This window comes from Bacillus sp. PAMC28571 (genome assembly GCF_014250435.1).
Classification (GTDB): domain Bacteria; phylum Bacillota; class Bacilli; order Bacillales; family Bacillaceae; genus Bacillus; species Bacillus safensis.
Window position 1 is genome coordinate 1320972 of record NZ_CP060191.1, and the last position, 115343, is coordinate 1436314.

Sequence of the window (115343 nt, forward strand, 5' to 3'; positions counted from 1 at the left end):
CCCAGCTGTCCTATCAGAGCTTGAAACGCTGCCAAACATTATTCAAGTCACACAAATTGCAGAGTAACAACAAGGAGGTTATGAATGATGTTTAAAAACGTCAAAGAACTCGTGCAGCTAACAGAAGAACGGAATACCTCCATTTCAGAAATTATGATTGTGCAAGAAATGGAAGTGACAGGGAAGTCACGTGAAGAAATTTTCTCGCAGATGTACCGCAACCTAGAAGTGATGGAGCAGGCCGTTGAAAACGGGCTGAAGGGTGTGAAATCATTATCAGGGTTAACAGGCGGAGATGCGGTCAAACTTCAAGCCTATATCGCATCAGGCAAAACACTGTCTGGTCATACGATATTAGATGCGGTCAGTAAAGCAGTTGCAACAAATGAAGTCAATGCCGCAATGGGAACCATTTGTGCAACGCCTACAGCAGGCTCAGCAGGTGTTGTACCAGGTACGTTATTTGCAGTAAAAGAAACATTAAAGCCAACAAAGGAACAAATGGTCAGATTTCTATTTACTTCTGGCGCATTTGGTTTTGTTGTGGCGAATAACGCGAGCATTTCCGGTGCAGCAGGCGGCTGTCAGGCAGAGGTAGGTTCTGCATCAGGTATGGCGGCAGCAGCGATTGTCGAGATGGCAGGCGGTACACCGCAGCAATCTGCAGAAGCAATGGCGATTACACTGAAAAATATGCTTGGACTTGTTTGCGATCCAGTAGCGGGACTTGTCGAGGTACCTTGCGTGAAACGAAACGCAATGGGTGCATCTAACGCCATGATCGCAGCAGACATGGCTCTTGCTGGCATCACAAGCCGCATTCCTTGTGATGAAGTCATTGATGCGATGTACAAAATCGGTCAAACGATGCCAACAGCTCTTCGCGAAACTGCACAAGGCGGTCTCGCTGCGACACCGACAGCAAGAGAGCTTGAAAAGAAGATTTTCGGAGGTGTGACCTCATCTCGTGATACAGAAACTGCAAGATAATGTCTCTGTCCTGAAGGGGATTGGAGAGGAAACCGAAAAAACACTCAATGAACTTGGAATCTACACAGTAGCCGATTTACTCGGCTACTTTCCTTATCGATATGACGACTATGAGCTTCGTAACTTAGAAGAAGTCAAGCATGACGAACGTGTCACAGTTGAAGGAAAAGTACATAGTGAGCCCGTTCTCACCTATTATGGAAAAAAACGAAGCAGGCTGACATTCAGGCTGCTTGTCGGGCGTTTTCTCATTACAGCGATTTGTTTCAATCGCCCATATTTAAAACGAAGCCTTGTGTTAGGTGATACAGTTTCCGTTACAGGAAAATGGGATAAAAACCGTCAATCTATCATGGTGCAGGAATTTAAAAAAGGGACGCACGAGCAAGATGGCAGTATAGAGCCCGTTTATTCAGTAAAAGAAAATGTGACCGTGAAAATGATGAGGCGCTTTGTAAAGCAGGCCTTGTCACTTTATGCAGACAAAGCGGAAGATCCATTGCCAAAGCAGCTTGTCTCTGCCTATAAACTCATGTCCTATCAGGAAGCATTAAAAGCCATTCATCTTCCAGAAACAAGGGACTCGCTCAAGCAAGCAAGACGCCGTTTTGTGTACGAGGAATTTCTCATTTTTCAGCTGAAGATGCAGGCGATTAGAAAGAAAGAACGAGAGAGAACATCAGGCATCCAGCATCCGTTTTCCAAAGAGGCTGTTTTTGAGTTTGTTAACAGCCTGCCATTTCCGCTGACGAAGGCACAATCAAGAGTACTTGATGAAATCATGTCGGACATGGCGTCTCCATATCGAATGAACCGGCTGCTTCAAGGAGATGTAGGTTCAGGGAAAACAGCTGTTGCAGCCATTGCGCTTTATGCCGCTCATTTATCAGGTTTTCAAGGTGCATTAATGGTCCCAACAGAAATTTTGGCAGAGCAGCATGCCGATTCACTTTACCAGCTGTTTGAAAAATGGGGGCTGAATATCGCCCTTTTGACAAGCTCTGTGAAAGGAAAAAGACGCAGAGAATTGCTTGAACGTTTAAAAGAAGGCGAGATTGACATATTAGTCGGCACGCACGCCCTCATTCAAGACGAAGTCGAATTTCAGCAGCTCGGTCTTGTCATCACAGATGAACAGCACCGGTTTGGCGTAGAGCAGCGGAAAAAACTGCGAAGTAAAGGGCAGGACCCAGATGTCTTGTTTATGACGGCCACACCTATTCCGCGAACACTTGCGATCACTGTCTTTGGAGAAATGGACGTATCCGTCATTGATGAATTGCCAGCTGGCAGAAAACAAATCGAAACGTATTGGGTGAAGCATGACATGCTTGAGAGAATTCTTGCATTTGTGGATAAAGAGCTGAGAAAAGGCAGACAGGCATATATCATTTGTCCGCTCATTGAAGAATCAGACAAGCTTGATGTGCAAAATGCGCTTGATGTCCATAGCATGCTCACTGAGGCATACCGCGGCAAGTGGTCAATCGGCTTAATGCACGGGAAGCTGGCGAGTGATGAAAAAGATCAGGTCATGAGAGCCTTTACCGCAAATGAAGTGCAAATTCTCGTTTCAACCACAGTTGTTGAAGTCGGGGTCAACGTGCCGAATGCAACCATCATGGTCATTTATGATGCAGACCGTTTCGGACTGTCTCAGCTTCATCAGTTAAGAGGCCGGGTCGGACGAGGAGAGCATCAATCATTTTGTATTTTAATGGCTGATCCGAAGTCAGAAACGGGGAAAGAGCGGATGCGGATCATGTCCGAAACAACCGATGGCTTTGAGCTGTCTGAAAAGGACTTAGAACTAAGAGGACCCGGCGATTTCTTCGGTAAAAAACAAAGCGGGATGCCAGAATTTAAGGTAGCAGATATGGTTCACGACTATAGAGCGCTGGAAACGGCTAGAAAAGATGCAGCAGATCTTGTCCAATCGGACGCCTTTTGGACTGATCCCGAATACAAAGAACTCCGGCAAACGCTGATAGACAGCGGTGTGCTGGGAGGAGATAAATTAAGCTGATCAAATGCTGGAGGAATTTTCTTGTCTTTTTGAAACAAGGATTGATTTATCATCTATGAGATTATATACTACTATTAGTACCTAGTCATAAATGTACGGATGGTGTCTGCATATGAAACTAAATAAAAAAGAACGTCAAAAGCTTCTCCAGCAAACGATCAGCTCGACTCCATTCATTACTGATGAAGAATTGGCAAGTAAATTCGGTGTCAGCATACAAACGGTTCGTCTTGATCGTTTAGAGCTGTCGATCCCTGAATTACGCGAAAGAATTAAGCATGTGGCCGAAAAGACATTAGAGGATGAAGTAAAGTCACTTCCACTGGATGAAGTAATTGGAGAAATGATTGATGTAGAGCTTGATGATCAAGCCATTTCCATTTTAGAAGTGAGAAAAGAGCATGTATTCAGCCGAAACCAAATTGCCAGGGGACATCATCTCTTCGCCCAGGCAAATTCGCTGGCAGTTGCCGTCATTGACGATGAACTGGCTTTGACAGCAAAAGCGAATATCAGGTTTACAAGGCAGGTGAAACAAGGCGAAAGAGTCGTCTCTAAAGCCAAAGTAGCCTCACATGATAAAGAAAAAGGAAGAACCGTAGTTGAAGTAAACAGCTATGTTGGTGAGGAAGTTGTCTTCTCAGGTGACTTCGTCATGTATCGCTCAAAACAAAAGTAAAAGGTGGCACGTAATATGAGAATTGCAGTCGATGCAATGGGGGGAGATCATGCCCCTAAAGCCATTATTGACGGTGTGCAAAAAAGCTTAACAGCATTTTCAGATATCGAGATTATACTTGTCGGCGATGAAAACAAAATCAAACCATACATAACAAACAACGACCGCATCACGATTTTAGATGCAAAAGAAGTCATTGAACCGACAGATGAACCAGTGCGTGCAGTCAGACGTAAAAAGGATTCATCTATGGTGAAAATGGCGCAGGAAGTGTCTGAAGGACGAGCAGATGCCTGCATCTCAGCAGGAAATACTGGCGCCCTCATGACAGCGGGACTGTTTATCGTAGGCAGAATTGACGGTATTGACAGACCAGCCCTTGCCCCAACTTTGCCAACACTGGATGGCAGCGGCTTCTTATTACTAGATGTTGGTGCCAACGTTGATGCTAAACCAGAACATCTCGTGCAATATGCCATGATGGGATCCATCTACGCAGAGCGTGTTTTCCCAAAGAGCAATCCGCGTGTTGGACTGCTAAATGTAGGAACAGAAGATAAAAAAGGCAACGATTTAACGAAAAAAACCTTTGAATTATTAAAAGCTTCCGACTTGAATTTTGTAGGAAATGTAGAGTCCCGTGACTTATTAGAAGGTGTTGCTGACGTTGTTGTCACAGATGGTTTCACAGGAAATATTGCGCTTAAAACGATTGAGGGCACAGCCCTTTCTGTCTTTAAAATGCTGAAAGAAACCTTAACATCAAGCTTCACAGCAAAAATAGCAGCAGGCATGATGAAGCCGAAATTGATGCAGATGAAATCTAAAATGGATTACTCCGAATATGGCGGTGCCGCTTTATTTGGTTTAAAGGCACCTGTTATTAAAGCGCACGGCTCTTCTGATGAAAATGCCATTTTCCATGCAATTCGTCAGGCGCGTGATATCGTAGAAAAAGACGTTTCAGCCATCATTCATCAAGAAGTCCAAAAAGAAACGACGAAAGAGTCTTAATTGGAGGTAAAGCAGCATGACTAAAATTGCATTTTTATTCCCTGGCCAAGGCTCTCAAAAAATTGGCATGGGAAAAGATTTATTTGACCAAGAAGCAGTATCTAAAGCTGTTTTTGAAGAAGCAGACAATACCCTCGGGTTTGACTTATCTTCTATGATTTTTGAAGGGGATGCAGAAGAACTGACGCTCACCTTTAACGCGCAGCCAGCTCTTTTAACGACAAGTATCGCCATCTTAAAGAAATTTGAAGAGAGCGGAATCAAAGCAGATTATGCAGCAGGACACAGTCTTGGTGAATACACTGCCCTCGTTGCAGCAGGCGCACTTTCGTTTAAAGATGCTGTTTATGCAGTCAGAAAGCGCGGAGAATTAATGAATGAAGCTGTTCCAGCAGGAGAAGGCGCCATGGCAGCAATTCTTGGCTTAGACAAAGCGGCACTTGAAGAAGTGACAAAAGAAGTGACAGAGAGCGGTCACCTTGTAGAGCTCGCTAACTTAAACTGTCCTGGTCAAATCGTGATCTCTGGTACAGCAAAAGGAGTAGAACTTGCTTCAGAGAAAGCGAAAGAAAAAGGCGCAAAACGTGCAATTGCCCTTGAAGTAAGCGGACCTTTCCATTCTGCATTAATGAAACCAGCCGCTGAAAAATTTACAGATGTTTTGTCAAAGCTGGATATTGCGGATGCCAAAACTCCGGTCATCTCAAACGTAACAGCAAACATCGTGACTTCTCGTGATGAAATTGAGACAAAGCTCATTGAACAACTGTATTCTCCAGTTCGTTTTGAAGAAAGTGTGGAACGCCTTATTGATTTAGGCGTCACAACATTTATTGAAATTGGTCCTGGCAAAGTGCTTTCAGGTCTTGTGAAAAAAGTGAATCGCCGCCTGACGACGATTTCCGTTTCAGATCAAGAAACAATTGAAGCAGCCATTCAAACACTCAAGGGGGATTCTTGATGCTTACAAATAAAACAGCCGTTGTAACAGGAGCATCACGCGGGATTGGCCGTTCCATCGCGATCGATCTAGCGAAAAGTGGTGCAAATGTTGTCGTGAACTATTCTGGAAACGAAGCAAAAGCAAATGAAGTCGTAGATGAAATCAAAGCACTCGGCCAGCAGGCATTTGCTGTGAAAGCTGATGTCTCAAATGCTGAAGAAGTACAAGCCATGATGAAACAAGCAATTGATACCTTTGGTTCAATTGACATTCTTGTGAATAATGCAGGGATCACAAAGGACAATCTGCTCATGAGAATGAAAGAGAATGAATGGGATGATGTCATTAACATAAACTTAAAAGGTGTCTTTAACTGTACAAAAGCCGTGACACGTCAAATGATGAAGCAAAGAAGCGGAAGAATCATCAATTTGGCTTCAGTCGTTGGTGTGTGTGGAAACCCTGGACAAGCAAACTATGTTGCAGCAAAAGCTGGTGTCATCGGATTAACGAAAACAACAGCAAAAGAGCTGGCAACCCGTCATATTACTGTTAATGCAGTAGCACCAGGCTTTATTTCAACAGATATGACAGACAAGCTTGATGAAAATGTACAGACGGAAATGCTCAAGCAAATTCCGCTCGCACGCTTTGGTGCACCTGAAGATATTAGCAACGTCGTTGTCTTTTTAGCTTCAGAAGGAGCAGGTTATATTACAGGCCAAACCATCCAAGTAGATGGCGGAATGGTCATGTCCTAAGAAATATCAAAATTTCATTAGGTTTTCTCTAGTTTTTTAAAAACAATTCAACTATAATACTTTGAGGGGAGGTGAAAGGCAATGGCAGACGTATTAGAGCGTGTATCAAAAATTATTGTAGACCGCCTTGGCGTTGATGAGGCTGACGTGAAAATGGAAGCTTCATTTAAAGAAGATTTAGGCGCTGATTCCCTTGATGTAGTTGAGCTAGTTATGGAACTTGAAGATGAGTTCGATATGGAAATTTCTGACGAAGATGCTGAAAAAATTGCAACAGTCGGTGACGCTGTGAACTACATAAATAGCCAGCAATAAGCGTAACAAAGTCCCGTCTACTTTCGACGGGACTTTGAAAATTTATGTTAGTTTCAACACATTCAGCTGATCAATTGTCAGCCTTTTTCAGATGCTGGGAGCAATGTTTCCCTGCATGTAGAAAGAGAGACTCCATATAATCAGTATCCTTAAAGGCGATTACGCCTACCTGGAGGTTGCTATGCCAAAACAATATAAAGACAAACAGAAACAGAGCAAAAAACTAGAGCAATTTAGAGAATTCCAGCAGCGCATTTCTGTACACTTCAAAAATGAGAAGCTTCTATATCAAGCCTTTACCCATTCCTCTTATGTGAATGAACACCGGAAAAAGCCATACGAGGATAATGAAAGACTTGAATTTTTAGGAGATGCTGTTTTAGAATTGACCATCTCTCAATTCTTATTTGCAAAATATCCAGCGATGAGCGAGGGAGATTTAACGAAACTAAGAGCGGCGATCGTATGTGAACCGTCACTTGTATCACTGGCACACGAGCTGTCCTTCGGAGACCTTGTTCTTTTAGGAAAAGGCGAAGAAATGACAGGCGGCAGAAAACGCCCAGCACTCTTAGCGGACGTATTCGAGGCGTTTATCGGTGCACTTTATTTAGATCAAGGGCTTGAGCCGGTTGAACGGTTCCTAGAATCGTACGTTTATCCGAAAATTAATGATGGAGCGTTCTCGCACGTCATGGACTTTAAAAGCCAGCTGCAAGAATTTGTACAGCGCGATGGAAAAGGTGTGCTTGAATACCGTATCCTGCATGAAAAAGGCCCTGCACATAACCGGGAATTTGAAGCAAATGTATCCCTTCGAGGTGAAGTGCTCGGAATCGGAAATGGACGCTCTAAAAAAGAAGCAGAACAGCACGCTGCACAGGAAGCACTTGCTAAATTGCAGAAACATCATATGAACCAATAAAATCCCCCTCGTTATTCAGGGGGATTTCACTCTGTTTTCCATCATCTTTTTTCACTTCATATGGTAAGATGATAGTACTTTAAATACATAAGGAGGATCACTCTCATGTTCCTCAAACGTTTAGACGTGATAGGATTCAAATCATTTGCACAGCGAGTGACCGTGGACTTTGTTAAAGGGGTCACAGCTGTTGTTGGACCAAACGGAAGCGGCAAAAGTAATATTACCGATGCCATCCGCTGGGTACTTGGAGAACAATCAGCGAAAAGCCTCCGCGGAGGAAAAATGGAAGATATCATTTTTGCAGGAAGTGACTCAAGAAAAAGAGTCAATCTAGCAGAGGTGACTTTAACGTTAGATAACGAAGATCACTTTTTACCGATTGATTTTCACGAAGTCAGTGTGACAAGAAGGGTCTATCGCTCAGGAGAAAGTGAATTTCTCATAAACAATCAATCTGTCCGCTTAAAGGATATTATTGATCTTTTCATGGATTCAGGTCTTGGAAAGGAAGCTTTTTCAATCATCAGCCAAGGAAAGGTAGAGGAAATTCTATCAAGCAAGGCAGAAGAGAGAAGAAGTATTTTTGAAGAAGCGGCTGGCGTTTTAAAATATAAAACAAGAAAGAAAAAAGCCGAGAATAAACTGTTTGAAACGCAGGACAACTTAAACCGAGTAGAAGATATTCTGCATGAACTAGAAGATCAAGTAGAACCATTAAGAATGCAAGCATCCATTGCAAAGGACTATTTGCAAAAAAAAGAAGAGCTTGAAAATGTCGAAATTGCCCTAACTGTCCATGACATCGAAGCACTTCATGAAAAATGGACAACACTTGGTGAAGCAGTCGAGCGCTTCAAACAAGATGAAATGAAGCAGTCTACAGATATCCAAGCAAAAGAAGCCAAAATTGAAGAGTCGAGAGACCGCATTCAAGCGCTTGACGAATCAATTAATGACCTGCAAGAAGTTCTTCTTTTCACAAGTGAAGAATTAGAAAAGCTTGAAGGTAAAAAAGAAGTGCTAAAAGAACGGAAAAAAAATGCGGCCGCAAACCAAGGACAGCTTGAAGAAACGCTCGTTCGTTTAACTGAAAAACAGTCGCTGTTAACAGAAAAGATTGAGCAGCAGAAAATCACGCGGGACAGCCTGCAAAAAGAAGTGCGCCAGCTAAAAGATGAAGTGAAAACAAAGCAGCATCAACTGTCGCTTCATAGTGAAGATGTGGAAGGTCAAATTGAACAGCTGAAAAGCGATTATTTTGATCTGCTCAATGAACAGGCTTCCATCCGAAATGAACGTAAATTACTAGAAGAACAGCAGCGCCAGGCAGCGATGCAGCTAGAGCGGCTGACGCAAAATAACCAAAAACATATCGAAGAACGAGTGTCTGTCAAAGAAAAGAAAACAGAAGCTGAGCAGCAGCTTTCAGCACTGGAAGAAGACATTCTGGCTCAAGTTAAACGCTTTAGAGAAGCAGAACAAAAGCTTGAGCAAATGAGACGTCAATACGAGAAAAAAGAAACGGCTCTTTACCAAGCCTATCAATACGTACAGCAGGCAAAATCCAAAAAAGAAATGCTTGAATCCATGCAGGAAGACTTCTCAGGCTTTTTCCAAGGAGTGAAAGAGGTCTTAAAGGCAAAAGAACGGTTAGGCGGTATTCATGGTGCCATTGCAGAGCTGATTCAAACGGATCAGCAGTATGAGACAGCGATTGAAATTGCGCTGGGTGCAGCCACGCAGCACGTCGTTACAGAAAATGAAGCAGCTGCGAGACAAGCGATTGGATACTTAAAGCAGCACTCCTTTGGACGTGCAACCTTCCTGCCAATGAACGTGATCAAAGAAAGAACCATTCAGCTCAGAGATGTTCAAACAGCAGAGCAGCATGCTGCATTTATCGGTGTAGCGAGTCACCTCGTTTCCTTTGACGAAAAGTATCAAAAGGTGATTCAGAACTTGCTTGGAACTGTGCTGATCGTTAGAGACTTAAAAGGTGCCAATGAACTGGCGAAAATGCTTAGACATCGTTATCGCATCGTGACCCTTGATGGAGATGTCGTAAACCCCGGCGGTTCAATGACTGGTGGCGGCGTAAAGAAAAAGAACAACTCTCTTCTTTCAAGAAACCGGGAGATCGAAACGTTAACAAAGCAGCTCGTTGAAATGGAAGAGAAAACAACGATCCTTGAAAAAGAAACAAAAGAAACGAAGCAACTAATCGGAGTAAACGAAAGCCAATTAAACGAACTGCGTCAGCGCGGCGAAACGCTTCGTGAAAAGCAGCAAGATCTCAAAGGAAAGCTATACGAACTGCAAGTGGCAGAAAAAAATATCAATGCTCATCTTGAACTCTATGATCAAGAAAAAGAAGAATTACAGCAGCGTTCTACTGAACTCGCGGATAAGGACAAAAAGCAGGTCGCTCTTGAAGCCTCTATAGGTGAGAAACTGACGGCTCTTGATCAAGAGATCAATACATTAACAAAGCGTAAGCAGACGCAAAGCTCAACGAAGGAAACCATTTCAGCTGAATTAACAGAGCTGAAAATCTCGCTTGCCAAAAAAGAGCAGTCCTTAGCGAATGAACAAGAAAAGCTTTCGAGCTTAATGGCTGAATTAGAAGAAGCTGAACAGACGCTGATGGAAACAAAAGAAGATCTGTCACTCTTAACAAGTGAAATGTCATCTAGTTCAAGCGGAGCCGAACAGCTGGAAGAAGCGGCGAAAGAGAAGCTGGAAAACAAAAACAAAACAACCGCCCTCATTTCAGAGCGTCGTAAGCAGCGTCTCGCTCTTTCTGAAACATTAGAATTTGCTGAACGTGAGCTTAAAGAACAAAAACGTTTGTATAAGCAGCTCACCACAAGCTTAAAAGATGAAGAGATTAAGCTTGGCCGTATGGAAGTCGAGCTCGATAACCTGATCGCTTATTTGAACGATGAATATGCTCTTTCATTTGAAGGAGCAAAAGAGATGTATCAGTTGACGTTATCGCCAGATGAAGCAAGAAAACGAGTGAAGCTGATCAAACTAGCCATTGAAGAGCTTGGAACAGTAAACTTAGGCAGCATTGACGAGTATGAACGTGTGAATGAACGCTATCTCTTCTTAACAGAACAGCGAAATGATCTGACAGAAGCGAAAAATACATTATTCCAAGTCATCGAAGAAATGGATCAAGAGATGACAAAGCGTTTCTCTGAGACATTCTCTCAAATCCGCGGTCACTTTGAATCTGTTTTCCAAGCATTATTTGGCGGTGGAAGAGCAGATCTTAAGCTGACAGATCCAAATGATTTACTCAACTCTGGCGTTGATATTGTCGCGCAGCCGCCAGGGAAAAAACTGCAAAACTTAAGCCTTCTTTCAGGCGGAGAGAGAGCCTTAACAGCGATCGCTTTACTATTCTCTATTTTAAAAGTGAGACCTGTTCCATTCTGCGTGTTAGATGAGGTAGAAGCGGCACTTGATGAGGCAAATGTTTTCCGTTTTGCGCAATATTTAAAGAAATACAGCCAGGAAACACAGTTCATTGTCATTACGCACCGCAAGGGAACAATGGAAGAAGCCGATGTGCTCTACGGCGTGACCATGCAGGAATCAGGTGTTTCAAAGCTTGTATCTGTCAAACTAGAAGAAACGAAAGAGCTTGTCCAGTAATTAAAGGAGGTTTTTGAACCAATGAGCTTTTTTAAGAAATTAAAAGAAAAATTTACGCAGCAAACCGATTCAGTATCAGAAAAGTTTAAAGATGGACTCGAAAAAACGAGAAACTCCTTCCAAGGAAAAGTAAATGAACTGATTTCCCGCTACCGCAAAGTCGACGAAGACTTTTTTGAAGAGCTGGAAGAGGTTCTGATCGGAGCTGATGTCGGTTTCACAACTGTGATGGAACTGATTGATGAGCTGAAAAAAGAAGTGAAATTAAGAAACATTCAAGACCCAAGCGAAGTACAAGCGGTCATTTCTGAAAAACTGGTTGATATCTACAATAGCGGAGAGGAACAAATCTCTGTACTGAACATTGAAGACGGGCGTTTGAATATCATTTTATTTGTAGGCGTCAACGGTGTTGGGAAAACAACGACGATCGGCAAGCTTGCAAACAAGCTGAAAAATGAAGGGAAATCCGTCATTTTAGCAGCAGGTGATACGTTCCGTGCCGGTGCGATCGAGCAGCTTGAAGTGTGGGGGGAGCGTTCAGGTGTTCCTGTCGTCAAACAAACAGCAGGCTCTGATCCAGCAGCGGTGATCTATGATGCCGTTCAATCAGCAAAAGCGAAAAATGCGGATGTCCTCATCTGCGATACAGCAGGAAGACTTCAAAACAAAGTCAACTTGATGAAAGAGCTGGAGAAGGTCAAGAGAGTCATTGAGCGCGAGGTTCCAGATGCACCTCATGAAGTATTGCTTGCTCTTGATGCGACAACGGGTCAAAACGCCATGGCACAAGCCAAGGAATTTTCTAAAGCGACAAATGTCACAGGAATTGCTTTAACAAAGCTTGACGGTACTGCAAAAGGCGGGATCGTTCTAGCGATTCGAAATGAGCTGAACATTCCCGTGAAGCTTGTTGGTTTAGGTGAAAAGGTGGACGATCTGCAAGAGTTTGATGCAGAATCGTATGTGTATGGATTATTCTCAGACATAATTGATCAACAAGACTAACAAAAAAATGCCGGCGAAATTGCTGGCATTTTTATTTATACGCCGCTTCATGAAGTGACAAGATAAAAACTTGACACACAGAAGAGAACCGTGTAAACTTAGTTGATGTAAAGGGAATGAACTTAACAAAGGGGAGAGAGCCCATGACGCTTGAAAAAACAACGAGAATGAACTACTTGTTTGACTTCTATCAATCGTTGTTGACCGCAAAGCAAAAGAGCTACATGTCGCTTTACTACCTAGACGATTTTTCCCTCGGTGAAATTGCGGATGAATATGAAGTATCAAGGCAGGCTGTTTATGATAATATTAAACGGACTGAAGCGATGCTTGAACAATATGAAGAAAAGCTGCTCTTGTTTAAGAAATTTAAAGAGCGTAAAGAACTTCTCAAAAAAATGAGAGAGCTTGTAGCTGATTCTGCGCAAACGGAAGAAGCAGAAGCTTTAATTGAATCGCTTGAGAAATTAGATTAGGAGGCGGCACAGTATGGCATTTGAAGGATTAGCCGACCGACTGCAGCAGACGATTTCAAAAATCCGCGGCAAAGGAAAAGTGTCAGAGCAAGATGTAAAAGAAATGATGCGCGAGGTACGCCTTGCCCTTCTTGAAGCTGACGTCAATTTTAAAGTAGTCAAAGACTTTGTGAAAAAAGTAAGTGAGCGGGCAGTTGGACAAGAGGTCATGAAAAGCCTTACCCCTGGACAGCAGGTCATTAAAGTTGTAAAAGAAGAACTCACTGAATTAATGGGCGGAGAAGAGAGTAAGATCGCTGTAGCGAAAAAATCTCCGACAGTCATTATGATGGTTGGTCTTCAAGGGGCAGGTAAAACAACCACAACTGGGAAGCTTGCCAATTTACTTCGCAAAAAACATAATCGCAAGCCGATGATGGTAGCTGCTGATATTTACCGACCAGCAGCAATCCAGCAGCTTCAAACGCTCGGGAAACAGCTTGATATGCCGGTGTTTTCATTAGGTGATCAAGTCAGCCCTGTCGAAATTGCCAAACAGGCAATTGAAAAAGCGAAAGAAGAACACCATGATTATGTCATTTTAGATACAGCAGGACGTCTTCATATCGATGAAGAATTAATGGATGAACTTCAGAAAGTAAAAGAAGTAGCGAATCCAGAAGAAATTTTCCTAGTTGTTGACTCTATGACAGGTCAAGATGCTGTCAATGTCGCGAAAAGCTTTAATGAACAGCTTGGTTTAACGGGTGTCGTTCTAACAAAACTAGACGGTGATACAAGAGGCGGTGCAGCACTTTCTATTCGAGCTGTCACCAACACGCCGATTAAATTCGCTGCGCTAGGAGAAAAGCTTGATGCGATTGAACCATTCCATCCGGAGCGGATGGCATCAAGAATTCTTGGCATGGGAGATGTGCTCACGCTGATTGAAAAAGCACAGGCAAACGTCGACCAAGATAAAGCGAAAGAGCTTGAGCAAAAAATGCGGACAATGAGCTTCACGCTCGATGATTTCCTCGAGCAGCTTGGCCAAGTTCGGAATATGGGTCCACTTGATGAACTGATCCAAATGATGCCGGGAGCCGGTAAAATGAAAGGGCTCAAAAACGTCCAAGTAGACGAAAAGCAGCTCAATCATATCGAAGCGATCATTAAATCAATGACGACCAAGGAAAAAGAACAGCCAGAGGTCATCAATGCAAGCCGCAGAAAACGGATTGCAAAAGGAAGCGGAACATCTGTACAGGAAGTCAATCGCCTTTTAAAGCAATTTGATGAAATGAAAAAGATGATGAAGCAAATGACCAACATGTCCAAAGGAAAGAAAAAGGGCTTTAAATTACCATTTATGTAATTGGTTATACATGATAAAACCGTTGTTAAGAAAAAACACTTTACAAACCCTTTTATCATTGTTAATATACTATCTTGTTGAAATATTTTCGGAGGTGCTAGTAAAATGGCAGTAAAAATTCGTTTAAAACGTATGGGAGCAAAAAAATCTCCTTTCTATCGTATTGTTGTAGCAGATTCTCGTTCACCACGTGACGGTCGTTTCATCGAAACAGTTGGAACTTACAACCCAGTGGTATCACCAGCTGAGGTGAAAATCAACGAAGAATTAGCGCTTAAATGGCTTCAAAATGGTGCGAAACCATCTGATACAGTTCGCAACCTTTTCTCAAGCCAAGGAATTCTTGAAAAATTTCATAATGCGAAAAACAGCAAATAATGAATGAGCTGTCCTTGGAAGAATTGATTGTGTCCATCGTCGAGCCACTTGTTGATTTCCCTGAAGATATTCACGTATCTTCATTAGAAAAAGATGAGCAGGTGATTTACACACTGTCTGTCAATGCTGAAGATACCGGAAAAGTGATCGGAAAGCAGGGACGTACAGCAAAAGCGATACGAACAGTCATTTTTGCAGCAAGTGCAGAGTCTTCTAAGAAAGTTCAACTTGAGATTGCTGACTAAAAAGGGAGAGGGCTTAGGACCTCCCCTTTTTTTACACGTTTAAATCTATTTTTCGTTATACTGTAGAGGACAAATGCCTTCGGATAGGGGGACAAAAAGGAAGATGCAGATCATTCAACATGTCACCGTGATGCAAGTATTAACTGAAAGCAGTAAGGACAAACTGTTAACGACTTTTTTGGAGAAAAAAGAAAGACTAGAACGTGAATGCAATCAACTATATTTTCAACTAAAAAAACATGAAAAAGAACCACATCAGCAAGAAGCCATCCCTCAATTTCAAAAAGCGATCGATAAAAGGCAAGAGAAGATCCGGCAAATTGATTTTCAAGTAGAGCAGCTGCATATTTTGCCGCTTGGAAGTGAAATGAAAGAAACAGAAGTGGATGCATTGGTTGAAGTAAAAATAGGTGATAAATGGGATGACAAGATGCAAGATAATGTCATCGTCGTGAAAGACGGCACCATTGTGGAAATACGTCAGGGGTGATTGAGAACATGGAGCTAGAATGGTTGAATGTTGGAAAGATCGTCAATACACACGGAGTGCGCGGAGAAGTACGCGTCGTATCAAAGACGGATTTTCCAGAAGAACGCTACAAAAAGGGAAGCGTCCTCTATATTTTTAAGCAAGGTCAAAGCGAGCCGCTGAAAGTGACTGTCGCATCACATCGCCAGCACAAACAGTTTGATTTGCTCACATTTGAAGAAATCAGCTCATTAAATGAAGCAGAGCATTTGAAAGAATCAATCTTAAAGGTAGAAAAAGAACATCTTGGGTCATTAGATGAAGGAGAATTTTATTTCCACCAAATCATTGGCTGTGAAGTATACGATGAAGAGGACAAGCTGATCGGCCAAATCAAAGAAATCCTTACGCCAGGGGCAAATGATGTGTGGGTGGTTGGAAGAAAAGGCAAAAAAGATGCCCTCATTCCATATATACCATCTGTCGTCAAAAAGATCGATATCTCATCCAAAACTGTTCACATTGAAGTGATGGAAGGACTTATTGACGAATGAAAATCGATTTCTTAACCCTTTTTCCTGAAATGTTCGAAGGTGTGCTTCACTCATCGATCTTAAAAAAAGCACAGGAGAAAGAAGCTGTCTCATTTCAAGTCGTCAATTTTAGAGAGTATTCGGATCATAAGCATAAAACAGTGGATGACTATCCGTATGGCGGCGGTGCTGGTATGGTACTGAAAGCGCAGCCCGTATTTGATGCGGTAGAAGATTTAACGAAAAAAGCAAGCACGAAACCACGAATCATTCTTGTCTGTCCTCAAGGGGAAAGGTATACACAAAAGAAAGCAGAAGAACTTGCAAAAGAAGAGCATCTTATGTTCATTTGCGGCCACTATGAAGGCTACGATGAGCGCATCAGGGAGCATCTTGTCACAGATGAGATCTCAATCGGAGATTTCGTCCTCACAGGCGGAGAGCTGCCAGCGATGATGATTGCAGACAGTGTGGTCAGGCTTTTGCCTCATGTGCTTGGAAAAGAAGCGTCTCACATCGAAGATTCATTCAGTACAGGTCTGCTTGAGCACCCGCACTATACAAGGCCAGCTGATTATAAAGGGCTAAAAGTGCCGGACGTGCTTCTCTCTGGAAATCATGCCAAAATTGAAGAGTGGCGGCGCAAAGAATCCTTGAAGCGAACCTATACAAGAAGACCAGATTTGATCGATTCTTGCAAAACATTAACGGATGAAGAAAAAAGATGGCTTTGGCAGCTTCATAATGACTAGATTGTATTGCACACGGCATAGAGGTATGGTATGATACTACTTGTGACTTGGACGGCTTGCTGATCCAAGTTTGAAAACGATGTTCCGCTGCAATGAAGAAAGAGGACATGAGCATCTGTTGGAAGGAGTTGAAAACGATGCAACATTTGATTGAAGAAATCACAAAAGAACAATTACGCACTGATCTTCCTGCGTTCCGTCCTGGTGACACTTTACGTGTACACGTTAAAGTTGTCGAGGGTACTCGTGAGCGTATCCAGATCTTTGAAGGTGTTGTAATTAAGCGTCGTGGTGGTGGAATCAGCGAAACTTTCACAGTTCGTAAGATCTCTTACGGTGTAGGCGTTGAGCGTACATTCCCTGTACACACACCAAAAATCGCTAAGATCGAAGTTGTACGTCACGGTAAGGTACGTCGTGCGAAACTTTACTACCTACGTGAACTTCGCGGTAAAGCGGCTCGTATCAAAGAAATCAGACGATAATGATATCAAAGGAAAGAGCTTGTTACCTGTAACAGGCTCTTTTTTTGTACAATGTATAAAGATAATGGTACAAGAAAGAAGGTGCACATATGACGATTCAATGGTTTCCAGGCCATATGGCAAAAGCAAGACGTGAAGTCACAGAAAAATTAAAGCTCATCGACATCGTATTTGAATTAACCGATGCAAGAATTCCGATGTCCTCTAGAAACCCAATGATCGAAGAAATCCTTCAAAACAAACCCAAAATCATGCTCTTAAACAAAGCAGATAAAGCAGATCCTCGTATGACAAAGGAGTGGCAGGCGCATTTTGAGCAGCAAGGAGTTCGGTCACTTGCCATTAACTCTGTCGATGGACAAGGGTTAAATCAGATCATCACGACTTCAAAAGAAATTTTAAAAGAAAAATTCGACCGCATGAAAGCAAAAGGCGTCAAACCACGTGCCATTCGAGCACTGATTATCGGGATTCCCAACGTCGGCAAATCGACCTTAATCAATCGTTTAGCAAAAAAGAACATTGCCAAAACAGGAGACCGGCCTGGGATTACGACATCACAGCAATGGGTAAAGGTAGGGAAAGAACTAGAACTGCTCGATACCCCTGGAATCCTCTGGCCGAAGTTTGAAGATGAGCAAGTAGGACTCAGACTTGCGGTGACTGGAGCGATCAAAGATTCGATCATCAATTTACAGGATGTCGCTGTGTATGCCCTTCGTTTTCTAGAAGAGAACTACCCAGAGCGATTAAAAAAACGCTATGACCTAGCGGAGATACCTGAAGATACGGTTGAGCTGTTTGATGCAATTGGCACTAAGCGCGGCTGTCTAATGAGCGGGGGATTCATAAACTATGACAAAACCACCGAAATCATTATTCGGGATATTCGAACAGAAAAATTTGGTCCCCTCACTTTTGAGAAGCCTGAAAGCTAAAAGACACGCAGCTCATGCGGGTCTTTATTTTTTGCGAAAAACTGCCGATATAAAGAAGGAGGCTGCGAAAAAGCCTATGTACACGGTGAAACAAATAAAAGAACTTATAGAAAAGCATGCAGGAGACGAGTCCTACATTCGCGAGCTTGTGAAAGATGATACGAGAAAAAGTGTCCAAAAACTGATAGAAAAGTGGCACAAAGAGAGAGAAAAGCAGCAAGCACTTCGCGCGGCATGGGATGACATGCTACAATTTGAAAACAAAGCAAAGGCGCAGGGATACACATGTATTGCTGGAATAGATGAAGCAGGAAGAGGACCGCTTGCCGGCCCAGTTGTGGCAGCAGCCGTTATATTAAAGGAAAATACCGTCCTGCTCGGTTTAAACGACTCAAAGCAATTATCTGAGAAAAAAAGATTGGCTTATTATGATTTAATTCAAAAAGAAGCACTTGATATCGGAATCGGCATTGTTGATGCGGCTACGATTGATGAAATCAATATTTATGAAGCATCAAGACTGGCGATGGTAAGAGCTGTAGAGCAGTTAACTCATACACCTGATTATCTACTCATAGATGCCATGACACTCCCGCTTTCTACTCACCAAGAGAAGATCATCAAAGGAGATGCAAAAAGTGCATCCATTGCAGCAGGTGCATGTATTGCGAAGGTGACAAGGGATCAGATGATGGAAGAGTACGGGCGTAAGTATCCTGAGTATCAATTTGAAAAACATAAAGGGTACGGAACGAAAGAGCACCTGGCTGCGATTCAAACACATGGTGCTACCCCCATCCACCGGTTATCGTTTGCGCCAGTGAAATCTGTTATATCATAAATTTTAATCTAAGGAGGCTGCCTGTGATGACAAGAGTTGAGGACATACATACAGCACTGAATAGCCGGCTGAATACGGCCGAATCGGTTCCATTAAACACCGAAGGGAAGGATAATGTTCATCGGCTGATTCTCGGTAAAGTACTAAAAATGCTTGGAGATGATACAGCCCTTGTTCAAATAGGTTCAACGAAAATAAAAGCACAGCTGGCGGCTCAGCTTAAAGCAGACGCATTTTATTGGTTCCAATTTGAACAAGAGGGTGGAGGCAGCCTCAATAAACTAAGACCCGTTCAGCAATTTGATCAAGATCCTAAGACATTAAAGGATGCAGCAGCCAAACTATTAGAAGGTCTCTCACTGAAAAATGGGCTTGAAAACATGCTGACAGCTACAGCTTTTTTAAAGGAAAAGTCCGTCATCAACGAAGGAGAGTTAAAAACGGCAGTGAAGTGGATCGAACAGCTTCAAGGAGCTGATGTGAAGAAAGGGCTCCAGTCACTTCTTTTTGCTTTAAAGAAAGATTTACCGATCCAGCAAGGGGTGCTTCAATCTATTTTAGCCGTAAAATCACCCTCTGCCCTTCATCAGGATATAACAGCGCTATTAAATCAATTAACACAGCTTCCGAAGCACACAGATGCCACACAGACCCTTATACAAGCCGTTCGGTCAGTTGTAGATGCAGAGACAGCCGTCCATTCAGAAAAGCTCTTATCGGTCCTTCTAGCAGCGAGAGAAGGCGAGGCGAAGCAAGGTGGCAATTCACCAGTAACGACTCAGCTCAATCCTTCTCAGCAAAAAGAAAATAGCCATGCCGCAATCGTTCAAGAGCGTCAGCCGTCCCAAGTTCCTCAGACAAACGTGCAGCAGTCAACAAGTCCAAAAGAAGAGCTGCAAATCCCGCCTCAGCAAATTGAGCGGATACTGGCAAGTTTGATGAAACAAGGTGCAGACGGGCAGCAAGAACCTAACTTAAAACAGCTCACAGCATTGCTGCACGGGCTCCAGCAGGCAGGATCTCAGCCTGACGCAAAAGCAGCTGTGCTTCAAAAAGAGTTTCCCTTCCTGTCAAAAGCAGAGGCAAAAGCTTTGGCCCAGGTAGTGCAGCAGACAGAACCAACATTAAGTAATAAAACCGATGTGCTCGATTTACTTATGACGATGAAAAAGGCAATAGGTGTACGTGATGAAATTGGTATGCTGAAACTGCTTGAAAAAGGCAGCCAGGATGTCAAAAGTCAGGAGCTGCACCAATTAAAGCTCACCTTAAATGATGTGAGGCAGGCGGATTTACCAGAGCCCGTTAAAAAAGAAGTGGATCAATTGTTTCATAGATTGAATGGACAGTTATTTGTGCAGCAGGAGAACCAAACCGTCAGTCAAATGATAATTTCCTATCCGCTTTTCTCAAAACATAGTGTTCAAGATTTAACCTTTATTCTAAAAGGACATAAGAAAAAGGATGGCTCTATTGATATTTCTCAGTGCCGCCTCATGTTTTATTTAAACATGGAAAACCTTGAAGAAACCTTGATAGACTGTACGATTCAGCAAAAGGTCATGTCCATTACAGTCGAGACAGCCCATGAACTGCAAGGCACCATTAATCCAATGATTCCGGCTGTTCGAGAGAATTTAAATGCGCTAGGATACAGTTTAACGGGAATTACAGCAAAAAAGAGACAAGAGCCAGTAGATCCGTCTCAATTTCTAGATGAACACTTTCATAAAATCAGCGAGAAAGGGCTGGACTTACGAGTATGAAGGATTCAAAACCGCTTAGAAGAGCGGTCGCTCTGCATTACGATGAAGAAAAACAAAAGGCGCCAAAAGTCGTTGCAACAGGCAACGGCTATGTGGCAGATCATATTATTGAAGAAGCAAAAAAGTCGGGAGTACCAATCCAGGAAGACCGTAATTTAGTCGAACTCATGCGCCACTTAACATTAGATGAGGAGATCCCAGAAGCGTTATACGATACTGTAGCAGAAATTTTTTCGTTTATCTACAGGTTAGATCAAAAAATGAAAAAATAAGGTAAAATAAGTGATTTGGCTGAAAAATTTATATTTTTAATAAAATAAAAGTTTGAATGTTTAGAAGGATTTTACGATTTTACATAGAACCCTAGACATTCTCTTTTTTATTCTTTAAAATGAAAGCGCAGTCTATTTTATAATTTTTGTTTCTACATATGTTGGGAGGATGGGAAATGAATATCCATGAGTACCAAGGAAAAGAAATCCTAAGAAAATATGGGGTTTCAGTTCCAAATGGTAAAGTAGCATTTACACCTGATGAAGCAGTGAAAGCATCAGAAGAGCTAGGGAGCTCTGTATATGTCGTAAAAGCACAGATTCATGCAGGCGGCCGTGGTAAAGCAGGCGGGGTAAAAATTGCAAAAACGAAAGATGAAGTGAAAGGGTTTGCAGAGGAATTGCTCGGCAAGACACTTGTCACACATCAAACAGGGCCTGAAGGGCGCGAGATAAAACGCTTACTTATTGAAGAAGGCTGCGATATTCAAAAGGAATACTATGTTGGACTAGTTTTGGACAGAGCGACATCAAGAATTGTATTGATGGCATCTGAAGAAGGCGGTACTGAAATTGAAGAAGTAGCAGAAAAAACGCCAGAAAAAATCGTCAAAGTGGTCATCGATCCAGCGATTGGTCTGCAAGGCTATCAGGCGAGAGAAGTGGCATTTAAAATTAATATTCCAACAAAATTAGTTGGCCAAGCTGTTAAGTTTATGACAAGCCTTTACAATGCGTTTATTGAAAAAGATTGTTCAATTGCTGAGATTAATCCACTTGTTGTAACAGGCGATGGAAAAGTCATGGCACTTGATGCAAAATTAAACTTTGATAGTAATGCCTTATATAGACAAAAAGATATATTAGAATACCGTGACCTTGATGAAGAGGATCCAAAAGAAATTGAAGCATCTAAATATGACTTAAGCTACATTTCTCTAGATGGAAATATTGGCTGTATGGTCAATGGAGCAGGTCTTGCGATGTCTACAATGGATATCATCAAGCATTACGGCGGGGACCCTGCAAACTTCCTAGATGTGGGCGGCGGTGCAACAGCTGAAAAAGTAACGGAAGCATTTAAAATCATTTTATCTGATCAAAATGTCAAAGGGATTTTCGTGAACATTTTTGGCGGCATCATGAAATGTGATGTGATTGCAGAAGGTGTTGTTGAAGCGACGAAACAAGTCGGCTTAACATTACCACTTGTTGTACGTCTTGAAGGAACAAACGTTGAATTAGGGAAGAAAATCCTGAGTGATTCAGGCTTAAATATCACTTCTGCTGAGTCTATGGCTGACGGGGCAGAAAAGATTGTATCTTTAGTCAAGTAGAGCAGAAAGGCAGGGAACCTAAATGAGTGTATTTATTAATAAAAATACGAGAGTAATTGTTCAGGGGATTACCGGTTCAACCGCATTGTTCCATACAAAACAAATGATTGAGTACGGAACTAATATCGTTGGCGGTGTCACACCTGGAAAAGGTGGAACTGAAGTAGAAGGAGTTCCTGTATTTAATACTGTATCTGAAGCAGTTCAGACAACTGGAGCGAACGCTTCTGTTATCTATGTACCAGCACCATTTGCGGCAGATGCCATTTTAGAGGCTGTTGACGCAGAAGTCGATCTCGTCATTTGTATCACAGAACATATTCCAGTGCTTGACATGGTCAAAGTGAAGCGGTATATGGAAGGGAAAAAGACAAGACTAGTTGGACCAAACTGCCCAGGTGTCATCACACCTGAAGAATGTAAAATTGGTATCATGCCTGGCTACATTCATAAAAAAGGTCATGTGGGTGTTGTTTCTCGTTCTGGAACGCTTACATATGAAGCGGTACATCAGCTTTCAGAAGCTGGCGTTGGTCAATCGACAGCTGTAGGAATCGGGGGGGACCCGGTAAATGGGACAAACTTTATTGATGTGTTAAAAGCATTCAATGAAGACCCTGAAACACATGCTGTAATAATGATCGGTGAAATCGGCGGTACAGCTGAAGAAGAAGCAGCTGAATGGGTAAAAGCAAATATGACTAAACCAGTCGTTGGCTTTATTGGCGGTAAAACGGCGCCTCCAGGAAAACGTATGGGACATGCTGGTGCTATTATTTCTGGTGGTAAAGGAACAGCTGATGAAAAAGTAAAAACAATGCGTGAATGTGGAATTGAAGTGGCAGAAACACCATCTGTCATGGGAGAAACGTTGATTAAAGTATTAAAAGAGAAGAATCTCTTCGAAGCTTGTAAAACGCATTAATGACACAAGAAGACTTGTTCTTTGACAAGTCTTCTTCTTTCTATCTTAAACTGGAGGAATGGTATGTACAACGTGTCCGAAAGAATGATTTTTCACCGCTTAAAAGGCCTCATCTCACCCTCATTATTAACAAAATGGTGGAAAGTCGATCCTGAGCTATATATAAATGAAGAAACACATCATTTTAAACAGGATCGAGCATTACAAACGATCGACTTTACCCGCTTAAAACAAGCTGAAGAAAATGAATTCCCCATTTTTCAACATATCGTTCAAGCCTATTTAACGCAAAACATTCACATGATTCCCATTACATCACCCTTATATCCCAGCACACTAAAAAATATTTATGATCCTCCCCCTGTGTTATTCCTAAAAGGAAACGTATCATATTTAAATGAAGAAAAAAGTTTAGGTGTAGTCGGCACAAGAATTCCCTCATCTTATGGAGAAGCATGTGTGAAGAAAATTGTTGGTGAGCTTGTCAAGGAAGATTGGATGATTGTCAGTGGTTTAGCTAAAGGAATCGATGGACTTGCACATAAAGAGTGCATCAGGAAAAAAGGAAAAACGATCGGCATTATAGCAGGCGGTTTTCAGCATGTATACCCAAAAGAGCATGTGCAAATGGCTCAATACATGGGCGAGCATCATTTGCTTTTGTCAGAGCATCCGCCTTATGTCAAACCAGAAAAGTGGCATTTTCCAATGAGAAATCGTTTAATTAGTGCATTGACGAAAGGAACCATCGTGATTCAGTGCAAAGAAAAGAGCGGTTCTCTTATTACAGCCTATCAAGCGCTTGAGCAAGGCAAAGAAGTATTTGCGGTTGCGGGATCCATCTTTGATCCTAATTCCACAGGTCCGGCAAGACTCATTCAGCAGGGGGCAAAGCTTGTTCATTCCACAAAGGATATTTTAGAGGAATTCTCCTTCCGCAGCGTTCAATATACTGAACTCTCATAAAAATATCGTTTGACAAAAGACATCGGAATATTTAATAATAGTGAGGATTTAAGTTTACACTTTGTTTTTCGTGTTTATAATGATGTTCATCATAAAGAATTTTTAATGATTGCCTGTTAGATAGGTGCAATTAACATAAATATGAATTGTGAAATGTATAAAGAGAGAACACCTCTTAAGGGGGATTTTGAGTATGGCTGATTATTTAGTCATCGTTGAGTCGCCAGCAAAGGCGAAAACGATTGAACGTTATTTAGGAAAAAAGTATAAAGTAAAAGCTTCAATGGGACACGTAAGGGATTTACCGAAAAGTCAGCTCGGTGTTGACACTGAGCATGACTTCGAACCGAGGTATATTACGATTCGCGGAAAAGGCCCAGTTTTAAAAGAATTAAAAACAGCGGCGAAAAAAGCAAAAAAAGTATATCTCGCAGCTGACCCCGATAGAGAGGGAGAAGCGATTGCTTGGCATTTAGCACACAGCCTTGACCTTGACCTCTCTTCTGACTGCCGCGTTGTTTTTAACGAGATTACAAAGGATGCGATTAAAGATTCCTTTAAGCATCCACGTATGATCAATATGGACCTAGTTGATGCGCAGCAGGCAAGACGGATCTTAGATCGTCTCGTTGGGTATAAAATCAGTCCGATTTTATGGAAGAAAGTGAAAAAGGGCTTAAGTGCCGGACGTGTTCAATCAGTTGCACTCCGCCTGATTATTGATCGCGAGAATGAAATTAATGAATTTAAACCAGAAGAATACTGGACAATTGACGGTACATTCCTAAAAGGAAAAGAAAGCTTCGAAGCGAGTTTCTTTGGCCTCAATGGCAAAAAACATCCATTGAAAACAAAAGAAGATGTAAAAGAAATCCTTTCGAAATTAAAGGGAAGCAAATTCTCTGTAGAGAAAGTAACGAAAAAAGAGCGTAAACGTAATCCAGCTGTTCCGTTTACGACCTCTACTTTACAGCAGGAGGCTGCAAGAAAATTAAACTTCCGTGCGAAAAAGACAATGATGATTGCACAGCAATTATATGAAGGAATTGATCTCGGTAAAGAAGGTACAGTCGGTCTCATTACATATATGAGAACGGACTCAACACGTATTTCCAATACAGCGATTGAAGAAGTATCTGCCTTCATTGATCAGACGTACGGCAAGAATTTCTTAAACACAACAAAACGAACAGCTAAAAAGAATGAAAATGCACAAGATGCTCACGAAGCCATCCGTCCGACTTCGACGTTAAGAAAACCGGCAGATGTCAAGCACGTGCTAAGCCGCGATCAGCTTCGTCTGTACAAATTGATTTGGGAACGATTCGTGGCAAGCCAAATGGCGCCGGCTGTTCTTGATACAATGAGTGTAGACCTTGATCATAACGGTCTTACTTTCCGTGCGAATGGCAGTAAAGTAAAATTCCCTGGGTTTATGAAGGTTTATGTGGAAGGAAAGGACGACCAGCTAGAGGAAAAGGACAAAATGCTTCCTGATCTGAAAGAAGGGGACACAGTTCTTTCAAAAGATATCGAACCTGAACAGCACTTCACACAGCCGCCTCCGCGTTACACTGAGGCAAGATTGGTCAAAACACTTGAAGAGCTCGGTATAGGCCGTCCATCTACTTATGCACCAACATTAGATACAATTCAAAAGCGCGGCTATGTCGCACTTGATAATAAACGATTTACTCCGACAGAGCTTGGAGAGATTGTACTCAACTTAATCATTGAATTCTTCCCTGAAATCATTAACGTTGAATTTACAGCGAAAATGGAAAAGGAACTTGATAGTGTTGAAGAAGGTACGATCGAATGGGTTCGTATTATCGACAGCTTCTATCAAGACTTTGCAAAACGGGTAGAAAAAGCTGAAGCAGAGATGCAAGAAGTTGAGATTGAGCCGGAATACGCAGGTGTTGATTGTGAAGAGTGCGGACATCCGATGGTGTACAAAATGGGTAGATACGGCAAGTTCATGGCGTGCTCTAACTTTCCTGACTGCCGTAACACAAAACCAATTGTCAAAGATATCGGGGTCAAATGCCCGTCATGTCATGAAGGAAACATTGTTGAACGAAAATCGAAAAAACGCCGCATTTTTTACGGCTGTGATCGTTTTCCAGAGTGTGAATTCGTCTCTTGGGACAAACCAATTGAAAGAAAGTGTCCAAAATGCGAAAATATGCTTGTAGAGAAAAAGCTGAAAAAAGGCGTTCAAGTTCAATGTGTCAACTGTGATTATAAAGAGGAACAACAAAAATAGCGGTGAGCAGCCTTGTTCACCTGCTTTTTTATGTCATCAAACAGACCTTACGAAATAGGAGAGTTGTACAATGAGTCAATTTGTAAATGTGATCGGAGCCGGTTTAGCTGGAAGTGAAGCTGCATGGCAAATCGCTAAACGAGGGATTAAAGTCAATTTATATGAAATGAGACCTGTGAAACAAACGCCGGCTCACCACACAGATAAATTTGCGGAGCTTGTATGCAGCAACTCACTGCGTGCGAATGCTTTGACGAATGCAGTAGGTGTATTAAAGGAAGAAATGCGTCATTTAGATTCAGCTATTATCGCAGCAGCAGATGAAAGCTCAGTTCCTGCTGGCGGTGCGCTTGCAGTAGACCGTCATGAATTTGCAGCAAACGTGACTGACCGCGTGAAAAATCATCCGAATGTTACTGTCTTTCAAGAAGAAGTGCAAAGCATACCAGAAGGTCCGACAATTATCGCGACTGGTCCGCTGACATCAGAAGCACTTTCAAAAGAATTAAAATCGTTAACAGGAGAAGAATATCTCTATTTCTACGATGCAGCGGCACCTATTCTAGAGAAAGACAGCATTGATATGGATAAGGTGTACTTGAAATCACGCTATGACAAAGGAGAAGCCGCTTATTTAAACTGTCCAATGACAGAAGAAGAATTCGATCGTTTTTATGAGGCGCTCATTTCTGCTGAAACTGTGCCATTAAAAGAATTTGAAAAAGAAATCTTCTTTGAAGGCTGTATGCCAATTGAAGTCATGGCGAAAAGAGGAAAGAAAACGATGCTGTTTGGTCCGATGAAGCCAGTAGGACTGGAAGATCCGAAAACAGGAAAAAGACCTTACGCTGTTGTTCAATTAAGACAGGATGATGCAGCAGGTACTTTATATAACATCGTTGGCTTCCAGACACATCTGAAGTGGGGCGATCAAAAGGAAGTATTCCGTTTGATTCCAGGCCTTGAAGAAGCAGAGATTGTTCGTTACGGCGTGATGCACCGTAATACATTTATTAACTCGCCAAGTCTTTTAAGACCGACTTATCAGTTTAAAAATAGAGATGACCTATTTTTTGCCGGGCAAATGACAGGCGTTGAAGGGTATGTTGAGTCCGCAGCGTCCGGACTTGTGGCTGGCATTAACGCTGCTCGTTTTGTCAAAGGAGAAGAGCTTGTGACACTTCCTGAGGAAACGGCGATTGGCAGTATGGCTCACTACATCACATCGACAAACAAGAAAAGCTTCCAGCCGATGAATGCGAACTTTGGTTTGCTGAAAGATCTAGGAGTTCGAATTAAAAACAAACAAGAACGTTATGCAGAGTACGCTAAGCGCGCAATCGAAACTATTCAAACTATTTCGAAATCTCTGTAGTAAAACATTGCACGGAAAGCAAGATATGTGATACCATTTAAAAGCCTTAAAGAGGTGTAAAAATGACGAATAAACAGCGTCTTGTCCACTTATTCATTGAATATCTGCAAATTGAAAAAAACTATTCAGCTTTAACGATCTCAGGATATACAGAAGCCATTGAAGAGTTTGTCAGATTTATGAACATTCAAGGAATAGACGGTTTTGAAGAGGTATCCTATCAAGATACGAGAATTTATTTAACAGAAGCTTATGAAAAAGGCCTGACAAGAAGAACGATTAGTAAGAAAGTCTCTGCGCTTCGCAGCTTTTATAAATTTTTATTAAGAGAACAGCTTGTGAAAGAAAATCCTTTTTTACTCGTTAGCTTACCAAAGCAGGATAAGCGGATTCCTTCATTTTTGTATGAAGAGGAACTAAAAGAGCTTTTTACAGTTTCTGATGTCAGCACACCGCTTGGGCAAAGAAATCAAGCCATTTTAGAACTTCTTTATGCAACAGGTATGAGGGTCAGTGAGTTATGTTCATTAAAAGAATCTGATCTTGATTTATCGATGGATACAGTGCTTGTTCATGGGAAAGGCAGCAAGCAGCGGTATGTTCCTTTCGGGTCATATGCTCATGAAGCGCTCATTACTTATTTAGAGGATGGAAGGCAGAAGCTGAAATCTAAAGGGAAAGACCGCGATGCTACTCATGTGTTTTTGAATCAGCGCGGGACGCCTCTTACAGACCGAGGTGTACGATTCATTCTCACTGAATTAATGAAAAAGGCGTCAGGTACATTACATATCCATCCTCACATGTTAAGGCACACCTTTGCCACGCATCTCTTAAACGAGGGGGCGGATTTGAGAAGTGTTCAAGAACTTCTCGGTCATTCAAATTTATCATCTACACAGGTGTACACGCATGTATCAAAAGATTCTTTAAGAAACACGTACATGTCTCATCACCCAAGGGCTTTTAAACGATCCTAAAAGGAGGTTTTTTCATGTCATCATTTCATGCAACAACCATCTTTGCCGTTCAGCATAAAGGAAAAAGTGCAATGGCTGGCGACGGTCAAGTCACTTTCGGGCAGGCTGTCGTGATGAAACACACAGCAAAAAAAGTGCGCCGTCTTTTCGGAGGCAAGGTGCTTGCAGGTTTTGCAGGTTCAGTAGCCGATGCTTTTACACTCTTTGAAAAGTTTGAAACAAAGCTTGAAGAATATGGTGGTAATTTAAAGCGGGCAGCCGTAGAACTAGCGAAGGAATGGCGAAGTGACAAGATGCTAAGGCAGCTTGAGGCCATGCTCATCGTCATGAACAAAGAAAGCATCCTGCTTGTCTCTGGAACAGGAGAGGTCATCGAACCAGATGATGGGATTTTGGCCATTGGCTCAGGAGGCAACTATGCGCTTAGCGCCGGGAGAGCACTCAAAACCCATGCAGGTGATCATCTCTCAGCGAGAGAAATTGCAAAGGCCGCTCTTGAAACGGCCGGAGAAATCTGTGTCTACACGAACGATCAAATCACTTTAGAAGAGCTTGAATAGAAAGGACATGAGACGTATGGAGAAAAAGCCGTTCACCCCAAGAGAGATAGTTGAAAAGCTTGATCAATACATCATTGGTCAGCTTGATGCGAAAAAAGCAGTGGCGGTGGCTTTAAGAAACCGTTACAGAAGAAGTCTTTTGCATGATAAGCTAAAGGATGAAGTCGTTCCTAAAAACATTTTAATGATCGGTCCAACAGGTGTGGGGAAAACAGAAATTGCCCGCAGAATTGCTCGAATTTCTGGTGCGCCTTTTATTAAAGTGGAAGCGACGAAATTTACTGAAGTGGGTTATGTCGGCCGTGACGTAGAGTCCATGGTGAGAGATTTAGTTGAAACAGCGATTAGACTCGTCAAAGAAGAAAAGATGAAAGATGTTCAAGAGGAAGCAGAAAAACAAGCAAATAAACGTCTTGTTCATTTACTTGTTCCTGGCAAGAAAAAAAGCCAGTCTGTGAAAAATCCGTTTGAGATGCTGTTTGGCGGTTCTGATGAAGATGACCGTGATCGAGATCATTCAAATGAAGAAGTGGAACTCGAATCGACAAGAAAGCGAATCGCTCATCAGCTGGCGATGGGAGAACTTGAAGATCATTACGTTACGATTGAAGTAGAAGAACAGCAGCCTTCCATGTTTGATATGCTTCAAGGCTCGGGTATGGAGCAAATGGGTATGAACATGCAGGATGCGCTCGGCAATCTCATGCCTAAAAAGAAAAAACGCAGAAAGCTGACTGTCAGAGAAGCAAGAAAGGCGTTAACGGCTGAGGAAGCTTCAAAACTGATTGATATGGATGAAGTCAGTCAGGAAGCGGTCTACAAAGCAGAGCAGCAAGGAATTATTTTTATCGATGAAATCGACAAAATCGCCAAAAGCGGTGGTGCATCATCTGCAGATGTTTCTCGTGAAGGGGTTCAGCGTGATATTTTACCGATTGTAGAAGGTTCAACTGTGATGACGAAATATGGTGCCGTTAAAACTGATCATGTGCTGTTTGTTGCAGCAGGTGCATTTCATATGGCAAAGCCATCAGATTTGATTCCAGAGCTTCAGGGACGCTTCCCAATCCGTGTAGAATTAGATAAATTAAGTATAGAAGACTTTGTGAAAATCTTAACGGAACCAGATAATGCATTATTAAAGCAATATAAAGCTTTACTTGAAACAGAAGGTATATCTCTTGAATTTTCTGACGATGCTATTCATAAGATTGCCGAAGTGGCTTATCATGTCAATCAGGAGACAGATAACATCGGTGCAAGAAGGCTTCATACCATACTTGAGAAGCTGCTTGAAGAGCTTTCATTTGAGGCGTCTGATATTACGATGGAGACAGTGACCATTACACCTCAGTATGTCGAAGAGAAGCTAGGAAAGATTGCAAATAACAAAGATTTAAGTCAATTTATACTTTAACAAATGAATAAAGTAATCTAGGAGGATCATTATTATGGCGTTACTACAAAAAACAAGGATTATTAACTCAATGCTGCAAGATGCAGCGGGGAAACCAGTTAATTTCAAAGAAATGGCAGAAACACTGAGAGATGTCATTGATTCAAACATTTTCGTATTAAGCAGAAGGGGAAAGCTTCTTGGCTACTCCATTAATCAACAGATCGAAAATGCACGTATGAAAAAAATGCTTGAAGATCGTCAGTTCCCTGAAGAATATACAAAGAGTCTATTCAATGTCCCTGAAACGTCTTCAAACCTTGATATTAACAGTGAATATACAGCTTTTCCGATTGAAAACCGGGACTTATTCCAATCAGGTTTAACAACAATTGTTCCAATTATCGGCGGAGGAGATCGTTTAGGTACGTTAATCCTGTCCCGCTTACAAGATACATTCACAGATGATGATTTAATTCTTGCTGAATACGGGGCAACAGTTGTTGGAATGGAGATTCTTCGCGAGAAAGCAGAGGAAATCGAAGAAGAAGCAAGAAGCAAAGCGGTTGTTCAAATGGCGATTAGCTCTCTTTCATACAGTGAGCTTGAAGCGATTGAGCACATTTTTGAAGAGCTGGATGGAAACGAAGGTCTTCTCGTTGCAAGTAAAATTGCAGACCGTGTAGGGATCACGCGCTCAGTGATCGTAAACGCCTTACGTAAGTTAGAAAGTGCAGGCGTCATTGAATCTCGTTCTCTTGGAATGAAGGGAACGTACATCAAAGTGTTAAACAACAAATTTTTAATTGAACTCGAAAATTTAAAATCTCATTAATCAAAAACCCTTTTTGGCCGAAATAAATGCTGAAAAGGGTTTTTTTATGTGAAAAAATGAGGATTTGTCCGAAAAATGTCACTCTTTTTTCCAAGAAACCCCTTACAAATCTGTAGTGCTTTGAATCTAGGTCTTTATACCTATTCGTAAAATAGATATATATTACGAGTTTTTTTTACATATACATCATAGACTTTAATCCTATTATTTCTTACAATGAACATATGGTTTTACAAATCTCGACATGATTAAATGGAATGAAATACATATGATTGGAGGTATATGGTTTTGGATATATTTTCTGGAACGATAAGCAACCTTGAGAATGCCTTGGGCAGAGCGAATGTTAAGCAAAAAGTCATAAGCAATAATATCGCAAATATAGACACACCGAACTACAAGTCGAAAAACGTCGCATTCCATGACATGCTAAATGATGCGTCAATCAAATTAGATGCTAAAAAAACATACCAAGGTCACATTGATTTTTCAAAAACAGGGTCTAATTATTCAGTTGTTTCGAGCAACCGTACTTCTTATCAAGAAAACGGAAATAATGTCGATATTGATCAAGAGATGAGTGAACTCGCTAAAAACCAAATTCAGTATAATGCGCTGGTGGAAAGAATGAGCGGGAAATTCAATTCTCTTAAAACAGTTTTGACAGGAGGTAAGTGATGTCGATTTTTTCAGGAGTGAACGCTTCGGCCTCAGCATTAACGGCACAGAGGCTCAGAATGGATGTTGTATCCTCAAACCTTGCAAATATGGATACAACAAGAGCTAAACAGGTTGATGGCAACTGGGAGCCTTATAGACGTAAGCTTGTCACATTACAGCCGTCAGGTGAATCGTTTTCATCTATATTGAACTCAAGTATGAATTCGAGCGGCAAATTAGGAAACGGCGTCAAAGTAACAAAGATTACTGAAGACGAAACTCCATTCAACCTTCAATATGATCCTACAAATCCCGATGCCAATGAAAATGGATATGTTCAAACACCAAATGTCGATCCATTAAAAGAAATGGTCGACCTCATCAGCAGCTCAAGATCATATGAAGCAAACGTGACTGCTCTAAATGCGAATAAAAGCATGCTGATGAAAGCTTTAGAAATAGGAAAGTAAGGTGAAAATAATTGGTTAATGCAATATCTCCTTTCCAGCTTCAAACTGCTCAGCAAGCAAGTGAATTGACGAATGCAACGCCCGTTCAGGCGGCTGCACCTAAAAGTCAAACGAATTTCTCTGATGTGCTGAAGAATTCCATTGAGGCATTAAATCAATCACAGCTGAAATCAGACCAGTATACAAATGCGCTTGCACAAGGAAAAGATGTCAATCTCGATGAAGTCATGATTGCTTCACAAAAAGCGAGTGTTACACTCACAGCTGCAACAGAGTTTCGAAATAAAGCAGTCGAAGCGTACCAAGAGATTATGAGAATGCAGATGTAGGAGGTGCTGGTGGACAAAAAAAGACTGAATGGAATGACCGGGGGTTAAGATGAATCGTACTTTAATGCAATTAAGAACAAAAACAGTTGAGTTTTGGCGAAATCGATCAAAATTACAAAAAATACTCATGATTGGCGGCGTTGCTGCCCTAGCAATCATTATTACGGTTGTTAGCATCTTTGCTTCTTCTGAAAAAATGGTTCCGCTCTTTAGAGACTTGTCTGAGGCAGAAGCTGGACAAATCAAACAGGAACTAGATGGCAAAAACGTTAAATCGGAACTTGCAAACAATGGAACAACGATTCTCGTTCCAGAAAAGCAAGCAGATTCTTTAAAAGTAACACTCGCATCTGAAGGGCTCCCTAAGACAGGCAACATTGATTATTCCTTCTTTGCAAACAATTCAGGCTTCGGTTTAACAGATAATGAATTTGATGTTCTGAAAGTAGACGCAACTCAGACAGAACTATCCAATCTGATCAACACAATTGATGGGATTAAAGATTCAAAAGTGATGATTAACCTGCCAAAAGATTCCGTTTTTGTTGGAGAAGAGCAAAGTAATGCATCAGCATCCATTGTGCTGCAAGTTGAGCCAGGCTACACGCTCACACCGCAGCAAGTAAAAGGCCTTTATCATCTTATTTCAAAAAGTGTGCCGAATTTAAAAACAGAAAACATTGTCATTATGGACCAAGATTCCAACTACTACGACTTAAACACCAGCTCCGATTCCTATGCAAGTGGAATGGATGCACAGCAGCAGAAAAAAGAGGAAATCGAAAAGAATCTTCAAAGAAAAATTCAGCAGCTGCTTGGAACAATGATGGGTCAAGATAAAGTAGCTGTATCGGTCACAACAGACATTGATTTTACTGAAGAAAAAAGAAAAGAAGACCTTGTAGAACCTGTTGATAAAGAAAACATGCAGGGAATTGCTGTCAGCGCTGAAAAGATTGCTGAAACTTATTCAGGTAATGGCGCAGCAGCTGGAGGCACCGCTGGAACAGGTGATGATGATGTCACAAATTATCAAGGTGCCGATGGAGCGAATGGAAGCGGAGATTACGAAAAGAGCGAAGATCGTATCAATTATGAAGTCAACCGCATTCATAAAGATATCAAAGAAAGTCCTTATAAAATCAGAGATGTTGGCATTCAAGCATTGGTCGAACCACCAACTGCAAACGATGTAAACTCTTTAACTGCTGAAAGACAAGATGATATCAAAAAGATTCTTTCAACGATCATTAGCACATCGATTGATAAAGAATACACAAATGGTCAAGCGCTCACTCAAGCAGAATTAGATAACAAAATCGTTTTATCTGTATCAAAATTAGACGGTAAACAGCAAACTGCGGCAGATAACCCTTCAAACAATATTCCAATCTGGGTTTATATTGTAGGCGGTGTGCTCCTACTTGCAATTATCGCTCTTATCATTCTTCTTGTACGCAAGCGTAGAAGAGATGAAGAAGAAGAGTTTGAGTTTGATGAACGTACACCAATCGATGTTCCTGATATCGACACTGAACCAGAAACAGAAGAAATGGTGAGAAAAAATCAGCTTGAAAAAATGGCAAAAGAAAAACCAGAAGACTTTGCTAAATTGCTACGCAGCTGGCTGTCCGAGGATTAGGAGGAATACACATGTCGAGAAAAGATCCAAATCGACTAACAGGCAGACAAAAAGCAGCAATCCTAATGATTTCCTTAGGGCTAGACGTGTCAGCATCTGTATACAAACATCTGTCTGAAGACGAAATAGAAAAATTAACATTAGAAATTTCCAATGTACGAAGTGTAGATACTGCTAAAAAAGATGAAGTCATCGAAGAGTTTCACAGCATTGCCATCGCGCAGGACTACATATCGCAGGGCGGTCTTATGTACGCAAGACAAGTGCTTGAAAAAGCGCTTGGTGAGGATAAAGCGGACAGCATCTTAAACAGGCTGACATCCTCTCTTCAAGTGAAACCATTTGATTTTGCTCGAAAGGCTGAGCCAGAACAAATTTTAAACTTTATCCAGCATGAGCATCCACAAACGATTGCACTTATCCTTTCCTATCTGGATCCAGTGCAGGCTGGGCAAATTTTATCTGAGTTAGGCGAGGAAGTACAAACTGAGGTTGCGAGACGTATTGCCTTAATGGACCGCACATCTCCAGAGATCATCAATGAGGTGGAACGTATTCTTGAACAAAAGCTTTCTTCAACCTTTACGCAGGACTATACGCAAACGGGCGGAGTCGAAGCGGTTGTAGAAGTGCTAAATGGTGTAGACCGTGCTACTGAGAAGACCATTTTAGACACACTTGAAATTCAAGATCCAGAGCTTGCGGATGAAATTAAGAAACGTATGTTTGTCTTTGAAGATATTGTCACTCTTGACAGCAGAGCGATTCAGCGCGTTATCAGAGATGTTGAAAATGATGACTTATTGCTCGCACTCAAAGTGGCAAGCGAAGAGGTCAAAGAAATTGTCTTCCGCAACATGTCACAGCGGATGGTCGAAACATTCAAAGAAGAAATGGAGTTTATGGGGCCTGTCCGGCTTAGAGATGTCGAGGAAGCACAAACCCGTATTGTCAGCATCGTAAGACGACTTGAGGAAGCTGGAGAAATCGTCATAGCTCGAGGCGGAGGAGACGATATCATTGTCTAGGATTATCAAACATGAAACATCTGTTATTCCTGAACAAGGACGGCAAACGATTCCTTTACAGCAAGTAAACTTTAAAAGAGAACATCACGAAGAAGAGCTTGTCAATGAAACCGAAGCATCGCAGCTAGTACTCAGTGATGCAGAAGATCAAGCGAGCCGCATATTAGAACAAGCAAACAGTGAGCTGGAAAAAACAATGGCTGAAATCAATCAGCGCCGGACTGATTTTGAAGAAGAAAGAATGCAGCTCATTGAAGAAGCGAAACAAGCAGGTTATCAAGACGGCTTCCAAAAGGGCGAAGCAGATGCGAATTTGCAGTACCAAGCTATTCTTGATCAAGCAAATGACATCGTTCGTCTTGCAAGGCAGGACTACGAAGAAAAAATTGAAAGCTCTGCTGAGCAAATTGTGGAACTCGCTTTTGAACTCGCCAAACGCGTTTGGAATGCAGCTGAGGACACGAAAGATCAATTTTTGGCTCTTGTGAAGCAGGTCATTTCAGAAGTGAAAGAATATGATGATATTTCCATCTATGTTGACCCTGAACATTACGAGCATGTGATGGAATATAAAGACGAATTGATTAGAATCCTTCAAAAGGATACACACCTTGCCATTTACTCGGATGAAAAAGCACCAAAAGGAACTTGTTACGTAGAAACAAGTTTTGGAAAAGTGGAAGCGAGTGTTGATACCCAAATGAATCAGTTGAAAGAAAAACTATTAGAAGTCATTGATTCAGGTGATCACAAATGAAAATGGATGTACTAAAAGAAACGATTGAAACCGCTGATCCTTATAAACGATTTGGTAAAGTCAATCGAGTGGTTGGGCTGATGATTGAATCTAAGGGGCCGGAGAGTTCGATCGGTGATGTATGTCTCATTCATAAAAAAGGGAGCAAGCACCATCCGATAAAAGCAGAGGTCGTAGGGTTTAGAGATGAAAACATTCTGCTCATGCCTTATGTAGAAGCATCCAATATTTCACCAGGAAGTCTTGTTGAAGCGACGGGTGAGTCGCTGAAGGTCAAAGTAGGGACTGGATTAATTGGTGAAGTCGTTGATGCCTTCGGTGATCCGCTTGATGGCAGTATGCTTCCAAAAGGACTTGCACCTGTTTCGACAGATCAGTCACCCCCAAATCCAATGGACAGGCCGCCTATTCGAGAAAAGATGGGTGTCGGTGTTAGAGTCATTGACAGTCTGCTCACAGTTGGCACTGGTCAAAGGATCGGGATTTTTGCCGGAAGCGGTGTTGGAAAAAGTACCTTAATGGGGATGATTGCAAAGCAGACAGAAGCAGACCTGAATGTCATTGCCCTTGTTGGAGAGCGTGGCCGTGAAGTTCGTGAGTTTATTGAAAAGGATTTAGGTGCTGAAGGACTGAAGCGATCCATTGTTGTCGTTGCAACTTCTGACCAGCCTGCACTGACGAGACTGAAAGCTGCCTATACTGCAACAGCCATTGCGGAATATTTCAGGGACAGAGGCAAAAATGTCATGTTCATGATGGATTCTGTTACGAGGGTTGCCATGGCGCAAAGGGAAATAGGACTCGCAACTGGCGAGCCGCCAACAACAAAAGGATATACACCTTCAGTGTTCGCTATACTGCCAAAATTGCTCGAACGAACTGGTACAAATCAGCTTGGTTCCATCACAGCGTTTTACACAGTGCTTGTTGATGGGGACGATATGAACGAGCCGATCGCTGATACAGTGAGGGGGATCCTTGACGGGCACATTGTACTTGATCGTGCTTTAGCCAACAAAGGACAATTTCCCGCTGTTAACATTCTGAAAAGTATCAGCCGTGTCATGAGTAATATCGCAAGTCATGATCACAAGGAGGCGGCTAACCGGTTCCGCCAGCTTTTATCCACTTATCAAAACGCTGAAGATCTCATTAATATTGGAGCATATAAAAAAGGCTCCTCCAAAGATATTGATGAAGCCATGCAGGCTTACCCTCACCTGATTTCATTTTTGAAACAGGATGTAGAAGAGGCTGTATCTATTGAAGACAGTGTGAGTTTATTGCTCAGTTTGATGAATAGAGAGGATTGACAAAAACAGTGAGATATCAATACAAATTTCAAAAGCTCTTAGAACTGAAAGAAAGTGAAAAAGACAAGTCACTCGCAGCATACCAACAATCCGTTTCGGCATTTGAGCAAGTTGCTGAAAAACTCTATGAAAATATGAGTAAAAAAGAGCTAATGGAAAAAAGCAAAGAAGAAAAGCTGAGAAGTGGAATGAGTGTTCAAGAAATGCGTCATTACCAGCAATTTGTGACCAACTTAGATAACACCATCCAGCATTATCAGCAGCTTGTGATCATGAAACGCCATCAAATGAATGAAAAACAATCTGATTTAACTGAAAAAAACATTGAGTTTAAAAAGTTTGAAAAAATGAAAGAAAAGCAATTTGAAAAGTTCTCCCTTGAACATAAGGCAATTGAAATGAAAGAAATGGATGATATCTCTATCAGCCAATTCATGTTTCAAGGACATTAGGAGTCGAGATGAATGCCTAAGAAGGAAAAAACGAAGGAATCAGGCGGCGGGAAATTTCAATGGATCTTGTTTATTGTCATCATCCCATTGATTGTGCTTGTGATTGTCACTGGCACGATCCTTTATATGGCAGGTTTTGATCTAAAAAAACCGCTCCAAAACATTCCGGTGATCAGCAGCTTAGTTGGTTCAGATGACACCTCAAAAACGTCATCTTCACCTAATGATCAAAGCGATGCAGAGTTGAAAGAACTGAAAAAGACCATTAAAGAGCAAAAGAATGAGCTCGAAATTGCACAAAAAGATTTGAAAACAAGTGATGAAGAGATTAAAAGACTGAATCAAAAAATCAATTCACTTGAAAAAACATCTGAAAATGATGCAAAGAATACGTCTGCCAATGACAGTTCATCGAATAACAGCTCATCAAATAACACGTCAGATAATAACTCAGCAGGGACCTCCCCTGATGCAGCGGCATCCTCTAATCAGCAGACAAAAGGAAAGGTCGCCAGCATTTATGAAAGCATGGACCCAGGGAAATCCGCCAAAATTTTATCAGAACTAAGTGATAAAGAGGCGTTAAAAATCCTTGAAGAGCTGAGCAAAAATAAACTGACAGACATATTAGCAAAACTGACACCTCAGAAGGCAGCAACGTTTACAAAAGAGCTTGCCAAAAAAGAAGAAAGTGAAAATGGGGGTGGACAATAAGTGAAGTTATTGGATATTGGAGCCTTACAGCAATCTTCTCAAGGTCTCTCAGGGCTAAAAGGAGACAGCGCTGCATCTGCACGAGGTTTGTTTAAACAATTGCTTAGCGGAGCAGGCGCTCAAAGCGGTCCTGTTCATGCTGAGACAGCCGCTGCTGCCTCTCTTTCTATCAATGATGCGATGCAAATTGTTGAAAAATGGATGCAATCACCTGAAGAAGGAATGAACGCAGACCTACTAAGTGCGCTTCAAACACTACAGGGTCAAACGCTTGAATCATCTGATCTCAAATCACTTGAAGAATTATTTCAAAAAATGGAATCTTCCATTTACGATGATCAAGCTGAAAAGCCAGGTTCTGAACATAGTGAACAGCTCATACAAGTCCACTTCTTCATCTATCAATTGCTCAATCAACAGCCGCCAAGCTTTGATGCGAAACTTGTGCAGGATATTGAAGGAAAAGGTCAAGACTTTATCCACTTTCTTTCGAAAAACGGGGTAGATGAAAAACTCATTCAGCAAGTAAAAGAGCAGTTCTTCTCGCAGGAATCAGCGCCAAAGCTGAATTCGATGACTCAAAGTGAGCTAAAGCACTTTAATCAGTTAATCGACCATATGATGGCGAATGCGAAAGGGTCTGACAAAGAGTGGAAAATTTCACTTGGCGAGTTGAAAGAACTAATCTCTCCAAAACAAGAATCTACACTCGCTTCTCCGGCAAAAGGGAATGCATCTCTTGAGTGGCTCATCAAAAAAGAAGTCGTTAAAGGACAAAACGCTGCTGCACCAGCTTCTGAAAAAATAATGACCCATACACTTTTGCCAGGTCATAAGCAGTTTTTCCAACTGCAGTCAGCGGCTCCTGTTCAGCAGACACAAACGACTGATGAAAAGCCGGGAACAGTTGATCAGCAAATTCTAAACACGTGGAAGCAAATGAAATTCACGCCGTTTGGCAATTCAAGCGGACGCTTTACCGTTCGATTAAATCCAGAAAATCTTGGATTCATTACCATTCAGCTAACGAAGCAAAACGGTATGTATGCGAGTAAAATTACAGCCTCGACGCAAGCAGCGAAAGAACTGTTAGAGCATCATCTGCCGCAGCTCAAGCAGGCGCTTCCGAATATGTCGGTTCAAGTGGACCGTTTCCATATACCGCTTCAATCAAATGAGCAGCCGTTATTTGGACAGTTTAGTGAAGAAAACAAGCAGCAGCAGCCAAAAGGACAGAATTTCCAGCAGACTGATGAACAGGAAGCAGAATTCCAAGATGTACTGGACGCTCTTGTTGGGTCAGATGAAGAAGAGGAGGAGATCTAATGGCAACAGTTGATGCTACGAATAGAACAGCCGCACAAGCAGACACTTCTTCAAAAGCAGAAAAGAAAACAGATACGCTTGGCAAAGATCAATTCTTGAAAATTTTGCTCACGCAGCTTCAAAACCAAGATCCGACAAACCCGATTGATGACCGTGAGTTTGTCACGCAGCTTGCGACATTTTCATCTTTAGAACAGCAAACCAATATGAACGATTCGATCACCAAGCTGAATCAGCTCATGTCTACATTTGTTGCACACCAAGATCCGTTTACGACATATGTAGGCTGGATTGGTAAAGAAGTATCGGGCAAATTGGATGATAAAGAGATATCGGGCACTGTGAAGTCTGTTAAAAACATAGACAATGAATACTTACTTGTTTTAGAAGATGGTACGAAAATCAGCCCTTGGGATGTTACAGCAGTTGGAGAAAAAACGAAGTAATTCGAGGAGGAAAATAAATGTTACGCTCACTTTACTCAGGAATTAGCGGAATGAAAAACTTCCAAACAAAATTAGATGTGGTAGCCAATAACGTAGCCAACGTCAATACACACGGATACAAAAAAAGCCGTATCACGTTTAAAGATATGGTCAGTCAAACCATTTCAAGTTCAGGTGGACCGACGAACAACTCTGGTTCAATTAACTCAAAACAAGTTGGTTTGGGATCATCTTTATCTTCTATTGATAAAATCATGAAATCAGGTTCTTCTCAAAATACAGACGAACCATTTGATTTCTATATTAATGGAGATGGATTTTTCCGTATTCAAAAGCAAGGTGAAATCCTATTTACAAGAACAGGGAACTTCAAACCTGATTCAAATGGGGATTTGGCAACACCTGATGGAAACTATCTACTTGGCATGGATGGGCAAAAAATCAACATTCCAAGCGACAATGTGTCAAGTGTCAGTGTTGGGCCAGATGGGACAGTTTCTGTTGTTGAGAACAACGTTTCTCGTACTGTTGGACAAATATCACTTGTGTCATTCAGTAATGCAGGAGGATTAGATAAGATTGGGGATAACCTATACCGCCAAACGCTCAGTTCCGGTGCGCCAAGTAATGCCATCGCTCCTGGAAGTCAAGGAACAGGTGAACTTCAAACAGGGAAACTTGAAATGTCAAACGTTGATTTAACAGATGAGTTTACCGAAATGATTATCGCGCAGCGTGGATTCCAATCGAATGCAAAGACGATCACAACATCTGATGAAATTCTGCAAGAGCTTGTGAATCTGAAACGATAGGAGGTAGGGGGAGCGGATGCTCGCTTCTCTGCTTAATATGATTGAAGTAACAAGATTAAATGGCAAAGGATTTATGCTGAACGCTCTCCATATCGAGCAAATCGAAAGTTTTCCAGACACGACCATTACTTTGGCCAATGGAAAGAAATTCGTTGTGAAAGAAGATGAAGAGCAGCTTCAAGAGAAAATCATTTCTTTCTACAGAAAAATCCAAGTCATTTCATTGAATCAAGGAATAGAGGAGTTTGAATGAAGAAGAAATTAGTCGTAGTAATGCTAATCATGATTATTGCCATCGTCGGAATTGGAGCAGGCATCTTTTTTCTGCTGAATGGGTCAGACGAAGCAAAAGCCGAAAAAGAGCCAACAGCAGATGAAGTTGTAAAAGCTTCTGTTGAAATTCCTGAGATTATCACCAATTTAAAATCTGAAGGAAATGCTGTCAAACTTGTCCTGAATATTGAAACGGACTCTGAAAAAGCAAAATCAGAGCTTGAGAAAAGAAGTTTCCAGGTAAAAGATGCTGTCATCGACATTTTATCAGACACGAATGCAGATGAACTTGATGGCAAAAAAGGCAGAGAACATTTTAAAACACAAGTCAAAAACAAAGTGAATAACTATTTGCAAGATGGCAAGGTGAAAGAAGTATATATAACCTCCTTTAATCTGCAATAGAGGCGATTAATTAACGCGATGGAGGTGAAGAAATGTCAGGAGAAGTGCTTTCCCAGAATGAGATCGACGCATTATTATCCGCCATCTCAACAGGCGAAATGGATGCAGAAGAGCTGAAAAAAGAGGAAACGACGAAAAAAGTGAAGGTGTATGACTTTAAACGTGCACTGCGCTTTTCAAAAGACCAGATTCGAAGTTTAACAAGGATTCATGATAACTTCGCTAGACTGCTCACCACGCATTTTTCAGCGCAGCTAAGATCATATATTCAAATTACTGTCAGCTCGGTTGACCAAGTACCTTACGAAGAATTTATTCGTTCGATTCCTAATATGACATTATTAAACTTATTTTATGTCAGCCCGCTTGAAGGAAGAATCATGCTTGAAGTAAACCCAACAATCGGCTATGCGATGATGGACAGGCTGATGGGCGGGATTGGCATTAGTCATAATAAGACAGAATCACTTACAGAAATTGAAACAAAGATTATCTCAAACATGTTTGAGGGAGCTTTGGAAAATTACAGAGAAGCGTGGCAGTCCATAACCGACATCGAGCCTGAAATGGCAGATTTCGAGGTAAATCCCCAGTTTGTTCAAATGGTGTCACCAAACGAAACAGTTGTCGTCATTTCTCTTAATACACAGATTGGCGAGGTAAGCGGGGTTATTAACCTATGTATTCCTCACGTTGTATTAGAGCCTATTATTCCGAAGCTGTCTGTACACTACTGGATGCAGTCTGAACGAAATGAACCAAAACAGCAAGAAACAAAGGCCATTGAAAAACGGATTATGAAGGCAAAAATACCGGTAGTCGCAGAGCTGGGACAATCGGAAATGACGGTGGAAGAGTTTTTGAATTTGGAAATTGGTGATTGTATTGCCTTGGACAAACCAGTAAATGCGCCTCTTACTGTTATGGTCGGAAATAAACCGAAATTCTTGGGACAGGCCGGCCGCGTGAATCGGAAACAGGCGATTCAAATTCTAGATCACGACATAAGAGGTGAAGAAGATGGAGAATAACGGAAGTAAATTATCACAAGACGAAATCGATGCGCTCCTTAAAGGAGGCAGCAATGACGATATAGAGCCTGATACAATCCTTTCTGCAATGGAGCAAGATGCCATTGGAGAAATCGGAAATATTTCATTTGGCAGCTCTGCAACAGCACTTTCAACCCTATTAAATCAAAAAGTGGAGATTACAACTCCAACTGTTACAGTGATTCAAAAAAGTATGCTGAATGAGGAATTTCCTCATCCGTATGTCGCTATTGAAGTGAATTATACGGAAGGTTTCAGCGCAAGTAACCTGCTTGTCGTCCAGCAAACAGATGCAGCAGTTATTGCGGACTTAATGATGGGCGGAGACGGGACAAATGCTGACCCTTCTTTAAGTGAGATTCACTTAAGTGCAGTACAAGAAGCAATGAACCAAATGATGGGTTCTGCTGCGACATCCATGTCGACTGTCTTTAATAAAAAGATTGATATTTCTCCGCCGCGCGTCGAATTACTTGATGTGAAAGAAGGAGAAGGGACAGACCGCATTCCAGCTGAAGAAATGCTTGTCAAAGTATCCTTCAGATTAAAAATAGGTGAACTCATCGATTCAAATATTATGCAGCTTTATCCTATTACATTTGCGAAGGATTTAATTGCAGAATTAACAGATCCTGCGCAAGAAGAAGCGCCGGTTCAAGAAGAAGTGAGTGCACCTGAACCTCAGCCGGCAGCTCCGCAAACGCAGTCTGCCCCAGCGCAGCAAGCAGCACCGCCGAAAAGACAGGCAAAGCCAAAGCCGGCAGCACCTGTAAATGTGGCGCCAGTTGAATTTGAATCGTTCAGTGAGCCTCAGCATACAACAAGCCAGCTAGGAAACCTTGATATGCTGATGGACATTCCGCTTTCCATTACGGTGGAACTTGGAAGAACTCAGCGCAGTGTGAAAGAAGTTCTTGAGCTTTCAGCTGGAAGTATCATTGAACTGGACAAACTTGCTGGTGAGCCAGTAGACATTCTAGTGAACAAACGAATCGTCGCCAAAGGGGAAGTCGTTGTCATTGATGAGAACTTTGGTGTTCGTGTGACTGATATTTTAAGTCAGTCAGAAAGACTTTCTAATTTAAAATAAACAAACATATAGGGAGAGAATAAGTAAATGGCTACTAAGGTATTAATCGTAGATGATGCAGCATTCATGAGAATGATGATCAAGGATATTCTTGTAAAAAACGGATTTGATGTAGTAGGAGAAGCAGAAAACGGCGCACAAGCAGTTGAAAAATACAAAGAAACATCTCCTGATCTTGTCACAATGGATATCACAATGCCAGAAATGGACGGAATCACTGCACTAAAAGAAATTAAACAAATCGATGCTTCTGCAAAAATCATCATGTGTTCTGCTATGGGACAGCAGTCAATGGTTATTGACGCGATCCAAGCAGGTGCAAAAGACTTTATCGTGAAGCCATTCCAGGCAGACCGCGTACTTGAAGCAATTAATAAAACGTTAGGCTAAAAAAGGGTGTAAGATTTGTTGAAAAAACGTTTGATATGTATAGCAATGATCAGTTTTATGCTTTTCTTGACGATGCAGCCTGCCTCACTGTTTGCCGAAACGAAAGATCCTGAGAATGGCACAGTGAATGACTGGCTCAAAGGTGAGAAAGAAAGCAAAAAGGATACAGAGAAGAAAACCACTGACAATCAAACGAATCCGGCAGAAGAAGTTCCCTCTTCTTCTGTCTCCATTATGGATTTTGTCAAAATGATTGGTGCCTTACTTTTTGTCATCCTGCTTATTTATGGATTGGTGAGATTTGTTGGTAAGCAAAACCGCTTACTCAAACCATTTCGATATGTTGAAAATATTGGCGGAACGACAGTCGGACAAAACCGTTCAGTCCAGCTGATCAAAGTGGGCAAAAGAGTATTAGTTGTCGGCGTAGCAGACTCAATCCAGCTGCTAAAAGAGATTGATGATGAACAAGAATGTGAAGCAATCGTGAAACAATATGAAGAAGCGATGGAAAGCAAAACCGATTTACCAAAAATGGTTCAAAAATTCACATCGCAGGTAAAGAAACATGATCAGCCGACCACTTCTTCTTTTTCAGCCAATTTAAAGGCGCAGCTAGCCGAATTGAAAAAGACCCAATCAGAAGTCAGAAAGAAAGGCCCGAAACAAAATGAATGAGTTTATCGATTTATTTAATTCCAGCGGTGCAGGAAATATCAGCACATCTGTCCGTCTTCTATTACTTTTAACTGTATTTTCGGTTGCACCAGGCATTCTCATTTTAATGACTTGTTTTACACGGATTGTGATTGTTCTTTCATTTGTCAGAACATCACTTGCAACCAACTCAATGCCGCCAAACCAAGTGCTTGTTGGACTTGCTTTGTTTCTCACATTTTTTATCATGGCTCCCACGTTCTCACAGATTAATAAAGAGGCGCTGACGCCGCTTTTAAATGATGACATCACGTTAAATCAGGCGTATGAAAAAGCCGAAGTGCCTATTAAAGAGTTTATGAGTAAACATACAAGACAGAAAGATTTGGCTTTATTTCTTAGCTACGCAAAAATGGATACACCTGAATCGATTAAAGATATTCCATTAACGGCGATGGTTCCCGCTTTTGCCATTTCAGAATTAAAGACGGCATTTCAAATTGGTTTTATGATCTTTATTCCATTTTTAATTATTGACATGGTGGTCGCAAGTGTTCTGATGTCAATGGGGATGATGATGCTTCCGCCGGTTATGATATCGCTCCCTTTCAAAATATTGTTATTTGTTTTAGTCGATGGATGGTATTTGATAGTTAAATCTTTGCTGCAAAGCTTTTAGAGTAGGTGCTTAAAACATGAGTTCAGAATTTGTCATTACGATGGCTGAAAGATCAGTGTATGTAGTATTGCTTGTGAGTGGGCCGCTTCTAGCGCTCGCACTTATTGTGGGACTGATTGTCAGTGTGTTTCAGGCGACAACCCAAATTCAAGAACAGACGCTTGCGTTTATTCCTAAGATTGTTGCTGTACTCATTGGGCTTGTTGTGTTTGGTCCATGGATGCTTTCAACAATCGTGTCCTTTACGACAGAGCTGTTCTCGAATTTAGATCGATTTGCAGGTTAACAAGCGATGTCAATCATAGAATTATTCCCTGCTTTTCTTTTAGTTTTTATTCGGATCACCGCTTTTTTTGTGACAGTACCGCTTTTAGCGCATAGAACGATCCCAGCTGTACACAGAGTTGGATTCTCACTGTTTTTAGCTGTCATTAGTTTTAGCACCATAAAAGAACCGCCAGCACTCGACATAGACGGTCTTTATATGATGCTTGCGGTAAAAGAAGCAATGGTCGGGCTTCTGCTTGGGCTGATTGCATACATCATGGTGTCCGCTGTTCAAATTGCCGGCTCATTCATTGATTTTCAAATGGGTTTTGCGATTGCCAATATTATTGATCCGCAAACAGGGGCGCAGACGCCGCTGATGGGCCAGTTTTTTTATACGGTCACATTACTGTTGATGCTGGCAACAAACGCACATCACTTGCTGCTTGATGGAATCTATTACAGCTTTCAATACATTGCAGTTGATCAATACGCGCTGAATTTCGGCAGTGAATCCTTTGCTTACTTTATCGCAAAGAGTTTCAACCAAATGTTTATCATCGCCTTTCAAATCTCGGCACCTGTCGTGGCAAGTCTGTTTTTAGTCGATTTAGCGCTGGGGATTGTGGCACGTACAGTTCCGCAAATGAACGTATTTGTGGTCGGACTTCCTATTAAAATAGGAGTGAGTTTTATCATGATCATCATCTGTATGGGCGTCATCTTCGGTGTTGTCCAAAATACATTTGAAACGATTGTACTCACCATGAGGAATTTCTTAGCATTGGTCGGTGGTTCGTCATGATGACAAGGCTTAGACTAGACTTGCAATTTTTCGCAGGTGAAAAAACAGAAAAAGCAACGCCGAAAAAAAGGCGGGATTCACGTAAAAAAGGACAGGTTGCCAAAAGTACCGACGTCAATACAGCCATCTCATTTTTATTAATCTTTTTATCATTCTTTTTTATTGGGCCTTTTATGAAAGAGCGGATTATCGCGCTCATAGAACGTTTTTATTCAACAACCATGCTAATGAAGGTTAGCACATCTAATATTCATCAACTATTCTTGGAATTGCTTCAGGAAACAGGGCTCCTCCTCATGCCAATCCTTGGTGTTGGCATGCTGGCGGGGATTATCAGTAACTATTTACAAGTCGGCTTTCTCTTTTCAGCAGAAGTGATCAAACCGAAATTAGAAAAGCTTGACCCAATCAAAGGGTTTAAACGGATATACAGTATTCGAGCCCTCGTAGAGCTATTAAAATCCATTTTGAAAATTGGCTTTGTTGGCTTTGCGACATTTATTGCTCTTTGGATGCACTTTGACGAAATTCTGCGGCTTCCTTTATTAACAGCAGAGGAAACCCTTCATTTCGTTGCAAATATGACCTTAATTATGGGGCTGTATGCTGCTGGTGCTCTTTTGATTTTGGCAGGGCTTGATTATATGTATCAGAAATTTGATTATGAAAAAAACTTGAGGATGTCCAAACAAGACATCAAAGATGAGTATAAAAAATCAGAGGGTGACCCGCTCATCAAATCAAAGATTAAACAGCGTCAGCGGGAAATGGCCATGAGACGGATGATGCAGGAAGTCCCAAAAGCGGACGTCATCATTACAAACCCAACCCACTATGCCATTGCTTTAAAGTATGATGAAGAAAAAATGGACGCGCCCTATGTTGTGGCAAAGGGAACAGATATTTTGGCTTTGAAAATTAGAACGATTGCGAAAGAACATGATGTCATGACTGTAGAAAACCGCCCGCTTGCCCGTGCACTCTATGATCAGGTCGACATCGACCAAGCGGTGCCGGAAGAATACTTTAAGGCGATCGCAGAAATTTTAGCTTACGTCTATAAAACGAAACAAAAGATTTTATGAATTTTTGGTTTTAAAAGGAGAGAACAGGCATGTCAGCAAGAGATTTATCTGTTATATTCAGTGTTATTTTAATTGTGGCGATGCTGGTCATACCGTTTCCGCCAATGCTATTAAGTATTTTAATCATTATTAATATTTCTCTTGCGCTTATCGTGCTTCTCACCACTATGAACATGCAAGAACCACTGGAATTTTCAATTTTTCCATCATTGCTTTTGCTCTTAACACTGTTTCGTTTAGGGCTTAACATCTCTACAACACGTTCTATTCTTTCAACAGGAGATGCTGGAAAGGTTGTCGAAACTTTCGGTTCATTTGTTGTTGGAGGAAATATCATCGTTGGTCTCGTTGTTTTCCTTATTCTGATCATCATTCAGTTTATTGTTATTACTAAAGGGGCTGAGCGTGTATCAGAGGTTGCGGCAAGATTTACACTTGATGCGATGCCAGGTAAACAAATGAGTATTGACGCTGATTTAAATGCAGGGATGCTGACAGAAAGTGAAGCAAGAAACCGCCGTGAAAAAGTAGCGAGGGAAGCAGACTTTTATGGAGCGATGGACGGTGCCAGTAAGTTCGTTAAAGGGGACGCCATCGCAGGTATTATCATCGTCATCATCAATATTATATTTGGAATCATTATCGGGATGCTTCAGCAAGGCATGTCGATTCAAGAATCAGCTTCCCACTTTACCCTATTAACGGTAGGGGACGGAATTGTTTCTCAAATTCCGGCACTCCTCATCTCAACGGCGACAGGGATTGTTGTTACGAGAGCTGCTTCTAACGGAAACCTTGGATCAGACATTACAGGTCAGCTCTTTGCCTTCCCAGCCATGCTTTATGTCACAGCAGGAACGATCTTCCTTCTTGGTTTGTTTACGCCAATCGGCGTACTTTTAACTGGGCCAATTGCAGGTTTAATAGCACTTGGCGCATACATGATGTCGAAAAACAAACAAGATCAAGAAGAAATCGAAGAGGTACTGGAAGAACAGGCAGAGGTAGAAGAGATGAAAAGTCCAGAAAGTGTTATTCATCTCCTGCAAATGGATGCTATTGAATTTGAATTTGGCTACGGCCTGATCCCGCTCGCTGATGCAAATCAGGGCGGTGACCTGTTAGACCGAATTGTGATGATCCGAAGGCAGCTTGCCCTCGAACTTGGTCTTGTCATTCCAGTGGTCCGGATCAGGGACAATATTGCACTGAACCCAAATGAATACCGGTTGAAAATTAAAGGGAACGAAGTAGCAAAAGGTGAGCTGCTGCTTGATCACTACTTAGCGATGTCCCCAACGCCTGATGATGATCCGATTGAAGGAATTGAAACAATCGAACCATCCTTTGGCCTGCCGGCTAAATGGATATCAGAAGCAGAAAAAGATCAGGCTGAGATGCTAGGCTATACGGTTGTGGACCCAGCGTCTGTTGTCTCTACTCACATCACAGAGAAGATTAGACAAAACACACACGAGCTGCTCGGACGCCAAGAAACGAAGCAATTAATCGATCATCTGAAAGAAAGTTATCCTGTCTTAGTGGATGAGGTAACACCAAATCCGCTGGCAGTCGGTGATATTCAAAAAGTGCTGGCGAAGCTGCTGAAAGAAAAGGTCTCTATCCGAAACCTTGTCACCATTTTTGAGACGCTTGCAGACTACGGAAAATTAACGACTGATACAGATTTATTAACAGAGTATGTTAGACAGGCGCTCGCAAGACAGATTACCGCACAGTATGCAAGAGAAAATGAATCACTCAAAGTTGTGACATGCTCAGGCCGAGTAGAAAAGGTGATTGCAGACAGCGTTCAGCAGACAGAGCATGGAAACTACTTATCGTTAGATCCAGAATCCTCTGAAAGTGTGATTCAATCAGTGGCGAGAGAAATTGAACAGCTTTCGCTTCGTCAGGAAACGCCGGTTCTATTATGCTCACCTCCTATAAGAATGTACGTTAAGCAGTTGTTAGAAAGATATTTCCCAGATTTACCGGTACTATCTTATAACGAACTAGAAGCGAATGTGGAAGTACAGAGCATCGGAGTGGTGGATATCTAATGAAAATGAAAAAAATTACAGCAAATTCTATGCAGGAGGCAACGATTCAAATCAGGCAGCAGCTTGGGAAAGATGCCGTTATTTTAAATTCTAAAACCGTTGTCAAACGCAAACTGTTCGGTTTGAAGAAACAGCAAATGGTCGAAGTGATTGCAGTGCTGGATCAAGATTTCGAGGAAAGAGCTGGTAAAGGGTTAAACCCTGCGCCGCCTCTTCCAGTATTACCAAAAAAGGAACAAGTTCAAAAGCTGCCCGAAGAGCCTTCATTTGCTCCCAAGGCGGCGAAACCAGCGCCTTCTCATCCCCAGCCTTTAGAATATGTGAGGAATGAACGGCATGCGGGTATTCTGCCTGATCCTCTCATAGCAATCGATCAAAAGCTAAAGGATCAAGGACTTGATGATGCCATTCGAGACGAATGCCTGAAGGGTCTTTTAACAAAGGGTGCGGTTAAAGAAAATCACATAAAAAAAGAACTTGAACAACTGCTGACAGATATGCTTCCAGCTAAAACCTCTGATGAGCCGATGATTTCTTCAAAATACATTGTTTTGTTCGGTTCAACTGGAGCTGGTAAAACGACAACGATTGCAAAGCTGGCTGCTAAAACGGCCATTCAGCAGCAAAAGAAAATCGCTTTTATTACAACCGATACGTACCGGATTGCAGCGATCGAACAGCTGAAAACATATGCTGAACTGCTGAATGCACCGCTTGAGGTTTGTTATTCAAGAGAGGATTTTGTAAAAGCCCAAGAGACCTTTAAAGAGTATGATCATATCTTCATCGATACAGCAGGTCGTAACTTTAAAGAAGAAGCGTATATCAAAGAGCTGACCGACATTATTCCATTTGATGAGAGCATTCAAAGTTTTCTCGTGATGAGTGCTACATCGAAGTATCAAGACATGAAAGCCATGGTCAAACGCTTTGAACACGTTCCAATCAATCAATTCATTTTTACAAAAGTAGATGAAACGGACACGATGGGAACCATTTTTCAAATCATTGCTGACTCTCAAATCAAACTTGGTTTTTTAACAAATGGTCAAAATGTGCCTGAGGATATTCTTGAAGGCTCGCCTCTTGAACTAACAAGGATGGTTTTACAATCATGAAGCCCGACCAAGCAGAAGGGTTAAGAAAACTAGTTCAGCAGAGTCAAATGATCACACCGGCTCCTCTTAACGTCAGCGGACAGGCCAAAACCATTGCCGTCATGAGCGGTAAAGGCGGGGTAGGTAAATCGAATTTGACCCTGAATATGGCACTGTCTATCGCAAGTACAGAGAGAAGAGTGTTAGTGATTGATCTTGATTTTGGGATGGGGAATATTGATATTTTACTAGGGAAAACATCGACTAGTTCTATATTAGATGTTCTCGTTAGAAAAAAATCCTTCCAAGCAGCCATGACAAAAGGAACGGATAACCTATATTACATTTCTGGCGGAAGCGGGCTTGAACAGCTGTTTTCTTTAGATAAAGATCAATGGTCGTTCTTTTTGGAAGAGATGGAAAGAATGATGCAGGACTTCGATTGTATTTTCTTCGATATGGGAGCCGGCTTGTCAAAAGATCAGCTGCCTTTTGTCTTATCGGCAGGAGAAGTCGTCGTTGTGACTACGCCAGAGCCAACATCCATCATGGATGCCTACAGCGCGATTAAACACTTAGCCATTCATCAGTTTGAACGGTCTGTGCAAATCATTGTTAACCGGTGCAAAACCCCGTCAGAAGGGTCTGAAACCTACCGGAAATTAGCAGGAGTGGTCACATCTTTTCTTCACAGAAAACTTGTATTTGCTGGCGCTGTGCCTGATGATCCTGCGGTTCCTAAAGCAGTATCAGAACAAATTCCATTTTATATGAAGCAGCCTCATTCAAGGCTGAGTAAAACCATTAAGATGTTGGCAGAAACACTATATCATCAGCAGATAAGAGAGGCACGGAGAGAACAGCATACGTTTATAGATAAGTTGTCCTCTTTTTTTAAAAGGAGGAAGGTGGACTCATGATTAGAGTGCTAGTAGTAGATGACTCGGCCTTTATGAGAAAGCTCATTAGTGATTTTCTAAGTGCCGAGCAAGAAATAGAAGTCGTCGGAACGGCGCGAAATGGGGAAGATGCCTTAAAACGGATCAAGGAACTGAATCCAGATGTTGTCACATTAGATGTGGAAATGCCTGTTTTAAACGGAACAGAAGCATTAAAACAAATTCTGGCTGAACACGACCTTGCCGTGATTATGGTGTCAAGCCAGACAAAGCAAGGAAAAGATTTAACCATCCATTGCTTAGAACTCGGTGCTTTTGACTTTGTGACAAAGCCTTCGGGAAGTATTTCGCTCGATTTGCACAAAGTGAGGGGGCAAATTGTAGAACGGGTACTTGCAGCAGGAATGTCAAGGAAACGCACTGAAGAGAAGGTGTCTCCTAAGCCGGTGATAAAGCCGCCAAGTCCAGTGGCTTCACCCCGGCTGCAACCAGTAAAAGGCAGCTCACTCCGAAAGATTATTACTATCGGAACATCTACAGGAGGACCAAGGGCACTTCAACGAGTCGTAACGAAACTGCCTAAGGACATCGAGGCACCTATATTGATTGTGCAGCATATGCCAGCAGGATTTACGGCATCACTTGCTGCTAGGTTAGATCATTTATCACAAATTACGATTAAAGAAGCGCAAGATGGAGACATCGCGAAAAATGGAGTGGCTTACATAGCTCCTGGTGGAATGAATATGTCACTTCATGACCAAGGGGGGTCACTTGTTATCAGGCTGTCCCCTGAAGACACGGAAAGCCGGCACAAGCCATCTGTTAACTATTTATTTGAATCCATCAGCAGCATAAAGGGTTACGAGAAAATCGCTGTCATTATGACAGGTATGGGCAGTGACGGTACTGAAGGTGTCAAAAAAATGGTCGCAAGCGGTCATACGAAAGTCATTGCAGAAAAAGAAGAATCATGTGTTGTTTTCGGAATGCCTAAATCAGTCATTAAAGCAGGCCTTGCACATGAAACAAGGCATGTGGATGACATCGCACATGCAATTATAAGCTCCATGAAAAAAGAGAGGGCGTGAACACGTTGGATGTAAACCAATACTTAGATATCTTTTTAGATGAAAGCAGAGAACACTTACAAACTTGTAATGAAAAACTTCTTGATTTAGAAAAGAACCCAACCGACTTGCAGCTAGTGAATGATATATTCAGAGCGGCTCATACATTGAAAGGCATGAGTGCAACGATGGGCTTTGATGATATGGCTCACTTAACGCATCATTTAGAAAACATGTTTGATGCGATCCGTAATGAACAAATGATTGTCACTCCTGAGTCAATGGATACGATGTTCGAAGCACTCGATCATCTTGAAGCAATGGTTCAATCGATTGCAGAAGGAGGAGACGGGAAACGTGATGTCACAGAGATTAGTAAAAAGCTAGATGTGACAGGAAGCCATGCTGAGGCAGCTTCTAGCGTTGAAACAGCAGATGCATCAGCTGCTGCTAATGACTTAGATTATAACGAATTTGAACGAACAGTTCTTGATGAAGCGAGAGAGCAAGGCTTCAAATGCTATGAACTTAACGTGACATTAAGTGAAGCGTGCTTACTAAAAGCCGTTCGTGTCTATATGATTTTTGAAAGATTAAATGAAGCAGGCGAGGTTGTCAAAACCGTTCCAAATGCAGAACTGTTAGAATCAGAAGATTTTGAATCTGAATTCAGCATTTCTTATCTTTCTAAACAGCCGATGGACGAAGTGCAGAAAATCGTCACGGCGATCTCAGAGGTTGAGAAGGTTGAGATCTCTGAAGTCTCCGCATTTGAAGAAGCAGCTCCAGCTGAAAAACAAGAGGCGCAGCCTGAACAGAAAAAAGAAGAAGTATCCGTTCCTGCTGCGAAAGCGCCAGCAAATGATGCGCCAAAAGCAAATGGCAATAACGGTGCAGCTGCCGGCGGAACGAAAACAATTCGTGTCAACATCGACCGTCTTGATTCTCTTATGAATCTATTTGAAGAACTTGTGATTGATAGAGGCCGATTAGAACAGATTGCGAAAGAACTAGAAAATAACGAACTCACAGACACAGTCGAAAGAATGACTCGTATTTCTGGAGACCTGCAATCAATCATCCTGAACATGAGAATGGTACCTGTGGAAACTGTCTTTAACAGATTCCCGCGTATGATTCGTCAATTGACGAAAGAGCTTAATAAGAAAATTGAGCTTATTATTGAGGGTGCTGAGACGGAGCTTGATCGAACAGTGATCGACGAAATTGGTGATCCGCTCTTGCATTTACTCAGAAACAGTCTAGATCACGGGATTGAATCACCAGAAGAACGTGTGAAAAAAGGCAAGCCGGAAAAAGGTACGGTTCTATTAAAAGCGTACCATAGCGGAAACCATGTCTTCATTGAAGTAGAAGATGATGGCGGCGGAATTAACCGTAAAAAGGTGCTTGAAAAAGCATTAGAGCGCGGGGTTATCACAGAAAGAGAAGCAGAAACACTTGAAGATCATCAAATTGATTCATTGATCTTTGCAGCAGGATTCTCTACAGCTGATACGATTTCTGACATCTCAGGCCGCGGTGTAGGTCTTGACGTTGTGAAAAACAAGCTGGAATCACTTGGCGGATCTGTAAGCATTAACTCAACAGAAGGACAGGGTTCACTATTTTCGATCCAGCTTCCGCTTACATTATCGATTATTTCCGTTCTTCTTGTAAAACTAGAAGAGGAAACATTTGCGATTCCGATTTCTTCTATTATTGAAACGGCTGTCATTAAGAAAAGTGACATCCTGCAAACGCATGATCGTGAAGTGATTGATTTCCGCGGATTTATCGTACCGGTCGTGTACTTGAAGAAACAATTCCACGTACCAAATGCGAATGAATTAGAGGAAGAACTGCACATCATTGTTGTTCGTAAAGGAGACAAGCTGACAGCATTTGTGGTCGATTCATTTATTGGTCAGCAAGAGGTTGTATTGAAATCACTAGGAGATTATCTGCCAAACGTATTTGCGATATCCGGCGCAACGATCCTAGGTGACGGTCAAGTTGCACTCATCGTTGACTGTAATGCACTGATCAAGTAAAAAACAATAGAGGAGCGGTCTGAAATGAGTACAGATATCAAAACTGGCGAAAAGATGATTGTGTTTATCGTAAACAAAAAAGAATACGCCATTTCAGTATCAGAAGTAAAGTCCATTGAAAAATGGCAGCAGCCGACAAGAGTTCCTGGCGTTGCCCCTTATATATGCGGTGTTATTAATTTACGCGGTGTCGTGACACCTGTCATTGACCTGAGAGTCAGACTTGGTTCTACTGACAACGAAATTACAGATGAAACAAGAATGATCATTGTACAAGTTGGTGACATTGAAGTCGGCTGGATTGTTGATGAAGCAAATGATGTCATAACCGTCCATCAGGAAGAAGTAGAATCTTCTCCTGAATCAGCTGAAAAAGAAGGACAGTCATGGGTGACAGGTATCATTAAGCATGATCAGCGTCTTTTCAATATCATTCATGCCGGTGCTGTCCTCGACAAGAGCGTTCAAGGTGCACCTGTTCATTAAGGGGGATGTGAAATGAGCATTTTCAACGAAATTAAAGATGAACAGCTAGATATTTTAGGAGAGGTTGGGAATATCGGGGCAGGCCACGCAGCGTCTGCTCTTGCCAACCTATTGGATCGAAAAATCGATATGGCTGTTCCTTTTGTCAAGGTTCTCTCGTTTGAAGATTTAATGGATTTCTTTGGCGGTGCAGACCTTCCTGTTGCAAGTATTTTCCTGCGAATGGAAGGGGATTTAACCGGCTCAATCTTTTTCATTATGCCGTTTGAGCAAGCAGAGCAATTTGTAAGAGAGCTTGTCCAGGATCCGGCATTTGATATTGATACGATTCATGAACATGAGATGGGGACGTCAGCACTTCATGAACTTGGAAATATTTTAGCGGGCTCTTATTTATCAGCCCTTGCCGATTTAACCAAATTGCAGCTTTACCCAAGTGTTCCAGATGTCACGCTCGATATGTTCGGGGCTGTCATTAGTGAAGGGTTGATGCAATTCAGTCCTCTTGGGGATCAGGCGATTGTGATTGATACATCTATTTTTGATGATCAAAATAAGCAAGAGCTGAAAGGAAATATGTTTCTATTACCAGACTTTGAATCGTTCGAAAAACTATTCAAAGCATTAGGTAACCTATAATGAACGTGCAAATTCCGGCAGTTGTAAAGGTTGGTATTGCGGATGTTCAGCTTGTTAAATCACCGGACCGCATTCGGACATCCGGTCTTGGTTCCTGCGTAGGGCTTGTCTTGTTTGATCAAGACAAAAAGCTGGCAGGCCTTGTCCATGTTATGCTTCCAGATTCCTCTCTTTCAAAAGGGGCGGTGGAGAACTTGGCTAAATATGCAGATACAGGTGTCAAGCATACAATTGATCTGCTCTTAAAAGCAGGCGCACGCAAACATGCGCTAAAGGCAAAACTTGCTGGCGGAGCGGAAATGTTTAAGTTTAAGTCAACCAATGATCTAATGAGAATTGGACCTAGAAACGTTTCAGCTGTAAAAGAACATCTGTCTCTTCATCATATCCCGATTATTAGTGAGGATACAGGCGGAAACAGTGGCCGTACAATCGAATTCGATCCGCTTACGGCAGAGCTTGAGATCCGTACTGTGAAGCAAGGCATTATGAAGATATAACTAAGGAAGTATAGGGGGATAAAGATGCAATCCTTAAATTACGAAGATCAGGCGCTATGGGCTAGATGGAAAGAGTGGAAAGACCCAGCTGCTGGAGATGATCTTATGCGCCGCTATATGCCGCTCGTCACATATCATGTTGGAAGAATTTCCATCGGTCTCCCGAAGTCAGTGCATAAAGAAGACTTGATCAGTCTAGGGATGCTCGGTTTATATGATGCCCTTGAAAAATTTGATCCCGGAAGAGATCTGAAGTTTGATACATATGCATCCTTCAGAATCCGCGGGGCCATTATCGACGGTCTTCGTAAAGAGGACTGGCTGCCTCGTACATCAAGAGAAAAAACAAAAAAAGTAGAAGCGGCTATTGAAAAGCTTGAACAGCGTTATTTGCGTAATGTGACGCCGACAGAGGTGGCTGAGGAACTCGGCATGAGTGAACAGGATGTCGTCACAACGATGAATGAAGGATTCTTTGCAAATCTGCTCTCAATCGATGAGAAGCTGCATGATCAAGAAGACGGAGAGAACGTCCAAGTCATGATTCGCGACGAGAAGTCTGTGACTCCAGAAGAGAAAATGCTGAAAGATGAATTAATTGAACAGCTTTCTGAAAAAATCACAGAGCTTTCAGAAAAAGAAAAGCTTGTGATCAGTCTTTTCTATAAAGAAGAACTGACATTAACGGAAATCGGTCAAGTGCTCAATTTATCTACTTCGCGCATTTCGCAAATTCATTCAAAGGCCTTGTTCAAGCTTAAGCATCTGCTTGATAAAGCCATTCAATCTTAAAGAGTTAGTGAGTGAAAAAATATGTTATGGCTGATTAGCTTCATGCTTCATGCTGCACTTATTTATTTTGTGATTATTTTATATACGAGAATGAATTCGCTGAAGGCAACAGAACAAAAGCAGCGAGAACTTCTAGAAGAAACGGAAAATACCCTGGCTGCATTTTTGATGGAGGTCAAAGAAGAGAATGACAAACTATCAAAAGTGGCAGCCGCTTCCCCTGATTTTTCTGCTGAAGAGCTGAAATCGGATCTTCAGACACCAAAGCAGCCACAACCACCAATTGAATCCCAGCAATCGGTCGAAAGTGAAGATCCCGTACCAGAGCACCTGTCGGCTCTCCTTAGCGAAGTTGAGGTGCAGGAAGAGAAGGTAAACGAACCCGTTCCACAACTTGAAACAGAGGCTTCTCTGCCTTCTAAAAGTGAAATAGAAGAAACATTCGAGGACCAAGTGAAGACCCTATATGATGAAGGGCGGTCACTAGAAGAAATAGCGAAAGAAATGAAAACTGGCAAGACAGAAATCGAGCTTTTATTAAAATTTAGCGGAAAGCTGTAAAGGATTCTTGATTGTCAGTCCATCATGTGTTATATTATTTCTTGGTGTTAAATACACACGCTTAATGATTCGTATAAAGGTGCTGCCGTGGCGCAGTTTTATGTGAACATGACTTAAGCGGAGGAAAAAAAACCATTATATTAGGAGGCAACAAAATGTCAGTTATTTCTATGAAACAATTGCTAGAAGCTGGTGTTCACTTCGGTCACCAAACTCGCCGTTGGAACCCAAAAATGAAGCGTTACATCTTTACAGAGCGTAACGGTATCTACATCATCGACCTTCAAAAAACGGTGAAAAAAGTAGAGGAAGCTTACAACTTCACGAAAAACCTTGCTGCTGACGGAGGAAAAATCCTTTTCGTTGGTACGAAAAAGCAAGCACAAGATTCAGTGAAAGAAGAAGCAATCCGTTCTGGTATGTTCTATGTGAACCAACGCTGGCTTGGTGGAACTTTAACAAACTTTGAAACAATCCAAAAACGTATTAAACGTTTAAAAGATATTGAAAAAATGCAAGAAAACGGTACATTCGAAGTTCTTCCTAAGAAAGAAGTCGTTCAACTGAAAAAAGAATTAGAGCGTCTTGAAAAATTCCTAGGCGGAATCAAAGACATGAAGAGTCTTCCGGATGCACTTTTCATTATCGACCCTCGTAAAGAGCGTATTGCAGTTGCAGAAGCTCGTAAATTGAATATCCCAATCATCGGTATCGTTGACACAAACTGTGATCCAGACGAAATTGATGTTGTGATCCCTGCAAACGATGATGCAATCCGTGCTGTAAAACTTCTAACTGCTAAAATGGCAGATGCGATTCTTGAGTCTAAACAAGGCGAAGAAGAAGCTGTTGTAGAAGAAACGACAGAAACTGAAACAACAACTGCGTAACCTATTCAAAAGGTGATAAGAGGGAAATGCCTTTTATCACCTTTTTTTCACCTAGTAATCCGTGTTTTAACATAGAAGGAGGAAATGTAAAATGGCAATTACTGCTCAATTAGTTAAAGAACTGCGTCAAAAAACTGGTGCAGGTATGATGGACTGTAAAAAAGCGTTAACAGAAACTGATGGTGACATCGAGAAAGCAATCGACCTTCTAAGAGAAAAAGGAATCGCAAAAGCTGCGAAAAAAGCAGACCGTATTGCGGCAGAAGGATTAACTCTTATCAAAACTGACGGCAACACAGGCGTGATCCTAGAAGTGAACTCTGAGACTGATTTCGTTGCGAAAAACGAAGGATTCCAAGCACTTCTTAACGAACTTGCTGATCATTTGCTTGCTGCTAAACCTGCAACACTTGAAGAAGCTCATGCTTCTAAAATGGAAAACGGTTCAACAGTTGAAGAGCATATCACATCTGCAATTGCGAAAATCGGAGAGAAAATCACTCTACGCCGTTTCTCTGTCATCACAAAAGAAGATAATGCTGCATTCGGTTCTTACCTGCACATGGGCGGACGTATCGGTGTGTTAGCTGTTCTTAACGGAACAACTGACGAAGAGCTTGCAAGAGACATCGCAATGCACGTTGCAGCTGTAAACCCTAAATACATTTCTCGTGACCAAGTGTCAGAAGAAGAAGCAAACCGTGAGCGTGAAGTATTAACACAGCAAGCGCTTCAAGAAGGAAAGCCTGAAAACATCGTAGCTAAAATGGTAGAAGGCCGTCTAAACAAATTCTTCGAAGAAATTTGCTTACTTGACCAAGCGTTCGTTAAAAACCCAGATGAAAAAGTGAAACAAGTTGTAGCTGCGAAAAACGCAACTGTTCAAACTTATGTTCGCTATGAAGTGGGCGAAGGTATCGAAAAACGTCAAGACAACTTTGCTGAAGAAGTTATGAGCCAAGTGAAAAAATAATGTTTGAAAAGCTCTCTGGGGCTTTTTTAGGGAGCACAAGCACTGTGTTCCCTATTTTTTAGAGGATATTGATTTACAAAAGGCAGTTTCTTACGCATAATAAGAGACGGTATAGTATACACTTGGAGGTTATCATGAGCAAACCGAAATATAATCGCATTGTACTGAAGCTAAGTGGCGAAGCACTAGCGGGTGATGCTGGAAATGGAATTAACCCAACTGTCATTCAATCAATTGCAAAGCAAGTAAAAGAAATTGCAGAGCTTGATGTTGAAGTTGCAGTCGTTGTAGGCGGAGGAAACCTTTGGCGCGGGAAGACAGGCAGTGATCTAGGAATGGACCGTGCAACAGCAGACTACATGGGGATGCTGGCAACAGTGATGAACTCACTGGCGTTACAGGACAGCCTAGAAACGCTTGGCATTCAGTCTAGAGTGCAAACCTCTATTGAAATGAGACAGGTTGCAGAACCATACATAAGAAGAAAAGCGATCCGTCATCTTGAGAAGAAACGTGTCGTCATTTTTGCTGCTGGAACAGGGAATCCTTATTTCTCTACAGATACTACAGCAGCACTTCGAGCAGCAGAAATTGAAGCAGATGTCATTTTAATGGCGAAAAATAATGTAGATGGTGTCTACAGTGCTGATCCTCGTACAGATGCGGATGCAGTAAAATATGATAAGCTTTCATATCTTGATGTACTTAAAGAAGGGCTTGCTGTAATGGATTCTACTGCGTCCTCATTATGTATGGACAATGACATTCCATTAATCGTCTTCTCCATTATGGAAGAAGGAAATATTAAACGTGCCGTAAACGGCGAATCAATCGGAACGATCGTGAGGGGGAAATAACGTGTCAAAAGAAGTATTGAACCAAACGAAAGAAAAAATGGAAAAAGCCGTACAAGCGTACGGACGTGAGCTTGCAACTGTTCGTGCAGGCCGTGCGAATGCTTCACTGCTTGATAAAGTGACAGTGGATTATTACGGTGCACAAACACCGCTTAACCAAATTGCGTCGATCACAGTGCCAGAAGCACGTATGCTGATTATCACACCTTACGATAAAACAGCAATCGGTGATATCGAAAAAGCGATTCAAAAGTCTGATCTTGGCATCACGCCAACAAGTGACGGAAATGTGATCCGTATTGCGATTCCTGCGCTGACAGAAGAAAGACGTAAAGAGCTTGTGAAAGTCGTAAAAAAATACTCAGAAGAAGCAAAAGTAGCTGTTCGTAACGTGCGTCGTGATGCAAACGATGATTTGAAAAAGCTTGAGAAAAATGGGGAGATCACTGAAGATGAATTAAGATCATCAACAGAAGATGTCCAAAAATTGACAGATGAATATGTCGCTAAAATTGATGACGTGACGAAAGATAAAGAAAAAGAAATCATGGAAGTTTAAGAAAAAACTATGTACAATAGATAATAGTGAAAAGACCCTCTTCATGTTTACAGGGGGTTTTTTTGTTAATACTGTTGATGACTATATTATTTAGCGGGAACGCAACCTTTTTGGGTGATGGAGGAATCTCATGCTCAATATACTCAAAAATTGGAAGAATCAGCAAACAGCAGCTTCCAACTTAGAAAGCCTGACAAAAGAAGACATATTAAATGGAGAAATTCCTGAACATATCGCCATTATCATGGATGGGAACGGAAGATGGGCGAAAAAACGTGCTCTTCCACGGGTAGCAGGTCATCATGAAGGAATGAAAGTCGTCAAGCGCATGACAAAGCTTGCAAATGAGCTGAATGTCAAAGTGCTGACTTTGTATGCTTTCTCTACGGAAAATTGGAAACGTCCAAAACTAGAAGTAGACTTTTTAATGAAACTTCCTGAAGAATTTTTAAACATCTACCTGCCTGAACTCATCGAGGAGAATGTCCGTGTGCGTTTAACAGGTGATCCAGACGGCCTCCCGCAGCATACGAAAAAAGCGGTAGAGAACGCAGTAAAGAGTACGGCGAATAACGACGGGCTCGTTTTAAACTTTGCGCTCAACTATGGAGGGCGCACAGAAATCGTCTCCGCATGCAGACAAATTTCTGAAAAGGTCAAAGAAGGTAAGCTTCGAGCAGAAGACATCACAGAAGAGATGTTTTCAGCTTATTTAATGACAGAATCTCTTCAAGATCCGGATTTGCTCATTCGCACGAGTGGAGAAATTAGATTAAGCAACTTTATGCTTTGGCAAATTGCGTACAGCGAGTTTGTCTTTACGGATGTGCTTTGGCCTGACTTTTCTGATGAGCACCTTATAGGCGCTATCGGAGAGTACCAGCGCCGCGGCCGGAGGTTCGGTGGAATTTAGAGGGTGGTGCAGATGAAACAAAGAATTTTGACGGGTGTTTTGGCAGCTGCAGTCTTTTTGCTTGCAGTTATATATGGACAGATGCCATTTACCCTGCTGATTTATTTAATGGGAAGTGTCGCTCTCTTTGAGCTTTTAAGAATGAAAAAGATCTCGATTTTCAGCTTTCCTGGTATTGTCAGCTTAATATTGCTTTGGCTTTTAATGGGCGGAGACAACAGCTTCTTCCCAAACGTGGACGCATCAAAAATGCAGATTGCTTTATTTGCAGTCTTAATACTTTTAACTTATACAGTTTTGAGCAAAAACTCTTTCACTTTCGATGAGGTTGCTTTTGTTGTATTAGCCACATTATATATTGGCGTTAGTTTCTATTATTTTATCCAAATTAGAGGCTTATATGGCATGAGTGCGATCTTCTTCGCAGCAGTGATTATTTGGTCTACTGACTCAGGAGCCTATTTTATTGGAAAATCTATGGGGAAACGAAAGCTTTGGCCAGAAATCAGCCCAAACAAAACAGTAGAAGGATTTATCGGCGGAATCGTCACAGCGGTCGTGTTGTCACTTGTGTTTCAGGCGGTTACAGGATTTTTGCCATCATATCTGCTTGTGATGTTTATTACTCTTTTACTCAGTATCTTTGGACAGCTTGGCGACCTTGTTGAATCTGCTTTAAAGCGTCATTATCACGTGAAGGATTCAGGGACAATTCTCCCTGGCCATGGCGGGATTTTGGACAGGTTTGACAGCTTTTTATTCGTTCTGCCGTTTTTATACTTACTGCTCGCAACGTTTGCCAGCTAACCTCATAGAAACTTATTGAACGAGAGAAGGAGTGGCAATTTGAAATATATTTCGCTATTAGGCGCAACAGGATCAATTGGAGAACAAACGTTAGATGTGATCAGTCAGCACCCGGACAAGTTTAAGCTGAAAGCCATGACATTTGGCAGAAATATAGCAAAGGCGATTCCGATCATTGAGCGCTTTCAGCCTGAATTCGTCGGCTGTGTAGACGAAGAAACCTATCACATGCTAAAAAATCATTCATTTGCATACGATGTGAAGCTGGCTGCTGGTGATGAAGCCAACATCGAGGCAGCGACCTATGATGCAGTGGACGTAGTGGTCAATGCACTTGTAGGAAGTGTTGGACTTGTTCCAACATTAAAGGCCATTGAACAAAAAAAGACGATTGCTCTCGCAAATAAGGAAACACTTGTGACAGCTGGTCATATAGTAAAAGAGTACGCTAAAACATATGATGTACCTTTACTTCCTGTCGATAGTGAGCATTCCGCTATTTTTCAATGCCTGCAAGGTGAACAAGCTAAAAATATTGAACGCTTAATCGTGACAGCTTCAGGTGGTAGTTTCCGAGATAAAAAACGAACTGAACTTGAAGGTGTTACGGTTGAAGAAGCGCTGAACCACCCGAACTGGTCGATGGGAGCGAAAATCACCATTGATTCAGCGACGATGATGAATAAAGGGCTCGAGGTGATCGAGGCACATTGGTTGTTTGATATCCCTTATGAACAAATTGATGTGCTGCTACATAAAGAGAGCATTATCCATTCGATGGTGGAATTTCACGACAAAAGCGTCATGGCTCAATTAGGGACACCTGACATGAGAGTGCCTATTCAATATGCACTCACATACCCTGACAGGGCGCCGTTACAAGAAGCGAAATCATTGAACCTTTGGGAGATTGGACAATTGAATTTCCAAAAAGCGGATTTTGACAGGTATCGCTGCTTACATTTTGCTTATGAATCAGGTAAAATAGGAGGGACAATGCCTGCTGTACTTAATGCAGCAAATGAAATGGCAGTCGATGCATTTCTGAAAGGCAAAGTAACGTTCCTGCAAATTGAAGAATTGATTGAAAAGGCACTAATCAGACATCATGTGATTTCAACGCCTAGTTTGCAAGATATCCATGAAGTGGACAAAGATACACGAGACTTTGTTCAATCAATCCTCACATAAGGTGGTATGTTCGTGAATACAGTGATTGCGTTTATTATTATTTTTGGAACGCTCGTTTTTTTCCACGAGCTTGGCCATTTAATTATGGCGCAGCGCGCGGGGATTTTATGCCGCGAGTTCGCAATTGGTTTTGGGCCGAAGATTTTCTCCTTTAAACGAAAAGAAACCGTTTATACCATTAGACTTCTCCCTATTGGCGGATTTGTTAAAATGGCTGGAGAGGACCCTGAAGTTATCGAAATTAAACCAGGTCATACAGTGGGGCTCTTATTCAATGAGCAAAATGAAGTAGAAAAGATCATTTTAAATGATAAAGAAAAATATCCTGATGCACTTGTCATCGAAGTTGAGCAGATTGATTTAGATCATGCTATGAGAATCTCGGGATATGAAGCTGGAAATGAAGATATTCTGACTGGCTACAATGTCAGTCAAACAAGCTTCTATATTGCAGATGGTGAAGAAATTCAAATTGCACCATACAATCGTCAATTTGGTTCAAAAACAGTTTGGCAGCGAATTAAAGCCATCGCAGCTGGACCGATTATGAACTTTATCCTGGCGTATGTGATTTTGGTTGCTTTAGGTTTTATTCAAGGGGTAACCGTTGATGATCCTGTACTCGGTAAGCTGACGAAAGACGGCCGGGCGGCTGAGGCTGGACTCATGCAGGGAGATCACATCGTGTCCATTAACGGCGAGAAAATGAATTCTTGGACAGACGTCGTTCAAACAGTTCAAAAGAACCCTGAGAAAAAAATGAATGTCGTCATTGACCGAGACGGCAAAGAAAGCACTGTGCAGGTTGTACCAGAAGCTGTAAAAGCAGATGGGAAAAGCATTGGCCGTTTCGGATCATATCCGCCAACGGAAAATGGATTTTTGAAAGTTATTTCATCTTCTGGAACAACTGTCATTTCAACGGCAGGTCTGATCTTAACGAACTTGCAAAAAATTGTCACAGGACAATTTTCACTAGACATGTTAGCAGGTCCTGTTGGAATTTATGACATGACAGGAGAAGTAGCCAAACAAGGTGTGTTAACATTAATGCAGTTTGCGGCGTTCCTCAGTATCAACCTAGGCATCGTGAATTTGTTACCGATTCCTGCATTAGACGGAGGACGTTTACTATTCTTATTTGTTGAAGCCATTCGCGGTAAACCAATTAATCGTGAGAAGGAAGCACTTGTTGTCTTTATCGGTGTTGCTTTCCTCATGCTGTTAATGTTAGTGGTAACGTGGAATGACATTCAGCGGTTATTTTTATAAAAACCATTCTCTCTTGTTTCTCATTCCGGGAAACAAGAGTTTTTGTGAGAAGTCCTATTTCATAAATGAGGTGTAACGACATGAGACAATCCCTGACTTTCATTCCAACTCTTCGAGAGGTGCCGGCAGATGCTGAGGCAAAAAGTCATCAACTCTTAGTAAGAGCTGGGTTTATTAGACAAAATACAAGTGGAATCTATCATTATCTGCCACTTGCGCATAAAGTCATTCAGCATATTCAATCGATCGTCCGCAAGGAAATGGAAAAGGCAGGCGCAGCTGAGCTGTTAATGCCAGTGCTGCAGCAGGCAGAAATGTGGCAAGAGTCAGGAAGATGGTATACATACGGTCCAGAACTGATGCGTATGAAGGATCGCCATGGCCGCGAATTTGCACTTGGCCCAACCCACGAAGAAGTGATCACATCACTAGTACGCAGCGAAGTGAAATCGTATAAGAAGCTTCCTTTAACTTTATATCAAATTCAATCAAAATTCCGTGATGAACAGAGACCACGCTTTGGACTGCTGCGCGGACGTGAATTTATCATGAAGGATGCATACTCATTCCATTCTTCACCAGAAAGCCTTGATGAGACATACAACAAAATGTTTACGGCTTACTCTAATGTGTTCTCAAAAGTGGGTCTCAATTTTAGACCAGTCATTGCAGATTCTGGGGCAATGGGAGGAAAAGATACGCATGAGTTCATGGCGCTTTCAGAAGTCGGAGAGGATACCATCGCTTATTCTGATACTTCCTCATATGCTGCAAACATTGAAATGGCTGAGGCTGTATATCACGGAGAAGAAGCAAATCCTGGGGACTTCAAAGAACTTGAAAAAGTCCACACACCGCAAGTGAAAACCATTCAAGATGTGGCTGGATTTTTAGAAGTTGACCCTGCTGCTTGCATTAAATCTGTTTTGTTTAAAGCAGATGATGCGTATGTTCTGATCCTTACTAGAGGCGATCATGAAGTAAATGATGTGAAAGTGAAAAACTTGGTAGGAGCACAGCTTGTCGAGCTTGCTTCACGTGAAGAAGTGCTAGAAGTCATTGGAACTGAGCCTGGATTTGTTGGACCTGTTAAACTGGAAGCAGAAGTCGATATTTATGCGGACCTTGCTGTGAAAGGAATGACAAATGCAGTCGCTGGTGCAAACGAAGCGGATTATCATTATGTCAATGTCAATCCTGCACGTGACGTGTCAGTAAAAGAATTCACAGATCTTCGCTTGATTCAAGAAGGAGATGTTTCTCCAGATGGGGAAGGCACAATCCAATTTGCAAAAGGGATTGAAGTAGGACAAGTCTTTAAACTAGGCACTCGTTATTCTGAGTCGATGGATGCAACGTACCTCGATGAGAATGGTCGTGCGCAGCCAATGATTATGGGCTGCTATGGCATCGGCATCTCTAGAACGCTGTCAGCGATTGTTGAACAGCATCACGATGAGAAAGGAATCATTTGGCCGGAAACAGTGGCACCATATGACCTTCACCTCCTTGCATTAAATATGAAAAACGATGCGCAGAAAGAACTGGCTGAAACGTTGTACGAGCGATTAGAAGATGAAGGTTTCGACGTACTTTTCGATGACCGCCAGGAGCGTGCAGGAGTAAAATTTGCAGACAGTGATTTAATTGGACTGCCAATTCGTATTAGCTGCGGAAAACGTTCAGAAGAAGGTATAGTAGAAGTGAAGTTTAGAAAATCAGGTGAATCACATGAAGTATCTGTTGATGATCTGATTTCATTTATACGCCAAGCATAAAACGAACAAAAAAATGAAGGTACCTCCTGTAGAAAAGAGGTACCTTTCTGATTGACAAAAGGAGGGTCCTGTCTTGGATGAACAATTACCGATCACACGGCGGCAATTTCATATATTACTCAATCAGATTCAAATGACAGATGATGACCTCAGTCGTTACTTTGAAGAAGGGGAAATCGTCAAATTGACGGTGCATAAGGCGACGAAAACATGGCATTTCCTTTTTAAATTTAAGGCGCTTTTGCCTTACAAAGTATACGCCATGTTTCTCAGCAGGCTGACAAATGCATTTTCACATATTGCACAAATCACTTGTACGATTGAAGTGAGTGATCCGCACATATCTGAAGAACTCGTGCAATCGTACTGGTCACATTGTGTGGAAGAACTTCAAGGAATTTCTCCCCCAATCATCAGCTTGCTTCAGCAGCAAAAACCATCGCTGTCTGGACATAAAATCATCATTAAAACGAAAAGCGAAACAGAGGCACTCGCTATTAAGAAGAAGTACAGCCCGATGCTCCAGGCCGCATTTAAACAAGTGGGCTTTCCAGAGCTGCAATTCGATACAGAAATTTTTGTATCAGATCAAGAGATTCAGAAGTTCAGAGAACAAAAGCTTGCTGAAGATCAAGAAAGAGCCATGCAAGCCCTCACTGAGATGGAGAAGAAAGAAAGTGAGGAGCAGAATGAAGCTCCGTCAGGCCCTCTGATGATTGGCTATCAAATCAAAGACAATGAAGAAATTCGTACGCTTGACAGTATCATGGACGAGGAAAGAAGAATTACCGTTCAAGGCTACGTATTCGATGCAGAAACGCGTGAGCTGAAAAGCGGGAGAACGCTTTGTATCTTTAAGATCACAGATTATACAAACAGTATTTTGATCAAAATGTTTGCAAGAGAAAAAGAAGATGCTCAGCTGATGAAATCATTGAAAAAAGGCATGTGGGTGAAAGCAAGAGGAAGCATTCAAAATGATACGTTTGTCAGAGATCTTGTCATGATCGCTAATGATGTCAATGAAATGAAACCGCAGCTGAAAGAAGATACAGCACCTGAGGGTGAAAAGCGTGTGGAGCTTCATTTACATTCCCCTATGAGCCAAATGGATGCTGTCACTGGCATTGGCAGACTTGTTGAACAAGCAAAAAAATGGGGACATGAAGCAATTGCCCTGACAGATCATGCCGTTGTACAATCCTTCCCAGATGCGTATGCAGCAAGTAAAAAGCATGGCATCAAAATGATGTACGGTGTGGAAATCAACTTAGTAGACGACGGGGTACCGATTGCGTATAACCCAGAGCACCGCTTGTTAGAGGATGCGACGTATGTCGTATTCGACGTCGAGACAACTGGACTTTCAGCTGTTTATGACACGATCATTGAGCTTGCAGCAGTGAAAATAAAAGGCGGGGAAATCATAGACCGCTTTGAGGCATTTGCAAATCCCCATCACCCGTTATCAGCGACCACCATCGAATTAACAGGTATCACCGATGATATGGTGAGAGATGCACCAGATGTCGTCGACGTCGTACGGGATTTCAAAGAATGGATTGGACAAGATATCCTTGTTGCGCACAATGCGAGCTTTGATATGGGCTTTTTAAATGCAGCGTATAAACGCCTGTTAAAAACAGATAAAGCGTCAAACCCTGTCATTGATACACTTGAACTTGGCCGGTTCCTTTATCCAGAATTTAAAAATCACCGGCTGAACACCCTTTGTAAAAAGTTCGATATTGAACTGACGCAGCATCACCGGGCGATTTATGATGCAGAGGCGACAGGCTATCTCATGCTGAAGATGCTAAAAGATGCGGCTGAAAAAGAGATTGCCTATCACGATCAATTGAATGAAAACATGGGGCAGTCGAATGCTTACCAGCGCTCACGTCCTTACCATGCGACTTTGATTGCTCAAAATGAGACAGGTCTTAAGAATTTATTTAAGCTTGTTTCACTTTCTCATATTCATTATTTCTACCGGGTCCCGCGTATTCCGCGCTCTCAGCTTGAGAAATATCGAGAAGGTTTAATTGTTGGGTCTGCTTGTGATAAGGGTGAGGTATTTGAAGGAATGATGCAAAAGTCCCCTGATGAGGTAGAAGACATTGCAGCATTTTATGACTATTTAGAAGTACATCCGCCAGAAGTGTATCAGCACCTGCTGCAGCTTGAGCTTGTTCGAGATGAACGTGCGTTAAAAGAAATCATCACAAACATTGTCAAGCTTGGCGAAAAGCTGAATAAACCAGTTGTGGCGACTGGAAATGTACATTACCTGCATCCAGAGGACAAAATTTATCGTAAAATCTTAATTTCATCACAGGGTGGAGCGAATCCGCTGAACCGCCATGAATTGCCAAAAGTTCATTTTAGAACGACAGATGAAATGCTCGAAGCCTTCTCCTTCCTAGGAGACGAAAAAGCGAAAGAGATCGTCGTAACAAATACGCAAAAAGTATCTGAGATGGTCGAAAGCATTAAACCTATCAAAGATGATCTTTACACACCAAAAATTGAAGGTGCAGATGAAGAAATACGGGAAATGAGCTATCAAATGGCGCGCAGCATCTACGGAGATGATTTGCCGAAAATCGTAGAAGACCGCATTGAGAAAGAATTAAAAAGTATTATCGGTCATGGCTTCGCCGTTATTTACTTAATCTCTCATAAGCTCGTAAAAAAATCACTTGATGATGGATATCTCGTTGGTTCAAGGGGATCTGTCGGCTCATCTCTTGTTGCGACATTAACAGAGATTACTGAAGTGAATCCACTTGCACCTCATTATGTATGCCCAAGCTGTAAGCACTCTGAGTTCTTTAATGACGGATCTGTTGGTTCAGGCTTTGACCTTCCTGATAAGGACTGTCCAGAATGTGGAGCGCCGTATAAAAAAGATGGACATGATATTCCGTTTGAAACGTTCTTAGGTTTTAAAGGAGACAAAGTCCCTGATATTGACTTGAACTTCTCAGGTGAATATCAGCCGATCGCACATAACTATACGAAAGAGTTGTTCGGTGAAGATTATGTATACCGAGCAGGTACGATTGGTACCGTTGCAGAAAAAACAGCATATGGTTACGTAAAAGGCTATGCAGGAGATCATAACCTTCATATGAGAGGCGCTGAAATCGACCGGCTTGTACAAGGCTGTACAGGAGTAAAACGGACAACAGGCCAGCATCCAGGCGGGATTATCGTTGTGCCTGATTATATGGACATTTACGATTTCTCACCTATTCAATACCCAGCAGATGCGACAGGTTCCGATTGGAAGACGACACATTTTGATTTCCATTCGATCCACGATAACTTGTTGAAGCTGGATATTCTTGGGCACGATGATCCAACGGTCATTCGTATGCTTCAAGATTTAAGCGGAATCGATCCAAAAACGATTCCAACAGATGACCCTGAAGTCATGAAGATTTTCCAAGGGACAGAGCCACTAGGTGTCACAGAAGAGCAAATTGGCTGTAAAACAGGCACACTCGGTATCCCGGAATTTGGGACAAGATTTGTTCGGCAAATGCTAGAGGATACAAAACCAACGACTTTCTCAGAGCTTGTTCAGATTTCTGGACTATCACACGGTACGGATGTTTGGCTCGGAAATGCGCAAGAGCTCATTCACAATAAAACGTGTGAACTAAGTGAAGTAATTGGGTGCCGTGATGATATTATGGTCTATCTCATCTATCAAGGCTTAGAGCCGTCACTTGCCTTTAAAATCATGGAATCTGTTCGTAAAGGAAAAGGACTTCCTCCTGAATGGGAAGAAGAAATGAAGAATAATAATGTACCAAACTGGTATATTGATTCTTGTAAAAAAATCAAATACATGTTCCCTAAAGCCCACGCGGCTGCTTATGTGTTAATGGCTGTTCGTATTGCTTATTTCAAGGTGCATCATGCACTTCTGTACTATGCGGCTTACTTTACAGTTCGTGCGGATGACTTTGATATTGAAACGATGACAAAAGGATCGAATGCGATTCGAGCTGTTATGGACGATATTAATTCAAAAGGTTTAGATGCATCACCGAAAGAAAAGAACCTATTAACTGTACTAGAGCTTGCCCTTGAAATGTGTGAAAGAGGCTACCACTTCAAAAAAGTGGACCTTTACCGCTCAAGTGCAACAGAGTTTATCATTGATGGAGACGGATTAATACCGCCATTCAACTCCATCCCTGGCCTCGGTACAAACGTTGCGTTAAATATTGTCCGCGCGCGGCAAGATGGGGAATTCCTCTCAAAAGAAGATTTACAAAAACGCGGAAAAGTGTCGAAGACCATCCTTGAATATTTAGATCGTCAAGGCTGTTTAGAAGCACTTCCTGATCAAAACCAGCTTTCTTTATTTTAATGTGATAAATAAGAGCGCCCTAAAAGGGCGTTCTTTTCTCTATATACAATAATTTTATTATGTTAACTAATAAAGATTTCTTATCAATTGGAATTATTTTCTTATTCGTTCATATATCTTGATTTAGCGTGATGTTTTAAGAGAAGAGATTGTATGTCATTCTTTCTACCCAAATAGAGCTCAAAAGAGAATTTCGCCGTCTGAAATGTTCTTAAGCGACATATGATCATTCTGGGTACAGTCAGAAGGAGAATCAAGAGAAAACCTTCGATGAGCGTAAAGCTGATTGCTGTTTACTATGCTTATTTTTGAAACATATTTGATTCTTTTCAAAACTGTACAGATCACGAAACGAAGGATAGAAAGGAGGCGGTTGCGTCTATTGATCAATGTTTCACTAAAAAGAAGGGGTGAGCAATAGAGAAATGGCATCTTACAACTATGTAGAGGTTCTCCAAAAATCCATGCTGTTTTATGAAGCGCAGCGGTCAGGCCGGCTTCCGGAAAGTAATCGTCTTAACTGGCGGGGAGATTCTGGACTAGAGGACGGGAAGGATGTTGGGCATGACTTAACTGGCGGCTGGTATGATGCAGGAGATCATGTGAAATTTGGACTTCCGATGGCTTACTCAGCAGCCGTGCTTGCATGGACAGTATATGAATACCGAGAAGCTTATGAAAAAGCAGAATTGCTTGATGAGATCTTAGATCAAATCAAGTGGGCAACAGATTATTTTTTGAAAGCACATACAGGACCGAATGAATTTTGGGCGCAAGTAGGTGATGGAAACGCCGATCACGCTTGGTGGGGACCAGCAGAAGTGATGCCGATGAACCGGCCAGCTTTTAAAATTGATGAACATTGTCCTGGCACAGAAGTAGCTGCACAAACTGCGGCGGCTTTAGCAGCAGGTTCTATCATTTTTAAAGAAACAGATGCGTCCTATGCAGCAAAGCTTTTAACGCACGCCAAACAGCTATATGCATTTGCTGACAGGTATCGCGGCAAATATACAGATTGTGTCACCAATGCGCAGCCATTTTACAACTCCTGGAGCGGCTATGTTGACGAACTTATTTGGGGTGGAATCTGGCTGTACTTGGCGACAAATGAAGAAACCTATTTAAACAAAGCATTAAAAGCGGTAGAAGAATGGCCGAAGGATTGGGATTATACGTTTACCATGTCATGGGACAATACTTTTTTTGCTTCACAAATCTTACTAGCAAGAATCACGAAAGAAAACAGATTTATAGAATCGACAGAGCGCAATCTTGATTACTGGACCACAGGTCTTGTTCAAAATGGAAAAGTAGAAAGAATCACCTATACGCCTGGCGGCTTGGCATGGCTGGATCAATGGGGTTCACTTCGTTATGCCGCCAATGCATCATTTTTAGCCTTTGTCTATGCTGATTGGGTATCTGATCAAGAAAAGAAAAATCGATACCAATCGTTTGCGATTAAGCAAACTCACTATATGTTAGGTGATAATCCGCTGAATAGAAGCTACGTCGTTGGGTTTGGCCAGAATCCGCCGAAGCACCCGCACCACCGTACTGCACATGGCTCATGGTCGAACCAGCTGACAAATCCTCCATCTCACCGGCACACTCTTTATGGAGCGCTTGTAGGGGGTCCTAATGCACAGGATCAATATGATGATGACATCTCTGATTATATATCTAACGAGGTGGCGACCGATTATAATGCCGCCTTTACTGGAAATATCGCCAAAATGGTGCAGCTGTTTGGTGAAGGGCAATCAAAGCTGCCAAATTTCCCGCCTAAAGAACAAGTGGAGGATGAGTTTTTTGTAGAGGCAGCTGTGATGCATAATGATACAACATCTACTCAAGTGAAAGCAGTGTTATACAACAGGTCCGGCTGGCCGGCAAGAAGCAGTCAAACACTATCCTTTAGATATTACGTCAATCTGAGCGAGCTCTTTGCAAATGGATTCACTGAAAAGGATATTCAAGTGACAGCAGCCTACAATGAAGGCGCTTCCTTATCGCCTTTAAAAGTATATGACGCATCAAGCCGCGTCTATTTTACAGAAATCGATTTTACGGGCGTAGCCATTTCTCCTAGAGGAGAATCTGAGCATAAGAAGGAAATACAATTTCGATTATCTGCTCCAAATGGATCGAATATATGGGATGCCTCAAATGATTATTCCTATCAAGGATTAACATCCAATATGCAAAAAACAACAAAGATTCCCGTCTTTGACGATGGTGTTTTAGTATTTGGCACACTTCCAGACAAATAAAAATCAACGATTTTATTGAAAGGGTGAAGGACTTGTCAAACAAAGAACGGTTTTTAACGCTTTATCATCAAATTAAAAGCGATGCGAATGGATATTTTTCACCAGAAGGAATTCCGTATCATTCAATCGAGACACTCATTTGCGAAGCACCTGATTACGGGCATATGACAACTTCAGAAGCATATAGCTATTGGCTGTGGCTTGAGGTGCTGTACGGACATTACACAGGGGACTGGAGCAAATTAGAGGCAGCTTGGGACAATATGGAGAAGTACATCATTCCAGTCAATGAAGATGGAAATGATGAGCAGCCGCATATGAACGCTTACAATCCGTCCAGCCCAGCCACATACGCAGCAGAGAAACCATTTCCGGATCAATACCCAAGCCAACTGACCGGTGCTCGTCCTGCTGGTCAAGATCCAATTGATAGTGAATTGAAATCAACCTATGGGACGAATGAAACGTATTTAATGCACTGGCTCCTTGACGTAGATAACTGGTATGGCTATGGCAACTTGCTCAACCCATCACATAAAGCGGCATATGTGAACACATTCCAGCGTGGTCCACAGGAATCTGTATGGGAGTCCATCCCTCATCCATCACAAGACGATAAATCTTTTGGCAAGCCGAATGAAGGATTCATGAGCTTGTTCACAAAAGAAAATCAAGCTCCAGCTGCCCAGTGGCGCTATACGAATGCAACGGATGCTGATGCGCGCGCGATACAAGCGATGTATTGGGCAAAGGAGCTCGGCTATAATCGGTCAGCTTATCTTGATAAAGCGAAAAAAATGGGGGATTTCCTCCGTTACGGCATGTACGATAAATATTTTCAAACGATTGGAAGCGGGAAGCAGGGGAATCCGTATCCTGGAAACGGAAAGGGTGCCTGTCATTACTTAATGGCATGGTATACCTCTTGGGGCGGAGGACTTGGAGAGTATGCAAACTGGTCATGGCGTATCGGAGCGAGCCATTGTCATCAAGGATATCAAAATCCTGTCGCTGCTTATGCTTTATCCTCAGATAAAGGAGGCTTAAAGCCATCTTCTGCTACCGGGGCAAGCGATTGGGAAAAAACTTTAAAGAGACAGCTTGAATTTTACGTATGGCTTCAATCGAAAGAAGGAGCCATAGCAGGAGGCGCAACCAATAGCTGGAATGGAGACTATAGCGCTTATCCAGCAGGAAGAAGTACTTTTTATGATATGGCATATGAAGATGCACCTGTTTACCTTGACCCGCCTTCAAATAACTGGTTTGGAATGCAGGCGTGGCCAATGGAGCGCGTAGCAGAGCTTTATTATATTTTTGTAAAAGATGGCGACAAAACATCTGAAAATGTCCAAATGGCCAAATCTGTCATAACAAAATGGGTCAGCTATGCCTTAGACTACATTTTTATCGGCAGCCGTCCTGTGTCAGATGAAGAGGGTTATTTCTTAGATGAACAAGGACAGAGAATTCTAGGAGGAACGAATGTTTCAGTTGCTACAACAAGTGCGCCTGGAGAGTTTTGGCTTCCTGGAAATATTGCTTGGAGCGGACAGCCTGATACTTGGAACGGGTTCCAGTCTGCAACAGGAAATCCAAATTTAACAGCTGTAACTAAAGATCCGACTCAGGATACGGGCGTATTAGGAAGTCTAGCCAAAGCTTTGATATTCTTTGCTGCAGCCACAAAGCAGGAAACAGGTGATTATACAGCGCTTGGTGCAAGAGCGAAAGATGCAGCTGCGCAGCTCCTAGAGGTTGCATGGAATTACAATGATGGCGTCGGCATAGTGACAGAGGAAGATAGAGAAGACTATGACCGTTTCTTTAGAAAAGAAGTGTATTTCCCAAATGGATGGAACGGGACATTTGGTCAAGGAAATCAAATTCCTGGAGCCAGCACCATTCCTTCTGACCCGCAGCGAGGAGGGAATGGGGTCTATACGAGTTTTGCTGATCTTCGTCCGAAGATTAAACAAGATCCAGCATGGTCTTCACTCGAAAGTAAATATCAGTCTTCATTTAATGAAGCTACAGGCAAATGGGAGAATGGCGCACCAGTTTTCACTTATCACCGCTTCTGGTCTCAAGTGGATATGGCCACTGCCTATGCTGAATACCATCGTCTGATCAACTAAGAGGTTAAAAGCAAGCTGCCGGCTTCTGGCCGGCAGTTTGAATAGGTAATATGAATCCAATGAAGATAAGGGTGATTTCACATGGTCAAAGAAAGAAGCTTTCTTCATCATTCATTCAATAGAGGCGAAAATGGGCAGGAAAATCTGATGTGGAAAAAAGAGGCGGATGATCGAATCTCAGAGCATAGACAAAGAGATCTTGTGATCAACGTGACAAACGGCGAAAAAAAGCCAATAGCAGGAATAGAGGTTGAAATAAAGCAAATCAGACATGAATTCGCCTTTGGTTCAGCGATGAATGATCAAGTGTTATTTAATCAACAATATGCTGATTTTTTCGTGAAGCATTTTAATTGGGCTGTTTTTGAAAATGAAGCAAAATGGTATGCGAATGAGCCAGAAAGAGGGAAAATCACCTACGAAAAAGCAGATGCGATGCTGAATTTTGCAGATCGACATCAGCTTCCAGTGAGGGGGCACGCTTTATTTTGGGAGGTAGAGGATGCGAATCCAAGCTGGCTGAGGTCACTGCCGAATCACGAAGTATATGAAGCCATGAAAAAACGGCTTGAGCATGCGGGCAATCACTTTAAGGGAAGGTTCCGGCATTGGGATGTAAACAATGAAATGATGCATGGTTCATTTTTTAAAGATCGCTTTGGGAAAAATATTTGGAAGTGGATGTATGAAGAAACGAAAAAAATTGACCCTCAAGCACTATTGTTTGTGAATGATTATAATGTGATCTCTTATGGTGAACACCATGCCTATAAAGCCCATATCAATGAACTGCGTCAGTTAGGCGCACCTATTGAGGCGATTGGGGTTCAAGGCCATTTTGAAGAACGGGTCGATCCAGTCATTGTCAAAGAGAGGCTCGATGTGCTGGCTGAGCTTGGTCTTCCAATATGGGTCACAGAGTACGATTCTGTTCACCCTGACCCTAATAGAAGAGCGGATAACCTGGAAGCTTTATATCGCGTCGCATTTAGTCATCCAGCCGTAAAAGGAGTGCTGATGTGGGGATTTTGGGCAGGTGCCCATTGGAGAGGTGAACATGCAGCCATCGTGAATTATGATTGGTCTTTAAATGAAGCAGGACGACGTTATGAAAAGCTTCTAAACGAGTGGACGACGCAAAGAGTTGAAAAAACAGATGCTAATGGCCATGTGAAATGTCCAGCATTTCACGGAACATATGAGATTCGAATCGGTAAAGAAAATAAAATGCTCAAACAGCAGACGATTGAACTTGATTCAAATGAACAAACACCGTTTCAACTAGACGTAATCCTGCCTCAAGAAGGATAGAGATAGATTGTGAGGAGAATGTAAATGAAAAAGTGGGCTCAAAGAGTGTCTTGCTTCATACTTCTAGCCGCTATATGGTCTGGCTGGTTTTCGCTTACGATGAAGGCTGCCGCTTATGTGCAGACGTCTGGTACACAATTTACACTGAACAATCAACCATTTTACTTCGCCGGCACAAATAATTACTATTTCCATTACAAATCTAAAAAAATGGTAGATGCTGTGTTCGATGATATGAAAGCAATGAATTTAAAGGTCATACGGATTTGGGGCTTTCACGACGGGGCTCCTCAAGAAAACTCAGTCTTACAATCTAGTCCAGGCGTCTATGAAGAATCTGGTTTTCAAAAACTAGATTATGCGATTTATAAAGCAGGACAGGAAGGAATAAAGCTTGTGATCCCACTAGTAAACAATTGGGATGACTTTGGCGGTATGAATCAATATGTGAAGTGGTTCGGGGCAGGATCGCATGATGCCTTCTATACAGATCCTCGTATTCAAAAAGCTTACAAAAATTATGTGCGCTATGTATTAGAAAGAACCAATACGTATACAGGTGTTCAATATAAAGACGATCCAGCTATTATGACTTGGGAATTAGCCAACGAGCCGCGGATGCAGTCAGATCCAACGGGAAATGTACTAGTCAAATGGGCAGATGAAATGAGTACATGGATCAAATCGCTGGATCGTCACCATCTTGTTGCAGTAGGAGATGAAGGATTCTTTCGCATACCAGGACATGAAGATTGGTTTTACGGAGGAGGAGAAGGCGTCGATTGGGACCGTTTAACATCTCTTCCTAATATCGATTATGGAACCTATCATCTGTACCCAGATCACTGGAGCAAGTCTGCTGCCTGGGGAGTGAAATGGATTGAAGACCATATCACCCGCGGGAAGTCAATCGGAAAGCCAGTTGTGCTAGAAGAGTTTGGCTATCAAAATCAATCAGCTCGTCCTGACGTATATCAGAGCTGGCTGTCAGCGGTAGAGCAGCTCGGAGGGGCTGGCAGTCAATTTTGGATTTTAACAAGCATTCAGGACGATGACTCGCTCTATCCAGATTATGACGGTTTCCGCATTATAAAAGGAAGCAGGGAGGCAGCACTTATTAGTGAACATGCGAAAAGAATGAATAAAAAGAATCGATGACGAATGCCTGCTGAATAAGGAACTTCATTTGCATAAAAAAATTGGATATGGTATAGTTTTTATGGAAATGCTAACGATTACCGAGACAAGAGTGGGGAAACCCGCTCTTTTGTATTGAACAGGCAATTTTTGTCTCGACATTATTCATCCGTTTTCTGCTCCCCCTGCTCACATAAAGCAGGGTTTTTATGCAGAATGATTGATAAGAGCGTTTATCGAAAGCACAAGGAGGAAGAGAATGAGCAAAAAAGTAGTGGATGTCGTAAGCGAAATGGTGCAGCCAATTTTAGATGGCTTACAGCTTGAACTCGTTGATGTTGAATTTGTCAAAGAGGGTCAAAACTGGTTCCTTCGCGTGTTTATTGACTCTGATAAAGGTGTCGATATCGAAGAGTGTGCCAAAGTGAGCGAAGCCTTGAGCGAAAAGCTTGATGAGGCAGATCCGATTAGCCAAAACTACTTTCTTGAAGTGTCCTCTCCTGGAGCGGAGCGCCCATTAAAGAAAAAAGCTGATTTTGAAAAAGCACTTGGAAAAAATGTTTTCATGAAAACATATGAACCAATTGATGGTGAAAAAGCATTTGAAGGTGAGCTTACAAGCTTTGATGGTGAGATTGCAACAGTGACAGTGAAGATCAAGACAAGAAAGAAAGAGATCAATATTCCATACGAAAAAATAGCTAACGCAAGATTAGCAGTTTCGTTCAATTAACCTTTTCATTGATATAAGGGGGAACCATAAAAATGAGTAGTGAGTTGTTAGATGCCCTGACTGTTCTTGAGAAAGAGAAGGGTATTAGTAAAGAAATTATCATTGAAGCGATAGAAGCTGCACTCATTTCTGCATATAAGCGTAATTTTAATCAAGCACAAAATGTTCGTGTTGATTTAAACCGCGAAACGGGAACGATTCGCGTGTTCGCAAGAAAAGATGTTGTAGATGAAGTGTATGATTCTCGCCTTGAAATCTCTGTAGATGATGCAGCCAATATTAACCCGAATTACATGGTTGGTGACGTCGTTGAGATTGAAGTCACACCAAAAGACTTCGGACGCATTGCAGCTCAGACAGCGAAACAAGTTGTGACGCAGCGAGTGAGAGAAGCAGAGCGTGGTGTGATCTACACTGAGTTCATCGACCGCGAGGAAGACATTATGACGGGAATCGTTCAGCGGATTGACAGTAAATTCATTTACGTGTCACTTGGCAAAATCGAAGCTCTTCTTCCTGTCAATGAACAAATGCCAAATGAAGAATACAAACCACATGACCGCATTAAAGTGTTCATTACAAAAGTAGAAAAAACAACAAAAGGACCACAAATTTATGTGTCTAGAACACATCCAGGTCTTTTAAAGCGTTTATTTGAAATTGAAGTACCAGAAATTTATGATGGTACTGTAGAGCTTAAATCGGTTGCTAGAGAAGCTGGGGACCGTTCTAAAATATCTGTTCGTACAGATGATCCTGATGTTGATCCAGTTGGCTCCTGTGTTGGACCAAAAGGTCAGCGTGTACAAGCAATTGTCAATGAGCTAAAAGGCGAAAAAATTGACATTGTCCATTGGTCTAATGACCCGGTTGAATTTGTTGCCAATGCGCTCAGTCCATCAAAAGTACTTGATGTCATTGTGAATGAAGAAGACAAGGCGACAACAGTCATTGTCCCTGATTATCAGCTGTCATTAGCAATTGGTAAAAGAGGTCAAAATGCCCGCCTTGCAGCGAAGCTGACTAGCTGGAAAATCGACATTAAAAGCGAAACAGATGCAAGGGAACTCGGTATTTTCCCAAGAACTGAAGACTCTGAATCTCTTTTCTTAGAGGCTGAACCAGTAGCTGAGGAATCTGACGAATAAGAGGTGATATTAAAGGTGAAAAGCCGAAAAAAAATCCCGCTTAGAAAATGCGTCGTGACGGGAGAAATGAAACCAAAGAAAGAACTGATCCGTGTTGTTCGTTCTAAAGAAGGAGAAGTGTCTGTTGACGCTACCGGAAAAATGAACGGACGCGGAGCTTACCTTTCTCTCGATAAAGAAACCATTCTTGCGGCAAAGAACAAACGCAGTTTACAGCAGCAATTTCAGACACAGATTGACGAACACATATTTGAAGAATTACTAGAACTAGCTGAAAAGGTGAAAAAACCTAATGAATGAATCTGAATGGTATCCTTTGCTTGGTCTAGCAAATCGAGCTCGTAAAGTCGTGTCAGGAGAAGATCTGGTGATCAAAGAAATTAGACATGCGCGTGCTAAGCTGGTTCTTCTTGCAGCAGATGCCTCATCTAACACAGAGAAAAAGGTATCTGACAAATGCAAATTTTATAATGTTCCGGTTAGAAAAGTTGAAGACCGTTCCGTTCTCGGACGTTCTATTGGGAAAGAAGCTCGCGTAGTTGTCGCTGTCACTGACCAAGGCTTCGCTAAGAAGCTCATAAGCTTGCTCGATTAATTTATTTGGGGGTGAACGAATGGCTAAAGTGAGAGTATATGAATACGCAAAAGCCATAGATGTTTCAAGTAAAGATATTATAGCAGCGCTTAAGGATATGAACGTGGAAGTGAACAACCACATGGCGACGCTTGAAGACGACACTGTGAAAAAGCTAGACGCTATCTATAAAAAAGCCAAAGCAAAAGAGACAGCTAACGAGAAACCCGCAGAACAAAAAAAACAATCATCTAACAAAAACAATGATAGAAAGAAGAATGACGTGCAGAATAATCAATTTAATAAAAACAAAAAAAACAACAACCAAAATAAAAACAAAAATAAACGCGGTGGAAATAACAAATCGCAGCATCAGCAAGCTAGACCTGTGAAGCCTAAAAAAGAGCTTCCTGAAAAAATTGAATTTACAAATTCAATGACTGTCGGCCAGCTGGCTGATGAGCTTGGAAAAGAAACAGCTGAAATCATCAAAAAGCTGATGATGCTTGGTGTCATGGCAACGATCAACCAAGAACTTGATAAAGATACAGTTGAATTAATCGCTTCTGAATATGGTGTTCCAGTAGAGGAAGTCATTATTTTAGAAGAAACTGAACTTGAAAAGTATGAAGTTGAAGATAAAGAAGAAGATATGCAAGTACGCCCTCCAGTTGTAACGATCATGGGACACGTTGACCACGGGAAAACAACTCTTCTTGACAGCATTCGTAAGACAAAAGTCGTCGAAGGCGAAGCAGGTGGAATCACGCAGCATATCGGTGCATACCAAATTGAAGAAAACGGCAAAAAAATTACGTTCCTTGATACACCTGGACACGCAGCATTTACAACGATGCGTGCACGTGGTGCCGAAGTAACGGATACGACAATTCTAGTCGTTGCAGCAGATGATGGTGTCATGCCTCAAACAATTGAAGCGATTAACCATGCGAAAGCGGCAGAAGTGCCAATCATTGTCGCTGTTAACAAAATTGACAAACCAACAGCGAACCCTGACCGCGTGATGCAGGAATTAACTGAGCATGGTCTTGTACCAGAAGCTTGGGGCGGCGAAACCATTTTCGTTCCACTATCTGCGAAAACAGGTGAAGGCATTGACGAATTGATCGAAATGATCCTTCTTGTCAGCGAAGTAGCAGAACTGAAAGCCAACCCTAATCGTGCGGCAAAAGGGACTGTCATCGAGGCTGAGCTTGATAAAGGAAGAGGTTCTGTTGCAACCCTTCTTGTTCAAACAGGTACACTTCATGTAGGTGACCCAATCGTTGTCGGAAATACATTTGGCCGTGTACGTGCAATGGTCAATGACATCGGCCGCCGCGTGAAAACAGCAGGACCATCTACACCTGTTGAAATCACTGGTTTAAACGATGTACCGAATGCAGGGGATCAGTTCCTCGTATTCAAAGATGAAAAAACAGCTCGTCAAGTCGGTGAGGCGCGTGCTTCTAAACAGCTGGATGAACAGCGTTCAGATAAAGCAAAATTATCTCTAGACGACCTATTTGAGCAAATCAAACAAGGTGACGTAAAAGATATCAACTTGATCGTGAAAGCAGACGTACAAGGCTCTGCTGAAGCATTAACAGCAGCTCTTCAAAAAATTGAAGTCGAAGGCGTAAAAGTGAAAATCATCCATACGGGTGTTGGAGCGATTACAGAATCAGACATCATTTTAGCAAGTGCTTCTAATGCCATCGTGATTGGCTTTAACGTACGTCCTGATGGAAATGCGAAGAGCACAGCTGAGACTGAGAACGTTGATATCCGCTTGCACCGCATTATCTATAAAGTCATCGATGAAATTGAAGCTGCGATGAAAGGAATGCTTGACCCTGAATATGAAGAAAAAGTCATCGGTCAAGTTGAAGTCCGTCAAACGTTCAAAGTATCTAAAATCGGTACAATTGCTGGCGGTTATGTAACTGAAGGAACGATTACAAGAGATAGCGGAATCCGCTTAATCCGTGACGGCGTCGTTATTTTTGAAGGCGAAGTTGACGTGTTAAAACGATTTAAAGATGATGTGAAAGAAGTTTCACAAGGCTATGAATGTGGTATTACCATTAAGAAATACAATGATATCCGTGAAGGTGATGTCATGGAATCATTCGTTATGCAAGAAATCGAAAGAAAATGATCGGTTATACCGAATGTGAGTGCATGATCTATGATGCATCCTCACTGAAGGAAAAACGTGCGGTTCTTCAGCGGATATTGACAAGAACGCGTCATAAATTCAATGTAACCATTGCTGAAATGGATTACCAGGATACATGGCAGCGTACATCAATCGGAATCGCCGTGATTTCCTCATCTCGGGTTCAAGTGGAAAAGGAGCTTCAGCGTGTATTAAGCTTTATCGATTCTTTTCCTGAAATTGAACGAACGATCACGAAAACTGAGTGGTTTTAATTAGAGGTGATAAGATCATGAGTATGAGAGCAACCCGTGTGGGTGAGCAAATGAAAAAAGAATTGGGCGACATCTTAGGCAGAAAGCTAAAAGATCCAAGAATCGGCTTTTTGACTGTAACTGATGTCGAAGTATCCGGTGATTTGCAAATTGCCAAAGTCTACATTTCTGTTCTTGGCGACGAGAAGAAAAGAGAGGAAACCTTAAAAGGTCTTGCAAAGGCTAAAGGGTACATCCGCTCTGAAATTGGCAATCGAATCAGACTTCGCAAAACACCAGAACTGCACTTTGAATTCGACGAATCTGTAGATTACGGAAATCGAATTGAAAGCCTGATTGCTGAATTAAACACAAAAGATCACGAATAAGACGTTGAAATAAGGATAGGCGATGATCGTCTGTCCTTTTTCATCGTTTATGAAAGGAGAGAACGCAGATGATAAATGGTGTTCTTTTATTACATAAAGAAAGAGGCATGACCTCACACGACTGTGTGTTTAAAGTAAGAAAAATTTTGCACACAAAAAAAGTCGGCCATACAGGCACCCTCGACCCAGAGGTTTCAGGTGTTCTCCCTATTTGTATCGGAAGAGCAACGAAGATTGTAGAATACTTAACAGATAAATCGAAAACGTATGATGCAGAAATCACGATTGGCTTTTCTACAACAACAGAAGACCAAACAGGTGAGATCGTAGAAGAAAAAAAGGTGGAAAAACCGATCTCAGAAAAAGAAATTGATGAGGCGCTGAAGCAGTTTGAAGGAACCATTAAACAAATTCCTCCCATGTTTTCTGCTGTGAAAATTGGCGGGAAAAAGCTCTATGAATATGCAAGAGAAGGCATTGAAATTGAGCGGCCGAGCCGAGAAATTACTATTCACCGTATCGAGCGGACTACACCTGTCACATATGAGGATGGTAGCGTGTCATTTAGGTTTACCGTTCTATGTTCAAAGGGAACATATGTGAGGACCTTAGCGGTTGATATCGGGAAGAAACTAGGGTTTCCAGCCCACATGTCACATCTCATTCGTACAGGGTCTGGTGATTTTACACTTGATGAATGTATCACGCTGGATGAGCTGCGAGATATAAGCGAGGAAGGAACTGTAGATGAGCACCTTGTCCCGATCGAGCGTGCGCTCAATCATTTGCCGAAATGGGAGATAAATGATACATTAGCAAGTAAAGTGGAAAACGGTGCAGTCCTGCCAATGCCTGATGAATTTGCTCATTTCGCAGAGTCGGATCGTGTCGCTGTATTTGCTCCTTCAGGCCGTTGTCTGGCGATTTATAAAAAGCACCCGACCAAACAGAACCTGATGAAGCCGGCGAAGATCTTATCTCAGGACAAGCAATCTTAAAGAAAAGGTGACATCTCGTGAAGACTATACATATTTCACACCCACATACATTGAATCAAAAGGATCAAGTCCCGTCTGTCATGGCTTTAGGGTACTTTGACGGTGTTCACCTTGGGCATCAAAAAGTCATTGACAAAGCGAAAAGCATTGCGGAAAAAGAAGGATTGGCCTTAGCAGTCATGACCTTTCATCCGCATCCATCTCATGTTTTGCAAAAGGCACGGGAACCAAAAGACTTAATTACACCGCTTGAGGATAAAATTGATTTTATCGAACAGCTGGGCGCTGACTATTTATACATCGTACAATTCAGCGAGAGTTTTGCAGCTCTATCTCCTCAAGAGTTTGTGGATCAATATTTGGATGAATTGAATGTGAAGCACGCAGTAGCGGGGTTTGATTTTACGTTTGGCCGTTTTGGTGCAGGCACAATGGAAACGTTCGACGAATACGGAAAAGGCCGTATCAATGCAACCATCGTACCTAAGCTGTCTAATCAAGACCGAAAAGTCAGCTCCACTCTCATCCGTTCCGCATTAAAAAATGGGGATGTTGAATATGTGAGCGAGCTTTTAGGAAAACCTTATCAGCTTCGCGGCATTGTCATCCATGGAGACAAACGCGGACGGACGATCGGGTTTCCGACAGCTAATGTCGGCTTATCTGCTGAATACATTATTCCGCCAACAGGGGTATATGCAGTAAGAGCAGAAGTAAAAGGTAAAGTATATGACGGTGTTTGTAATGTCGGCTATAAACCAACATTTTATGAAAAACGTCCTGATCAGCCTGCCATTGAAGTAAACCTCTTTGATTTTAACGAAGAAATATATGGCCAGCCGATTAAATTACAATGGTTCAAGCGCATTCGCAGTGAACGAAAATTTAACGGAATTCAGGAGCTGACGGCTCAAATCAGTCAAGATAAAGAAGAAGCGATTCAGTTTTTTCAAGATCAGCAAAAGCAAACAAAAAAATCATAGAAAAACTGCTCTACCATTTGCAAATTTAGCATATTTTTAGTATGATTATTCCTGTAGCTTTAAAACCACTTACTTGGCAGGCCGACTTCACCGACGGCTGCGAGGTAGATGGGGCTAACATGATTTGGAGGTGAAACAGGATGGCAATTACTCAAGAGCGTAAAACGCAATTAATTAATGAGTTCAAAACACACGAATCTGATACTGGATCTCCAGAAGTTCAGATCGCTGTCCTAACAGAATCAATTAACAACTTGAACGAGCATTTACGTACTCATAAGAAAGATCACCACTCACGTCGCGGTCTTTTGAAAATGGTAGGTAGACGTCGTAATCTTCTTACGTATCTACGTAATAAAGACGTAACTCGTTACCGTGAGTTAATTAACAAACTAGGCTTACGTCGATAATCGTAAAAAGCGGGAGGATTCCCGCTTTTTTATCGTATAATCACTAATATTTTATGGTTAAAATGTTGAAAGAATGGCAAATACCCTTCTACATACAGCTTTCACATTGATATGTGAAAATCATTTTGTTCATAATAAGAACTAACTAAAATTTTACGATAAGAGAGGAGTTTATCTCAGAATGGGACAAGAGAAACATGTCTTCACCATAGACTGGGCTGGACGTCAACTGACAGTTGAAACTGGCCAGCTTGCAAAGCAAGCAAACGGAGCGGTCCTCGTACGCTACGGAGATACGGCTGTGCTTAGCTCAGCAACAGCTTCTAAAGAACCAAAACCACTTGATTTCTTCCCGCTCACTGTGAACTACGAAGAAAGACTATACGCAGTAGGTAAAATTCCTGGCGGCTTCATTAAAAGAGAAGGCCGTCCAAGTGAAAAGGCTATCCTTGCGAGCCGCTTAATTGACAGACCAATTCGTCCGCTGTTTGCAGATGGATTTAGAAACGAAGTACAAGTCATTAGTATCGTCATGAGTGTGGATCAAGATTGTTCATCTGAAATGGCTGCAATGTTTGGCTCATCTTTAGCTTTATGTGTGTCTGACATTCCATTTGAGGGACCAATCGCCGGCGTTACAGTAGGACGAGTGGATGGAAAGCTGATCATTAACCCAAATGTGGAGCAGCTTGAACAAAGTGACATCAATCTTGTGGTTGCCGGAACAAAAGATGCGATCAACATGGTAGAAGCTGGTGCTGATGAAGTACCGGAAGAGACAATGCTTGAAGCGATCATGTACGGTCACCAAGAGATTAAACGCTTAATCGAATTCCAAGAAGAAATTGTGAAGGCAGTCGGTAAAGAAAAAATCGATATTCCTTTATATGAAGTAGATCAAACGTTAGCAGACGAAGTAAAAGCACTTGCTGAAGCTGACCTGCTGAAAGCGATTCAAGTACATGAGAAGCATGCGCGTGAGGATGCAATCAGTGCTGTGAAAAAAGCTGTAGTTGAGAAGTTTGAAGCAGAAGAACGTGACGAAGCAACGATTAAACAAGCAAAAGATGTATTAAACAAGCTTGTCAAAAACGAAGTTCGCCGTCTGATCACTGAAGAGAAAGTACGTCCAGATGGACGCGGCGTAGATCAAATCCGTCCACTTTCTTCAGAAGTAGGACTTCTGCCAAGAACGCACGGTTCAGGCCTATTTACAAGAGGACAAACACAGGCCCTCAGTATTTGTACATTAGGTGCACTTGGCGATGTGCAAATTCTTGATGGTCTAGGTGTTGAAGAATCAAAACGCTTCATGCACCATTACAACTTCCCGCAATTCAGTGTTGGTGAGACAGGTCCAATGCGCGGTCCAGGCCGTCGTGAGATCGGACATGGTGCACTAGGTGAACGTGCACTAGAACCAGTCATTCCATCCGAAAAAGATTTCCCTTATACGGTTCGCCTCGTTTCAGAGGTATTAGAATCTAACGGATCTACTTCACAAGCAAGTATCTGCGCAAGCACACTTGCGATGATGGATGCGGGTGTTCCAATTAAAGCACCAGTTGCAGGGATTGCAATGGGACTTGTGAAATCTGGGGAATACTACACAGTGCTGACAGACATTCAAGGAATGGAAGATGCACTTGGAGATATGGACTTTAAAGTGGCAGGTACATCAAAAGGTGTCACAGCCCTTCAAATGGACATCAAAATCGATGGCTTGTCAAAAGACATCTTAGAAGAGGCTCTTCAACAAGCGAAAAAAGGAAGAATGGAAATCTTAGACAGCATGCTGTCAACGATTCCTGCTTCTAGAGGAGAATTGTCTCGTTATGCACCAAAAATCTTAACGATGACAATCAATCCGGATAAAATTCGCGATGTCATTGGACCAAGCGGTAAACAAATCAATAAAATTATTGAAGATACCGGTGTGAAAATCGATATTGAACAAGATGGTACAATCTTTATTTCTTCTACAGAAGAAGATATGAACCAAAAAGCGAAGAAAATCATTGAAGATCTTGTGAGAGAAGTTGAAGTAGGACAGCTTTACTTAGGTAAAGTCAAACGCATTGAAAAATTCGGTGCCTTCCTTGAAATCTTCAGTGGAAAAGATGGACTTGTTCATATTTCTGAGCTTGCGCTTGAGCGTGTGGGCAAAGTAGAAGATGTCGTGAAACTTGGCGATGAATTACTTGTCAAAGTCACTGAAATCGATAAACAAGGCCGTGTGAACCTTTCTCGGAAAGCTGTTTTACGTGAAGAAAAGGAAAAAGAAGAAAAGCAGTCTTAATGAGATCAAATAAAATGTGTTAGAAGCCAGGTATCCGTGCCAGGCTTCTTTCTTTTCTTGCGCTAACAATAGTTCTAGCTTGTTTCTCCCCGTCATAATTTGTGGTAAAGGGGAGGGACAACCATTGAAAAAAACGTTACCATTCATTGTGTTTGTATTTTTACTGCTCGTGTCATATCAAACGATGAAGCAGCCGGCTGCTGTTACATATATTGAATCAATGAAAGAGCATGCCGAGGTTGCATCTGTTTCAAAAGATATTTTATTTCAGGAAATTGAATCGAAGTCTTCTGACTATGAAGTAAAGGCGCAAAATGCTAAGATTGATAAAGTGTGGAAAAAGATGCCTGGCTTAAATGGACAGACAGTTGATATCGATGCCTCTTATGAAAAAATGAAGAAACAGGGGTCATTCGATGAAAAGCTGCTTGTTTTTAATGAAACAAAACCATCTATTCATTTACATGAGCTTGGTGCAGAGCCCATTTATAAGGGACATCCAGATAAAAAAATGAATGCATTCCTCATCAACGTAGCTTGGGGTGACGAGCATTTAATCAACATGTTAAAGACGCTGGAAAAGCATCAAGTCAAGGCGACCTTTTTCTTAGAAGGCAAATGGGTGAAAAATAGCACAGAGCTTGCTAAAAAAATCGTGGCAGATGGTCATGAAATTGGAAATCATTCATACAATCACCCAGATATGCGCACACTGACAAGAGAACGAGCATTAGAGCAGATAACGAAAACAAATCGCCAAATTGAAGAATCCCTTGGGAAGAAACCAAAATGGTTTGCGCCTCCAAGCGGCAGCTTTAAAGAAGAAACAGTCAAGCTTGCCAAACAAGAAGGCATGGAAACCATTATGTGGACAGTAGACACCATCGACTGGCAAAAACCATCCCCGGCTATTTTACAAAAGCGGGTGCTTGGGAAAATTCACAATGGGGCGATGATATTAATGCATCCAACAGATGCAACAGCGAAAAGTCTTGACGCACTTATCACTCAAATCAAGGAAAGAGGATATGAATTAGGGACGGTTTCTGACCTCCTAAGTGAAAAAAGACATCCGTGATGCGATCTGTTTGTTGAATAGGAGGAGCAAAACTTGGTCAAAACGTATACATGCCAAAACGGAGTAAGAATTGTACTCGAAAACAATCCCACTGTAAGGTCTGTCGCAATTGGCGTTTGGATTGGAACAGGCTCTAGACATGAGACACCTGAAATTAATGGGATCTCACACTTTTTAGAGCATATGTTCTTTAAAGGGACAAAGACAAGATCTGCACGTGATATCGCAGAATCCTTTGACCGCATTGGTGGTCAAGTGAATGCCTTTACATCAAAAGAATACACTTGCTACTATGCGAAGGTGCTTGATTCACATGCTGGCTACGCCCTCGATGTATTAAGCGACATGTTCTTTCATTCTGCTTTTGATGAAGAAGAGCTGAAAAAAGAAAAAAATGTGGTGTACGAAGAAATTAAAATGTATGAGGATACTCCTGATGACATCGTTCATGATTTATTAAGCAAAGCCATTTATGGTGATCATTCATTAGGATATCCGATTTTAGGAACAGAGGAAACACTCTCTACCTTTAACGGAGACTCACTTAGAAAATATATGGATGAATTCTACACACCGGACCGCGTCGTAATCTCTGTTGCAGGGAACGTAGATGAGACCTTTATTCGTGAGGTTGAAAAGCTGTTCGGTTCTTATGAAGGAAAAGGGAAAAAGCAGCCTGTAGAAGCTCCAGCATTTCATTATGACAAGCTCACACGCAAAAAGGAAACGGAACAAGCGCACCTATGCCTTGGCTTTAATGGTCTTCCAGCTGGAGATAAGGGCATCTATGACTTAATCGTCTTAAATAATGTTCTTGGCGGAAGCATGAGCAGCCGATTATTCCAAGATGTAAGAGAGGACAAAGGACTTGCTTATTCCGTCTTCAGCTATCACAGTTCATTTGCAGATAATGGAATGCTGACGATTTATGGCGGGACTGGAGCCAAGCAGCTAAACCTGCTCTCTGAGACCATCTTACAAACATTAGACGTCTTAAAGCGTGAGGGAATCACGCAGAAAGAACTAGAGAACTCTAAGGAGCAAATGAAAGGCAACCTTATGCTCAGCCTTGAAAGCACAAACAGCAAAATGAGCCGAAACGGTAAAAATGAACTGCTCCTTGGCAAACATCGGACACTCGATGAAATTATTGATGAAATCAACAGCGTCACATTAGATGGCGTAAATAACTTATCTAAACGCATCTTTACAGAAGATTATGCGCTCTCGCTTATTAGTCCGACGGGTGATCAGCCATCATAATGTAAACAACACGGCAGACTCAAAAAAGTCTGCCGTTTTATTGTAGGTAAAGAAGAAAGGGGTTCTGCTTTCATGGAACATGAAAAGCTGAAACAGCTCTCTCCACTTCTGACACAAGCTATTTCTTTCCAAGCCATGACATCTGGTTTTTCGGGAGATCGCACCTTTTTGGTTACAATATCATCTAGTGAAAAGCTGGTGCTTAAGTTATCAGACATTCAAACGTATTCGCGCTATAAAAGAAAAGCATCATTTCAGCGGAAGTTAAAAGATCGAGGGATTCTTTGTTCTGAAGTGATTGAGATTGGAATGAGTGCTGAACTAAACTGTACCTATCGTATTTTCTCCTTTATCGAAGGCGAGAATGCTAGAGACTCCATCCATCTACTTACAAATGAAGAGCAGTATGAAATCGGGAGGCGGGCAGCCAGAGAGCTAAGTTTGATGCATACATGCCGTGCACCTTCTCATGTTCGTCCGTGGGATGAGAAAGTCATGGCAAAACATGAACGGTATGTACATGCCTATCAATCAAGTGGCGTGACGTTTTCCAATGATCAGTTTGTATTAGATTTTATCAAGTCGAATGTTGATGCGGTAAAAGAGAGGCCTAACCAGTTCCAGCATGATGATTTTCATTTAGGGAATATCATCATACAAGGTAATCAATATGCCGGTGTGATTGATTTCGATCAATCCGACTGGGGCGACCCGGTTCATGACTTTTATAAATTGTCCTTATTTAGTCGAGAAAGCAGCATTCCGTTCTCAGCTGGACAACTGGATCAATACGTGAGTACGCAGTCCACTAACGATTTTTGGCTTCTTTTTTCCATCTATACAGCAATGAGCTGCTTTTCATCTATCATCTGGACGCTTTCCTATGATCCGGGACATGTAAAAGACATGGTGAAACGAGTGGAGAGAATGCTAAAAGATCATAATTGCTTTCATCAACTTAAGCCTGTTTGGTATACCAACTCACATCATACATAACTTGAAAAGAGCAGGACGGTCTATTTCTTTCTTTTGCTGCATATATGATACGGAAGGGGAGTGATGCGATTTTGAGGCTGAGTGAACTGTCAGGAAAAGAGATCGTCGATATTAAAAGAGCGGAGCGGCTGGGCGTGCTTGGACAAACCGACCTTGAAATCAATGAACAGGACGGTCAAATTACAGCACTCATTATACCTTCCGTGAAGTGGTTTGGCTTTCGAAAACAAGGAAATGACATCCGCGTCCCGTGGAATCACATTCAAAAAATAGGATCAGATATGATCATTCTCGATGTGCCTGAAGAACTTCAGCCGCACGTAGAAAAAGAGCACCCATAATAATGGGTGCTCTTTTTCTTTTCTCTCTCTGATTCGTTCACAGGCTGAATCCTCTCCTCATATGCTGAAAGGGAGATTCAGAAAATATTACAGACTTTTTTAAATAAAGAAGGTGAACGGTCAGTATGTTGAGCGGTTTAACGGTTGCGGTGATCGGGGGAGATGCAAGACAGCTTGAAATTATTCGCAAGTTGTCACAGCAGCATGCCAAAGTATTTTTGGTTGGATTTGACCAGCTGGATCATGGATTTATCGGTGCTGAAAAGCTGAAAATGTCTGAACTTCCATTCGAACAAGTAGACAGTATGATCCTGCCAGTATCTGGGACAACGGATGAAGGTGCTGTTGCTACCGTTTTTTCAAACGAGCAGGTCTTGCTGGAAGCTAAATATTTAGAAAGAACCCCAGCCCATTGTATCTTGTACTCAGGTATTTCAAATACGTACTTAGACAATCTGGCAAAGCAGGTGAACCGGAAGCTTGTGAAGCTGTTTGAGCGAGATGATATTGCCATATATAACTCTATTCCAACAGTTGAAGGAATTATCATGATGGCCATTCAGCAAACGGACTATACGATTCACGGGTCTCATGTCGCTGTTCTCGGACTTGGAAGAACAGGACTCACCATTGCCCGCACATTTCGGGCACTAGGGGCAGACGTAAAAGTAGGGGCGGCAGACACAGCACATTTAGCGCGGGCATTTGAGATGGGGCTTAATCCATTTTCAATGGACCAGTTAAAAGAAGAAGTAACGGATGTTGATATTATCATCAATACCATTCCAAGTCTTGTATTAGATTCATCTGTCATCGTCAGCATGACACCAAAGACACTCATTTTGGATATCGCCTCACGCCCAGGCGGAACAGACTTTGACTTTGCACAAAAGCACGGAGTGAAGGCACTTCTTGCACCAGGACTCCCGGGGATTGTTGCACCAAAAACAGCAGGACAAATCATTGCAAAAGTGCTTTCCGGGCTTTTATGTGAACTTGCGGAGGAAAAAAGGGGGATGAGATCATGACAACATTAAAAGGGAAAAGAATCGGCTTTGGTTTAACAGGTTCCCACTGTACGTATGAAGCTGTTTTTCCGCAAATCGAATCGCTTGTAAAAGAAGGGGCAGAGGTGCGTCCAGTGGTGTCGTACACGGTGCAGAGCACGAATACGAGATTTGGAGATGGAGCCGAGTGGATCGAGCGGATTGAGAAGCTGACTGGATTTCAAGCGATTGACTCAATCGTGAAAGCAGAGCCGCTCGGACCTAAGCTGCCGCTTGATTGTATGGTCATTGCTCCTTTAACTGGTAACTCGATGGCGAAATTTGCAAATGCCATGACAGACAGTCCTGTTTTAATGGCTGCTAAAGCAACCATACGGAATCATCGACCAGTCGTTTTAGGTATCTCAACAAATGATGCGTTAGGTTTAAATGGTACAAATCTGATGAGGCTGATGTCGACAAAGAATATTTTCTTTATTCCGTTTGGTCAGGATGATCCATTCAAAAAACCGACCTCGATGGTCGCGAACATGGATCTGCTATCTCAAACAGTAGAAGAGGCACTCCAGCATAGACAAATTCAGCCAATTTTAATTGGACCAAACGAATAATAGATTCACTAGAAAATCATGAAAGATTCAAAAAAGATGCTTCAAGCCTTGCTTTTCTATGGTAAAATAAAATGTAAAAAGTCATAGGATGGCCATCCGAAAGAAAAGAATCATGGATGGGTCGGAAGGAGTTTTACTGATGGGAAGAGGATTGCATGTAGCTGTAGTTGGAGCGACTGGAGCTGTCGGTCAACAAATGTTAAAAACACTAGCTGACAGAGATTTTGAAATGGATACACTTACTCTACTATCCTCAAAACGTTCTGCTGGAACAAAAGTGACATTCAGAGGTCAAGAGTACACTGTTCAGGAAGCAACACCTGAAAGCTTTGAAGGAGTGAACATCGCATTATTCAGTGCTGGAGGAAATGTTTCTAAAGCGCTGGCTCCTGAAGCAGTCAAACGAGGTGCGATTGTTGTTGACAACACAAGTGCTTTTCGTATGGACGAAAACATCCCTCTTGTCGTACCAGAGGTAAACGAAAAAGATTTGCATGATCATCAAGGGATCATTGCAAACCCTAACTGTTCAACGATTCAAATGGTAGCGGCATTAGAACCGCTTCGTCAGGCATATGGAATGAAAAAAGTCATTGTCTCTACGTATCAAGCAGTATCAGGTGCGGGACATGAAGCCATTGACGAACTATACAGCCAATCACAAGCCATTTTAAATAAAGAGGATGTAACACCAGAAGTCATGCCTTATCAAATTGCATTTAATGCGATCCCGCAAATTGATAAATTCCAAGACAACGGTTATACATTCGAAGAAATGAAAATGATCAACGAAACGAAAAAAATCATGCATATGCCTGAGCTGGAAGTAGCGGCAACATGCGTAAGGCTTCCAATTGAAACAGGCCATTCAGAATCTGTCTACGTCGAACTAGAATCAAATGATGCAACAGTGGAAGACCTCAAATCAATTCTAAAAGATGCACCAGGAATTACGCTGCAAGATGATCCGTCTCAGCAAATTTATCCAATGCCTGCAGATGCTGTTGGGAAAAACGACGTATTTGTCGGCCGCATTCGGAAAGATTTGGACCGTCCAAACGGGTTCCATATGTGGATTGTATCTGATAACCTGCTTAAAGGCGCTGCATGGAACTCAGTTCAAATTGCAGAAAGCTTAAAAGCATTAAAATTAGTTTAACATTCAATGGATGATGAGGACGAACAGAAGAGAGTTAGGCATCTTTCGCCTGCTCTCTTCTGTTACGTCAGAATGAACTTGGAGTGAAAACAGTGAAAATAATTGTCCAAAAATTTGGCGGTACATCTGTCAAAGATGATCAAGGTAGAAAAAGGGCACTTGCACATATCTTATCTGCAAAAGAGAAAGGCTATAAGTCGGTTGTTGTCGTTTCTGCAATGGGACGAAAAGGTGATCCCTATGCGACAGATACGCTGCTTGGTCTGCTTTACGGCAGCGCGCAGCATATGACAAATCGAGAAAAAGACTTGCTTGTTTCCTGCGGAGAGAATATCTCAGCTGTTGTGTTTTCAAGTATGCTGAATGAAAATGGGCTAAAGGCTGTAGCGATGACTGGAGCTCAGGCGGGCTTTGTGACAGATAAGGAGCATACAAGTGCGAAAATTATTGACATGAAGTGCGAACGTCTTGAGGCAGCACTCTCTGAACATGATGTTGTCGTTGTCGCTGGGTTCCAGGGAGCTGCGAAAAATGGAGACGTGACAACAATCGGACGAGGTGGCAGTGATACGTCCGCTGCTGCTTTAGGCGCTGCATTGCAGGCAGACTTTATTGATATTTTTACAGATGTAGAAGGCGTTATGACAGCAGACCCCCGCATTGTTGAAAATGCAAAACCGCTGAGAGTCGTGACATATACGGAAATTTGCAACCTCGCATATCAAGGGGCAAAAGTCATTCACCCGCGAGCTGTCGAAATTGCGATGCAGGCAAAAGTACCAATGAGGGTCCGTTCAACATACTCTGATGATGAGGGCACACTCGTTACATCACACTACTCCGATAAAATGAGCCATGATGTGTATGACCGCCTCATTACGGGTATTGCACATGTCAATGATGTGACACAAATCAAAGTCCCTGCAAAAGAAGGTCAGTACAGCGTACAAACAGAGGTCTTCAAAGCAATGGCAAACGCACAAATCAGTGTCGACTTCTTCAACATCACACCGAGTGAAATTGTGTATACAGTGACAGGTGCAATGACTGAAAAGGCAACGTCGATCCTAAAAGATCTTGGCTATACACCAATTGTGACAACAAATTGTGCGAAAGTATCAGCTGTTGGCGCAGGCATTATGGGTGTACCAGGTGTCACATCGAAAATTGTAACGGCTCTATCCGAGCAAAACATTCCGATTTTACAATCGGCTGACAGTCATACGACCATTTGGGTGTTAGTGAATGAAGAAAACATGAGAGCGGCTGTCAATGCCCTGCACGAAGTGTTTGAACTTTCAAGATAAATGTGATTGAATCATGATGAGGTGAAAAAAATGAATTTCGGAAATATCGCAACAGCTATGATTACACCTTTTGATAAAAAGGGCAACATCGATTTCCAAAAGCTATCAATTCTCATTGATTACTTGTTAAAAAACGGCAGTGACTCCTTAGTCGTTGCAGGGACAACAGGCGAATCGCCAACTTTATCGAATGAAGAAAAAGTCGCTCTTTTTCAGCAATCGGTCAAATTAGCAAATGGTCGTTGTAAAATCATTGCAGGAACAGGCAGTAATAATACAAATGCGTCTATCAAACTAACGAAAAAAGCAGAAGAAGCGGGCGTTGATGCAGTGATGCTTGTCGTACCTTATTACAACAAGCCATCACAGGAAGGCATGTATGCACACTTTAAAGCCATTGCCGAGTCTACATCTCTTCCTGTCATGCTTTACAATGTACCAGGAAGAACGGCAGCTTCATTAGCACCAGAAACAACGATTAAGCTTGCGCAAATACCTAACATTGTTGCCATTAAAGAAGCAAGCGGCGATCTTGATGCTATGACAAAAATCATTGCAGAGACGCCAGAAGATTTCGACGTATATTCAGGGGACGACAGCTTAACACTTCCGGCTGTATCTGTTGGTGCAAAAGGAGTTGTCTCGGTTGCGTCTCATATCGTAGGACTGGATATGCAGCAAATGCTGAAAAGCTATGCTTCAGGCCAAACAGCGAATGCAGCATTGATCCACCAAAAGCTGCTTCCAATCATGAAACAGCTTTTCTCAGCACCAAATCCAACGCCTGTCAAAACAGCCCTTCAGCTGAAAGGACTAGACGTCGGATCTGTTCGACTTCCGCTTTTGCCTTTGTCAGAAGAAGAGAGACTGGATTTAAGCAGCGTTTTAAACAGCTGATCAAAACAAAAGATTTCGTAAGCGGTCATTCTCAGATGTCCCTGAGTATGACCGTTTTTTATACATAAACACTTTCTTAAAATGTGACTTCATCTTGTTTTCTAAAATTAGATTCAGTTATAATAGCATTAAGCGATGATGGACGGGCTTGAGACTAGGAGGATAAGAATTTTGAAAAAGAAAAATACAGAGAACGTAAGAATTATTGCACTCGGAGGCGTTGGAGAAATCGGAAAAAACCTATATGTCATTGAGATTGATTCGGACATATATGTAGTAGATGCAGGTTTAATGCATCCAGAAAATGAAATGCTGGGCATTGACGTCGTCATTCCTGATATCTCTTATTTAACAGAGCGTGCTGATCGGGTGAAAGCAATTTTTCTTACCCACGGACATGATGAAGCAATCGGAGGCGTATTCCATTGCTTGAGCAAATTGTCTGTACCAGTCTACGGAACGAAGCTGACCCTTGCGTTACTTCGAGAAAAATTAAAGCAGTATGGCTTCAATCAAAAAGCTGATTTGCGTGAGGTACATGCAAAATCAGTTATTACTTTTGAAACAACAAAAGTATCGTTCTTTAGAACGAATCACAGCATTCCTGATTCAGTTGGGATCAGCTTCAAAACCTCTCTTGGTTCAATCGTATGCACAGGTGATTTTAAATTTGATCAAACCCCAGCGCTTAACCAAGCCTGTGACATCGGAGAGATTGCGAAAATTGGAAACAACGGCGTTTTAGCACTACTTTCAGACAGTGCAAATGCTGAAAAACCAGGCTATACACCTTCTGAGGCGCTCGTCCAAGACGAAATCTCAAATGCGATGTACAATGCTGAAAATCGTGTGATCGTTGCTGTGTCTTCATCTAATATTAACCGCGTGCAGCAAATCATAAATGCAACAAATCAAAATGGCCGTAAGCTTGCCGTTGCAGGGAAAAATATGATGACAACCCTTCAGCTGGCGATCAAGCTTGGTTATGTTACAGCAGACGAAGAATTATTTGTACCCGTTCAAGAAGTGAAGAAAATGGCGAAAAACGACGTGGTTATCCTGACCGCTGGAAGCCACGGAGAGCCGCTTGCTGCTTTAACAAAAATGGCGAAGCAAAATCACAAACAGCTTCATATTGAAAAAGATGATACAGTTGTGATTGCATCTACACCTCTTCCTGGACAAGAACTCACATACTCTAAAACAGTGGATTTCCTTACAAGAAGCGGAGCACAAGTCATTTTTGCGCAAAAACGTGTACATGTATCTGGACATGGATGCCAAGAAGAGTTAAAGCTAATGCTGAACTTACTAAAACCGAAGTATTTAATTCCGGTGAATGGCGAATATCGTATGCAAAAAGCACATTCTCGTATTGCTGAAGAAGTAGGCATGAAACGCAGTGACATTTTCTTGATTGATAAAGGCGATGTTGTTGAGTTTAGAGGACAGAATGTCAAAATCGGTGAAAAAGTTCATCAAGGAAACATTTTGATCGATGGACTTGGCGTTGGTGATATCGGAAACATTGTGTTACGCGATAGACGTCTATTGTCTCAAGATGGCATCTTGATTGTTGTCATCACGCTTGATAAACAAAAGAAACAATTAATTTCTGGACCTGAAATCATCACAAGAGGATTTGTCTATGTAAGAGAATCCGAAGAGCTGATTGTGAAAGCAACAGAAATGGTCAAAGGGATTGTCAAAGAGCAAACGGAAAACTCAATTGTTGAATGGTCAACATTGAAACAATCCATGCGCGATGTGCTAAATCAATTCCTATATGAAAAAACAAAACGTAAGCCGATGATCATTCCAATTATTATGGAAGTGTGATGAATAAAGCCCAAAGAGTATAAGCTCTTTGGGCTTTTTTGATGTGGCATGAGGAATGCGGATGGAATATGCCCTATTTGTTCATAATAGGAGAAGAGTTTGAGGAAAGGATGGAGACAAATGGACGAAAAGAATGAACAGCAGCCTGAGCGAAAGCCAGAAGAAAAAGACAGCATTATGAGCAAAATACAGCAGCTTGGTGAAACAGCCGTTCCACAGCTGCCGCAAGATACAAATATCCATTGCCTCACCATTATTGGACAAATTGAAGGCCATATGCAGCTTCCACCGCAAAATAAAACAACCAAATACGAACATGTCATTCCACAAATCGTAGCCGTTGAACAAAACCCTAAAATAGAAGGTCTTCTGATCATCTTAAATACAGTAGGGGGAGATGTTGAAGCGGGACTTGCGATTGCAGAAATGCTTGCTTCTTTATCAAAGCCAACTGTCTCGATTGTGCTTGGCGGCGGCCACTCCATAGGTGTCCCGATTGCTGTATCGTGTGACTATTCGTATATTGCAGAAACAGCTACGATGACCATTCATCCTGTGCGTTTAACAGGTCTTGTGATTGGCGTTCCGCAAACCTTCGAATACTTAGATAAAATGCAGGAAAGAGTCATTAATTTTGTCACAAGCCACTCCAACATTACAGAAGAGAAGTTTAAAGAGCTCATGTTCTCAAAAGGCAATTTGACGAGAGACATCGGAACAAATGTCGTTGGTCATGAGGCAGCAGAATACGGACTCATGAATGAAGTGGGCGGTGTAGGACAAGCGATTAAAAAGTTGAACGAACTTATCGGAGACAGGGCATCTCAAAACGAGGGGCTGATCCAATGATTTTATATACGCCTATGCCATATGAAGCCATTTACGCTGAGGAACAGGGAGAACGCAAGCTCCAGCAGGTAAACATTCAAGGTGTGCCAGTGATGGTTGAAATGAAAGAAGATGAAGCAGAAATCGTTCAAGTCATGAGCACCAATCCAATGGATTTTCTCAATCAAGAGCTTGCACCAGGCAAGCGATTGAAGTTACATTTAGGCACCAATCAAACCGACTCATATGAATGATTCTATGCTATAATAAAGGGAAAACTTACAACAAGATGCAGCCAAAACCAGGCTACTTTCTTTCTGATCTTTCGGTAGGTTATATTTTCTTTCGTAGTAAGGTGATGAGTATGGCTAAAAAGAGAAAACGGAAAACGAGAAAAAAACAAAATAAACAGCTAAAACTGAAATATGAATTAAATGGGTTAGTCTGTATTGCCATAGCGATCATTGCCATTTTACAGCTGGGCGTTGTTGGACAAACCTTTGTACATCTATTCCGATTCTTTGCAGGTGAATGGTTCATTCTCTGCCTTATCGGATTATTTCTTTTTGGTGTGACGATTTTCTGGAAAAAACAAATCCCAGATATTTTAACAAGAAGAAAAGCAGGTCTCTACTGCATCATTGCGAGCATCTTGCTTTTGTCACATGTGAAGCTCTTTCAGCATCTTTCATCTGCTGGCGTCATTGGCTCTCAAAGTGTGATTAGAAATACATTTGAGCTTTTCTTGATGGATATGAAAGGTGAAACAGGATCGCCTGATTTAGGGGGCGGCATGATCGGAGCCGTCTTGTTCGCTGCTTCTTATTTCTTATTTGCACAAGCAGGCTCGCAAATCATGGCGATTGTTCTGATGCTGATTGGAATTGTCCTGATTACAAACCGATCCCTTCAGGAAATGGTGAAAAAAGTGACGATTCCTGTATCACAATTTATGGTGAGGCAGTGGAAAGCGTTTGTTGAAGATATGAAAGGAATCAGGCAGGCCAAAAAGAGCGCGTCCTCTCAGAAAACAGGTGAAAAGAAAAAACGTTCACGCATTCAAGAAGAAGACGAGGATGATCTGATCTTGATCGAAGAGGAAACGCCGTCTTCTGATAATAGCCAGCCGATTATTTCAAGCTTTGCAGACAGAGATGACATTCTCACCCCGACGGTTCAAAAAAAGCAGGCGGAAAAAGAGACAGCGCCTCTTCAGGACTCTGTGCAAAGTGCACCAGTTCAATCAGATACAGCCGATGAACCAAAAGAGGCGCCTCCGATGACATTTACAGAACTTGAAAACAAAGATTATGAATTGCCGTCACTTGATATTTTGGCAGAGCCTCAGCATTCAGGTCAGCAAACAGATAAGAAAAATATTTATGAAAATGCCAGAAAACTTGAAAAAACATTCCAAAGCTTTGGTGTGAAAGCAAAAGTCACACAGGTTCATTTAGGTCCAGCTGTGACCAAATATGAAGTATATCCAGATGTCGGCGTGAAGGTCAGTAAGATCGTCAATCTAAGTGATGATTTAGCCCTTGCCCTTGCAGCAAAGGACATTCGTATTGAGGCGCCGATTCCTGGTAAATCAGCCATCGGCATCGAAGTTCCGAATGCAGAAATTGCTATGGTTTCATTAAAAGAGGTATTAGAATCGAAGCAAAATGACCGTCCAAATGCCAAGCTCCTCATTGGACTAGGCCGCAATATTTCGGGTGAAGCCGTGCTTGCTGAAATGAACAAAATGCCGCATTTGCTTGTAGCAGGTTCGACTGGAAGCGGAAAAAGTGTGTGTATCAATGGTATTATTACAAGCATTCTCATGAGAGCGAAGCCTCATGAAGTGAAAATGATGATGATTGATCCGAAAATGGTTGAATTAAATGTGTATAACGGCATTCCGCATCTTTTGGCTCCTGTCGTAACAGACCCTAAGAAAGCCTCGCAGGCCCTTAAAAAAGTAGTCAGCGAAATGGAACGCCGCTATGAATTGTTTTCGCATACGGGGACAAGAAATATTGAAGGATACAATGATTACATTAAACGGATGAATCAAACAGAAGATGCTAAACAGCCAGAGCTTCCTTATATTGTTGTCATTGTAGACGAGCTTGCAGATTTAATGATGGTCGCTTCCTCTGATGTGGAAGATTCCATTACACGACTTTCTCAAATGGCTCGTGCTGCGGGAATTCATTTGATTATCGCCACACAAAGACCTTCTGTCGATGTCATTACAGGTGTCATTAAAGCCAACATCCCATCCCGCATTGCCTTTAGCGTATCCTCTCAAACAGATTCAAGGACGATCCTTGATATGGGAGGCGCAGAAAAGCTACTGGGCAGAGGGGACATGCTGTTTTTACCTGTTGGTGCAAACAAGCCGGTTCGTGTGCAAGGCGCCTTTTTATCAGATGAAGAAGTGGAACATGTTGTGGATCATGTGATCACACAGCAAAAAGCACAATACCAAGAGGAAATGATTCCGAGCGAAGAAACGCATGATCAGCTTGCGGCTGTTGAAGATGATCTATATGATGAAGCAGTAGAATTGATTATCGGCATGCAGACGGCTTCTGTTTCTATGCTGCAAAGAAGATTTCGCATCGGTTATACCCGGGCGGCACGTCTCATTGACGCAATGGAAGAGCGGGGCGTGGTAGGCCCATATGAAGGAAGTAAACCGAGAGAAGTTCTTCTCTCAAAAGAACAATATGACGAGCTCTCTTCATAAATTGAAGAGAGCTTTCCTGAAAAACAGTGAACAATAGTATGATTATGTTAACTGGATGTCAGACTATTTATTTATTTGCAAAAACATGATATAGTTATGTTCAACTTATCTCGGAATAGAGATTTCTCATCTTATCATTTGCATTGATTAGACGGAGGGAAAACATGTCGACCAAAACAGACAATCGCCATTTATATTTGAAAGTGATTGACCGTATTAAAGAAGATATTCAAACAGGTGTATATGCTGAAAAAGAAAAACTGCCTTCTGAGTTTGAGCTCTCAAAACTTTTAGGTGTGAGCAGAGCGACACTGCGTGAGGCCCTTCGTATATTAGAAGAAGAGAAGTATTTAATTAGAAGGCATGGGGTAGGGACTTTCGTCAATTCAAGACCGCTTTTTTCGACAGGCATAGAACAGCTGACAAGTGTTACGAAAATGATTGAGCAGGTCAATATGACGCCTGGCACCATCTTTTTATCCTCGCAAGAAGGGGAGCCAACAGAGAATGATGTCATTCGTTTTCAGTGTGATAAATCTGATGGGATTTTTTCAATGGAACGCGTTCGAACGGCAGATGGGCAGCCAGTTGTTTATTGTTTAGATAAAATTCCGGTCAAACATCTTCCCGCTTCTTTTACACATGAAGAAGAGTCTCTTTTTGAGCTGTTTGGAAGAGAACCGCACAGCGGGATTAAATATGCAGTTGCTGATATTGAACCAATTGGCTACCACGATCAGGTCTCACCGATTCTAGATTGTGACCCTGAAACGGCGTTATTATTACTGAAACAAATGCACTATGATCAGGATGATCAGCCGGTCTTATACTCCCTCAATTATTTTCGAGCGGATAAATTCAGCTTTCATGTCATACGCAAACGATTTTAATAAGCAGTCGCTTCCATAGGCGGCTGCTTTTTGTTCGCCCATACATAATACTCGTCAAACTTGCCACACTAATACGTAACAGTATATAGAATTGGGTGAATGATGTTGGGCGAGAAAACAGTCAGTAAAAAGAATATCATTGCATTATCATCAGTGCCTCTAATCATGACACTAGGGAACTCGATGTTAATACCAGTATTGCCAGAGATAGAAAAGAAACTCTCGATTACTTCCTTTCAAGTCTCTCTCATTATTACGGTATATTCGGTTGTAGCCATCTTATGTATTCCAATCGCCGGTTACTTATCAGACCGGATTGGGCGGAAAAAGGTACTGCTGCCGTGTCTTTTAATCGCTGGACTTGGAGGAGCTGTGGCAGCAGTCGCCTCAACGATCATGAAAGAACCTTATATGTGGATTCTGTTTGGCAGGGTCCTTCAAGGGATTGGTTCAGCTGGAGCCGCACCTGTCGTTATGCCGTTTATTGGAGATTTGTTTCATGATGATGAAGAGGTCAGTGCCGGACTTGGCGCCATTGAAACCTCTAATACAGCAGGTAAGGTACTAAGTCCTATTATTGGGGCACTTCTTGCTTCATGGTTTTGGTTTGTGCCGTTTTGGTTCATTCCGTTCTTTTCGATCATCAGCTTTCTCATGGTACTGTTCATGGTAGAGTCGGCGAAAAAAGAGGAGGACCCGCCTACATTTAAAGAATTTTTAAAATCAACAAAGACCATTTTTAAGCATGAGGGACGCTGGCTTTATGCCATTTTTGCTATTGGCGGTTTTATTATGTTTCTTCTTTTTGGTGTGCTTTTTTACTTATCCGATAACCTCGAGGCAGCTTATCAAATAAAAGGCGTTAAAAAAGGGCTCCTGCTGAGTATTCCGCTCCTTTTTCTATCAATCAGTTCCTACATTGCTGGAAAAACGATTGGAAAAGAAAAAGGAAAAATGAGAATCTTTATAATCGTAGGGATGGCTTTGTTATCACTTTCTTATATTTTTTTATGGTGGAATCACAGCTTTTTCGTATTGTTTATCTGTTTAAGCATTGGCGGAGTGGGCATCGGTATTGTGCTGCCTGCACTTGATGCGCTGATTACAGAAGGAATTGAAAAAGAGCAGTGCGGTACCATTACGTCATTTTATAGCAGTATGCGTTTTATCGGTGTTGCTTTAGGACCTCCGATTTTTGCCTATCTAATGGATAAAGGGGACTCCATTGTTTTTATTCTCTCGACCATTTGCAGTCTCATTTCACTATTTTTGGTCCTCTTTTTCATCCAGCCAGATGAAGAGGATGAGAGTGAACAATTGAAAACGGTTTAAATATAGAAAAAAGATGGTATTTTGCCATCTTTTTTCTTTTTTATAAATTGACATGTAAAATTTTGATAGTTAAACTAATGTATAGTAATATCTTTTAAATTATCCCAAATTGGAGGTGTTCAAAAACATTCATTTTCTGTCTTTCTTTAGGCAGAAATTGAGCTCGCGTGCTGATGATGGAGATATGCTTCTTCAACACGAAAGGACAATTGAATAGGTCATCCTGCCATTTGAAGGAGACGCAGTCAGCACTTCAGACACGCTCAAATACAGCAAATTGATTGAAGAAGTAGAAGGAGCTTGAAGCAGCTATGTTGCAAATAATTAAAGCAAGATGGATTGTATTAGTGGTGTGGATGATAACAGCTGTGATTCTGTTTATTACTGCGCCCGATTTAGAGGAATTAACAAGAGAAAAAGGGCAATTAAAGGTTCCGGAGGGGACACCAACAGCTGAGGCACTTCACCTATTGGATAAGCTGTCAGATAAGAACGGGAAGAAAGATACAGGTGTGCTTGTATTCTCCGAACAACATCTGTTCCCTGCGAAAGAGCAGGAATTAAAAAAGGCTTTAGCTGCACTCATGTCAAATGCCCCAGAACTCCACATTGACGGAATTACTTCGTATTTTCATGTAGATCCGGACATTCAAAAACAACTTTTATCAAAGGATAAAAGTACACTTCTTGTTCCATTCAAATTCGACCACTACGAAACAAAAGCTGTGAAGATTAAAGAACAAATTGAGGAAGTTTTAAAGCCCTATCATGTCTCATATGAAATAACGGGTCAAAAGTTTGTGGATTCAGATGTCATTCAAAGCTCTCAACAAGGTCTGAAGAAAACTGAACTTATCACGATGATTTTTATTTTCTTTATTTTAATCATTGTTTTCAGATCGATATTGGCACCTGTTGTTCCGCTCATTACGATAGGCATTTCTTACGCTGTCAGCCGGTGTATTGTGGCTTTTCTCGTAGAATATACACAATTTCCTCTATCTAATTTTACTCAGATTTTTATGGTAGCCATTATGTTCGGTATCGGAACGGATTATTGCATCCTGCTGTTAAGCCGTTTTAAAGAGGAGATCGGGCAAGGCCGTGATGTCAAAGAGTCGATTATCGTCACATATCAATGTGCAGGGAAAACGGTATTTTTCAGCGGCTTAGCCGTGTTAGTCGGCTTCTCAAGTATTGGATTTGCTAAATTCCAATTGTATCAATCAGCCGTTAGTGTTGCCGTTGGAGTAGGCATTCTGCTGATTGCCCTTGTCACCATCGTTCCCTTTTTTATGTCTGTTTTCGGAAAATCTCTATTCTGGCCATCTAAAAGAGAAAACATTCGGCATCCGCAAAGTAAAATGTGGGAATGGGCTGGGCGTTTTTCATTTAAAAGGCCGCTGATCAGCTTAGGGTTAGTCGCTCTTATTACGGTGCCTCCTATTCTGATGTACGACGGCACCCTATCTTATAACAGTTTAAATGAAATTGGGAATAAGTATGAGTCGGTGTCAGCATTTAATACGATATCAGAGCAATTTGGCTTTGGTGAAGCGCTGCCGCTGAATGTGCTTGTCGAAAATGATCATAAGCTGGATAATCAGGAAAACATTGTCATGATTGAAAAACTAACTCGTAAATTAAATGACATTGACGAAGTCAAAACAGTCCGCAGTGTCACGCGGCCTGTTGGGGACGGGCTGAGCCAGCTTTATGTCACATCTCAAGCGAAAGAGCTTGGAGGAGAACTCGGCAAAGGCCATGAAGGAATCGGGAAAATTTCAGATGGCTTGACCGAAACAAATCTCGCTCTTCTCAAACAAAAACCAAAAATTGAAGAATCCGCTCAAGGCATTGACCAGCTGATTGATGGAACAAAAGCAATCAAAAGCGGTATCGGAGAAGTTAGGGAATCCTTAATCTCTTTAGAAGATGGAGTGAGACGCAGTAAGGAAGGCGTCGGCACCATTCGAAGTAAAATCAAAAAAGCGAAAAAAGAATTAGAGCAAGAATATCGCAGCAGCGAAACGATGCTTCAAGAGCTAGAGCGAGTGGTGAATACACTTGAACGCCATGCGAAATCGAATCAGCAGCTGATGACAACCATTAAGAAAGTAAGGGCATCCTATGAAAATCTTTCATTTGAAGCACTAGAAAATCGTCTTCCAGAAGTAAAAGACATGGATGAATATAAAGAAATCAAGAAGGTATTCAAAGAAACAAAAGGAATGCTTGATCAAGCAGGGGATCAAATGAGTGTATATGAAGAGGAAGCCGCTCACTTTAAGCAAAAGATCAAGCAGGCAGATCAAGTGATTCAAACCTTATCAAGCAAGCAAAAAGAAGTAAGACGCCAAGTGCAAGCGCTCATGGATGGGCTTGATCAAATTTATGACGGCCTTGACCAAACAAATGAGGGCCAAAAACAATTGATTAAAGAAATGCCTAAAATCGAAGATGGTGCAGATCAGCTGACAGACGGCCAAAAAGCCATCAAAAAAGGATTTAGCCAGCTTTCATCAAAACTTACATTGTTAACAGATGGATTAGGTGAAAGTATTGAAGGGCTTGAGCAGGTCAAAAGCGGCTTCACCGAGGCTGACGGCTACTTAAAGCAGCTTCAGCAAGCGCCAGATGAAGAAATAACGGGCTGGTTTATTCCAGAAGAAGTGCTGAAACGCCAAGAATTTAAGCAAATCTTTCATACGTATATGTCTCCAGATCGTAAATTAACGACTTTTGAAGTCATCTTAAATGTGAATCCATACAGCAATGAAGCGATGAAAGGTGTCGCGAAAATTGAGGAAACCCTTGATCAATATTTACCTGTAAGTGGACTCAAAAATGCCAAATACGGTGTATCTGGTATCTCAAGCTTAAATGTGGACTTAAAAGAAACGTCTGACGGTGACTTTATTCGAACTGTTATCTTCATGTTAATTGGTATTTTTATTATTTTAATTATTTTATTACGGTCAATCGTCATGCCGATATACTTAACACTTTCACTGATTTTAACGTACTTTACATCAATCGGGTTAACAGAATGGATCTTTAAAACATTTTTTGGCTACGATGGTGTCAGCTGGGCTGTCCCATTTTTCAGCTTTGTCATTCTTGTGACGCTCGGGATCGATTATTCCATCTTCCTCATGGATCGTTTTAATGAATGGAAGGGAGAGCATGTACAAGCATCGATGATATCAGCGATGAGAAATATGGGTTCTGTTATTATTTCTGCAGTGGCCATTTTAGCAGGTACGTTCGCTGCTATGCTGCCATCAGGAGTATTATCGCTTGTTGAAATTGCAACAGTCGTACTCATTGGACTTTTATTATATGCTTTTGTTGTATTGCCCCTCTTTATTCCGGTCATGGTTCGTATTTTTGGTAAATGGAATTGGTGGCCGTTTAGAATGAAATAACGACTGGCGTCTCTGCTATGAGCAGAGGCGTTTTTATTTCCTATCCTTTCCTCTGATTGATATAATGTCTATTAAATGGCTGTTTCACGTATATATCAGCTATGTTCTAATACATAATAAATAGGATGAACAAAGGAGGTTTCTCATGACGTACTTACAAGAGAAGACACTGGACACACCGGGTCTTCATACTCATATTGTCAAAACAGAAAAATTTAAAACCGTGACAATCCTTTTTAAAATGCTTGCACCGCTATCCAAAGATGACGTCACCATGCGTTCTCTTTTCCCGCATGTGCTGTTAAGAGGAACAGAAAAGATGCCGAAAACAGGCGCACTGCGTGCCTATTTTGATGAGCTCTATGGAGCAACCGTTTCGGCAGACATGGCGAAAAAAGGTGAGAATCACATCATTACCTTTCGCCTAGAAATGGCGAATGAAAAATATTTAAAGGATCAAACCCCTTTACTAGAAAAAGGGATTGCCTTACTATCTGACCTATTATTCCGCCCTTATGTTGAAGAAGGAGTGTTTAGTCAATTATATGTAGATCAAGAAAAACGCACATTAAAACAGCGAATTCAGGCAGTTTATGATGACAAAATGCGTTATTCGAACTTAAGACTCGTGCAGGAAATGTGTAAAGGTGAACCATATGCGTTGCACGTCAATGGTGAAATGGAAGACATCGAAGCAATCACACCTCACTCGCTCTTTGAAGCTTATGAGCATGCGCTTCATTCAAACCAGCTTGATCTTTATGTTGTCGGAGATGTTGACGAACAAGACATCAGCCGCATGGTCTCCCAATACTTTAAAACAAGTGAAAGAGAACCAGTCAAACAGCAGGCTGAATCAGCAAGACCTCAAAATGAACCAAAAGAAGTCATTGATGAAGAGGACGTGAAACAAGGCAAGCTGAATATTGGCTTTCGTACACATACAACGATTGCAGATAAAGATTATCCGGCGCTGCATTTGTTTAATGGCATATTCGGCGGTTTCTCGCATTCTAAGCTATTCATTAATGTTCGTGAAAAGGCAAGTCTAGCTTACTACGCTGTGTCTAGACTTGAAAGCTTTAAAGGCTTGATGATGGTCATGTCAGGGATTGAAGTCGGCAACTACCAGCAGGCAGTGGACATCATCAAAGAACAATTTGAAGCGATGCAAAAAGGTGATTTTTCAGATGAAGCGATTGATCAAACAAAAGCAGTCGTCAAAAATCAGCTGCTCGAAACGATCGATACGTCTTATGGGACAGCAGAATATTTGTATCAGCATGCCGTTGTACCAACTGGGGAAACCCTTGATTCCTTTTTAGAAGCATTAGACCGTGTGACAAAAGAGGACATCATCAATGTGGGTCAGAAAATTGAATGGGATACGACCTATTTTCTTAAAGGAACGGAGGGTGCTTCATGACAGTGAAAACAATTCATTTCGATCAGCTGCAAGAAACGGTCTATCACGAAAAAATGGAAAGCGGACTTGACGTCTATGTGCTGCCAAAGCAAGGGTTTAACAAAACCTATGCGACCTTTACAACAAAATATGGCTCTGTCGATAACGAATTTGTGCCGCTTGGCAAAGAAGACATGATTCGAGTGCCTGACGGAATTGCCCATTTCTTAGAGCATAAGCTGTTTGAAAAAGAAGATGGAGACGTGTTTCATACTTTTAGTAAACAGGGAGCATCCGCAAACGCCTTTACAACGTTTACGAGAACGGCTTATTTATTCTCAAGCACCTCAAATGTCGAACAAAACCTTGAGACACTCATTGATTTTGTTCAAGAGCCTTATTTTACTGAAAAAACAGTCGAAAAAGAAAAGGGCATCATTGGTCAAGAAATTAACATGTATGATGACAATCCGGACTGGCGTTTATTCTTTGGTCTGATTGAAAATTTATATCAAGAGCATCCTGTGAGAATAGATATTGCTGGAACAGTAGAGAGCATTGCCCCTATTACAAAAGATCATTTGTATGAATGTTATGAAACGTTCTATCACCCGAGCAATATGCTTCTATTCGTCGTCGGGCCTGTTGATCCGAAGCAAATTTTAGATCAAGTCAGAGCGAATCAGGCGAAAAAGCCATTTACAGATCAGCCGGAGATCAAACGAAAAGACATCAATGAGCCAGAAGGTGTGTACCGGAAAGAATACGAACTTCCAATGAACGTACAAGGCTCTAAATGTATGTTCGGTTTGAAAACAAAGAATCCGCATAAAAAAGGAAATCAGCTGCTAAAGCATGAGCTTGGGATGAACCTCATTTTAGAGACGCTGTTTGGCAAAAGCTCCTTACAATATGAACAGATGTATGAAAAAGGCTTAATTGATGAAACATTCAGCTACGATTATACAGAAGAGGGCGGCTTTGGCTTTACTTCAGTTGGCGGGGATACAAATGATCCTGATCAACTCGCAAAGGTATTAAAAGAAACCCTTCTTCAAGCAAAAAGCCTCATGACAGAAGAGAAAATTGAACTTGCACGCAAGAAAAAAATCGGCAGCTTTTTAAAAGCCATGAATTCTCCAGAATATATTGCGAACCAATTTACTCGATATGCATTCTTAGACATGAGCTTATTTGATGTCGTCACAATGCTGGAACAAATTCAATTGACTGATATTCAGCAAATTTTAGATGAAGAAATTGATGAAGAACGGATGTCTGTTTTCAAAGTCGTCCCAAAAACAAAATAAATGTAAAAAGACAAACTCATATCGGCAGAGTTTGTCTTTTTTATGTTCATTGAAAAAGCCGTTTTATTTGGGAGGATATTCATTGACAATTGTTTTGGTCATTAGTTAAACTCTTTAATAGTTAAACACTTAAACTAAAAAGGAGCAGCGTATGGAACAAAATAAAATTGCCCAGCTCATCCAGAGATACGCAGATGTCTATCTCATGATGGAGAAAAAAGTATCGAGTATGATCACGGAAAAGCTTGATAAAGAGCTGACGCTTGATCAATATTACTCGCTTCGATACATCAATTTACATCCAGGGTGTACATCTACGGACCTTGCTAATGTATGTAATGTAAACAAAAGTGCTGTAACATCGATGACCAACCGTCTTTTTACGAAAAACTATATTTTTCGTGAACATGATCAAGCTGACAGAAGAAATGTTCACCTGTACGTCACGCCAGAGGGCAAAGATGTGGTCAGCCGAATGGAAAAGCAGCTTCAAGACCTGGTTCGATCTTATTTTGAAAAGCTTGAAGAAAAAGAAATGGAATCATTTATTCAAACATATGAAAAGATCTATCAAGTGATCATCGAAGAGGAGGCACAAAGTACTAATGAGAGCAATCATAAAGGGTAGATGGCTGATCACGATCCTGTGGGTCGTATTAGCGGCAGTGTTACTCATCACCGCTCCTAATATGGCGCAGTTAACAAAAGAAAAAGGGCAAATTTCTGTACCAGACGGCTATCCGTCTTCATATGCCAATCAGTTATTAAAGAAAATGTCTGAAAACGGCGATACAGAAAAATCAATCGTCATTGTCTTTCAAGAAAAGAACATTGTGAAAGAAAGAGAAACATCTTTAAAAAAGGCAATGGACATTTTAGAAAAAGATCAAGATCTCCACATAGAGGACATCACTTCTTACTTTGAAGCCAATAAAGATATCAAAAAACAAATGCTCTCTAAAGATCAAACGACACTCCTTGTTCCAGTTACATATGACTCAAACAAAATCAAAGCGTCCGATTTTAAAGAAAGAGTCAATGAAAAGCTGAAAAGCTTAAACCTGAAATTTGAAATGACAGGGCAGCCGTTAATTGATGATGATGTTATCACAAGTTCGCAGGAAGGCCTGAAGAAAACAGAATTCATTACGATTGGGTTTATTCTCGTTGTCCTTATTCTTGTTTTTAGGTCAGCTGTGGCGCCTTTCGTTCCGTTAGTCGCAGTGGCACTGTCTTACTTGGTGAGTCAATCGATCGTGGCTTATTTAGTAAAATATGTAGACTTTCCGCTCTCGACCTTTACTCAGATCTTTATGGTCGCGATCATGTTTGGAATTGGAACGGACTACTGCATACTGCTTCTCAGCCGCTTTAAGGAAGAGATCGCACATGGTAAAGATAAAATTGAGGCGATTCTGATTACGTATAAAACAGCAGGAAAGACCGTCTTATTCAGCGGAATTGCGGTTCTGATCGGTTTTACATGTATTGGTCTCGCACAATTCCAGCTTTATAAATCAGCTGTTGCAGTAGCAGTTGGGGTTGCTGTGCTCATTGTGGCTCTTCTCACGATTGTGCCGTTCTTTATGGCAGTTTTAGGAAAGGTGTTATTTTGGCCGATTAAAGGCGATATTGCCCATCCGCAGTCAAAAATGTGGGAAACAGCAGGCCGTTTTTCATTTAAGAAACCGCTTTTCAGCTTATTAATTGTAGGAATCATTACGCTTCCGCCAATTCTCATGTATAAAGGAACTCTTTCTTATAACAGCTTAGATGAAATTGGTAATAAATACGAATCGGTTAACGCATTCAATACCATTTCTGATAAGTTTGGACCGGGTGAAGCACTTCCGGCAACAGTGGTTGTGAAATCATCTGACCTTTTAGACAACAATGAAGGGCTGATTGCCATCGAAAAACTCAGCCGTGCAATTGAACAAACAGATGGGGTCAGTAAAGTGAGAAGTGCCACCCGTCCTGTCGGTAAAGGGCTGAGTGATCTGTACGTGAAATCACAAGCCAAAGAATTGAACACAGGACTTGATAAAAGCAATGAAGGCTTGAAAAATATCCAAGATGCACTGACGACAATGAGTCAATCCATTGAGGATCAAACACCGCAAATCAAATCATCAGGAAAAGGCATTAACAAATTGATTTCTGGTACAGAATCTGTGCAAACAGGGATTCAAAATGTTGAAAAATCCTTAAGAAAATTGCAAAATGGCATCGACCAAAATAAAAAAGGTGTAGCAGCCATTAAAGATGAAATCAAAGGTGCAAAAAAGGAATTAATGGCTCAAGTCGCACAAGTGAATCAGCAAGTTTCACTGTATAAAAGCATTTCCAAAGAATTAAAGGCAGCATTAGCGCAAGTAGATACGTCATCCTCTGCCGCAGCAGATGTAAAAGCGTTAATCAAACAAGCAAATACACAATTTAGTACCCTTGAAAAGCAAATCCCGCAGGTAAAAGAAAATCAATCGTATCAAGCGATTAAAGCTTCGTACAATGAACTTTCTGCGACCTTGCAAGAAGGGGCGAAACAGGCAGACAGCTATGCCAAACAAGCGAAAGAAGCTAGAAAGCAGCTTGAAGCAGCTGATGCCTTTATCGCAAAAGCTTCAGAGCAGCAAAAAGTCTTGACGAATCAAATCGATGAACTCATTGCTGGCTTAGATGCAGTTGAAAATGGACTGGATCAAACGTCTAAAGGTCAAGGACAACTAGCTGATAATATGCCAAAGCTTGCAAATGGAGCGGGGGACATCATTAATGGCCAAAAGCAAATGAAAGAAAAGATTGGCGGCTTTGGGGATAACCTGACCAAGCTGACAGACGGCCTGAACAAAAGTGTAAATGGACTGGAGAAAATTTCGAGCGGCTTAATGGGTGCAGGTGACTACTTAGACGAACTGAAAAATGCACCAGATCAAGACATGGCCGGCTGGTTTATTCCAAAAGACGTCTTGAAAAATAAAGCATTTAAGCAAGTATTTGATTCATACATGTCAGATGATCGCAAGATGACAAAGATTGATGTCATTTTAGAGAAAAATCCATATGGAAATGACGCCTTGTCGACGATTAAACAAGTGGAAGCTTCTGTCGAGCGGGCACTTCCTGAAACAAACCTAAAAGATGCGTCATTTGGCGTCTCAGGTGTATCAAGTATGAATGCTGATCTGAAACAACTGTCAGACCAAGATTTCAATAAGACAGTGCTTTATATGATGATTGGTATTTTCCTTATTTTGGTTATTTTGTTCCGTTCGCTTGTCATGCCGCTTTACTTGGTAGGTTCACTCATATTGACTTACTTTACAGCAATCGGTGTAACAGAATTTATTTTCACCCATTTCTTCGGATATCCTGGCATTAACTGGGCTGTACCATTCTTTGGATTTGTCATATTAATGGCGCTCGGAGTCGATTATTCGATTTTCTTAATGGAGCGGTTCAATGAATACAAAACAAAAGACATCCAGTTTGCCATGACTGAATCAATGAAAAATATGGGGTCTGTCATTATGTCTGCTGCTGTTATTTTGGCAGGAACATTTGCCGCCATGCTTCCATCAGGTGTGCTGTCTCTCCTGCAGATTGCAACACTTGTCCTTACAGGACTTTTACTGTACGCACTCGTTGTGCTACCATTGTTCGTACCTGTAATGGTGAAATTGTTCGGATCAGCCAACTGGTTCCCATTTAAACGAAAAGAATAGGTATTCTATATAGAAAGAAGGAATCAATGTGATGAGTCGTTGGGCGCTGATAACAGGTGCCAGTGGCGGGATTGGGCAGGCAGCAGCGAAAAAGCTTGCCCAAGAAGGCTGCCATGTGATGCTCCATTATCATAAAAATGAACAGGCAGCTGTGCGCCTCGCTGCTCATTTGGATGAGGCATATTCCATTCAAACGCACGTCGTTCAAGCCGATTTATCTAAAATGGGCGGAGCAGAAGAGCTTGTCAGCCGTCTGCCGCTCTGTCCAGATATTCTTGTTTTAAATAGCGGCAGAAGCCATGTCGGCTTGGTGACAGACACAGAAAAAGACGTATTAGCCAGTATGGTGCAGCTTCATGTCACAAGCCCATATGAGCTTACCCAATCCCTTTTACCCGCCATGATTCGAAAGAAAGCAGGCCATATCATTGCGGTCAGCTCGATATGGGGAGAAACGGGA

General features: G+C 41.7%; 110 protein-coding genes (2 of these 110 cut by a window edge). All 110 read left to right on the top strand.

What is annotated here, in order from left to right; genetic code table 11:
* A protein-coding gene (sdaAB, locus tag H7F25_RS06520; RefSeq protein WP_024424201.1) for an L-serine ammonia-lyase, iron-sulfur-dependent subunit beta crosses the window boundary here: on the top strand, positions 1-67 show its 3' end. 596 nt of this gene lie to the left of the window's left edge; only the last 67 of its 663 coding nucleotides appear in the window; the start codon falls outside the window, past its left edge; the stop codon is at positions 65-67.
* A 20-nt stretch (positions 68-87) separates the two neighbouring features.
* Entirely contained in the window at positions 88-990 is a 903-nt protein-coding gene (sdaAA, locus tag H7F25_RS06525) for an L-serine ammonia-lyase, iron-sulfur-dependent, subunit alpha (protein ID WP_024424200.1), read from the top strand.
* A complete protein-coding gene (gene recG / locus H7F25_RS06530; protein ID WP_024426964.1) occupies positions 968-3016 on the top strand; it encodes an ATP-dependent DNA helicase RecG in 2049 nt (682 codons plus the stop codon). The genes sdaAA and recG overlap by 23 nt, the downstream gene beginning before the upstream one ends.
* Before the next feature lie 112 nt (positions 3017-3128).
* A complete protein-coding gene (fapR, locus tag H7F25_RS06535) occupies positions 3129-3695 on the top strand; it encodes a transcription factor FapR (RefSeq protein ID WP_024424199.1) in 567 nt (188 codons plus the stop codon).
* Positions 3696-3710: 15 nt separating this feature from the next.
* Positions 3711-4709, top strand: a complete 999-nt coding sequence (gene plsX, locus H7F25_RS06540) for a phosphate acyltransferase PlsX (RefSeq protein ID WP_025092568.1) — start codon at positions 3711-3713, stop codon at positions 4707-4709.
* A 16-nt stretch (positions 4710-4725) separates the two neighbouring features.
* Positions 4726-5670, top strand: coding sequence for an ACP S-malonyltransferase (gene fabD, locus H7F25_RS06545; RefSeq protein ID WP_056766416.1), 945 nt, complete (start codon positions 4726-4728; stop codon positions 5668-5670).
* Positions 5670-6413, top strand: coding sequence for a 3-oxoacyl-[acyl-carrier-protein] reductase (gene fabG, locus H7F25_RS06550; RefSeq protein WP_024424196.1), 744 nt, complete (start codon positions 5670-5672; stop codon positions 6411-6413). The genes fabD and fabG overlap by 1 nt, the downstream gene beginning before the upstream one ends.
* Positions 6414-6494: 81 nt before the next feature.
* Entirely contained in the window at positions 6495-6728 is a 234-nt protein-coding gene (gene acpP / locus H7F25_RS06555) for an acyl carrier protein (protein ID WP_003212028.1), read from the top strand.
* 181 nt (positions 6729-6909) lie between these two features.
* Positions 6910-7653, top strand: coding sequence for a ribonuclease III (gene rnc / locus H7F25_RS06560; protein WP_056766417.1), 744 nt, complete (start codon positions 6910-6912; stop codon positions 7651-7653).
* Between the two features lie 105 nt (positions 7654-7758).
* Positions 7759-11319 carry a chromosome segregation protein SMC gene (gene smc, locus H7F25_RS06565; RefSeq protein ID WP_056766419.1) on the top strand — a complete coding sequence of 1187 codons (3561 nt, stop codon included), beginning with the start codon at positions 7759-7761 and terminating at the stop codon, positions 11317-11319.
* 21 nt (positions 11320-11340) lie between these two features.
* On the top strand, positions 11341-12327 hold the full coding sequence (gene ftsY / locus H7F25_RS06570) for a signal recognition particle-docking protein FtsY (RefSeq protein WP_185854401.1): 987 nt from the start codon (positions 11341-11343) through the stop codon (positions 12325-12327).
* Positions 12328-12470: 143 nt separating this feature from the next.
* Complete coding sequence (locus tag H7F25_RS06575; RefSeq protein WP_012009935.1) at positions 12471-12803, top strand: putative DNA-binding protein; 333 nt, start codon at positions 12471-12473, stop codon at positions 12801-12803.
* A 13-nt stretch (positions 12804-12816) separates the two neighbouring features.
* On the top strand, positions 12817-14157 hold the full coding sequence (gene ffh / locus H7F25_RS06580) for a signal recognition particle protein (protein WP_024424193.1): 1341 nt from the start codon (positions 12817-12819) through the stop codon (positions 14155-14157).
* Between the two features lie 105 nt (positions 14158-14262).
* Positions 14263-14535 carry a 30S ribosomal protein S16 gene (gene rpsP, locus H7F25_RS06585; protein WP_008344841.1) on the top strand — a complete coding sequence of 91 codons (273 nt, stop codon included), beginning with the start codon at positions 14263-14265 and terminating at the stop codon, positions 14533-14535.
* Positions 14535-14780, top strand: a complete 246-nt coding sequence (locus H7F25_RS06590) for a KH domain-containing protein (protein WP_024424192.1) — start codon at positions 14535-14537, stop codon at positions 14778-14780. Before rpsP ends, H7F25_RS06590 begins: the two co-directional genes overlap by 1 nt.
* A 103-nt stretch (positions 14781-14883) precedes the next feature.
* A complete protein-coding gene (locus tag H7F25_RS06595; RefSeq protein ID WP_024424191.1) occupies positions 14884-15270 on the top strand; it encodes a YlqD family protein in 387 nt (128 codons plus the stop codon).
* Positions 15271-15278: 8 nt separating this feature from the next.
* Positions 15279-15803: a ribosome maturation factor RimM gene (gene rimM / locus H7F25_RS06600; protein ID WP_133743825.1), complete on the top strand. Its 525-nt coding sequence runs from the start codon at positions 15279-15281 to the stop codon at positions 15801-15803.
* Positions 15800-16534: a tRNA (guanosine(37)-N1)-methyltransferase TrmD gene (trmD, locus tag H7F25_RS06605; protein WP_024424189.1), complete on the top strand. Its 735-nt coding sequence runs from the start codon at positions 15800-15802 to the stop codon at positions 16532-16534. The genes rimM and trmD overlap by 4 nt, the downstream gene beginning before the upstream one ends.
* Positions 16535-16671: 137 nt before the next feature.
* Positions 16672-17019, top strand: a complete 348-nt coding sequence (gene rplS, locus H7F25_RS06610) for a 50S ribosomal protein L19 (RefSeq protein WP_008354510.1) — start codon at positions 16672-16674, stop codon at positions 17017-17019.
* Between the two features lie 89 nt (positions 17020-17108).
* A complete protein-coding gene (ylqF, locus tag H7F25_RS06615) occupies positions 17109-17957 on the top strand; it encodes a ribosome biogenesis GTPase YlqF (RefSeq protein ID WP_024424188.1) in 849 nt (282 codons plus the stop codon).
* A 76-nt stretch (positions 17958-18033) separates the two neighbouring features.
* Positions 18034-18798, top strand: coding sequence for a ribonuclease HII (locus H7F25_RS06620; protein WP_024426970.1), 765 nt, complete (start codon positions 18034-18036; stop codon positions 18796-18798).
* A gap of 26 nt (positions 18799-18824) precedes the next feature.
* Positions 18825-20564 carry a glycosyltransferase gene (locus H7F25_RS06625; protein ID WP_185854402.1) on the top strand — a complete coding sequence of 580 codons (1740 nt, stop codon included), beginning with the start codon at positions 18825-18827 and terminating at the stop codon, positions 20562-20564.
* Positions 20561-20836 carry a FlhB-like flagellar biosynthesis protein gene (locus tag H7F25_RS06630; RefSeq protein WP_149126667.1) on the top strand — a complete coding sequence of 92 codons (276 nt, stop codon included), beginning with the start codon at positions 20561-20563 and terminating at the stop codon, positions 20834-20836. Before H7F25_RS06625 ends, H7F25_RS06630 begins: the two co-directional genes overlap by 4 nt.
* 176 nt (positions 20837-21012) lie before the next feature.
* Complete coding sequence (gene sucC / locus H7F25_RS06635; protein WP_024426972.1) at positions 21013-22173, top strand: ADP-forming succinate--CoA ligase subunit beta; 1161 nt, start codon at positions 21013-21015, stop codon at positions 22171-22173.
* Between the two features lie 22 nt (positions 22174-22195).
* Entirely contained in the window at positions 22196-23098 is a 903-nt protein-coding gene (gene sucD, locus H7F25_RS06640) for a succinate--CoA ligase subunit alpha (RefSeq protein WP_007499624.1), read from the top strand.
* Between the two features lie 63 nt (positions 23099-23161).
* Entirely contained in the window at positions 23162-24064 is a 903-nt protein-coding gene (gene dprA, locus H7F25_RS06645) for a DNA-processing protein DprA (protein WP_103132421.1), read from the top strand.
* Positions 24065-24257: 193 nt separating this feature from the next.
* Positions 24258-26333 carry a type I DNA topoisomerase gene (gene topA / locus H7F25_RS06650; protein ID WP_024424184.1) on the top strand — a complete coding sequence of 692 codons (2076 nt, stop codon included), beginning with the start codon at positions 24258-24260 and terminating at the stop codon, positions 26331-26333.
* Positions 26334-26403: 70 nt separating this feature from the next.
* Positions 26404-27708 (top strand): FADH(2)-oxidizing methylenetetrahydrofolate--tRNA-(uracil(54)-C(5))-methyltransferase TrmFO, encoded by a 1305-nt coding sequence (trmFO, locus tag H7F25_RS06655; RefSeq protein WP_024424183.1) that lies wholly within the window; start codon positions 26404-26406, stop codon positions 27706-27708.
* A 62-nt stretch (positions 27709-27770) separates the two neighbouring features.
* Positions 27771-28688, top strand: a complete 918-nt coding sequence (gene xerC, locus H7F25_RS06660) for a tyrosine recombinase XerC (RefSeq protein WP_103132420.1) — start codon at positions 27771-27773, stop codon at positions 28686-28688.
* 14 nt (positions 28689-28702) lie between these two features.
* Entirely contained in the window at positions 28703-29248 is a 546-nt protein-coding gene (gene hslV, locus H7F25_RS06665; RefSeq protein WP_024424181.1) for an ATP-dependent protease subunit HslV, read from the top strand.
* A 16-nt stretch (positions 29249-29264) separates the two neighbouring features.
* Entirely contained in the window at positions 29265-30665 is a 1401-nt protein-coding gene (hslU, locus tag H7F25_RS06670) for an ATP-dependent protease ATPase subunit HslU (RefSeq protein WP_185854403.1), read from the top strand.
* A 34-nt stretch (positions 30666-30699) separates the two neighbouring features.
* Positions 30700-31479 (top strand): GTP-sensing pleiotropic transcriptional regulator CodY, encoded by a 780-nt coding sequence (gene codY / locus H7F25_RS06675; RefSeq protein WP_007499612.1) that lies wholly within the window; start codon positions 30700-30702, stop codon positions 31477-31479.
* 288 nt (positions 31480-31767) lie between these two features.
* Positions 31768-32157 carry a flagellar basal body rod protein FlgB gene (flgB, locus tag H7F25_RS06680; RefSeq protein WP_012009952.1) on the top strand — a complete coding sequence of 130 codons (390 nt, stop codon included), beginning with the start codon at positions 31768-31770 and terminating at the stop codon, positions 32155-32157.
* On the top strand, positions 32157-32609 hold the full coding sequence (gene flgC, locus H7F25_RS06685) for a flagellar basal body rod protein FlgC (protein ID WP_024424179.1): 453 nt from the start codon (positions 32157-32159) through the stop codon (positions 32607-32609). The genes flgB and flgC overlap by 1 nt, the downstream gene beginning before the upstream one ends.
* Positions 32610-32620: 11 nt before the next feature.
* A complete protein-coding gene (gene fliE, locus H7F25_RS06690) occupies positions 32621-32938 on the top strand; it encodes a flagellar hook-basal body complex protein FliE (RefSeq protein WP_024424178.1) in 318 nt (105 codons plus the stop codon).
* A 49-nt stretch (positions 32939-32987) separates the two neighbouring features.
* Positions 32988-34580, top strand: a complete 1593-nt coding sequence (gene fliF / locus H7F25_RS06695; RefSeq protein WP_185854404.1) for a flagellar basal-body MS-ring/collar protein FliF — start codon at positions 32988-32990, stop codon at positions 34578-34580.
* Positions 34581-34591: 11 nt separating this feature from the next.
* A complete protein-coding gene (fliG, locus tag H7F25_RS06700) occupies positions 34592-35608 on the top strand; it encodes a flagellar motor switch protein FliG (protein WP_024424176.1) in 1017 nt (338 codons plus the stop codon).
* Positions 35601-36365 (top strand): flagellar assembly protein FliH, encoded by a 765-nt coding sequence (gene fliH, locus H7F25_RS06705; protein WP_056766434.1) that lies wholly within the window; start codon positions 35601-35603, stop codon positions 36363-36365. The genes fliG and fliH overlap by 8 nt, the downstream gene beginning before the upstream one ends.
* Positions 36362-37678 carry a flagellar protein export ATPase FliI gene (gene fliI, locus H7F25_RS06710; RefSeq protein ID WP_024424174.1) on the top strand — a complete coding sequence of 439 codons (1317 nt, stop codon included), beginning with the start codon at positions 36362-36364 and terminating at the stop codon, positions 37676-37678. The genes fliH and fliI overlap by 4 nt, the downstream gene beginning before the upstream one ends.
* Before the next feature lie 8 nt (positions 37679-37686).
* Positions 37687-38130: a flagellar export protein FliJ gene (fliJ, locus tag H7F25_RS06715; RefSeq protein ID WP_024424173.1), complete on the top strand. Its 444-nt coding sequence runs from the start codon at positions 37687-37689 to the stop codon at positions 38128-38130.
* A gap of 12 nt (positions 38131-38142) precedes the next feature.
* Positions 38143-38844: a MotE family protein gene (locus H7F25_RS06720; protein WP_056766436.1), complete on the top strand. Its 702-nt coding sequence runs from the start codon at positions 38143-38145 to the stop codon at positions 38842-38844.
* Positions 38845-40170, top strand: a complete 1326-nt coding sequence (locus tag H7F25_RS06725; RefSeq protein WP_171464222.1) for a flagellar hook-length control protein FliK — start codon at positions 38845-38847, stop codon at positions 40168-40170.
* Positions 40170-40616, top strand: a complete 447-nt coding sequence (gene flgD / locus H7F25_RS06730; RefSeq protein ID WP_025092581.1) for a flagellar hook assembly protein FlgD — start codon at positions 40170-40172, stop codon at positions 40614-40616. Before H7F25_RS06725 ends, flgD begins: the two co-directional genes overlap by 1 nt.
* Positions 40617-40633: 17 nt before the next feature.
* Entirely contained in the window at positions 40634-41428 is a 795-nt protein-coding gene (flgG, locus tag H7F25_RS06735) for a flagellar basal body rod protein FlgG (protein ID WP_025092582.1), read from the top strand.
* Between the two features lie 37 nt (positions 41429-41465).
* Complete coding sequence (locus tag H7F25_RS06740) at positions 41466-41681, top strand: swarming motility protein SwrD (protein ID WP_008344794.1); 216 nt, start codon at positions 41466-41468, stop codon at positions 41679-41681.
* The gene (fliL, locus tag H7F25_RS06745; RefSeq protein ID WP_024424168.1) at positions 41678-42106 is read left to right on the top strand and encodes a flagellar basal body-associated protein FliL; all 429 of its coding nucleotides are present in this window, start codon (positions 41678-41680) and stop codon (positions 42104-42106) included. Before H7F25_RS06740 ends, fliL begins: the two co-directional genes overlap by 4 nt.
* Positions 42107-42138: 32 nt before the next feature.
* On the top strand, positions 42139-43137 hold the full coding sequence (fliM, locus tag H7F25_RS06750; protein ID WP_024424167.1) for a flagellar motor switch protein FliM: 999 nt from the start codon (positions 42139-42141) through the stop codon (positions 43135-43137).
* Entirely contained in the window at positions 43127-44248 is a 1122-nt protein-coding gene (gene fliY / locus H7F25_RS06755; protein ID WP_025092583.1) for a flagellar motor switch phosphatase FliY, read from the top strand. The genes fliM and fliY overlap by 11 nt, the downstream gene beginning before the upstream one ends.
* A 27-nt stretch (positions 44249-44275) precedes the next feature.
* Complete coding sequence (locus H7F25_RS06760) at positions 44276-44638, top strand: chemotaxis protein CheY (protein ID WP_007499584.1); 363 nt, start codon at positions 44276-44278, stop codon at positions 44636-44638.
* 18 nt (positions 44639-44656) lie between these two features.
* Positions 44657-45316: a flagella biosynthesis regulatory protein FliZ gene (gene fliZ, locus H7F25_RS06765; RefSeq protein ID WP_025092584.1), complete on the top strand. Its 660-nt coding sequence runs from the start codon at positions 44657-44659 to the stop codon at positions 45314-45316.
* Complete coding sequence (gene fliP / locus H7F25_RS06770; RefSeq protein ID WP_008354479.1) at positions 45309-45974, top strand: flagellar type III secretion system pore protein FliP; 666 nt, start codon at positions 45309-45311, stop codon at positions 45972-45974. The genes fliZ and fliP overlap by 8 nt, the downstream gene beginning before the upstream one ends.
* Positions 45975-45990: 16 nt before the next feature.
* Positions 45991-46260, top strand: coding sequence for a flagellar biosynthesis protein FliQ (gene fliQ, locus H7F25_RS06775; protein ID WP_003211206.1), 270 nt, complete (start codon positions 45991-45993; stop codon positions 46258-46260).
* 6 nt (positions 46261-46266) lie between these two features.
* Entirely contained in the window at positions 46267-47046 is a 780-nt protein-coding gene (gene fliR, locus H7F25_RS06780) for a flagellar biosynthetic protein FliR (protein WP_025092585.1), read from the top strand.
* Positions 47043-48131 carry a flagellar biosynthesis protein FlhB gene (flhB, locus tag H7F25_RS06785; RefSeq protein WP_034623630.1) on the top strand — a complete coding sequence of 363 codons (1089 nt, stop codon included), beginning with the start codon at positions 47043-47045 and terminating at the stop codon, positions 48129-48131. The genes fliR and flhB overlap by 4 nt, the downstream gene beginning before the upstream one ends.
* 29 nt (positions 48132-48160) lie before the next feature.
* Complete coding sequence (flhA, locus tag H7F25_RS06790; protein WP_025092587.1) at positions 48161-50194, top strand: flagellar biosynthesis protein FlhA; 2034 nt, start codon at positions 48161-48163, stop codon at positions 50192-50194.
* A complete protein-coding gene (flhF, locus tag H7F25_RS06795; RefSeq protein ID WP_149126661.1) occupies positions 50194-51312 on the top strand; it encodes a flagellar biosynthesis GTPase FlhF in 1119 nt (372 codons plus the stop codon). The genes flhA and flhF overlap by 1 nt, the downstream gene beginning before the upstream one ends.
* Positions 51306-52211: a MinD/ParA family protein gene (locus H7F25_RS06800; RefSeq protein ID WP_034623627.1), complete on the top strand. Its 906-nt coding sequence runs from the start codon at positions 51306-51308 to the stop codon at positions 52209-52211. The genes flhF and H7F25_RS06800 overlap by 7 nt, the downstream gene beginning before the upstream one ends.
* Entirely contained in the window at positions 52208-53281 is a 1074-nt protein-coding gene (locus H7F25_RS06805) for a protein-glutamate methylesterase/protein-glutamine glutaminase (protein ID WP_171464223.1), read from the top strand. The genes H7F25_RS06800 and H7F25_RS06805 overlap by 4 nt, the downstream gene beginning before the upstream one ends.
* 5 nt (positions 53282-53286) lie before the next feature.
* A complete protein-coding gene (locus tag H7F25_RS06810) occupies positions 53287-55314 on the top strand; it encodes a chemotaxis protein CheA (protein ID WP_024424158.1) in 2028 nt (675 codons plus the stop codon).
* Between the two features lie 24 nt (positions 55315-55338).
* Positions 55339-55800 (top strand): chemotaxis protein CheW, encoded by a 462-nt coding sequence (locus tag H7F25_RS06815; RefSeq protein WP_024424157.1) that lies wholly within the window; start codon positions 55339-55341, stop codon positions 55798-55800.
* Between the two features lie 12 nt (positions 55801-55812).
* A complete protein-coding gene (locus H7F25_RS06820) occupies positions 55813-56439 on the top strand; it encodes a chemotaxis protein CheC (RefSeq protein ID WP_024424156.1) in 627 nt (208 codons plus the stop codon).
* The gene (locus tag H7F25_RS06825) at positions 56439-56939 is read left to right on the top strand and encodes a chemotaxis protein CheD (RefSeq protein WP_024424155.1); all 501 of its coding nucleotides are present in this window, start codon (positions 56439-56441) and stop codon (positions 56937-56939) included. The genes H7F25_RS06820 and H7F25_RS06825 overlap by 1 nt, the downstream gene beginning before the upstream one ends.
* Before the next feature lie 24 nt (positions 56940-56963).
* Positions 56964-57731, top strand: a complete 768-nt coding sequence (locus H7F25_RS06830; protein WP_024424154.1) for a FliA/WhiG family RNA polymerase sigma factor — start codon at positions 56964-56966, stop codon at positions 57729-57731.
* A gap of 21 nt (positions 57732-57752) precedes the next feature.
* Complete coding sequence (locus H7F25_RS06835; RefSeq protein WP_024424153.1) at positions 57753-58292, top strand: hypothetical protein; 540 nt, start codon at positions 57753-57755, stop codon at positions 58290-58292.
* A gap of 155 nt (positions 58293-58447) precedes the next feature.
* Positions 58448-59182, top strand: a complete 735-nt coding sequence (gene rpsB, locus H7F25_RS06840; RefSeq protein ID WP_024426991.1) for a 30S ribosomal protein S2 — start codon at positions 58448-58450, stop codon at positions 59180-59182.
* Between the two features lie 91 nt (positions 59183-59273).
* Complete coding sequence (gene tsf / locus H7F25_RS06845; RefSeq protein WP_024424151.1) at positions 59274-60155, top strand: translation elongation factor Ts; 882 nt, start codon at positions 59274-59276, stop codon at positions 60153-60155.
* Between the two features lie 134 nt (positions 60156-60289).
* The gene (gene pyrH, locus H7F25_RS06850; RefSeq protein WP_008344767.1) at positions 60290-61012 is read left to right on the top strand and encodes a UMP kinase; all 723 of its coding nucleotides are present in this window, start codon (positions 60290-60292) and stop codon (positions 61010-61012) included.
* Position 61013: 1 nt separating this feature from the next.
* Positions 61014-61571: a ribosome recycling factor gene (gene frr / locus H7F25_RS06855; RefSeq protein ID WP_024424150.1), complete on the top strand. Its 558-nt coding sequence runs from the start codon at positions 61014-61016 to the stop codon at positions 61569-61571.
* Positions 61572-61701: 130 nt separating this feature from the next.
* The gene (locus H7F25_RS06860) at positions 61702-62484 is read left to right on the top strand and encodes an undecaprenyl pyrophosphate synthase (protein ID WP_024424149.1); all 783 of its coding nucleotides are present in this window, start codon (positions 61702-61704) and stop codon (positions 62482-62484) included.
* Between the two features lie 12 nt (positions 62485-62496).
* Positions 62497-63291, top strand: coding sequence for a phosphatidate cytidylyltransferase (locus H7F25_RS06865; RefSeq protein ID WP_024424148.1), 795 nt, complete (start codon positions 62497-62499; stop codon positions 63289-63291).
* A 39-nt stretch (positions 63292-63330) separates the two neighbouring features.
* Positions 63331-64482, top strand: a complete 1152-nt coding sequence (dxr, locus tag H7F25_RS06870) for a 1-deoxy-D-xylulose-5-phosphate reductoisomerase (RefSeq protein ID WP_024424147.1) — start codon at positions 63331-63333, stop codon at positions 64480-64482.
* Positions 64483-64488: 6 nt separating this feature from the next.
* A complete protein-coding gene (gene rseP / locus H7F25_RS06875; protein ID WP_087975441.1) occupies positions 64489-65754 on the top strand; it encodes an RIP metalloprotease RseP in 1266 nt (421 codons plus the stop codon).
* A gap of 80 nt (positions 65755-65834) precedes the next feature.
* Positions 65835-67532, top strand: a complete 1698-nt coding sequence (locus H7F25_RS06880) for a proline--tRNA ligase (protein WP_025092592.1) — start codon at positions 65835-65837, stop codon at positions 67530-67532.
* 133 nt (positions 67533-67665) lie between these two features.
* Entirely contained in the window at positions 67666-71919 is a 4254-nt protein-coding gene (locus tag H7F25_RS06885; RefSeq protein ID WP_239500383.1) for a PolC-type DNA polymerase III, read from the top strand.
* A 425-nt stretch (positions 71920-72344) separates the two neighbouring features.
* Positions 72345-74195 carry a glycoside hydrolase family 9 protein gene (locus H7F25_RS06890; protein WP_103132416.1) on the top strand — a complete coding sequence of 617 codons (1851 nt, stop codon included), beginning with the start codon at positions 72345-72347 and terminating at the stop codon, positions 74193-74195.
* Positions 74196-74227: 32 nt separating this feature from the next.
* Positions 74228-76333, top strand: a complete 2106-nt coding sequence (locus H7F25_RS06895; RefSeq protein WP_103132415.1) for a glycoside hydrolase family 48 protein — start codon at positions 74228-74230, stop codon at positions 76331-76333.
* Between the two features lie 81 nt (positions 76334-76414).
* Positions 76415-77644 carry an endo-1,4-beta-xylanase gene (locus H7F25_RS06900; protein ID WP_103132414.1) on the top strand — a complete coding sequence of 410 codons (1230 nt, stop codon included), beginning with the start codon at positions 76415-76417 and terminating at the stop codon, positions 77642-77644.
* Positions 77645-77668: 24 nt separating this feature from the next.
* Positions 77669-78802, top strand: coding sequence for a glycoside hydrolase 5 family protein (locus H7F25_RS06905; protein ID WP_185854405.1), 1134 nt, complete (start codon positions 77669-77671; stop codon positions 78800-78802).
* Positions 78803-79040: 238 nt separating this feature from the next.
* Positions 79041-79514 (top strand): ribosome maturation factor RimP, encoded by a 474-nt coding sequence (rimP, locus tag H7F25_RS06910; protein ID WP_003211398.1) that lies wholly within the window; start codon positions 79041-79043, stop codon positions 79512-79514.
* 32 nt (positions 79515-79546) lie between these two features.
* Entirely contained in the window at positions 79547-80662 is a 1116-nt protein-coding gene (gene nusA, locus H7F25_RS06915; RefSeq protein WP_024424140.1) for a transcription termination factor NusA, read from the top strand.
* 15 nt (positions 80663-80677) lie between these two features.
* Positions 80678-80962, top strand: coding sequence for an RNase P modulator RnpM (gene rnpM / locus H7F25_RS06920; protein WP_024424139.1), 285 nt, complete (start codon positions 80678-80680; stop codon positions 80960-80962).
* Positions 80955-81257 (top strand): YlxQ family RNA-binding protein, encoded by a 303-nt coding sequence (locus H7F25_RS06925; protein ID WP_024424138.1) that lies wholly within the window; start codon positions 80955-80957, stop codon positions 81255-81257. Before rnpM ends, H7F25_RS06925 begins: the two co-directional genes overlap by 8 nt.
* Positions 81258-81276: 19 nt before the next feature.
* A complete protein-coding gene (infB, locus tag H7F25_RS06930) occupies positions 81277-83397 on the top strand; it encodes a translation initiation factor IF-2 (RefSeq protein ID WP_034623586.1) in 2121 nt (706 codons plus the stop codon).
* The gene (locus H7F25_RS06935) at positions 83394-83672 is read left to right on the top strand and encodes a DUF503 domain-containing protein (RefSeq protein WP_024424137.1); all 279 of its coding nucleotides are present in this window, start codon (positions 83394-83396) and stop codon (positions 83670-83672) included. Before infB ends, H7F25_RS06935 begins: the two co-directional genes overlap by 4 nt.
* A gap of 17 nt (positions 83673-83689) precedes the next feature.
* A complete protein-coding gene (gene rbfA / locus H7F25_RS06940) occupies positions 83690-84040 on the top strand; it encodes a 30S ribosome-binding factor RbfA (RefSeq protein ID WP_007499525.1) in 351 nt (116 codons plus the stop codon).
* A gap of 68 nt (positions 84041-84108) precedes the next feature.
* Positions 84109-85038, top strand: coding sequence for a tRNA pseudouridine(55) synthase TruB (gene truB, locus H7F25_RS06945; RefSeq protein ID WP_151039473.1), 930 nt, complete (start codon positions 84109-84111; stop codon positions 85036-85038).
* Between the two features lie 17 nt (positions 85039-85055).
* A complete protein-coding gene (ribF, locus tag H7F25_RS06950) occupies positions 85056-86021 on the top strand; it encodes a bifunctional riboflavin kinase/FAD synthetase (protein WP_133743805.1) in 966 nt (321 codons plus the stop codon).
* A 140-nt stretch (positions 86022-86161) separates the two neighbouring features.
* The gene (gene rpsO / locus H7F25_RS06955) at positions 86162-86431 is read left to right on the top strand and encodes a 30S ribosomal protein S15 (protein ID WP_008354438.1); all 270 of its coding nucleotides are present in this window, start codon (positions 86162-86164) and stop codon (positions 86429-86431) included.
* 181 nt (positions 86432-86612) lie between these two features.
* Complete coding sequence (gene pnp / locus H7F25_RS06960; protein WP_024424134.1) at positions 86613-88730, top strand: polyribonucleotide nucleotidyltransferase; 2118 nt, start codon at positions 86613-86615, stop codon at positions 88728-88730.
* A 124-nt stretch (positions 88731-88854) separates the two neighbouring features.
* Positions 88855-89808 carry a polysaccharide deacetylase family protein gene (locus tag H7F25_RS06965; protein ID WP_172881507.1) on the top strand — a complete coding sequence of 318 codons (954 nt, stop codon included), beginning with the start codon at positions 88855-88857 and terminating at the stop codon, positions 89806-89808.
* A gap of 33 nt (positions 89809-89841) precedes the next feature.
* Positions 89842-91071, top strand: a complete 1230-nt coding sequence (locus tag H7F25_RS06970) for a M16 family metallopeptidase (protein WP_025092599.1) — start codon at positions 89842-89844, stop codon at positions 91069-91071.
* Positions 91072-91143: 72 nt separating this feature from the next.
* Positions 91144-92067 (top strand): aminoglycoside phosphotransferase family protein, encoded by a 924-nt coding sequence (locus H7F25_RS06975; RefSeq protein WP_024424131.1) that lies wholly within the window; start codon positions 91144-91146, stop codon positions 92065-92067.
* A 71-nt stretch (positions 92068-92138) separates the two neighbouring features.
* Complete coding sequence (locus H7F25_RS06980) at positions 92139-92408, top strand: YlmC/YmxH family sporulation protein (RefSeq protein ID WP_185854406.1); 270 nt, start codon at positions 92139-92141, stop codon at positions 92406-92408.
* 125 nt (positions 92409-92533) lie between these two features.
* Positions 92534-93436: a dipicolinic acid synthetase subunit A gene (gene dpaA / locus H7F25_RS06985; protein WP_185854407.1), complete on the top strand. Its 903-nt coding sequence runs from the start codon at positions 92534-92536 to the stop codon at positions 93434-93436.
* Positions 93433-94026: a dipicolinate synthase subunit B gene (gene dpaB, locus H7F25_RS06990; protein WP_044330547.1), complete on the top strand. Its 594-nt coding sequence runs from the start codon at positions 93433-93435 to the stop codon at positions 94024-94026. Before dpaA ends, dpaB begins: the two co-directional genes overlap by 4 nt.
* A 139-nt stretch (positions 94027-94165) precedes the next feature.
* Positions 94166-95185 carry an aspartate-semialdehyde dehydrogenase gene (asd, locus tag H7F25_RS06995; protein WP_024427010.1) on the top strand — a complete coding sequence of 340 codons (1020 nt, stop codon included), beginning with the start codon at positions 94166-94168 and terminating at the stop codon, positions 95183-95185.
* A 92-nt stretch (positions 95186-95277) separates the two neighbouring features.
* On the top strand, positions 95278-96492 hold the full coding sequence (gene dapG, locus H7F25_RS07000; RefSeq protein WP_034281880.1) for an aspartate kinase: 1215 nt from the start codon (positions 95278-95280) through the stop codon (positions 96490-96492).
* Between the two features lie 30 nt (positions 96493-96522).
* Positions 96523-97389, top strand: coding sequence for a 4-hydroxy-tetrahydrodipicolinate synthase (gene dapA, locus H7F25_RS07005; protein ID WP_024427012.1), 867 nt, complete (start codon positions 96523-96525; stop codon positions 97387-97389).
* 171 nt (positions 97390-97560) lie between these two features.
* Positions 97561-99228 (top strand): ribonuclease J2, encoded by a 1668-nt coding sequence (gene rnjB, locus H7F25_RS07010; RefSeq protein ID WP_012010007.1) that lies wholly within the window; start codon positions 97561-97563, stop codon positions 99226-99228.
* A gap of 120 nt (positions 99229-99348) precedes the next feature.
* Complete coding sequence (locus H7F25_RS07015; RefSeq protein ID WP_024424124.1) at positions 99349-100077, top strand: ClpP family protease; 729 nt, start codon at positions 99349-99351, stop codon at positions 100075-100077.
* Positions 100074-100310, top strand: coding sequence for a YlzJ-like family protein (locus tag H7F25_RS07020; protein WP_008344712.1), 237 nt, complete (start codon positions 100074-100076; stop codon positions 100308-100310). The genes H7F25_RS07015 and H7F25_RS07020 overlap by 4 nt, the downstream gene beginning before the upstream one ends.
* Positions 100311-100420: 110 nt before the next feature.
* Positions 100421-102793, top strand: coding sequence for an FtsK/SpoIIIE family DNA translocase (locus tag H7F25_RS07025; RefSeq protein ID WP_122631378.1), 2373 nt, complete (start codon positions 100421-100423; stop codon positions 102791-102793).
* Between the two features lie 164 nt (positions 102794-102957).
* Positions 102958-103683 (top strand): GntR family transcriptional regulator, encoded by a 726-nt coding sequence (locus H7F25_RS07030; protein ID WP_024424122.1) that lies wholly within the window; start codon positions 102958-102960, stop codon positions 103681-103683.
* A gap of 102 nt (positions 103684-103785) precedes the next feature.
* Complete coding sequence (locus H7F25_RS07035) at positions 103786-105015, top strand: bacillibactin exporter BcbE (RefSeq protein ID WP_225315495.1); 1230 nt, start codon at positions 103786-103788, stop codon at positions 105013-105015.
* 311 nt (positions 105016-105326) lie between these two features.
* Entirely contained in the window at positions 105327-108443 is a 3117-nt protein-coding gene (locus H7F25_RS07040; protein ID WP_044330517.1) for an MMPL family transporter, read from the top strand.
* 145 nt (positions 108444-108588) lie between these two features.
* Positions 108589-109869: an EF-P 5-aminopentanol modification-associated protein YfmF gene (yfmF, locus tag H7F25_RS07045; RefSeq protein ID WP_044330515.1), complete on the top strand. Its 1281-nt coding sequence runs from the start codon at positions 108589-108591 to the stop codon at positions 109867-109869.
* Positions 109866-111158, top strand: coding sequence for an EF-P 5-aminopentanol modification-associated protein YfmH (gene yfmH / locus H7F25_RS07050; protein ID WP_044330513.1), 1293 nt, complete (start codon positions 109866-109868; stop codon positions 111156-111158). Before yfmF ends, yfmH begins: the two co-directional genes overlap by 4 nt.
* A gap of 151 nt (positions 111159-111309) precedes the next feature.
* Positions 111310-111786, top strand: coding sequence for a MarR family winged helix-turn-helix transcriptional regulator (locus H7F25_RS07055; RefSeq protein WP_044330511.1), 477 nt, complete (start codon positions 111310-111312; stop codon positions 111784-111786).
* Entirely contained in the window at positions 111764-114883 is a 3120-nt protein-coding gene (locus tag H7F25_RS07060; RefSeq protein WP_185854408.1) for an MMPL family transporter, read from the top strand. Before H7F25_RS07055 ends, H7F25_RS07060 begins: the two co-directional genes overlap by 23 nt.
* A 31-nt stretch (positions 114884-114914) precedes the next feature.
* On the top strand, positions 114915-115343 hold the 5' portion of the coding sequence (gene ymfI, locus H7F25_RS07065; RefSeq protein WP_185854530.1) for an elongation factor P 5-aminopentanone reductase. The gene runs 300 nt beyond the window's last position; the window shows 429 of its 729 coding nt (coding positions 1-429); it begins with the start codon at positions 114915-114917; its stop codon lies off the right edge, out of view.

What these genes read in the sequence shown, in the direction of transcription:
- rbfA (WP_007499525.1), top strand. Translation starts at nt 83,690, where the DNA reads ATGAGTATGAGAGCAACCCGTGTGGGTGAGCAAATGAAAAAAGAATTG.
- H7F25_RS06815 (WP_024424157.1), top strand. Translation starts at nt 55,339, where the DNA reads ATGAGTACAGATATCAAAACTGGCGAAAAGATGATTGTGTTTATCGTA.
- fliY (WP_025092583.1), top strand. Translation starts at nt 43,127, where the DNA reads ATGGAGAATAACGGAAGTAAATTATCACAAGACGAAATCGATGCGCTC.
- infB (WP_034623586.1), top strand. Translation starts at nt 81,277, where the DNA reads ATGGCTAAAGTGAGAGTATATGAATACGCAAAAGCCATAGATGTTTCA.
- H7F25_RS06595 (WP_024424191.1), top strand. Translation starts at nt 14,884, where the DNA reads ATGCAGATCATTCAACATGTCACCGTGATGCAAGTATTAACTGAAAGC.
- H7F25_RS06625 (WP_185854402.1), top strand. Translation starts at nt 18,825, where the DNA reads ATGACAAGAGTTGAGGACATACATACAGCACTGAATAGCCGGCTGAAT.
- H7F25_RS06825 (WP_024424155.1), top strand. Translation starts at nt 56,439, where the DNA reads ATGAACGTGCAAATTCCGGCAGTTGTAAAGGTTGGTATTGCGGATGTT.
- H7F25_RS06760 (WP_007499584.1), top strand. Translation starts at nt 44,276, where the DNA reads ATGGCTACTAAGGTATTAATCGTAGATGATGCAGCATTCATGAGAATG.
- pyrH (WP_008344767.1), top strand. Translation starts at nt 60,290, where the DNA reads ATGAGCAAACCGAAATATAATCGCATTGTACTGAAGCTAAGTGGCGAA.
- dapA (WP_024427012.1), top strand. Translation starts at nt 96,523, where the DNA reads ATGAATTTCGGAAATATCGCAACAGCTATGATTACACCTTTTGATAAA.
- H7F25_RS06865 (WP_024424148.1), top strand. Translation starts at nt 62,497, where the DNA reads ATGAAACAAAGAATTTTGACGGGTGTTTTGGCAGCTGCAGTCTTTTTG.
- H7F25_RS06620 (WP_024426970.1), top strand. Translation starts at nt 18,034, where the DNA reads ATGTACACGGTGAAACAAATAAAAGAACTTATAGAAAAGCATGCAGGA.
- H7F25_RS07060 (WP_185854408.1), top strand. Translation starts at nt 111,764, where the DNA reads ATGAGAGCAATCATAAAGGGTAGATGGCTGATCACGATCCTGTGGGTC.
- H7F25_RS07020 (WP_008344712.1), top strand. Translation starts at nt 100,074, where the DNA reads ATGATTTTATATACGCCTATGCCATATGAAGCCATTTACGCTGAGGAA.
- flhF (WP_149126661.1), top strand. Translation starts at nt 50,194, where the DNA reads ATGAAAATGAAAAAAATTACAGCAAATTCTATGCAGGAGGCAACGATT.
- flgD (WP_025092581.1), top strand. Translation starts at nt 40,170, where the DNA reads ATGGCAACAGTTGATGCTACGAATAGAACAGCCGCACAAGCAGACACT.
- H7F25_RS06890 (WP_103132416.1), top strand. Translation starts at nt 72,345, where the DNA reads ATGGCATCTTACAACTATGTAGAGGTTCTCCAAAAATCCATGCTGTTT.
- dpaB (WP_044330547.1), top strand. Translation starts at nt 93,433, where the DNA reads ATGACAACATTAAAAGGGAAAAGAATCGGCTTTGGTTTAACAGGTTCC.
- fliP (WP_008354479.1), top strand. Translation starts at nt 45,309, where the DNA reads ATGAATGAGTTTATCGATTTATTTAATTCCAGCGGTGCAGGAAATATC.
- H7F25_RS06975 (WP_024424131.1), top strand. Translation starts at nt 91,144, where the DNA reads ATGGAACATGAAAAGCTGAAACAGCTCTCTCCACTTCTGACACAAGCT.
- trmD (WP_024424189.1), top strand. Translation starts at nt 15,800, where the DNA reads ATGAAAATCGATTTCTTAACCCTTTTTCCTGAAATGTTCGAAGGTGTG.
- smc (WP_056766419.1), top strand. Translation starts at nt 7,759, where the DNA reads ATGTTCCTCAAACGTTTAGACGTGATAGGATTCAAATCATTTGCACAG.
- H7F25_RS06905 (WP_185854405.1), top strand. Translation starts at nt 77,669, where the DNA reads ATGAAAAAGTGGGCTCAAAGAGTGTCTTGCTTCATACTTCTAGCCGCT.
- H7F25_RS07035 (WP_225315495.1), top strand. Translation starts at nt 103,786, where the DNA reads ATGTTGGGCGAGAAAACAGTCAGTAAAAAGAATATCATTGCATTATCA.
- H7F25_RS07030 (WP_024424122.1), top strand. Translation starts at nt 102,958, where the DNA reads ATGTCGACCAAAACAGACAATCGCCATTTATATTTGAAAGTGATTGAC.
- H7F25_RS06630 (WP_149126667.1), top strand. Translation starts at nt 20,561, where the DNA reads ATGAAGGATTCAAAACCGCTTAGAAGAGCGGTCGCTCTGCATTACGAT.
- rimP (WP_003211398.1), top strand. Translation starts at nt 79,041, where the DNA reads ATGAGCAAAAAAGTAGTGGATGTCGTAAGCGAAATGGTGCAGCCAATT.
- flgC (WP_024424179.1), top strand. Translation starts at nt 32,157, where the DNA reads ATGTCGATTTTTTCAGGAGTGAACGCTTCGGCCTCAGCATTAACGGCA.
- H7F25_RS06820 (WP_024424156.1), top strand. Translation starts at nt 55,813, where the DNA reads ATGAGCATTTTCAACGAAATTAAAGATGAACAGCTAGATATTTTAGGA.
- H7F25_RS06880 (WP_025092592.1), top strand. Translation starts at nt 65,835, where the DNA reads ATGAGACAATCCCTGACTTTCATTCCAACTCTTCGAGAGGTGCCGGCA.
- H7F25_RS06805 (WP_171464223.1), top strand. Translation starts at nt 52,208, where the DNA reads ATGATTAGAGTGCTAGTAGTAGATGACTCGGCCTTTATGAGAAAGCTC.
- yfmF (WP_044330515.1), top strand. Translation starts at nt 108,589, where the DNA reads ATGACGTACTTACAAGAGAAGACACTGGACACACCGGGTCTTCATACT.
- flgG (WP_025092582.1), top strand. Translation starts at nt 40,634, where the DNA reads ATGTTACGCTCACTTTACTCAGGAATTAGCGGAATGAAAAACTTCCAA.
- rpsO (WP_008354438.1), top strand. Translation starts at nt 86,162, where the DNA reads ATGGCAATTACTCAAGAGCGTAAAACGCAATTAATTAATGAGTTCAAA.
- H7F25_RS06830 (WP_024424154.1), top strand. Translation starts at nt 56,964, where the DNA reads ATGCAATCCTTAAATTACGAAGATCAGGCGCTATGGGCTAGATGGAAA.
- sucD (WP_007499624.1), top strand. Translation starts at nt 22,196, where the DNA reads ATGAGTGTATTTATTAATAAAAATACGAGAGTAATTGTTCAGGGGATT.
- H7F25_RS06575 (WP_012009935.1), top strand. Translation starts at nt 12,471, where the DNA reads ATGACGCTTGAAAAAACAACGAGAATGAACTACTTGTTTGACTTCTAT.
- pnp (WP_024424134.1), top strand. Translation starts at nt 86,613, where the DNA reads ATGGGACAAGAGAAACATGTCTTCACCATAGACTGGGCTGGACGTCAA.
- H7F25_RS06590 (WP_024424192.1), top strand. Translation starts at nt 14,535, where the DNA reads ATGAATGAGCTGTCCTTGGAAGAATTGATTGTGTCCATCGTCGAGCCA.
- rseP (WP_087975441.1), top strand. Translation starts at nt 64,489, where the DNA reads ATGTTCGTGAATACAGTGATTGCGTTTATTATTATTTTTGGAACGCTC.
- fliI (WP_024424174.1), top strand. Translation starts at nt 36,362, where the DNA reads ATGAAAATGGATGTACTAAAAGAAACGATTGAAACCGCTGATCCTTAT.
- flhA (WP_025092587.1), top strand. Translation starts at nt 48,161, where the DNA reads ATGTCAGCAAGAGATTTATCTGTTATATTCAGTGTTATTTTAATTGTG.
- ftsY (WP_185854401.1), top strand. Translation starts at nt 11,341, where the DNA reads ATGAGCTTTTTTAAGAAATTAAAAGAAAAATTTACGCAGCAAACCGAT.
- H7F25_RS06935 (WP_024424137.1), top strand. Translation starts at nt 83,394, where the DNA reads ATGATCGGTTATACCGAATGTGAGTGCATGATCTATGATGCATCCTCA.
- acpP (WP_003212028.1), top strand. Translation starts at nt 6,495, where the DNA reads ATGGCAGACGTATTAGAGCGTGTATCAAAAATTATTGTAGACCGCCTT.
- fliF (WP_185854404.1), top strand. Translation starts at nt 32,988, where the DNA reads ATGAATCGTACTTTAATGCAATTAAGAACAAAAACAGTTGAGTTTTGG.
- rplS (WP_008354510.1), top strand. Translation starts at nt 16,672, where the DNA reads ATGCAACATTTGATTGAAGAAATCACAAAAGAACAATTACGCACTGAT.
- tsf (WP_024424151.1), top strand. Translation starts at nt 59,274, where the DNA reads ATGGCAATTACTGCTCAATTAGTTAAAGAACTGCGTCAAAAAACTGGT.
- fliR (WP_025092585.1), top strand. Translation starts at nt 46,267, where the DNA reads ATGTCAATCATAGAATTATTCCCTGCTTTTCTTTTAGTTTTTATTCGG.
- rpsP (WP_008344841.1), top strand. Translation starts at nt 14,263, where the DNA reads ATGGCAGTAAAAATTCGTTTAAAACGTATGGGAGCAAAAAAATCTCCT.
- dprA (WP_103132421.1), top strand. Translation starts at nt 23,162, where the DNA reads ATGTACAACGTGTCCGAAAGAATGATTTTTCACCGCTTAAAAGGCCTC.
- rpsB (WP_024426991.1), top strand. Translation starts at nt 58,448, where the DNA reads ATGTCAGTTATTTCTATGAAACAATTGCTAGAAGCTGGTGTTCACTTC.
- H7F25_RS06835 (WP_024424153.1), top strand. Translation starts at nt 57,753, where the DNA reads ATGTTATGGCTGATTAGCTTCATGCTTCATGCTGCACTTATTTATTTT.
- H7F25_RS06860 (WP_024424149.1), top strand. Translation starts at nt 61,702, where the DNA reads ATGCTCAATATACTCAAAAATTGGAAGAATCAGCAAACAGCAGCTTCC.
- ylqF (WP_024424188.1), top strand. Translation starts at nt 17,109, where the DNA reads ATGACGATTCAATGGTTTCCAGGCCATATGGCAAAAGCAAGACGTGAA.
- fapR (WP_024424199.1), top strand. Translation starts at nt 3,129, where the DNA reads ATGAAACTAAATAAAAAAGAACGTCAAAAGCTTCTCCAGCAAACGATC.
- H7F25_RS07025 (WP_122631378.1), top strand. Translation starts at nt 100,421, where the DNA reads ATGGCTAAAAAGAGAAAACGGAAAACGAGAAAAAAACAAAATAAACAG.
- H7F25_RS06925 (WP_024424138.1), top strand. Translation starts at nt 80,955, where the DNA reads ATGAATGAATCTGAATGGTATCCTTTGCTTGGTCTAGCAAATCGAGCT.
- sucC (WP_024426972.1), top strand. Translation starts at nt 21,013, where the DNA reads ATGAATATCCATGAGTACCAAGGAAAAGAAATCCTAAGAAAATATGGG.
- hslU (WP_185854403.1), top strand. Translation starts at nt 29,265, where the DNA reads ATGGAGAAAAAGCCGTTCACCCCAAGAGAGATAGTTGAAAAGCTTGAT.
- dpaA (WP_185854407.1), top strand. Translation starts at nt 92,534, where the DNA reads ATGTTGAGCGGTTTAACGGTTGCGGTGATCGGGGGAGATGCAAGACAG.
- xerC (WP_103132420.1), top strand. Translation starts at nt 27,771, where the DNA reads ATGACGAATAAACAGCGTCTTGTCCACTTATTCATTGAATATCTGCAA.
- fliQ (WP_003211206.1), top strand. Translation starts at nt 45,991, where the DNA reads ATGAGTTCAGAATTTGTCATTACGATGGCTGAAAGATCAGTGTATGTA.
- truB (WP_151039473.1), top strand. Translation starts at nt 84,109, where the DNA reads ATGATAAATGGTGTTCTTTTATTACATAAAGAAAGAGGCATGACCTCA.
- fabG (WP_024424196.1), top strand. Translation starts at nt 5,670, where the DNA reads ATGCTTACAAATAAAACAGCCGTTGTAACAGGAGCATCACGCGGGATT.
- trmFO (WP_024424183.1), top strand. Translation starts at nt 26,404, where the DNA reads ATGAGTCAATTTGTAAATGTGATCGGAGCCGGTTTAGCTGGAAGTGAA.
- fliL (WP_024424168.1), top strand. Translation starts at nt 41,678, where the DNA reads ATGAAGAAGAAATTAGTCGTAGTAATGCTAATCATGATTATTGCCATC.
- fabD (WP_056766416.1), top strand. Translation starts at nt 4,726, where the DNA reads ATGACTAAAATTGCATTTTTATTCCCTGGCCAAGGCTCTCAAAAAATT.
- fliM (WP_024424167.1), top strand. Translation starts at nt 42,139, where the DNA reads ATGTCAGGAGAAGTGCTTTCCCAGAATGAGATCGACGCATTATTATCC.
- plsX (WP_025092568.1), top strand. Translation starts at nt 3,711, where the DNA reads ATGAGAATTGCAGTCGATGCAATGGGGGGAGATCATGCCCCTAAAGCC.
- H7F25_RS07055 (WP_044330511.1), top strand. Translation starts at nt 111,310, where the DNA reads ATGGAACAAAATAAAATTGCCCAGCTCATCCAGAGATACGCAGATGTC.
- fliG (WP_024424176.1), top strand. Translation starts at nt 34,592, where the DNA reads ATGTCGAGAAAAGATCCAAATCGACTAACAGGCAGACAAAAAGCAGCA.
- asd (WP_024427010.1), top strand. Translation starts at nt 94,166, where the DNA reads ATGGGAAGAGGATTGCATGTAGCTGTAGTTGGAGCGACTGGAGCTGTC.
- H7F25_RS06885 (WP_239500383.1), top strand. Translation starts at nt 67,666, where the DNA reads ATGACAGATGATGACCTCAGTCGTTACTTTGAAGAAGGGGAAATCGTC.
- rimM (WP_133743825.1), top strand. Translation starts at nt 15,279, where the DNA reads ATGGAGCTAGAATGGTTGAATGTTGGAAAGATCGTCAATACACACGGA.
- H7F25_RS07015 (WP_024424124.1), top strand. Translation starts at nt 99,349, where the DNA reads ATGGACGAAAAGAATGAACAGCAGCCTGAGCGAAAGCCAGAAGAAAAA.
- yfmH (WP_044330513.1), top strand. Translation starts at nt 109,866, where the DNA reads ATGACAGTGAAAACAATTCATTTCGATCAGCTGCAAGAAACGGTCTAT.
- ffh (WP_024424193.1), top strand. Translation starts at nt 12,817, where the DNA reads ATGGCATTTGAAGGATTAGCCGACCGACTGCAGCAGACGATTTCAAAA.
- hslV (WP_024424181.1), top strand. Translation starts at nt 28,703, where the DNA reads ATGTCATCATTTCATGCAACAACCATCTTTGCCGTTCAGCATAAAGGA.
- H7F25_RS07040 (WP_044330517.1), top strand. Translation starts at nt 105,327, where the DNA reads ATGTTGCAAATAATTAAAGCAAGATGGATTGTATTAGTGGTGTGGATG.
- codY (WP_007499612.1), top strand. Translation starts at nt 30,700, where the DNA reads ATGGCGTTACTACAAAAAACAAGGATTATTAACTCAATGCTGCAAGAT.
- H7F25_RS06720 (WP_056766436.1), top strand. Translation starts at nt 38,143, where the DNA reads ATGCCTAAGAAGGAAAAAACGAAGGAATCAGGCGGCGGGAAATTTCAA.
- H7F25_RS06740 (WP_008344794.1), top strand. Translation starts at nt 41,466, where the DNA reads ATGATTGAAGTAACAAGATTAAATGGCAAAGGATTTATGCTGAACGCT.
- nusA (WP_024424140.1), top strand. Translation starts at nt 79,547, where the DNA reads ATGAGTAGTGAGTTGTTAGATGCCCTGACTGTTCTTGAGAAAGAGAAG.
- H7F25_RS06900 (WP_103132414.1), top strand. Translation starts at nt 76,415, where the DNA reads ATGGTCAAAGAAAGAAGCTTTCTTCATCATTCATTCAATAGAGGCGAA.
- flhB (WP_034623630.1), top strand. Translation starts at nt 47,043, where the DNA reads ATGATGACAAGGCTTAGACTAGACTTGCAATTTTTCGCAGGTGAAAAA.
- sdaAA (WP_024424200.1), top strand. Translation starts at nt 88, where the DNA reads ATGTTTAAAAACGTCAAAGAACTCGTGCAGCTAACAGAAGAACGGAAT.
- rnc (WP_056766417.1), top strand. Translation starts at nt 6,910, where the DNA reads ATGCCAAAACAATATAAAGACAAACAGAAACAGAGCAAAAAACTAGAG.
- topA (WP_024424184.1), top strand. Translation starts at nt 24,258, where the DNA reads ATGGCTGATTATTTAGTCATCGTTGAGTCGCCAGCAAAGGCGAAAACG.